This window comes from Candidatus Flexicrinis affinis (genome assembly GCA_016716525.1).
GTDB classification, from domain to species: Bacteria; Chloroflexota; Anaerolineae; order Aggregatilineales; family Phototrophicaceae; genus Flexicrinis; species Flexicrinis affinis.
In genome coordinates, this window is the sequence record JADJWE010000009.1 from 574,937 (window position 1) to 689,842 (window position 114,906).

General features: G+C 62.3%; 98 protein-coding genes and 1 tRNA gene (1 of these 99 running past the window's edge). 49 read left to right on the forward strand and 50 right to left on the reverse strand.

The annotated features are described in order from the left end of the window. The 4 genes from IPM16_21715 to IPM16_21730 form a co-directional block, all read right to left on the reverse strand. On the reverse strand, window positions 1–197 hold the 5' portion of the coding sequence (locus IPM16_21715) for a hypothetical protein (GenBank protein MBK9125723.1). The gene continues 673 nt to the left of window position 1, outside the view; 197 of the gene's 870 nt are visible here — the first part of the coding sequence; its start codon is at window positions 195–197; its stop codon lies off the left edge, out of view. A 2-nt stretch (window positions 198–199) separates the two neighbouring features. Then, window positions 200–745, reverse strand: a complete 546-nt coding sequence (locus tag IPM16_21720) for a sigma-70 family RNA polymerase sigma factor (protein ID MBK9125724.1) — start codon at window positions 743–745, stop codon at window positions 200–202. Between the two features lie 296 nt (window positions 746–1,041). Further along, on the reverse strand, window positions 1,042–2,139 hold the full coding sequence (locus IPM16_21725) for an LLM class flavin-dependent oxidoreductase (GenBank protein MBK9125725.1): 1,098 nt from the start codon (window positions 2,137–2,139) through the stop codon (window positions 1,042–1,044). A gap of 5 nt (window positions 2,140–2,144) precedes the next feature. Further along, window positions 2,145–3,266, reverse strand: coding sequence for an aminotransferase class V-fold PLP-dependent enzyme (locus tag IPM16_21730; protein ID MBK9125726.1), 1,122 nt, complete (start codon window positions 3,264–3,266; stop codon window positions 2,145–2,147). 306 nt (window positions 3,267–3,572) lie between these two features. Here IPM16_21730 and IPM16_21735 point away from each other — a divergent pair, with 306 nt between their 5' ends. The 6 genes from IPM16_21735 to IPM16_21760 all read left to right on the forward strand — a co-directional run bounded on the left by IPM16_21735 (window position 3,573) and on the right by IPM16_21760 (window position 11,718). Next, a complete protein-coding gene (locus tag IPM16_21735) occupies window positions 3,573–4,592 on the forward strand; it encodes an extracellular solute-binding protein (protein ID MBK9125727.1) in 1,020 nt (339 codons plus the stop codon). Window positions 4,593–4,752: 160 nt separating this feature from the next. Beyond that, window positions 4,753–6,390, forward strand: a complete 1,638-nt coding sequence (locus tag IPM16_21740) for an iron ABC transporter permease (GenBank protein MBK9125728.1) — start codon at window positions 4,753–4,755, stop codon at window positions 6,388–6,390. 31 nt (window positions 6,391–6,421) lie between these two features. Continuing rightward, window positions 6,422–7,480: an ABC transporter ATP-binding protein gene (locus tag IPM16_21745; GenBank protein ID MBK9125729.1), complete on the forward strand. Its 1,059-nt coding sequence runs from the start codon at window positions 6,422–6,424 to the stop codon at window positions 7,478–7,480. Window positions 7,481–7,725: 245 nt separating this feature from the next. Beyond that, a complete protein-coding gene (locus IPM16_21750) occupies window positions 7,726–8,829 on the forward strand; it encodes an aminopeptidase (protein ID MBK9125730.1) in 1,104 nt (367 codons plus the stop codon). Between the two features lie 81 nt (window positions 8,830–8,910). Continuing rightward, entirely contained in the window at window positions 8,911–9,879 is a 969-nt protein-coding gene (locus IPM16_21755; protein MBK9125731.1) for a hypothetical protein, read from the forward strand. A 30-nt stretch (window positions 9,880–9,909) separates the two neighbouring features. Beyond that, the gene (locus IPM16_21760) at window positions 9,910–11,718 is read left to right on the forward strand and encodes a S9 family peptidase (protein MBK9125732.1); all 1,809 of its coding nucleotides are present in this window, start codon (window positions 9,910–9,912) and stop codon (window positions 11,716–11,718) included. 101 nt (window positions 11,719–11,819) lie between these two features. Here IPM16_21760 and IPM16_21765 read toward each other — a convergent pair whose 3' ends face one another. After that, entirely contained in the window at window positions 11,820–12,998 is a 1,179-nt protein-coding gene (locus IPM16_21765) for a response regulator (GenBank protein ID MBK9125733.1), read from the reverse strand. A gap of 111 nt (window positions 12,999–13,109) precedes the next feature. On the opposite strand from IPM16_21765, the gene kynA reads away from it, so the two are divergent. Together kynA and IPM16_21775 are read left to right on the forward strand one after the other, a co-directional pair. Continuing rightward, window positions 13,110–13,955: a tryptophan 2,3-dioxygenase gene (kynA, locus tag IPM16_21770; protein MBK9125734.1), complete on the forward strand. Its 846-nt coding sequence runs from the start codon at window positions 13,110–13,112 to the stop codon at window positions 13,953–13,955. Between the two features lie 128 nt (window positions 13,956–14,083). Then, a complete protein-coding gene (locus IPM16_21775) occupies window positions 14,084–16,054 on the forward strand; it encodes a glycogen debranching enzyme family protein (GenBank protein MBK9125735.1) in 1,971 nt (656 codons plus the stop codon). Here IPM16_21775 and IPM16_21780 read toward each other — a convergent pair. The 12 genes from IPM16_21780 to IPM16_21835 form a co-directional block, all read right to left on the reverse strand. After that, window positions 16,051–17,583 (reverse strand): hypothetical protein, encoded by a 1,533-nt coding sequence (locus tag IPM16_21780; protein ID MBK9125736.1) that lies wholly within the window; start codon window positions 17,581–17,583, stop codon window positions 16,051–16,053. The genes IPM16_21775 and IPM16_21780 overlap by 4 nt on opposite strands. 176 nt (window positions 17,584–17,759) lie before the next feature. Beyond that, window positions 17,760–19,001 carry a glycosyltransferase family 1 protein gene (locus tag IPM16_21785; GenBank protein ID MBK9125737.1) on the reverse strand — a complete coding sequence of 414 codons (1,242 nt, stop codon included), beginning with the start codon at window positions 18,999–19,001 and terminating at the stop codon, window positions 17,760–17,762. A gap of 30 nt (window positions 19,002–19,031) precedes the next feature. Beyond that, window positions 19,032–19,502, reverse strand: coding sequence for a MarR family transcriptional regulator (locus IPM16_21790; GenBank protein MBK9125738.1), 471 nt, complete (start codon window positions 19,500–19,502; stop codon window positions 19,032–19,034). Between the two features lie 286 nt (window positions 19,503–19,788). Next, window positions 19,789–20,148, reverse strand: coding sequence for a zf-TFIIB domain-containing protein (locus tag IPM16_21795; GenBank protein MBK9125739.1), 360 nt, complete (start codon window positions 20,146–20,148; stop codon window positions 19,789–19,791). A 224-nt stretch (window positions 20,149–20,372) separates the two neighbouring features. Next, entirely contained in the window at window positions 20,373–20,693 is a 321-nt protein-coding gene (locus IPM16_21800; protein MBK9125740.1) for a nuclear transport factor 2 family protein, read from the reverse strand. Between the two features lie 200 nt (window positions 20,694–20,893). Next, window positions 20,894–22,378, reverse strand: coding sequence for a xylulokinase (xylB, locus tag IPM16_21805; GenBank protein ID MBK9125741.1), 1,485 nt, complete (start codon window positions 22,376–22,378; stop codon window positions 20,894–20,896). Window positions 22,379–22,609: 231 nt separating this feature from the next. After that, the gene (locus IPM16_21810) at window positions 22,610–23,644 is read right to left on the reverse strand and encodes a Gfo/Idh/MocA family oxidoreductase (protein ID MBK9125742.1); all 1,035 of its coding nucleotides are present in this window, start codon (window positions 23,642–23,644) and stop codon (window positions 22,610–22,612) included. Continuing rightward, window positions 23,641–24,867 carry a glycosyltransferase family 4 protein gene (locus IPM16_21815; protein MBK9125743.1) on the reverse strand — a complete coding sequence of 409 codons (1,227 nt, stop codon included), beginning with the start codon at window positions 24,865–24,867 and terminating at the stop codon, window positions 23,641–23,643. The genes IPM16_21810 and IPM16_21815 overlap by 4 nt, the downstream gene beginning before the upstream one ends. 5 nt (window positions 24,868–24,872) lie before the next feature. Next, window positions 24,873–25,994 (reverse strand): DegT/DnrJ/EryC1/StrS family aminotransferase, encoded by a 1,122-nt coding sequence (locus IPM16_21820; protein ID MBK9125744.1) that lies wholly within the window; start codon window positions 25,992–25,994, stop codon window positions 24,873–24,875. Beyond that, on the reverse strand, window positions 25,991–26,617 hold the full coding sequence (locus tag IPM16_21825) for a transferase (protein ID MBK9125745.1): 627 nt from the start codon (window positions 26,615–26,617) through the stop codon (window positions 25,991–25,993). The genes IPM16_21820 and IPM16_21825 overlap by 4 nt, the downstream gene beginning before the upstream one ends. A 90-nt stretch (window positions 26,618–26,707) precedes the next feature. After that, complete coding sequence (locus IPM16_21830; GenBank protein ID MBK9125746.1) at window positions 26,708–27,445, reverse strand: class I SAM-dependent methyltransferase; 738 nt, start codon at window positions 27,443–27,445, stop codon at window positions 26,708–26,710. 4 nt (window positions 27,446–27,449) lie between these two features. Continuing rightward, entirely contained in the window at window positions 27,450–28,010 is a 561-nt protein-coding gene (locus IPM16_21835; protein ID MBK9125747.1) for a pyridoxamine 5'-phosphate oxidase family protein, read from the reverse strand. A 205-nt stretch (window positions 28,011–28,215) separates the two neighbouring features. Here IPM16_21835 and IPM16_21840 point away from each other — a divergent pair, with 205 nt between their 5' ends. Continuing rightward, the gene (locus IPM16_21840; GenBank protein ID MBK9125748.1) at window positions 28,216–29,715 is read left to right on the forward strand and encodes an anion permease; all 1,500 of its coding nucleotides are present in this window, start codon (window positions 28,216–28,218) and stop codon (window positions 29,713–29,715) included. Between the two features lie 75 nt (window positions 29,716–29,790). On the opposite strand, the gene IPM16_21845 is transcribed toward IPM16_21840, so the two are convergent. Further along, window positions 29,791–31,296 (reverse strand): toll/interleukin-1 receptor domain-containing protein, encoded by a 1,506-nt coding sequence (locus IPM16_21845; protein ID MBK9125749.1) that lies wholly within the window; start codon window positions 31,294–31,296, stop codon window positions 29,791–29,793. A 9-nt stretch (window positions 31,297–31,305) separates the two neighbouring features. Beyond that, window positions 31,306–32,607 carry a TIR domain-containing protein gene (locus IPM16_21850; GenBank protein ID MBK9125750.1) on the reverse strand — a complete coding sequence of 434 codons (1,302 nt, stop codon included), beginning with the start codon at window positions 32,605–32,607 and terminating at the stop codon, window positions 31,306–31,308. A 397-nt stretch (window positions 32,608–33,004) separates the two neighbouring features. On the opposite strand from IPM16_21850, the gene IPM16_21855 reads away from it, so the two are divergent. The 4 genes from IPM16_21855 (at window position 33,005) to IPM16_21870 (ending at window position 38,323) form a co-directional block, all read left to right on the forward strand. Next, window positions 33,005–33,949 carry a sulfurtransferase gene (locus tag IPM16_21855; protein MBK9125751.1) on the forward strand — a complete coding sequence of 315 codons (945 nt, stop codon included), beginning with the start codon at window positions 33,005–33,007 and terminating at the stop codon, window positions 33,947–33,949. Between the two features lie 3 nt (window positions 33,950–33,952). Continuing rightward, the gene (locus IPM16_21860) at window positions 33,953–35,188 is read left to right on the forward strand and encodes a YeeE/YedE family protein (GenBank protein ID MBK9125752.1); all 1,236 of its coding nucleotides are present in this window, start codon (window positions 33,953–33,955) and stop codon (window positions 35,186–35,188) included. Window positions 35,189–35,426: 238 nt separating this feature from the next. Beyond that, window positions 35,427–37,142 (forward strand): sugar phosphorylase, encoded by a 1,716-nt coding sequence (locus IPM16_21865; GenBank protein ID MBK9125753.1) that lies wholly within the window; start codon window positions 35,427–35,429, stop codon window positions 37,140–37,142. 137 nt (window positions 37,143–37,279) lie between these two features. Continuing rightward, a complete protein-coding gene (locus IPM16_21870) occupies window positions 37,280–38,323 on the forward strand; it encodes a hypothetical protein (protein ID MBK9125754.1) in 1,044 nt (347 codons plus the stop codon). Here the strand turns inward: IPM16_21870 and IPM16_21875 are convergent. After that, window positions 38,320–40,332 carry a WD40 repeat domain-containing protein gene (locus IPM16_21875; GenBank protein ID MBK9125755.1) on the reverse strand — a complete coding sequence of 671 codons (2,013 nt, stop codon included), beginning with the start codon at window positions 40,330–40,332 and terminating at the stop codon, window positions 38,320–38,322. The genes IPM16_21870 and IPM16_21875 overlap by 4 nt on opposite strands. Window positions 40,333–40,523: 191 nt before the next feature. Here IPM16_21875 and IPM16_21880 point away from each other — a divergent pair, with 191 nt between their 5' ends. The 4 genes from IPM16_21880 to IPM16_21895 all read left to right on the forward strand — a co-directional run bounded on the left by IPM16_21880 (window position 40,524) and on the right by IPM16_21895 (window position 43,452). Next, entirely contained in the window at window positions 40,524–41,141 is a 618-nt protein-coding gene (locus tag IPM16_21880) for an HTTM domain-containing protein (GenBank protein MBK9125756.1), read from the forward strand. 9 nt (window positions 41,142–41,150) lie between these two features. Next, entirely contained in the window at window positions 41,151–42,194 is a 1,044-nt protein-coding gene (locus IPM16_21885) for an HTTM domain-containing protein (protein ID MBK9125757.1), read from the forward strand. Window positions 42,195–42,375: 181 nt separating this feature from the next. After that, window positions 42,376–42,621: a DUF4404 family protein gene (locus IPM16_21890; GenBank protein ID MBK9125758.1), complete on the forward strand. Its 246-nt coding sequence runs from the start codon at window positions 42,376–42,378 to the stop codon at window positions 42,619–42,621. A gap of 9 nt (window positions 42,622–42,630) precedes the next feature. After that, window positions 42,631–43,452 (forward strand): VOC family protein, encoded by an 822-nt coding sequence (locus IPM16_21895; GenBank protein ID MBK9125759.1) that lies wholly within the window; start codon window positions 42,631–42,633, stop codon window positions 43,450–43,452. 15 nt (window positions 43,453–43,467) lie between these two features. Here the strand turns inward: IPM16_21895 and IPM16_21900 are convergent, their stop codons facing one another. Beyond that, the gene (locus IPM16_21900; protein ID MBK9125760.1) at window positions 43,468–45,855 is read right to left on the reverse strand and encodes a serine hydrolase; all 2,388 of its coding nucleotides are present in this window, start codon (window positions 45,853–45,855) and stop codon (window positions 43,468–43,470) included. Window positions 45,856–46,231: 376 nt separating this feature from the next. Here IPM16_21900 and IPM16_21905 point away from each other — a divergent pair, with 376 nt between their 5' ends. From IPM16_21905 to IPM16_21925, 5 genes are all read left to right on the forward strand, one after another. Then, window positions 46,232–47,254 (forward strand): LacI family DNA-binding transcriptional regulator, encoded by a 1,023-nt coding sequence (locus IPM16_21905; protein MBK9125761.1) that lies wholly within the window; start codon window positions 46,232–46,234, stop codon window positions 47,252–47,254. 85 nt (window positions 47,255–47,339) lie between these two features. Next, a complete protein-coding gene (locus IPM16_21910; protein ID MBK9125762.1) occupies window positions 47,340–48,713 on the forward strand; it encodes an extracellular solute-binding protein in 1,374 nt (457 codons plus the stop codon). Window positions 48,714–48,798: 85 nt separating this feature from the next. Beyond that, window positions 48,799–49,974: a sugar ABC transporter permease gene (locus tag IPM16_21915; GenBank protein ID MBK9125763.1), complete on the forward strand. Its 1,176-nt coding sequence runs from the start codon at window positions 48,799–48,801 to the stop codon at window positions 49,972–49,974. 3 nt (window positions 49,975–49,977) lie between these two features. Next, entirely contained in the window at window positions 49,978–50,883 is a 906-nt protein-coding gene (locus tag IPM16_21920) for a carbohydrate ABC transporter permease (GenBank protein MBK9125764.1), read from the forward strand. 6 nt (window positions 50,884–50,889) lie between these two features. Then, a complete protein-coding gene (locus IPM16_21925; GenBank protein MBK9125765.1) occupies window positions 50,890–52,110 on the forward strand; it encodes a hypothetical protein in 1,221 nt (406 codons plus the stop codon). Between the two features lie 27 nt (window positions 52,111–52,137). Here IPM16_21925 and IPM16_21930 read toward each other — a convergent pair whose 3' ends face one another. Then, complete coding sequence (locus IPM16_21930; GenBank protein MBK9125766.1) at window positions 52,138–53,310, reverse strand: glycosyltransferase; 1,173 nt, start codon at window positions 53,308–53,310, stop codon at window positions 52,138–52,140. After that, a complete protein-coding gene (locus IPM16_21935; protein ID MBK9125767.1) occupies window positions 53,307–54,071 on the reverse strand; it encodes an NAD-dependent epimerase/dehydratase family protein in 765 nt (254 codons plus the stop codon). The genes IPM16_21930 and IPM16_21935 overlap by 4 nt, the downstream gene beginning before the upstream one ends. A 129-nt stretch (window positions 54,072–54,200) precedes the next feature. Here IPM16_21935 and IPM16_21940 point away from each other — a divergent pair, with 129 nt between their 5' ends. Next, window positions 54,201–55,118, forward strand: a complete 918-nt coding sequence (locus IPM16_21940; GenBank protein MBK9125768.1) for a glycosyltransferase family 2 protein — start codon at window positions 54,201–54,203, stop codon at window positions 55,116–55,118. 9 nt (window positions 55,119–55,127) lie between these two features. Next, a complete protein-coding gene (locus IPM16_21945) occupies window positions 55,128–56,159 on the forward strand; it encodes a class I SAM-dependent methyltransferase (GenBank protein MBK9125769.1) in 1,032 nt (343 codons plus the stop codon). Here IPM16_21945 and IPM16_21950 read toward each other — a convergent pair. The 7 genes from IPM16_21950 to IPM16_21980 all read right to left on the reverse strand — a co-directional run bounded on the left by IPM16_21950 (window position 56,143) and on the right by IPM16_21980 (window position 63,397). Beyond that, window positions 56,143–57,426 (reverse strand): oligosaccharide flippase family protein, encoded by a 1,284-nt coding sequence (locus tag IPM16_21950; protein MBK9125770.1) that lies wholly within the window; start codon window positions 57,424–57,426, stop codon window positions 56,143–56,145. The two genes, IPM16_21945 and IPM16_21950, sit on opposite strands and share 17 nt — an antisense overlap. Window positions 57,427–57,618: 192 nt before the next feature. After that, entirely contained in the window at window positions 57,619–58,899 is a 1,281-nt protein-coding gene (locus IPM16_21955; GenBank protein ID MBK9125771.1) for an iron-containing alcohol dehydrogenase, read from the reverse strand. A 62-nt stretch (window positions 58,900–58,961) separates the two neighbouring features. After that, entirely contained in the window at window positions 58,962–60,092 is a 1,131-nt protein-coding gene (locus IPM16_21960) for a hypothetical protein (GenBank protein MBK9125772.1), read from the reverse strand. A gap of 309 nt (window positions 60,093–60,401) precedes the next feature. Then, window positions 60,402–60,845, reverse strand: a complete 444-nt coding sequence (locus IPM16_21965; protein MBK9125773.1) for a type II toxin-antitoxin system VapC family toxin — start codon at window positions 60,843–60,845, stop codon at window positions 60,402–60,404. Further along, on the reverse strand, window positions 60,842–61,093 hold the full coding sequence (locus tag IPM16_21970; protein ID MBK9125774.1) for a plasmid stabilization protein: 252 nt from the start codon (window positions 61,091–61,093) through the stop codon (window positions 60,842–60,844). The genes IPM16_21965 and IPM16_21970 overlap by 4 nt, the downstream gene beginning before the upstream one ends. Window positions 61,094–61,288: 195 nt before the next feature. Continuing rightward, window positions 61,289–62,419 carry a Gfo/Idh/MocA family oxidoreductase gene (locus IPM16_21975; GenBank protein MBK9125775.1) on the reverse strand — a complete coding sequence of 377 codons (1,131 nt, stop codon included), beginning with the start codon at window positions 62,417–62,419 and terminating at the stop codon, window positions 61,289–61,291. Window positions 62,420–62,449: 30 nt separating this feature from the next. Next, window positions 62,450–63,397: a succinylglutamate desuccinylase/aspartoacylase family protein gene (locus IPM16_21980; protein ID MBK9125776.1), complete on the reverse strand. Its 948-nt coding sequence runs from the start codon at window positions 63,395–63,397 to the stop codon at window positions 62,450–62,452. A 215-nt stretch (window positions 63,398–63,612) separates the two neighbouring features. Here IPM16_21980 and IPM16_21985 point away from each other — a divergent pair, with 215 nt between their 5' ends. The 5 genes from IPM16_21985 to IPM16_22005 are packed head-to-tail and all read left to right on the forward strand — an operon-like array spanning window position 63,613 to window position 69,187. After that, window positions 63,613–65,232 carry an ABC transporter substrate-binding protein gene (locus IPM16_21985; GenBank protein ID MBK9125777.1) on the forward strand — a complete coding sequence of 540 codons (1,620 nt, stop codon included), beginning with the start codon at window positions 63,613–63,615 and terminating at the stop codon, window positions 65,230–65,232. A 60-nt stretch (window positions 65,233–65,292) separates the two neighbouring features. Beyond that, on the forward strand, window positions 65,293–66,216 hold the full coding sequence (locus IPM16_21990) for an ABC transporter permease (protein ID MBK9125778.1): 924 nt from the start codon (window positions 65,293–65,295) through the stop codon (window positions 66,214–66,216). Further along, the gene (locus IPM16_21995) at window positions 66,209–67,099 is read left to right on the forward strand and encodes an ABC transporter permease (GenBank protein MBK9125779.1); all 891 of its coding nucleotides are present in this window, start codon (window positions 66,209–66,211) and stop codon (window positions 67,097–67,099) included. Before IPM16_21990 ends, IPM16_21995 begins: the two co-directional genes overlap by 8 nt. Window positions 67,100–67,103: 4 nt before the next feature. Next, window positions 67,104–68,162, forward strand: a complete 1,059-nt coding sequence (locus IPM16_22000) for a M42 family peptidase (protein MBK9125780.1) — start codon at window positions 67,104–67,106, stop codon at window positions 68,160–68,162. After that, window positions 68,159–69,187, forward strand: a complete 1,029-nt coding sequence (locus IPM16_22005; protein MBK9125781.1) for a D-2-hydroxyacid dehydrogenase — start codon at window positions 68,159–68,161, stop codon at window positions 69,185–69,187. The genes IPM16_22000 and IPM16_22005 overlap by 4 nt, the downstream gene beginning before the upstream one ends. 91 nt (window positions 69,188–69,278) lie before the next feature. On the opposite strand, the gene IPM16_22010 is transcribed toward IPM16_22005, so the two are convergent. The 4 genes from IPM16_22010 to IPM16_22025 form a co-directional block, all read right to left on the reverse strand. After that, window positions 69,279–69,743 carry a GNAT family N-acetyltransferase gene (locus IPM16_22010; GenBank protein ID MBK9125782.1) on the reverse strand — a complete coding sequence of 155 codons (465 nt, stop codon included), beginning with the start codon at window positions 69,741–69,743 and terminating at the stop codon, window positions 69,279–69,281. Between the two features lie 173 nt (window positions 69,744–69,916). Continuing rightward, window positions 69,917–71,095, reverse strand: coding sequence for a pyridoxal phosphate-dependent aminotransferase (locus IPM16_22015; GenBank protein MBK9125783.1), 1,179 nt, complete (start codon window positions 71,093–71,095; stop codon window positions 69,917–69,919). Between the two features lie 18 nt (window positions 71,096–71,113). Next, window positions 71,114–71,896, reverse strand: coding sequence for an SDR family oxidoreductase (locus IPM16_22020; protein ID MBK9125784.1), 783 nt, complete (start codon window positions 71,894–71,896; stop codon window positions 71,114–71,116). A 21-nt stretch (window positions 71,897–71,917) separates the two neighbouring features. After that, a complete protein-coding gene (locus tag IPM16_22025) occupies window positions 71,918–72,841 on the reverse strand; it encodes a dihydrodipicolinate synthase family protein (GenBank protein MBK9125785.1) in 924 nt (307 codons plus the stop codon). 132 nt (window positions 72,842–72,973) lie between these two features. On the opposite strand from IPM16_22025, the gene IPM16_22030 reads away from it, so the two are divergent. Beyond that, entirely contained in the window at window positions 72,974–73,666 is a 693-nt protein-coding gene (locus IPM16_22030) for a GntR family transcriptional regulator (protein MBK9125786.1), read from the forward strand. 350 nt (window positions 73,667–74,016) lie between these two features. Continuing rightward, window positions 74,017–74,868 carry a hypothetical protein gene (locus tag IPM16_22035; protein MBK9125787.1) on the forward strand — a complete coding sequence of 284 codons (852 nt, stop codon included), beginning with the start codon at window positions 74,017–74,019 and terminating at the stop codon, window positions 74,866–74,868. Window positions 74,869–75,020: 152 nt separating this feature from the next. Here the strand turns inward: IPM16_22035 and IPM16_22040 are convergent, their stop codons facing one another. The 3 genes from IPM16_22040 to IPM16_22050 are packed head-to-tail and all read right to left on the reverse strand — an operon-like array spanning window position 75,021 to window position 77,721. After that, entirely contained in the window at window positions 75,021–75,674 is a 654-nt protein-coding gene (locus IPM16_22040) for a DUF998 domain-containing protein (GenBank protein MBK9125788.1), read from the reverse strand. Window positions 75,675–75,718: 44 nt separating this feature from the next. Next, on the reverse strand, window positions 75,719–76,963 hold the full coding sequence (locus IPM16_22045; GenBank protein ID MBK9125789.1) for a M20 family metallo-hydrolase: 1,245 nt from the start codon (window positions 76,961–76,963) through the stop codon (window positions 75,719–75,721). A gap of 2 nt (window positions 76,964–76,965) precedes the next feature. After that, window positions 76,966–77,721 carry a (S)-ureidoglycine aminohydrolase gene (locus tag IPM16_22050; GenBank protein MBK9125790.1) on the reverse strand — a complete coding sequence of 252 codons (756 nt, stop codon included), beginning with the start codon at window positions 77,719–77,721 and terminating at the stop codon, window positions 76,966–76,968. A 147-nt stretch (window positions 77,722–77,868) separates the two neighbouring features. Between IPM16_22050 and uraD the strand changes: the two genes are divergently transcribed. The 5 genes from uraD to IPM16_22075 are packed head-to-tail and all read left to right on the forward strand — an operon-like array spanning window position 77,869 to window position 82,265. Further along, window positions 77,869–78,366 (forward strand): 2-oxo-4-hydroxy-4-carboxy-5-ureidoimidazoline decarboxylase, encoded by a 498-nt coding sequence (gene uraD, locus IPM16_22055; protein MBK9125791.1) that lies wholly within the window; start codon window positions 77,869–77,871, stop codon window positions 78,364–78,366. A 33-nt stretch (window positions 78,367–78,399) separates the two neighbouring features. Further along, window positions 78,400–79,332 carry a urate oxidase gene (pucL, locus tag IPM16_22060; protein ID MBK9125792.1) on the forward strand — a complete coding sequence of 311 codons (933 nt, stop codon included), beginning with the start codon at window positions 78,400–78,402 and terminating at the stop codon, window positions 79,330–79,332. A 17-nt stretch (window positions 79,333–79,349) separates the two neighbouring features. After that, window positions 79,350–80,666, forward strand: coding sequence for an allantoinase AllB (gene allB, locus IPM16_22065; protein ID MBK9125793.1), 1,317 nt, complete (start codon window positions 79,350–79,352; stop codon window positions 80,664–80,666). After that, window positions 80,638–80,991 (forward strand): hydroxyisourate hydrolase, encoded by a 354-nt coding sequence (gene uraH / locus IPM16_22070; GenBank protein MBK9125794.1) that lies wholly within the window; start codon window positions 80,638–80,640, stop codon window positions 80,989–80,991. The genes allB and uraH overlap by 29 nt, the downstream gene beginning before the upstream one ends. 29 nt (window positions 80,992–81,020) lie before the next feature. After that, the gene (locus IPM16_22075; GenBank protein MBK9125795.1) at window positions 81,021–82,265 is read left to right on the forward strand and encodes a Zn-dependent hydrolase; all 1,245 of its coding nucleotides are present in this window, start codon (window positions 81,021–81,023) and stop codon (window positions 82,263–82,265) included. Between the two features lie 198 nt (window positions 82,266–82,463). Here the strand turns inward: IPM16_22075 and IPM16_22080 are convergent, their stop codons facing one another. From IPM16_22080 to IPM16_22105, 6 genes are read right to left on the reverse strand one after another with little or no spacing between them, the layout of a single operon-like run. Continuing rightward, on the reverse strand, window positions 82,464–84,119 hold the full coding sequence (locus IPM16_22080) for a cytochrome c (GenBank protein ID MBK9125796.1): 1,656 nt from the start codon (window positions 84,117–84,119) through the stop codon (window positions 82,464–82,466). Beyond that, on the reverse strand, window positions 84,119–84,538 hold the full coding sequence (locus IPM16_22085) for a hypothetical protein (protein MBK9125797.1): 420 nt from the start codon (window positions 84,536–84,538) through the stop codon (window positions 84,119–84,121). Before IPM16_22085 ends, IPM16_22080 begins: the two co-directional genes overlap by 1 nt. After that, window positions 84,538–85,119: a TlpA family protein disulfide reductase gene (locus IPM16_22090; GenBank protein MBK9125798.1), complete on the reverse strand. Its 582-nt coding sequence runs from the start codon at window positions 85,117–85,119 to the stop codon at window positions 84,538–84,540. The genes IPM16_22085 and IPM16_22090 overlap by 1 nt, the downstream gene beginning before the upstream one ends. A gap of 6 nt (window positions 85,120–85,125) precedes the next feature. After that, window positions 85,126–85,632 (reverse strand): cytochrome c-type biogenesis protein CcmH, encoded by a 507-nt coding sequence (locus IPM16_22095; protein MBK9125799.1) that lies wholly within the window; start codon window positions 85,630–85,632, stop codon window positions 85,126–85,128. Continuing rightward, window positions 85,632–87,725, reverse strand: coding sequence for a heme lyase CcmF/NrfE family subunit (locus IPM16_22100; protein ID MBK9125800.1), 2,094 nt, complete (start codon window positions 87,723–87,725; stop codon window positions 85,632–85,634). The genes IPM16_22095 and IPM16_22100 overlap by 1 nt, the downstream gene beginning before the upstream one ends. Continuing rightward, entirely contained in the window at window positions 87,725–88,276 is a 552-nt protein-coding gene (locus IPM16_22105; protein ID MBK9125801.1) for a cytochrome c maturation protein CcmE, read from the reverse strand. The genes IPM16_22100 and IPM16_22105 overlap by 1 nt, the downstream gene beginning before the upstream one ends. 278 nt (window positions 88,277–88,554) lie before the next feature. On the opposite strand from IPM16_22105, the gene IPM16_22110 reads away from it, so the two are divergent. The 12 genes from IPM16_22110 to IPM16_22165 all read left to right on the forward strand — a co-directional run bounded on the left by IPM16_22110 (window position 88,555) and on the right by IPM16_22165 (window position 103,586). Then, the gene (locus IPM16_22110; GenBank protein MBK9125802.1) at window positions 88,555–90,390 is read left to right on the forward strand and encodes a HAMP domain-containing protein; all 1,836 of its coding nucleotides are present in this window, start codon (window positions 88,555–88,557) and stop codon (window positions 90,388–90,390) included. After that, a complete protein-coding gene (locus IPM16_22115) occupies window positions 90,387–91,079 on the forward strand; it encodes a response regulator transcription factor (GenBank protein ID MBK9125803.1) in 693 nt (230 codons plus the stop codon). The genes IPM16_22110 and IPM16_22115 overlap by 4 nt, the downstream gene beginning before the upstream one ends. Window positions 91,080–91,234: 155 nt before the next feature. After that, window positions 91,235–92,752 carry an ammonia-forming cytochrome c nitrite reductase subunit c552 gene (locus IPM16_22120; GenBank protein ID MBK9125804.1) on the forward strand — a complete coding sequence of 506 codons (1,518 nt, stop codon included), beginning with the start codon at window positions 91,235–91,237 and terminating at the stop codon, window positions 92,750–92,752. A 19-nt stretch (window positions 92,753–92,771) separates the two neighbouring features. Then, window positions 92,772–94,097 (forward strand): cytochrome c3 family protein, encoded by a 1,326-nt coding sequence (locus tag IPM16_22125; protein MBK9125805.1) that lies wholly within the window; start codon window positions 92,772–92,774, stop codon window positions 94,095–94,097. After that, window positions 94,094–94,936, forward strand: a complete 843-nt coding sequence (locus IPM16_22130) for a 4Fe-4S dicluster domain-containing protein (GenBank protein ID MBK9125806.1) — start codon at window positions 94,094–94,096, stop codon at window positions 94,934–94,936. The genes IPM16_22125 and IPM16_22130 overlap by 4 nt, the downstream gene beginning before the upstream one ends. After that, window positions 94,936–96,243 carry a polysulfide reductase NrfD gene (gene nrfD / locus IPM16_22135; protein ID MBK9125807.1) on the forward strand — a complete coding sequence of 436 codons (1,308 nt, stop codon included), beginning with the start codon at window positions 94,936–94,938 and terminating at the stop codon, window positions 96,241–96,243. The genes IPM16_22130 and nrfD overlap by 1 nt, the downstream gene beginning before the upstream one ends. A gap of 224 nt (window positions 96,244–96,467) precedes the next feature. Continuing rightward, complete coding sequence (locus tag IPM16_22140) at window positions 96,468–97,214, forward strand: FixH family protein (protein MBK9125808.1); 747 nt, start codon at window positions 96,468–96,470, stop codon at window positions 97,212–97,214. 12 nt (window positions 97,215–97,226) lie between these two features. Then, window positions 97,227–97,865: an SCO family protein gene (locus IPM16_22145; protein ID MBK9125809.1), complete on the forward strand. Its 639-nt coding sequence runs from the start codon at window positions 97,227–97,229 to the stop codon at window positions 97,863–97,865. Between the two features lie 54 nt (window positions 97,866–97,919). Next, window positions 97,920–98,897 carry a copper chaperone PCu(A)C gene (locus IPM16_22150; GenBank protein ID MBK9125810.1) on the forward strand — a complete coding sequence of 326 codons (978 nt, stop codon included), beginning with the start codon at window positions 97,920–97,922 and terminating at the stop codon, window positions 98,895–98,897. A gap of 211 nt (window positions 98,898–99,108) precedes the next feature. Then, the gene (locus tag IPM16_22155) at window positions 99,109–99,555 is read left to right on the forward strand and encodes a DUF1905 domain-containing protein (protein MBK9125811.1); all 447 of its coding nucleotides are present in this window, start codon (window positions 99,109–99,111) and stop codon (window positions 99,553–99,555) included. A gap of 120 nt (window positions 99,556–99,675) precedes the next feature. Beyond that, a complete protein-coding gene (locus tag IPM16_22160) occupies window positions 99,676–100,644 on the forward strand; it encodes a sodium-dependent bicarbonate transport family permease (GenBank protein ID MBK9125812.1) in 969 nt (322 codons plus the stop codon). Between the two features lie 146 nt (window positions 100,645–100,790). After that, the gene (locus IPM16_22165; protein MBK9125813.1) at window positions 100,791–103,586 is read left to right on the forward strand and encodes an SBBP repeat-containing protein; all 2,796 of its coding nucleotides are present in this window, start codon (window positions 100,791–100,793) and stop codon (window positions 103,584–103,586) included. Between the two features lie 24 nt (window positions 103,587–103,610). Here the strand turns inward: IPM16_22165 and IPM16_22170 are convergent, their stop codons facing one another. The 3 genes from IPM16_22170 to IPM16_22180 all read right to left on the reverse strand — a co-directional run bounded on the left by IPM16_22170 (window position 103,611) and on the right by IPM16_22180 (window position 106,103). Continuing rightward, window positions 103,611–104,150, reverse strand: coding sequence for a hypothetical protein (locus IPM16_22170; protein ID MBK9125814.1), 540 nt, complete (start codon window positions 104,148–104,150; stop codon window positions 103,611–103,613). 116 nt (window positions 104,151–104,266) lie between these two features. Beyond that, window positions 104,267–104,656, reverse strand: coding sequence for a hypothetical protein (locus IPM16_22175; protein ID MBK9125815.1), 390 nt, complete (start codon window positions 104,654–104,656; stop codon window positions 104,267–104,269). A gap of 190 nt (window positions 104,657–104,846) precedes the next feature. Continuing rightward, on the reverse strand, window positions 104,847–106,103 hold the full coding sequence (locus IPM16_22180; protein ID MBK9125816.1) for a hypothetical protein: 1,257 nt from the start codon (window positions 106,101–106,103) through the stop codon (window positions 104,847–104,849). Between the two features lie 341 nt (window positions 106,104–106,444). Between IPM16_22180 and IPM16_22185 the strand changes: the two genes are divergently transcribed. After that, the gene (locus tag IPM16_22185) at window positions 106,445–106,723 is read left to right on the forward strand and encodes a hypothetical protein (protein ID MBK9125817.1); all 279 of its coding nucleotides are present in this window, start codon (window positions 106,445–106,447) and stop codon (window positions 106,721–106,723) included. A gap of 50 nt (window positions 106,724–106,773) precedes the next feature. Here IPM16_22185 and IPM16_22190 read toward each other — a convergent pair. The 4 genes from IPM16_22190 to IPM16_22205 form a co-directional block, all read right to left on the reverse strand. Continuing rightward, a tRNA-Gln gene (locus IPM16_22190) sits at window positions 106,774–106,844 on the reverse strand. Between the two features lie 65 nt (window positions 106,845–106,909). Further along, window positions 106,910–110,620 (reverse strand): protein kinase, encoded by a 3,711-nt coding sequence (locus tag IPM16_22195; protein ID MBK9125818.1) that lies wholly within the window; start codon window positions 110,618–110,620, stop codon window positions 106,910–106,912. 76 nt (window positions 110,621–110,696) lie between these two features. Then, a complete protein-coding gene (locus IPM16_22200) occupies window positions 110,697–114,413 on the reverse strand; it encodes a protein kinase (protein MBK9125819.1) in 3,717 nt (1,238 codons plus the stop codon). Continuing rightward, window positions 114,406–114,906, reverse strand: a 501-nt coding sequence (locus IPM16_22205; protein ID MBK9125820.1) for a hypothetical protein, incomplete at its 5' end; no start/stop codon positions are given. The genes IPM16_22205 and IPM16_22200, both read right to left, overlap by 8 nt.

Sequence of the window (114,906 nt, forward strand, 5' to 3'; positions counted from 1 at the left end):
GTCGGCGCGTTGGCCGGAGTCGGCAGGGTGACAGCAGTCATGGTCTTGTGCTTCCTTCCGTTGAAATTCGGTCGGGCAAGACGCGCGGCAAGCCGATCTTCGAGTGCATCCGCACGGGCCGCGTCCGGCACCGGGCGATTCTCGCGAAGACGGCCTTCGAGCGGGGCGTATAGGTCGTCGCTGTTGTAGTCGTTCATCGTCAGTCCACTCTGTCTTCGACCCATGACGCAAGTTCGGGGCGGAGCGTGAGGCGCAGGTTTTCGAGCGCGCGGATGATGGTCGATGCGACCGTCCGTTCGTCGATCCCGAGTGCTTCGGCGATTTCGCGGTTGCGCACCCCAGCGAAATAACGCATCGACACCACCTCCTGCTGGCGCGGCGGAAGGCGCAGGATCGCGCGGCGGACCGCGGCGAACCGCTCCTTGCGCTGCAGCGCGTGCTCGGGGCCGGTATCGCCGCCTGCGATTTCCGGCAGGTCGTCGATCGGGACGTCACGCAGGCGGTACCGCCTGACATGCTGTACGACCTCGTGATACGCGATGCGAAACACCCACGCGCTGAACGAACCCGGCCCACGGTATTCAAAACCCGGCAGGCCGTCGACCACACGCACGAAGACGTCGGCGGCGATGTCGTCTGCATCGTCCGCGCTGCCTACGCGCGCCGCCACGTAGGCGAACACGCGCGGGTGATAGCGCCGGAACAGCACGCGAAACGCTTTTTGATCGTGCCGCGCCGCCGCCACCACCAAGGCGTCGTCGTAGATCGGTTCTGGTTCGCCCAGTGCAAAAGCCCTTTGCTGCTCTACGCGTCATAGCATAAACGGGATTGCGGCGGCAAATACTGCTCCGAGCGGAAGCAGCGTAGGGAGTCCGTAGGTTTCAAGGTGCGAAACAAATTACGTCCCGGCGGGTCCGACCGGGGCGATCTCTGGAGGGACTTCGCGGGATGTATGAGATCGGGGACCCACTCACTACTGCTTCGACGTGCTCAACGAGCGACGAAGTCGGCAGTTTCTCATCACTCGACACTCTCAACTTCTCACTTCGCTGGAGTGCGTGCCTTGTTGAATCGGCCCGCGACGTTTGCCGCGACGGCTAGGCTGGGCAGGGTGCCTTGAAAGTGCGGCATGACGTGGCGCGCGAACAGTTCGTAGCTGCGGAACATCGCCTCGCGGTCGGCCCACTCCTTCACGGTCAGGAGCAGTGTCCCGAACCCGCCGGACGCATCGACCATGCGCTGAATCGCGGCGATGGCGTCGTCCGGCGTGCCGATGATGGCGCGCGTTTCGGCAAGCTGATCGACCCATGAGTCGCGGCTGACAGCCGGTTCCGGATGCCCGTTGACGCCCGCGGCGAAGTCGAACGCCTCGTGCGCCGCGCCGGTGCGGGTTTCGTCCAATGCGCGCTGGCGGGTGTCGGCGAGATGCATCTGCGTGACCATGGTGATCTGCGACGGATCGGCGATTCGGCCCGCGGATTGCGCCCCGCGTTCGAGATGTTCGCGCAGCTCGGGGATGCGGTCAGCACGCGCGCCGGCAAGCCACCGCGCGCCCCACCGCCCGACTCGTTCGAGGTTGATCGGGTTGTCGGACGCGACAGCCACTGGGAAGTACGGATAGGTGTACGGCCGGACTTGAAGGAGCGCCTCGCGGACCTCGTACCAGTCGGTGCGCTCGGTGATCGGCTCGACGGTAGTCAGCATGCGCATTATGAGGTCGAACGCCTGCTCGAAGCGGGGCTGCGCGTCGACGATCTCGACGCCGAACACGTACAGGTCGCTGGGCAGTCCTCCGCCGACTCCGACGCCGAGCATCGCGCGCCCGCGAGTCAGATGGTCGAGCAGCACCATGCGATCTGCGACGTGGAACGGATGGTGGATCGCCAGTTGGACGACGCCGGTACCGAGCTTAATGCTGCGCGTACGTGCGGCGGCAGCCGCGATGAAGATTTCGGGCGAGGCGATCAGCTCCCAACCCGTGCTGTGATGCTCGCCGATCCACGCCTCGTCGAATCCGAGCGCGTCGAGGTGTTCGAGAAGCTGCATGTCGCGTTCGAGCGCCAGCGTGGGATTCTCGCGTACCGAATGAAGTGGCTGCAAGAACACGCCGAAACGCATCGGGGGTGGGGGCAGAGTCATGAGCGTTACTCCAGTGCTGTGCGTAGGTCGGCGATCAGGTCGTCGGGGTGTTCAAGGCCGATGCTCACGCGCAGCAGGTTTTGCGGCGTGGCGGTGGTCGGCCCTTCGACCGAGGCGCGGTGCTCGATCAGGCTTTCGATGCCGCCGAGGCTGGTGGCGCGGGTAAACAGCGAGACTCGCGCGGCGACCTGCATCGCCGCATCTTTGCCACCGCGCACCTGAAACGACAACATCCCACCGAACCCGCGCATCTGGCGGGCTGCGACAGCGTGGTTGTCGTGGTCGGGCAAGCCGGGATAGTGCACGCGTTCCACTGCGGCGTGATCGGCGAGGAACTGGGCGACCTTGCCGGCCGATTCGGTTTGGGCGCGCACGCGGATCGGCAGGGTAGGTAGGCTGCGTAGGATCAGCCAGCAGTCGAACGGCGACGGCACAGCGCCGGACAGGTTCTGAACGGTCGCGATGCGCTCACTCAACTCGCCTAACCCGGATCGCAGAACGAGCGCCCCGCCGAGGACGTCGCTGTGCCCGCCGAGGTATTTGGTCGTGCTGTGCATCACGATGTCCGCGCCGAGCGCCAGCGGAAGCTGCCAGACCGGCGTCGCCCATGTGTTATCGACGACGGTGAGCGCACCGGCGGCTCGGGCGATCTCCGCTGCTGCCGTGATGTCTACGATCTTGAGTGCGGGGTTGGTCGGCGTCTCGACCCAGACGAGTCGCGTATAGGGCCGGAGCGCTGCGCGGATGTTTTCCGGGTCGCTCATGTCGACAAATGAGGTCTGCAAGTTCCACCGTGCCAGCACCTCAGACGTGAGATAGCGCACGCCGTGATACAGGTCGTCGCTCAGGATGACGTGGTCGTCGGCGCTCAACGTCTGCAGAATGGCCGCCGCGGCCGCCATACCCGACGCAAACGCGAACGCGGACTCCCCGCCTTCGAGCGCGGCGAGCGCCTCCTGCAGTGCTGCGCGGTTCGGGTTGCCGGATCGCGTGTAGATGTTACCGTGCGGGAACGATCCATCCTCGGCGCGCTCGAATGTTGTCGAGAGCGTGATGGACGGTGTGACCGCGCCGGTGTGGTTCTCAACAGGGCGTCCGGCATGGACGGCAAGCGTTTCAATGTTCATGGCGTGGCCTGCGATGCTGGGTATATGGCACAAGTGACCGTCAGTGTAGCACCGAGGGCGGGATGGTGCATCGGAATGGGACAAAACTTAACCGGCGTGAAACTGAAGCCGCGTGCGCCGGAAACTCTACTTTACACCGCGCCAATCGTGAAATTAGCCGCGGGCGTTGAAACGGACGCTCGTCCACAAATAAAATGACAGCGGTTTCGCAGGGCACGTCCACCAAACAGTCCCCTGCGCGTCCGCTGTCATCCGTTGTGCGCGAATCCTAACCGGGATTCGCTGCTGTTTCAACAAGGAGCTTTCATGCAGAAGTCACGTGTACTCGTCTTGATCCTCGCAGCGCTCGTCTTGAGTCTGCTGCCCGCGTCCGCCCAAGCGGGTGGTGAAAGCCTCGTGGTGTATTCGGGCCGCAACGAGACCCTGATCGCGCCAATCCTCGCGCAATTCACCGAGGAGACCGGCGTTGCGGTTCAGGTCGTCTACGGCGATACCTCCGCGGTCGCCAATCAAATTCTCGAAGAAGGCGCCAACAGCCCGGCCGATGTCTATATCGGTCAGGACGCTGGCGCGCTGGGCGCGTTGTCGAAGGCCGGAGCGCTCGCGCTGCTCCCGTCGGATGTGCTCGAACGCGTACCGGCTGTGTTCCAGTCGCAGCAGGGTGAGTGGGTTGGATTGAGCGCCCGCGCTCGCGTACTGGTCTACAACCCGACCGAGGTCGAAGCGCTCGGCCTCGAGATGCCGCAGTCGATCCTCGACCTCACGAACCCCGAATACGCCGGACTGGTCGGCTGGGCGCCGGCGAATGCGTCGTTCCAGTCGAACGTCACGGCCATGCGCGTGCTGCTCGGCGATGACGTCACGGCGCAGTGGCTGGCCGACATGGTCGCCAACGGTGCGGTGAGCTATGGCAGCAGCAACACCAACCTGAACCTAGCGGTGGCCAGCGGCGAGGTGGTGTTTGGCATCACCAACCACTACTACATGCACAACCTCAAGAAGCAGGACCCGGCGCTGAACCTCGAACAGGCCGTGTTCCCCGCCGGCGATGCCGGGTCGCTGGTCAACATTGCCGGGGCGGGCGTGCTGACGACCAGCAGCAAGCCAGCGCTCGCGCAGCGCCTGATCCTGTACCTGCTAGGCGACAACGCGCAGACGTACTTCACAGAGCAGACCAGCGAGTATCCGTTGGTCGAGGGAATCGCGGTCAATGAGGCGCTGATCCCGTTGGAGAGCATCGTTCAGCCGGCGATCGACCTGAGCGATCTGGACGACTTGCAGGCGACGCTGGCGATGATCGAAGGCAGCGGCGCGCTGGATCAGTAACGCCAAGGTTCCTTGTGGGGCGCTGCCCCAAACCCCGGCAGGAGTTTGTACTCCTGCACCACCATTCTCGCGGATTTGAGCCGCCCGCGGCTCAGATCCGCAGATAAGGGAGTCCAGAGGGCGTAAGCCCTTTGGTTGCTGAGAGACGACAGGACCTACATTGGACGTTCCATTTCGCAGCGCATTACGAGACTTCGGCCCGCCGAGCTGGCGCAGCGGCGCAACCGCGATGCGCGGCCTGCTTCAACGCCATCATTGGGGGCTGGCACTGCTCAGCCTGCCGGTGGTGGCGTCGGTCGTGCTGCCCGTCGGCTATCTCATCTTGCGCGGATTGGGCGCGGGTGAGGAAGCGGTCGAGTACCTGCTGAGCGCCCGCACGATGACGATCGTGGGCAACAGCCTCGCGCTGGCGGTCGCCGTCGCTGTGGCGGCGGTCGCGCTCGGGGTCCCGTTTGCGTGGCTGACGACCCGCACCTCGCTGCCTTACCGGCGGGTGTGGCTGGTCGCCGGCATGCTGACGATGGTGATTCCGTCGTACCTGGGCGCAATTGCGTTCGCTGAGGTGTTTGGGCCGGTCGGTACGTTGCGCGATCTCCTGGCACCGCTGGGTGTGCGCCGTCTGCCGTCACTGTACGGGTTCTTCGGCGCGTGGGTCGTGCTGACGCTGTACACGTTCCCGTATGTCGCACTGCCGGTGCGGGCGGCGCTGCTGCGGATCGATCCCGCGCAGGAAGAGGCCGCGCGTATGCTGGGCATGAACCGCTGGAAGGCGTTTTTCCGGGTGACACTGCCCCAGCTCCGGCCAGCATTGGCCGCTGGCGTGCTGCTGTCGATGTTGTACACGCTGAGCGACTTCGGCGTGGTGATGGTGCTGCGCTTTAACGCCTTCACCCGGGCGATCTACACAACGTATAACAGCACGTTCGACCGCGAACGCGCCGCGCTTCTGGCCCTGATGCTGATCGCGCTGACGGCGGTGCTGGTGTGGATCGAGCGGCGGGCGGGACGGCAGGTCACAACCTACCGGCATCAAGGACAGACGGCGCGCAAGTCGTCGCCGGTGCCGCTTGGCCGTTGGACGATCCCAAGCCTCATCCTATGTGCAATGCTGGTGCTGACCGGCGTGGGCGTGCCGGTGCTGGTGTTGTCGGGTTGGGCGTTCGACCCGAACTTGACGTCTCCGATCCCGCTGGAGCTCGAGCTGCTGGTCGCGCAGTCGGTTGGCGTAAGTGCGTTTACGGCCCTGTTTGTGGCGATCGGCGGCACGCCGATTGCGCTGCTGGCAAGCCGGTCTGCATCGCGCATCAGCCGTCTGATCGTTGGGGCCTCGTATTTCGGCAACGTGCTGCCGGGGCTGGTGGTCGGCCTGGCGCTGGTGTACTTCGCGGCCAACTATATGCCGTTCATCTATCAGACGATCCCGCTGCTGGTGCTGGGCTATGGGGTGCGCTTCCTGCCATATTCCGTCAGCGCGACGCGCTCGGCGTTGTCGATGATCAGTCCACGGTTGAACGAAGCCGCGCGCACGCTAGGCTGCAGCGAGGTCGAGGCGACGCGGCGCATCACGTTCCCGTTGGCGCGGGCCGGCGTGTTTGCCGGTATGGCACTTGTGGCGCTTTCGGCGATGAAAGAACTGCCGACGACCCTGCTGCTGGCACCGATCGGATTCAAGAACCTCGTGACGCGCTTGTGGACGGGCTACGAAGCGGCGACGTTTGCGCTCGTCGGGTGGCCGGGACTGATGCTGTTGGCGGCAAGCGCCGTGACGCTTCTGATCCTCTTGTGGCAAGAGGACTAGCGCGCGGGCCGAACCGTGCGATAATGGCCGGATGATCCGAGAGAGAACCGAATCTTCACCCAAAACTACGCCGACCGTCCTCGACGTCGATAGCCTCCGCAAGTCGTACGGCGATGTCGTCGCGGTAACCGAGACGAGCTTCAGCCTGCGTTCGGGCCAGTTTCTGACCCTGCTCGGGCCGTCGGGCTGCGGCAAGACGACAACGCTCCGCTTGATCGCCGGGTTCGAGCCGCCCGATGCCGGAAGCATCGACATCCACGGACGGAACGTCGCCGGGCCGGGAGTGTTCGTGCCGCCCGAACAGCGCCGCATCGGCATGGTGTTTCAGGACTATGCGCTGTTCCCGCATCTCAACGTCGCCGACAACATCGGCTTTGGCGTGCGCGGCGACCGACGCGCTCGATCCCAACGCGTGGCGGAAATGCTATCGCTGGTCGGCCTCGAAGGCTACGGCGACCGCATGCCCAGCGCATTGAGCGGCGGCCAACAGCAGCGTGTGGCGCTGGCTCGCGCGCTTGCCCCACAGCCCAACCTGCTTCTGCTTGACGAACCGTTCAGCAATCTCGACGCGGCGCTGCGCGCGCAGGTACGCGCCGACTTGCGCGCCATTCTGCGGCAGGCCGGCGAATCGGTCGTGTTCGTCACGCACGATCAGGAAGAGGCGCTCAGCCTGTCCGATTTCATCGCCGTGATGTTCGAAGGCACGGTCGAGCAGATCGCGCCGCCGCTGGCGCTGTATACACGCCCGGCAAGCCGCCGTGTCGCGGAGTTCGTGGGCGAAGCGTATTGGCTGCCGATCGACGCCGAGGGCACGACCGGAACATCGCCAATGGGCGACGTGACGCTGGTCGAAGCGAAACGCGGTCCGATTGACGGCCTGATCCGCCCCGAGCAGTTGGTCGTCGGCGAGGGCGGTGTCATGGCCCGCGTCGAGTGGCGCGAGTTCTACGGGCACGATCAGCGCGTCGGTCTGCGCTTGGCCGATGGCCGCGTGATGGCTGCTCGCACACCGCCCCATATCCCCATTACCCCCGGCGATACCGTCACCGTCAAACTGCGCGGCCCGCTGCTGCCGTTCGACCGCGTGTAAGGCTGTCAGGGCGCTGCCCCGAACCCTGCCAGAAGGCTTTCGCCCTCTGGACTCCCGATCTCGCGGATTGACCTCGCACGCGAGGTCAATCCGCATAAGCGGGGTCAAGGGGTGCAAATCCCTTGTGGAGGTGCGGAGGCGAAGCCTTTGCATAAAAGAAACCACAATTGGTCATTTGATTCTTTTCAAACGGTGTTAGAATTGCGCCCGTTCCCGGTGTTGAATTACACGAAGAGGCGCAGTTCATGTCTGACGTACGTTTGGCCCGATTGGCATCGCTGCTGGTGAACTACTCGACGGCGGTCAAGCCCGGCGATTGGGTGGGCATTCTCGGTGACGTATCGGTGCTTCCCGCGCTGCGGGAGGTGTACGCGGCGGTCGTCAAAGCCGGTGGCAACCCGTCGCTGATGATCGACGACGCGGCGATGCAGCGCATCATGCTACGCGACGGCAGCAGGGATCAGTTCGACTGGCTCGATCCCGCATTGACCAAGTACTACAACGAGGCGGATGTGTACATTCGCATCGGCGGTACGCCCAACACTCGCGCGATGTCGACCATTCCCGGAAAGCGCGTGCAGGAATTGGCGGTCGCGCGGCGCTCTTGGCTGGCAACCCGCCTTGACCGAGCAGCACGCGGCGAGTTCCGGTGGGTCGGTGCGTGGTACCCGAACGAGGCCAGCGCGCAGGAAGCCAACCTCAGCCTCGAGGAGTACGCCGATTTCGTCTACAGCGCCACGTTCTGCGATCAGGACGACCCGATTGCGCGTTGGCAGCAGGTTCGCGACGAGCAAGAGGGCAAGGTCGCCTATCTCAAGGGCAAGGACCGCGTCGTGCTGAAGGGGCCGAATATCGACCTGTCGCTGAGCATCAAGGAGCGCGGGTTCATCAACTGCGCCGGGTCGCACAACATGCCAGACGGCGAGATTTTTACCGGGCCGGTGGAAGAGTCGGTTAACGGTTGGGTGCGTTTCAGCTATCCGTCGATCGTCGGCGGGCGCGCGGTCAGCGGCATCGAACTGACCTTCAAGGATGGCAAGGTCGTCGAAGCCAGCGCGAAGGAGAACGACGATTTGCTGCAGGCTCAGCTCAACACCGATGCTGGAGCACGCTATCTGGGCGAGTTCGCGATCGGCACCAACTTCGGCATCAACCGCTTCACCAGCAACATCCTGTTCGACGAGAAGATCGGCGGGACGGTCCACATGGCGGTCGGCATGGGCTATCCCGAGACCGGCAGCAAGAATCGCAGCACCGTCCATTGGGACATGATCTGCGATATGCGCACCGACAGCGAGATCCACGTCGATGACGAGTTGTTCTACAAGAACGGCGAGTTCGTCGTCTAATTTGGCCGATAGAGCATGCGCGGCGCACGACTTTCGGTTACTCTGATGCGTAGTGAACGTAAGCGCAGAGGAGTCCCGATCATGACGCATCTGGTGCGCCGCGCAGTTGTCTTAGGGGTGCTGCTGGCCGTAGTGGCCGCTGGCGTATGGGCGCAGGGGCCAAGCGGTGGCGGCACAGGCGGCGAGCGTCCTCCGCTGACGCTGGACGACCTCGATTTAGAGGATTTCGGTGAAGTGCTGCGGAACCCGCAGGCGTTCATCGACGAGTTTGCGCCGCTGTTGGCTGAACCGGTGCAGGAGCTGGTCGATCAATTCGGCCCTGAGATTCAAGCGAACGTAACGGCGCTGGAGGCCTCGGTCGCCACGTCGACCGTTCGGTACGCCGCAATTGTGCTTGGCATCCTCGTCTTGTTGTTTGCACGCCGCGCAAAGGCGTGGAGCTGGCTGGCGCTAGGCGCCGTTGTCGGGCTTGCGGTCGCGCCGCTGCCGCTGGTGGATACGCTGCGCCAAGAACTGCTGACGGGCGAGCTTTCGTTTCTGCTTGACGACCCGCTGGCAACGATTTCGATGGTTGTTGTCGGCGCGCTGGCAGGCATCGCGGTGTTTGCCCCGATGTTTTACCTGAGCGTCACCGGCATCATGGCGCTGGTCGGGATCGCGCTTGCGACGCAGGTGTTCGGGGCTTCGGCGGACGTCTTCGACTCGCCAGGGTTCCTGCTCGGCGTGGTCGGCGGGTTCATCGCCGGCGGATACGTGTCATCCCGCAGCGGGCTGCTGGTAACGCTGGCGATCGGCGCCGCGCTGATCGTGTTCGGTTTGAACCTGTCGCCGCTTTGGATCGTATTACTGATGGCAGTTGGCGGCGCATTTGCCGGCCTGCGCTCGACTCGTGGCAAGCAGATGACAAAGCGCATTACGCTGCCGACGCTCGAATTGCAGGAAGGCAAGGTCGCGAAAGAGAAAGTCAAGCCGAAACGGAGTGGGGCACATCTGCACGATATCATGCCGGAGATGGCTGACGACCGAACGGAGCCGCTGATCCGGCGATAAGCACACAAAGATTGTCGTAGAGGAGATGAGATGGAGAAGCACCCGTTCAAGGATTATGCCGACCTACGTTTCTACGCGCCAATGCTGGCGTATTCGCCGGACGGCAGGCAGATTGCGCATGTGACCAGCGAGTCCGGGCAGTTTAACCTGTGGACGATGCCGACCGGCGGCGGTGAACGGCGCCAGTGGACGCACTACACAGACAACACCGTACGTGCCGTCGACTGGTCGACGGACGGCAAGAAGATCGTGTTTCTGGCCGATGCTAATGGCGACGAATTCCGCCAGATTTACGTGATGGACGCCATCACCGGCGAGACGTACCCGCTGCGCCACACCGAAAAGACGCAGCACAGCTCGATCGCCATCTCTCACGACTGCAAGTGGCTGGTCTATGCGGCGAACGATCGTGTGCCGGGTGACGTGGACACGCAGATCTACAGCTTCGAGACCGGCGAACACAAGCGCCTGACCGAAGGCAAATTGATGTACCCGGGGAATTGGTCGCCGGACGACCGGTACCTTCCGGTCAATGACGTGCGTGGTAACACCGACTTCGACCTGCTCGTGTACGACATGCAGGCCGGCGAGATGCGCATGCTGGTCAAGCCGGAGAGCCCGGCGATTGTAGCGCCGGCGGCGTGGTCGGCGGACAGCCAGTGGTTGTATCTCGTGACCAACATCGGCCGCGAGTTCAATGGAATGGCGCGCGTACACGCCAGCGGCGGCGCGTGGGAATACGTGCTGACTCCGGACTGGGACATCGAGCAGGCTGTCATGCTGCCCAAGTCCGATCGAATGGTGTATGTCGTCAACGAGAATGGCGCATCGGTGCTGTACGGGTACGACTTCGCGACCGGTTCCGCGTTCGAGGTGCCCAAGCTGCCGTACGGTGTCGTCAGCGCGATCGTGCCGAACCACGACGGCTCGCGGCTTGCGCTGACGATCAACCGCCCGGTCGAAGCGTCAAACCTGTATGAGATCGACCTCGCCGCAGGCACGCTGACACGCCTCGGCCAGTCGATGCTGGGCGGCATCCCCGAGGAGTCGTTCATCGAGCCGGAACTGATCCACTTCGACACGTTCGACGGGCGCAAGATTCCGGCATGGCTGTACCGCCCACGCGGGAACGCCCAGCCCGGGCCGGCGCTGCTGTCGATCCACGGCGGGCCGGAAGCGCAGGAGCGCCCGACCTACGCCTACAACGGCTTCTACCAGTTCCTCGTCAGCCGCGGGTTTACCGTACTGGCGCCCAACATTCGTGGCTCAACCGGCTACGGCATCAGCTACCAGAAACTGATCCACCGCGACTTCGGCGGGGACGACCTGAAAGACATCGAACATGCGGCGAAGTATCTGCAGGCCGTGGACGGTGTCGATACTAACCGGATTGCGGTGTTCGGCGGTAGTTACGGCGGGTTCGCGACGTTGAGCGCCGTCACGCGTTTGCCGCAGTACTGGGCCGCCGGCGTCGATATCGTCGGGCCCTCGAACCTCGTGACGTTTGCCAAGGCCGTGCCGCCGTTCTGGAAGCCGCTGATGAAGGCATGGGTCGGTGACCCGGACGAGGACTACGACATGCTGATCGAACGCTCACCGATCACGTACGTCAAGAACGTGCGCGCGCCGATGCTGATCATTCAGGGCGCCAACGATCCGCGCGTGGTGAAGGCAGAGAGCGACCAGATGGTCGAGCAGATGCGCGCCAACGGCGTGCGCGTCAAGTATTACGTCGACGACGCCGAAGGCCACGGCACCACCCGCAAAGAGAACATGCTCAAGTGGTATTCGATGGTCACGGAGTTCCTGACCGACGAACTGCTGGACGAGCCGGCGTAGGCCATCGCAAACACGAACAGGGGCGACCGACCGGTCGCCCCTGTGATTCTCACGTTTGACTGTTCACGCCGCTACGCGGGCGTGAGATGCCGAGATGCGCCTCAGTGGAACGGGACGAGCCCGAACGTCAGCGTGACGGTCAGGTGGTCGTTCTGCTCGCCCTCGATCTCGAACCGGCCGTCGTACAGCTCGGTCAGGCCGCGCGCGATAGCGACGCCGAGTCCGCTGCCCTGCTGCTCGTACATCACGCGGTCGAACTGCATGTACGCCCCGGCCGCCTTGATCTGCTCCTGCGACATGCTGCGCCCATAGTCGGTGACGCGGATGCGGAACACGTCACCGTCCTCAGCCGGCTCGACCCCGGTCTGCACGATGACGGGGGTGCCGGCCTCAGAGAACTTGAAGGCGTTGTCAAGGATCTCATCGAGGATCTTCATCAGGTCGTGCTCGCCGATCAGGATCGGCGCGGGGATGCCGTGATGCAGCGTGAGGTCGGCCTCGCGCTGGGCGGACTGGGCGCGGAAGATGGCCTGATGCTCGGCGGTGATGTGCGGCGTGCTGGTGAACTGCTTGCGCAGGTTTGAAAGCCGCTTCGGGTCGCTCATCAGGGCTTGGATGCGCACGTAGGTCAGGTAGTTCTCGACCAGACGATGCAGCCGCAGTGCGGAGTTGTTGATGTGGCCGGCCCACTCCAGCACCTGTTCGGGGACGATGTCGGGCGCTTCCATCATCAGCATGTCGCTGAAGCCGATGATCGTGTTCAGCGGCGTGCGCAGCTCGTGGGGCAGGGCGGTGGTGATGCTGTCACGAAGCTGGGTGAGCTTGACCTCGGTCATCTCCTCGATCGTCACGCGTTTGTCGAGCCGCGCGCGGATCGCCGCCAATAGTTCGTCGTTCTCGACCGGCTTGGTCAGGTAGTCGTCCGCGCCGAGGCCCATGCCGCGGCGGATGTCGGAACGGTCAGTCTTGGCCGTCATGAAGATGAACGGGACGGTGCGCAGGTCAGGCTCGGCGCGCATGCCTTCCAGCACGCCGTAGCCGTCAAGCTCCGGCATCATGATGTCGCACACGACCAAGTCCGGCTTGAATTCGTAGGCGATGTCGAGGCCGATACGGCCGTTCTCTGCGCCCTGCACTTCGAATCCCTCGAGCCGGAGCAGCTCGACCAGATCGCTTCGCAGCGCATGCACGTCCTCGATGACAAGGATTCTCACGCCCATTCGTTTGTTCTCGCTGTACGCAGACGTCGTCGCAAGGATCTCGCTCGTTGTTTGCAGCACACGTGTTCCTATCTGGCAGCCAAACTACTGCACAACTCATGCACTCATAGGATAATGGCATCAACAACGAAACTTGCATTAAGGGAACCACACAAGCGACAACAATTCTCAATGCGCCGAGGGGGCGACATGACCGACGACTTGAAACACGACGCGACGCTCGACCTGTCGGGCGCGATGAGTTACGGCGACTACCTCGCACTGGATGCGGTGTTGAGCGCGCAGCACCCGCTCAGCGACCATCACGACGAGATGCTGTTCATCATTCAGCACCAGACCAGCGAGCTGTGGATGCGCCTGATGCTGCACGAACTGGACGCCGCACGCCAGAAGATCACGGCCGACGATCTGCCGCCCGCGTTCAAGATGATGGCCCGTGTTTCGCGCATCATGGAGCAGCTCGTGAGCGCATGGGATGTGCTGTCCACCCTGACGCCTAGCGAATACAGCCAGTTTCGCGGTTTGCTCGGCCACGCGTCGGGCTTTCAGTCGTACCAGTACCGCATGATCGAGTTCATTCTCGGCGCCAAAAGCGAGGTCGCGACACGCCCGTTTCGCCATCAGCCGGAGCAGTTCGCGCTCGTGACGGCATACCTCGAGACACCGTCGCTGTATGACGAGACGATCCGCCTGCTGGCGCGGCGCGGGTTCGACATCGACGCGCGCGCGCTCGACCGCGACTGGACGCTGGCGAACGAACCGAACGACTCTGTGCGCGATGCGTGGGTCGAGATCTACCGTGCACCCCAGCAGCACTGGGAGCTTTACGAGCTGGCCGAAGAACTGGTCGACCTTGAAGACTCGTTTCGCCAATGGCGTTTCCGCCACCTGACGACCGTCACCCGAATCATCGGCTTCAAGCGCGGGACCGGCGGCACATCGGGCGTCAGATATCTCAAGGACGTGCTCGACCGCGAACTGTTCCCTGAACTGTGGGCGGTCCGCACGTCACTCTAGGCCGCTGTTCATTCGTCGAGAGAGTCGGCCTCGCACTTGGCACCGTGAATCGAGCGATAGGACGCAGCGTTTTCTCATCACACATCACTCAGCACGTTCGACTTCTCGCTTAGCAGGGAGGTGCGGCGATGACCGACGATCGACCTAACACCGAGTTTGTGACTCAGGACACCGCCGACTTCGACGCGCCCGTGCAGCGAGAATGGCTCGTAACCAACGGCATCGGCGGCTACGCCATGGGCGCGATCAATGGCACGCGCACGCGCCGCTATCACGGCCTGTTGGTCGCCGCGCTTCAGCCCCCGGTCGGCCGCTGGTTGATGGCCGCGGGCACGTATGAGTCGGTCGTATCGCCGTGGGGCGATCACTACGTGGTCGCATCGCGCCGCGACGCCGAGCGCGCCTATCCGCCCGATCTGCCTGTTGCCTTCGCGCTGGAAGGATCGATCCCGACATGGCGCTGGGACCTGCCGGACGGGACGCTCGCCAAGAAGATCTGGATGGAACACGGGGCAAATACGACTTATGTCCGTTACTCGTGGTCGGGCGATGAGCCGGTGCGCGTCAGCGCGGAGGTCGGGGCGGTCTACCGCGATCATCACGAGAAGTGCGTGCGGGCCGGCCCAACCGGCGCACTACCCGGCCTAGAGCGGCGAGACAACGGGGTCGCGGTGCGTCTGGGGCTGGATGCGCATACGCTGCTCATTGCCGGACGAGGTGTCTCCATCACGCCGGTCGAGAGCTTGTGGCGACGCGGGACGTACCTCGCGGTCGAGGACGAGCGCGGCTTCGACCACATCGAAGATGTGCGGATCGTCGCCCGGTTCGACCGCGAGGTGTCGGCGGAGTCGCCGCTGACGGTGGTGCTGAGCGCCGAGCACGCACCTGATCTCGACGGCGAAGCCGGGCTCAGCCGCCGGATCGAACGCGATCGCGCGCTGATTTCCGCCGCCGATGCCGAGGGCGCGCCGGTGGAAGTGCGGCACCTCGTGCTGGCGGCAGATCAATTCGTGGTGCAGCGTGCGCTGGCAGACGGGACGCCGGGGTCGAGCGTCATTGCGGGTTATCCGTGGTTCGGCGATTGGGGCCGCGACACGATGATCGCCTTGCCGGGGTTGACGCTGGCGACCGGCCGCGCGGACATCGCCAAGCAGATTCTGCTGACTTACGCGCGTTACGTTGATCAGGGGATGCTGCCCAACCGCTTTCCGGACAGCGGCGAATCGCCCGAATACAACACCGCCGACGCCACGCTGTGGTATTTCGAGGCGATCCGCGCGTATCACGCGACAACCGGCGACGACGACTCAATACGCGCGCTTTACCCGGTGTTGGCCGACATCGTCCGCTGGCACGTGGCCGGCACGCGTTACGGCATTGGCGTCGACTCGCGCGATGGACTGCTGCGCTGCGGGTCGCCGGGGGCGAACCTGACGTGGATGGACGCCAAGGTCGAAGGCAGCGTCATGACGCCGCGCCACGGCAAACCGGTCGAGATCAATGCGCTGTGGATCAACGCTCTGGCCGTGATGCACATGCTGGCGCCGGTGGTCGGCGGTTCGCATGACACGTACGAGGCGCAGGTTCGGCAGGCATCCGCCAGCTTTGGCAGATACTGGGACGCGGCGCACAACCGCCTGTACGACGGCATCGACCCGATCGACGACACGCTGCGGCCGAATCAAGCCGTGGCCGCCATGCTGCCGACCGTCCCGCTGTCCGACGAGCAGCGGCGGGCTGTGGTCGACTCGATCGCGTCGCATCTGGCTGTCGCGTTTGGCGTGCGTACGCTGCCGCAGGGCCACCCGGAGTACCACGGCGTGTTCACCGGCGACTGGCGTACGCGCGATGCGATGTATCACCGGGGGCCGGCGTGGAGTTGGCTGCTGGGGCCGTACCTGAGCGCGCACCTGCTGGCGTATGGCGATCGGGAAGCAGCGCAGAAGCTGCTCGGCTCGGCGCTCAAACAGGTATATGTCGGATGCGTGGGTTCGGTCAGCGAGTTGTACGACGGCGACCCGCCTCATCACGCCCGTGCGGCGAGCGCACAGGCGTGGGGCGTGGCGGAATTGCTGCGCGTGTGGGCGAGCCTGCGTTAGCGCCGGAACTTGGGTTGGGGTACCGGCAGCAGGGTGCTCATCACCGGTACTGGTTCGCTGCCTTGCGGCACGAAGTCAATCCGCATCTGGAAATTGTCGAGGAAGATGAGCGCACGTGCAGAGCTGCGGTTCGTCACGCTGACCTTGATCCCAGAGATATTGTTGCTGGCGAACCGGGCAGCTATGCTGAAGTAGGGAGAGTCCGCGCACATGGGGATCAGCGGTTGTTGCGCGATTGTTGGCGCAGTTCCATCGCCATAGGTTATCTTGATCTGCGCAGTTGCGTTGTAGTCGACTGGTCCGAGCTCTGTGTGGTAGAGCGCGCAGTCGGCCGTAATGTAGAGCTGCTGTCCGATCGCGGGTGTCGGATTGGCGACTTGGAGGTGTTGTATCAACTTGCTGTTCTCATCTTCGCTGCCGGTGAACCTGAAATGGCAGTCCGTTGGGCCACACACGACACCGTCGTCTGTAGCTCGCTTGACGATCCATGCGGTAGACCCCGCTTCACCAAACAACAAATCCGAACCGACGTACATGTAGTACGGGATGAGCCGAACCTGAAGGCTTGATAGAAAATCAGCGAGCATATTCTGCCGCGAGGCCGAGACATGCAGGAGGTATTTGCCAGCAGGCAGCCCAAACGGTGGAAGTAACTCTGCAGAGTCGGGCGAAACGTTGGGGTCGATAGATCGTTCGGCACAGGCCCTAACCACGAAAGCGTTGCCGACTTTCTGATACAGCGACAGCACCGTGTCGTTGGCTGGCACGTGGGGGACCGGATAGTCGTCTAGGTAGCCAATTCTGCTGCCCGCAGTGGAAATCAACATCTCGGTTGTATGAGCCACTTTGAATTTGTACCAGATACTGTGACTCCCGGGGCCCGGCTCAGGCTCGCCAGTGTGTGGATTGACGCGGCATGTATGCACTGGCTCGCCGACTTCAGTCGTCGCATATGGCGCACCCGAGATTGTTTCGTAGAACGGCAGTGACACCTTTTTGGCGGTCGACTGATAGTCGTTGTCCGGCTGGTACTGCGCAAAGGGCTCGTAACTGATTGCAAGGTGGAGCGTGGCGTTCGGTGCGGTCAGTTCGGTCTTCGAGGCAACCATCATCCAGATGCCGCCGACCACCACAGGAATCCTGAGCCGACTCGTCTGAGTGTTGACATCGTCGTCGCTGCACCAGTAGCGATCATCGTAAAGCGCAACGACGACAGTGTCGTATGTCGAGGTTTCTGTCGAAATCTCGATCGAGCCTGCTGCGGCAATCACCGAGAAGAAAACGGTGTTGAAGCCGTAAATGCCCTCGCCGACACACGTCAGCGTGAAATCGTCTAGCTCATGATTAGCCGCGGAAACGTCCTGTGCATAGGTTACCGGGCCGAGCGTCTGTGCAAAGATCACGTGCGTTTGGTAGTACGAGTCGTTCGGAAGGGGTGTTCTTGGCTCTTGTCCCGATCCGGGTGCGACCATGAAGAATAGACCGCAAGCCAATCCGGCGATCTGCACAATCCGCAGTGCACGCGCCATGTTGTCCTTCGAGTCCCGGACGTAGAGTCCAGAAAGCCTCACTCATTTGAAAAGAGTGTAAGCGAAGATAATAGGCTGATGCATGTGATGATTGGCCGAGCTTGGTACGTCAGAGGTCATACTATGCTGCCGCGACGCTGGGACGTTGCAGGCTGTGGACTGCGGGACTCGCTAAACTAGCCCGCAATCACCTCGACCGCCTTGGCGACGCCGTCTTCGGCACGAAGCGCGGCGCCGATTCTTTCGGCGGTCGCACGCATGTCCGGCGAGTTGACCGCTTGGTCGATAGCCGCTGCGAGCGCGTCGACAGTCAGGCGTCGTTTGGAAATCGGTGCGGGACCGGCGCCTAACGCGTGAACGCGCGCGCCCCAAAACGGTTGGTCGGCCGTGAACGGAACGACTACGGTCGGTTTGCCGGCCGTCAGCCCCGCCGCCGTTGTGCCCGATCCGCCGTGATGGACAACAGCGCTCATTAGCGGAAACAGCTTGTCGTGCGGCGCTTCGTCGATGATATGGATGTGAGCCGGCGCCGAGTCGGCGCGCAAGCCACCCCAACCGCTGGCGATCACGCCGCGTTGGCCGGCCTTCTTGAGCGCGTCGATGACGGTCTGCGCGGTGCCGGCGGCGTCGGTGCCGACCATGCTGCCGAACCCGACGTAAACCGGCGCAGGGCCGGAGTCGAGGAAGCGCTCCAATTCTTCCGACGGCTGCCACGGCCGGGCGTCATCGAGCGTCCAATAGCCGGTCACGCAAATGTGATCAGGCCAGTCGGCCGGGCGCGGGACGACGTGCGTGCTGAACGCGAGAAGCTGGTTGGCGGGAGTGCCGTCAGACGTATGCGTCATCGAGTGCAGGCGCGACAGCTTGCGCAGGCCGAGGGTTTCGGCGCGCCACGTGTTGATCATGCCCATGTACGGCATGACAATCGCCCGGAAAGCGGCACCGTAGCTCAACCTGTTGAGGAATCCACCGAAGCTGCCGGTCACGATCGGCACGGGAAACTCGCGCGTCGGGGCCGTCAGTGGCAAGGGCAGGGTGAGGTAGCCGGGGATGCCGTACTTTTCAGCGAGGTGGATGCCTGCCAGCGCCTTCGGGTGATAGACGATGGCATCGGGGCGAATCTCGGCGGCCGCGTCCGACGCGTCGTGCAGCATCTTGCGCAGCATCGGCATCACCTGCTTGATGAGCGCGAGCTTGCCGCCGCCTTCCATCGCCTGCTGCCCGCTGGCGGTGTCCTTCAGCCGCAACAGATCGTCGTTGACCGGCGAGAAGGCGAGCCCGTTGCTGGTGACGAACGAGTCGAATTGGCGTGGGCCGGCCAGTGTCACAGTATGGCCAGCGGCCGTCAAGCCGCGTCCAAGCGCGACAAAGGGCTGGACATCGCCGCGAGAGCCTGCCGTCAGAATCATGATGTTCATAGTGTGCCTTCCTTCGTGACACTCCGGGCGCTATTCGTAGCCCTTTTGGCGTTTGATGTCGTCCCAGCGGTCGAGCAGCTTGGGGAATTCAGTCTCGATGAACTGGTTGTGGTCGCGCATCAGCTCGAGTCGTTTGCGCTGTGCGTCCGGTGCGTCGTCAAGCAGGCCGAGGCCGCGCTCGGCCAACTCGCGCAGGGCGGTAACCTGATGCATGCGTGCGCGAAACGAGCGGTTCCACATGTCCGAGCTGGCGCGGAAGAAGTCGCGCCGTTCGCCGGGGATGCGGAAACGTTCGACCAAGTAGAGCTGTTGAAGCTGCCACAGCGCCGTGCTGATCGAGCTCTTAGCCGCGCCCAGTGCCTCGACGATGTCGGGCATAGATTGGTGTGGCGGGTCGCAGATGAGAAGAAAGCCGATGATTCGGCCGGCCATGCGGGTCAACCCGACCGACTCGAAGTACATGCCGAATTCTTCAATGAGTTGGAGTGCGTTGTCGTCCATAGTGAGAGGATATGGCGTTCTGTATGTTCTGTCAACACCGAACAAAAGGAACTAAGTTGTCAGGAATCAGGATTCAGTTGTCAGGAATCAGACGTCAGTAGACAGGGTTCAGGGAGCAGCTGGCGGGAAGAGCGTGCAGAATTTCGGACGATGAGGGCAGGTGGGAACAGAAAAGCGGAGGGGAAGTCCCACTCCGCTTGTGAGCGCGATCAATATCTGCAGTCAGACTGGCGGTATCTGGTTGCTGATCCCTGACAACTGACAACTGAATCCTGTTCACTTCGTCCTAGTCGAAAATGTCGAAAATCTCGCCGAGGAACGACTTGCGCTTCTTGTACGGGCGGCGTTCGTCACGATAGTCACGCGGATCGGTGCGGTGATCATCATAGTCGAAGCGGCGCATATTGCGACTCGTGTCACCGTGATCGCTGTCTAGATAGTAGTCGTCGCGCTTGGCCTTCGACTGTGCGACGTGACGCGGGTCGGCATCAAAGTCGACCGCACCATACATCTTGGCTTCGCGTTCGATGAGTTTCTCGAGTTCGCCGCGATCCAGCCAGATTCCGCGACACTTCGGGCAGTAGTCGATCTCGATGCCGGCACGGTCGCTAATTACCAAGGTCGTTCCGTCAACAGGGCATTCCACAGTACGCTCTCCACAACTCTGTTTGGCGGTAGACAGCCATGATACGAATCGAACCCGTATTGGCACGCCCCAATGGTTGGGGATCACACCAACTGCGGGAAAATGTCGTGCAGCGTCGGGTAGAGCGTACGATAGACGGGATACAGATCGGCGCAGCGGGCGCGATCCTGACGGGGATGTCTGTCACGTCTGCGATTCTGTGGCGCGATGGACAACCACGTTCATCAGCGGTCAACGGGTTCCATATAGAGTCGCCCACTGACAATTCGGTCGTTACGCACCTCAAAGAGGGTCACGCCACGCAGATGAAAGGGGGATTCATCTCGACGTGTCCCCTGCCAATCCCACTCGGCCCAAACCACGTGGGCGTCCGATATGGCGCGTACGAGTATGGCTGAGAAGTCTGGGATGCTGTCGAAAATGCCGGACCAGTTCTTCCGAACCTGATTTCGACCCGAAAACTGCAGGCCGGGATGTGCCGGATGTTCGCTCTGATAGTTGAGATCGACACAATCCAAGAACGCTTCGAGGTCGTGTTGGTTCATGGCTGCGTGAAGCCGCTGCAGGACAATTAGCGGCGCTTGAGGTCGATCAGACATCCTATCTCGCTCCGCACTCTACACGACAGACAACCTGGCCCCAGTTCGCCGCGATTGCGACTCATAGGGCCCCCAATTCCGAGTCTTGCATCCAACACTGAGGACAGTTTTGCCGTCCACGCTAGGTGAGCCGAACTGGCTGAGGATCACACCAACTGCGGGAAAATGTCGTGCAGTGTTGGGTAAAGCGTACGATAGACCGGATACAGATCGGCGTAGCGTGCGCGGTCGTCGCTGACCTCAGTCCCCTCGCCTTTGCCGATCCAGACGTCGCACGCCTCGGCTACCGTGCCGAACCAACCAGCGCCGACCATCGCAAGAATGCCTGCGCCGAGCGCGCTGCCTTCCGAGGTCGGCGCTGTCTCGACGGGAATGTCCAGCACGTCGGCGATGATCTGCCGCCACAGCGCCCCGCGTGACCCACCGCCCGCAAGCCGCACGACTTCCGGCATCGGAACGCCGCCGTCGCGCATCAGCGAGAGCGAGTCGTTCAGGCCGAACGCGACGCCTTCGAGCACGGCGCGGGTCATGTGACCGCGTGTGTGGCGTGCAGTCAGCCCGATGAACGCGCCACGCGCCAGCGGATCAGGATGCGGCGTGCGCTCGCCGGAGAGGTAGGGCAGGAAGAGCAGGCCGTCACTGCCGGCTGGCACGCTTTCGGCCTCTGCGAGCAGCGACTCGAATCGCACGTTGGGCGCGAGCGTATCACGGTACCACTGCAGCGCGCCGGCGGCGCTCAGCATCACGCCCATCCAATGCCACAGGCCGGGAACGGCGTGACAGAACGCGTGAATACTGCCGTTCGGCTCATAGATGTAGTGTTCGAGTGGCGCGAAGACCACGCCGGAAGTCCCCACTGTCACGCTGACGAGGCCGGGTGCGGTCAGCCCCATGCCGATGGCTGCCGCGGCTTGGTCTCCCGCGCCGGCGACGACGGGGGTCCCTTTGACGAGGCCGGTTGCCTTGCTTGCCGCTGCCGTTACACGACCGGTGACTTCCGGCCCTTCATAGAGCTTCGGAAGCCACTCCGCCTTGATCGCTAATTTGTCGACGACCTTGGTCGACCACGCGCGGGCGCCGACGTCCAGCAAGCTCGTGCCGCTGGCGTCGGACGTGTCGGTCGCGTACTCGCCCGTCAGGCGGAAGCGGATGTAGTCCTTAGGCAGCAGCATGTGGGCGACGCGGCGGTAGACCCCCGGCTCGTTGCGGCGCACCCACAGCAGTTTCGGCGCGGTGAAGCCGGTTAGCACGCGGCTCCCGGTGATACGAATGACCTCGACTGGCCCGATCGCCTCGGTGATCTGATCGCACTGGGCTTGGGTGCGCTGATCGTTCCACAAGATCGACGGTCGCAGCACTTTGCCGGCGCTGTCGAGGATGACGAGTCCGTGCATCTGGCCGGTGACGCCGATTGCTTTGATCGCGGCAGGGTCGATTGCCGTATCGACAATCACCGAGCGGATCGCTTCGCTGATGCCATCCCACCAGTCGTCCGGGTTTTGTTCGCTCCACAACGGGTGCGGTGTCGAGACCGATTGGCCGACGGTGTGCGACGCGATGACCCGCCCGTCGCCAAGCAGGAGCGCCTTCGCGCCGGTGGTGCTGATATCGATGCCGAGGACGTAGTCCATGTTTGAGCAATTCCTAGCGCTTACGCTGAGTAGAAGCACACCTGCAATTGTAACGCGGGCCGGGCGTGGCGATGGGCCCAAACCATTCAGAATATGCAGTTTGCAGCCCCTACTTCCGCGTACGAGGACCTTTGGGGGGTGCTCGCGGAAGGGGGATCTCCGTACTGAGCGGCACAGCAGCGCCCCGTTGCGGTAGGCGGCGGGGGCGGATTGACGTGATGAGCAGGTGCGCTAGTCGAGCAGCACTTCACGCCGCTCGCGAGATGATTGATACATCGCAAGCACCAACCTGAGCGACCGCCGTGCTTCACGCCCGTGGGTAGCCGGCTGCCGACCTTCGCGGATCGCGTGGGCCATCTCCAGAATCTGCTCGCGGTGGCTGTAACCGTAAACGCTTGGCGGATCCACTTCTTCGCGGCGCAATAACTCGCGCTCGTGTTCGAGTTCGCCAGCGACCTTCCAGAATACCTTTCGGTTGAGCGCAGTCCCGCCTACTTTCACCGATCCGCGCTCTCCAAACAGCGCGACCGAGCCTTCAAGGTTCTCAGGATAGGTCAGTGTCGATCCCTCGATCGTCGCGATCGCACCATTCTTGAAACGCAGTACGGAGACGCCGACGTCTTCTGCTTCCATACGGTGTGCCATCGTGTCGCTATAGGTGAAGACGGACTCGACATCGCCGAGAAACCATTGCAGCGCGTCGATGTGGTGGATCGATTGATTCATCAGCGCGCCGCCGTCCAGTGCCCAGGTTCCGTGCCAGTCGTCCTCGTAGTATTCCTGCGGGCGGAACCAGCGGACGGTCGCGCTGCCTAAGTACAGCTTGCCCAATTGACCGCTGTCGACCAGAGCGCGCAGCTCGCGCATCGGCGGATTAAAGCGGTTTTGCAGTACGACGCCTAACGTTACGCCATTCTGTTCGCACGTCTCGATCAGTTCGTCAGCATCTTCAAGGCGCAGCGCGATCGGTTTCTCGACCAGTACGTGCTTACCCGCCTTGGCAGCGGCAATGCCGATCTTCGCGTGAAGCCCGGACGGAACCGCAACTGTCACGACATCTATGTTGGGGTCTTCGACCATTCGGAGATAGTCCGTGTACGGCTTCCCTCCGTAAGTATCGATGTAGTGTTTCGCGCGCGCCTCCTTGACGTCACATGCCGCGACAATGGAGATGGCATCGTCCTCGGGAATGTCTCGTATTGCCTGTGCGTGGCGCGGGGCAATTCGCCCGCAGCCAACAATGCCGAACCGGAGCGGCTTGGTCATGACGGTACCACCTGTTCCATGATTGCGAGGTAACGTGAAGTGACAGCATCGGGTGATAGGTTCTGTACCGCAAAGGCACGGCCGTCTTCGCTCATACGGTTGCGTTCATCCGGACTCGCTTGCAGTCTACGAATTGCGGCGATGAACTCTTCATGCCCGCCAACGGGGACCGCGATGCCGCCCCCTGCTGCATCAAGCAGCTCGGCTCCCTCGCCCCGAATTGCAGCGACAACCGGAACGCCGGCTGCGAACGATTCGTACATCTTGGCGGGACGCGTCCCGTCCGCCAGAGAGCTATCCGCCAGCGAAATCATCGAAACATCTCCGGCAGCCCAAACGTCAGGCACCTGTGAATGTGGCAGCAGGCCAAGCAGCTTGACATTGTCAAGTTTCCGCAAGGCGACCTGCTCGGCCAAGCGACCGGCCTGAGAACCGCCGCCTGCGAATGCGAACGTGACATCCGGCAGGGCGGCAGCGGCCCCCAGAATAACCTCGAAATCGTAAGTCAGGCTCATGTTACCGACGTGAACGGCAGTGAACCGATCTGGCGGCAAACCGAGCGATGTTCGCGCGGCGAGCCGTTGCTCCGGCCCTGCCGGTTTGAACGCTTCGAGATCGACGGCGTTGGCGATCAGCGAGACGCGATCTGCTCGGCGGTGAACTTTGAGAATGCCGTCCACGACGCCCTGCGTCATTCCAACAATATGGGCCGAGTCGTTGTAGGCCCATCGTTCGACGCGCCACGCCATTCTGACAAACACGCTGTCCGCCTTAAGCATGCCTGTTGCGACGGCCGATTCCGGCCACAAGTCGCTGACGTTCAGGACGACCGGCGCACGCTTGATTCGGCGCAGCCAACCGGTCGCGATCGTTACGAACAGCGGATGCGACTCGACCAGCAAGACATCCGGACGCTTGAGAAACGTGCCGCGCAGCGCGAGCGTCACCATGAAGCTCAACTGGTTGGCAATACGGGCGCGGGCGCGTTTGCTCGGTGATGTATACAGCCAGACCCTCTTGACAGACACTCCGTCGATGGTTTCGCTGTATGCGAATCGGCCGCGGTAGGGCGGATTGATCACACCATCGGGATAGTTGGGCATGGCAGTCACAACGGTGACGTCGTGCCCTTGTGCGACGAGCATCCGCGCGAGACGGCTGAGCCGGACAGGTGCGGCACCGACTTCCGGCGGGTAGTACTGCGTGACGATCCAGATTCGCATCGCCGCTAACCGACCGCTTCACCAAGCGATTCAAGCAGCGCAGAGACCACCGAGTCGCGTTGTTCGGCGGTCATCTCGGGATATAGGGGGAGGCTGACGATGGATGTCGCTGCGCGCTCGGTGATGGGGAAGTCGCCCAAATGGCCGCCAGCAAACGCCGTCGCGGGTTGGAGATGCAGTGGAACGGGGTAGTGGACGCCCGCGCCAATGCCGCGCTTCTTCAGCCCATCCAGTATCGCGTCGCGGTCGCCGTCGACCGAGATGACGTATAAGTGATACGCATGAGCGTTTGGATCGTCCACAATCGGGGTGCGGACTCCAGCTATGCCGGCGAGAGCGCGATCGTAGAAGGCGGCATGCTCACGCCTCGCCGCCGTCCACGACTCCAGGTGCGGCAGCTTTGCGCCCAGTATTGCCGCCTGCAGCGCATCCAGGCGCTCGCCGTAGCCCATGATGTCATGCTCGTACTTGGTGCTGCGGCCGTGATCTCTCAGTTTAGCGATCTGATCGGCAAGTGAGTTGTCATTGGTGCACACCGCTCCGCCGTCCCCAAACGCGCCCAGATTCTTGCCCGGATAGAAGCTGAAACATGCGGCGTGGCCCCACGAACCGGCGCGTTTTCCGGCGCGCTCGGCGCCATGCGCTTGCGCCGCGTCTTCGATCACCCAGAGGCCATAACGCTGGGCGATATCCAAGATCGCGTCCATGTCGGCAAGCTGGCCGTACAAGTGAACCGGCACAATCGCCTTCGTGCGTGGCGTGATTGCGGCCTCGATCAGAGCCGGGTCAAGGTTAAACGTCACAGGGTCAATATCGACAAACACCGGCGTCGCGCCGAGCGAAACAATGGGTTCGATTGTGGCGATAAAGGTGTGCGGCGTTGTTATGACTTCGTGGCCGGGGCCAATTCCGAGCGCTTTCATCACGAGGTACAGTGCGGCGGTCCCGCTTGCGATACCGACACAGCGCTGCGTCTTCTGAAATCGAGCAAAGGCGTCTTCGAATGCGCGCACCTCTGGCCCGCCGATGAAGGCTGTGCTATCGATGACTCGCGCAATAGCCGTGTCGATTTCGTCACGATGGGCGAGATAGTTGGCTCTCAGATCGACCAGAGGAATGGTCTTCATTCCTTCGTCTCCGCGTATGCTTGTAAATCATCGACGTGCTTGACGATATGTGCTGGATTGCCGACCACGACTGCGCCGGGTGGCACGTCCCGGGTGACCACCGCCCCTGCACCGACCAGCGCCTTCGATCCGATCCGAACACCGGGAAGAATCACTGCTCCCGCGCCGACGATCGCGCCGGCCTCAATCACGGGGCCTTTCAGGCTGTGCTTTGCGCCCGGGCTGAGCGGATAGCGGGCATTTGTAAGAATGACACCCGGTCCGAGCCAACACTTGTCCTCAAGGGTCGTGTACTCGGGGACGAACACACGAGAATGAAGGCGGACCCCGTTTCCGATGGACACATGATGTTCAACGATGCTTTGGGTTCCTACGCTGACATCGTCGCCGATTACGTTATGCTCGCGAATCATCGCTCCATGCCCGGTTTGAAATCGTGCACCAATGCGATTCCCGGCGTAGATCACGGTATGCGACCGGATGACACAGCTTGAGCCAATGCGCGTTTCGAACTCACCGTCTGCGGTGCCCTGCGGGGGCCGACCAACGATCACGTAGTCGTCAAGCTGGGCGTCATCGGGCAGCGTGACTTTCGAGTAGATGCACAGGGTTGGCGCCAACATTCGGTCCTTGAAGATACGCACTGTCTGGTTCGATTATAGCCCGCGAGCGGGCGGCGGAGCGTTCAGATCGCTTACACTGCTGCTTGCAGCCTACTTGTGCGCCATGAAAAGTGATAGCGGCGTGCCGTCCGAGTCCAGCGCGGCGACCTCGTAGCGCGCTGCACGCAGGCCGGCCGCCTCAAACGCCGCAAGCCACGTCGGAATGTCGAACACACCGCACACGTGCCGGTCATGGACGGTGCGCACCGTGCCGTCCGGCATGCGCAGCATATAGACGTAGTCGGTCATGAACGTGTCTGCGCCCGGTTCCGGCTCCCACGTCCACTCGAGGTAGCGCATGGGCCGCGGATGATCGTGGCCGCCATGGCCGGTCGACGGGGCAAACGATTCCTTGGTGAAGTCGGGGACGACCAGCACCAGACCGCCAGCGCGGCAGTGAGCGGCGGCGGTCGTCAGCGCGCGTTCGAGGTCGGCGGCGGAAGTCATGTACATCACCGCGTCGTGGATGAACACCACGTCGAATTCGCGACCGAGACGTATCTTTCGCATGTCGCCGACGATGTGTTCGCACTCCGGGTTCTGCTTGCGGCTCTCGGCCGACATCTGCGCCGACAGATCGACCAGCGTCATCGTGTAGTGCTGTTTGAGATGCGTGGCGTTGTTTCCGGCGCCTGCGCCCAGCTCGAGCATGGTGACCGCCAGACCGTGCGCGTGCTGTTGGATCGCTGCATGATAGACCGCCGCTTCCTCTTCGTAATCCTCCGGCGCGGTCAGACTGGTGAACCATTCGGCGATGTCGGTGTACATCAGGGGCAGGTGCGCCGGCACGCCACTACTCCGCGACCGACTCGCCGAGCGGTGACGGCAGTCCGTCGATGCTGCACGCGTTCTTGGTGGCCTGATATTCGGCTTTGTAACCGTCGCCTTTGACGTCCCAGTATTTGACGAGCGTGTCGCGCTGTCCCACGTAGTCGAAGTATGGGACGGCGTATCCGCACGAGGTTTGCGTCTTATGGATGTCGGCGACGATGATCTGGCGGACGCCGGTGAAAAGCGTGAACTGCGGCGCGAGGGCATCCCATTCCGGCGTGTCGGGCAGAACGGTGCGGCCGATGCCGTACAGGCGCACAATGTCCGGCGGGCCTTCAAAGGCGCAGAACATAAACGTGATGCGGCCGTTCTCGGCCAGATGCGCCGACGTCTCGTTGCCGCTGCCGGTCATGTCGAGATAGGCGACCTGATGGGGCGACAACACGCGGAACGAATCCAGCCCCTTCGGCGATAGGTTGACGTGGCCTCCGCCGCTCAGCGGGGCGGTCGCCACGAAGTAGACATGCTGCTTGGCGATGAAATCGCGCAGGTCGTCGGTGATCGAATCGAAGAACTTGGCCATATGTGGAAACCCCGGGTCGATGAACGGGGGCGAGTATACCGCGAATGAGGCGCATACGGACCGAAAATCGCGCCATCGTGTCAGGAAGTTACGACGTGAACAACGTCATCCGAACTAGATGACATTGTGACTGTATTCACAAACGGATGCCGGAATACATTGGAGCTATCTCGTACGTCGGGTGCTGCAAAGGAGCACAGACCGAATGTCGTCCGTATCGCAAGCGGGTCCAAAGCCCGTACCTGCCCATCAACCTGCGTTCCATTGGCACGGTGCGCGGATCGTGCCGCTGTTGGTCACCGTGCTGATTGGCGCGGTGATTTGGTTCTTGCCGATGCCGCAGGGCGTCTCCGAACTGGTCAATAACGCCGGTGATCCGACCGGCGCTCAAGCGTGGCACTTGTTCGCGATCTTCGTCGCGACCATCGTCGGGTTGATCATCAAGCCGCTGCCGATGGGCGCGGTGGCATTGATCGGCATCGCCGCCACGTCGCTGCTCGGCGTGCTGCCTATCGGCGACGCGTTGTCGGGCTTCTCGAACACGACGATCTGGCTGATCGTGTTGGCCTTCTTCGTCGCGCGCGGGTTCATCAAGACCGGCCTCGGCACACGCATTGCCTACCTGTTCGTCCGGCTGCTAGGCCGGCGCACGCTTGGCCTGAGCTACGGCCTGATCCTCAGCGACCTCGTGCTGGCCCCGGCGATCCCGAGTAACACGGCGCGCGCCGGCGGCGTGGTCTACCCGATCCTCAAATCATTGGCGAACGTCTATGGCAGCGACCCTAAGGATGGCACGTCCCGCAAGATCGGCGCGTTCCTGACCAAAGCGGCGTTTCAGGGAACGGTCATCACCAGCGCGATGTTCCTGACCGCCATGGCCGCCAACCCGATGGCGCAGAAACTAGCCGGCGACATGGGCATCGAGATCACGTGGGGATCGTGGGCACTCGCCGCGCTTGTGCCGGGTATCCTCAGCCTGATCGCTGTGCCGTACATCATCTACAAAGTCTATCCGCCCGAGATCAAGGAAACCCCCGGCGCGACGAAGCTCGCGCGCGAGAAATTGGCCGAGATGGGTTCGATCACGCAGAACGAGTGGACGATGATCGGTGTGTTCGTCGCCCTACTAGTGATGTGGATCTTCGGTTCGACACTGGGTATCAACGCGACGGTCGCGGCGCTGATCGGCCTCGGCCTACTGCTGATCACCGGCGTGCTGTCGTGGGACGACGTGAAGAAGGAAGAAGGCGCGTGGGACACGCTGGTGTGGTTCGCGGCGCTGGTGATGATGGCGAGCTTCCTCAACTCGCTCGGCCTGATCGGCTGGTTCAGCGGCATCGTCGGGGAGTCGGTGACGGGCATTAGCTGGGTGCTGGCCTTTGGCATCCTTGCGTTGGTGTACTTCTACAGCCACTACCTGTTCGCGAGCGCGACCGCGCACGTGAGCGCGATGTACGCGGCGTTCCTCGCGGTCGCCGTGGCGGTGGGGACGCCGCCGCTGCTCGCCGCGCTGGTATTGGCCTTCTTCAGCAATCTGTTCGCCAGCACGACCCACTACGGCACAGGCCCGGCGCCGGTGCTGTTCGGGTCGGGATTTGTCGAGCTGGCTGACTGGTGGAAGATCGGCTTCCTTGTCAGCATCGTCAACATTGTGATCTGGTTGGGCGTGGGCACGGTGTGGTGGAAGGTTCTCGGTCTGTTCTAGCGTTTCTGCCCGCCCAGACGAAGCGGCCCGCCACAATTCGGCGGGCCGCATTTGATTCAGACCGTTGGTGGTGGACTACAGCCCTGCCCGCACCTGATTCACCAGCGCGATGAACTGTTCGCGGTTGCCGTACATCAGGCCGCCGAGTTCCATCAGGATGAAGCGGTGTTCGGTGCCGTCGCGCAGGGTGACCTTAATGACCGGGTTGACGAACAGCACCGTATCGCGCCGGATGTCTACGATGTCACGCAGCGAAAACCCGATATCGGCGCGATTGATGACGGCCATCGACGGCGCGGGCATGAGGATGCGCTGATTGGTCAGGTAGAGCGTGCGCTGCGCCCACATCATGCCGCTGTAGAGGTTGATGCCGTGCTGGCTGAGGACGCGCTCGCCGGGGTGGAGCGTCAGGCCCGACGCCTGCTGCTGAACCGCACCTTCAAACAGCGCGTTCAGTTCATCCGTTTCGGTGGGCGAGGGCATGCGCACGGGCGGGGCTTCGCGCACGGGCTGATTGCGCGTCATCTTCTCGTACTCGGACTGCGCTGCCCGCACCACGTCTTGGCGCACCATGCCGGTCGACTCGCGGGTTTGGCGGGTTGGCAGTCCCATCTCGGGCGCCAGCTTGGCCGGATCGCCGTAGTCTGGCGCGTGCTGCCACAACTGCTCGAGTTGATGCTTGGCGGAGGCGATGTCGCCGCTGTTGTAGAGGCTGAGCGCCTCCTTGTACAGCCATGCGAACGACTGATTGTGCTTGGCCAGATCAAGCCCTTTGTGCGCACGCGGATCGCCGTTGGTCTCGGTGACCATGGCGTTCCACGCAGCGATCTCGAGGCCCCACTCGCCTTCGAGCCGCGCCTGATAGGCGATCTTCTTCAGGCGTTCGACCCACACCTCGGTGCGCTTGCGCAGTAGTTCCGGCATGCGATTGGCGATGAAGTTGTTACGGAAGCTCGGGTTGGCGTCGATGATGCGCTGGAACAGGTCGGTGGCGCGGTCGAGCTGACCGGCAACCTCGGCCTTTACGGCGCGCCGGTACAACTCGTCGAGCTGCGCGTCGGACTTCGGCATGGGCCGCCGCATTTCGATAGCGCCCGCCGGCTTGAGCGCGATGGGCGAGTCGTCAGCGAATTTCACACCGTCGGGTCGCGGAGCTGGCGGATCGGTCGGCAGATCCATCAGGTGATCGACCAGCAGCGCAAGCCGCTCGGTGTAGGTTGGTTCGCTGCGGAAGTCGAACCAGTGCGTGCTGTCGCCCAGCACTTCTTGCGGCACGCCGGACGGACAGTCGCGGAGCAGCAGCACGTAGATAGGCCGGCCCAGCAGCGCCGCGTAGCGATACTCCCAGCCGACGTACGGCGACGCGGCCGCATCGGGCGTGAGCACCAGCACGAGCGCGTGGGCGCGGTCGATGGCGATCTGAAGTTCACGGCGCCAATTGGCCCCGCCACGCGACGCGAGATCGCGCCGGTCGAGCCACGTGTCGAAGCCGCGCACGCGCAGATCGACCTCAAGCCGGTCGACAAAGACGCTGTCGACGCGTTTGTAGCTGATGAACAGCGACAGCGGTTGATCGGGCATAGGGTTCCTCTACTTGCCTGCTGCGCGCCGCTTGATAAAGAACGCGATGACCAGACCGACAATCAGGCCGCCGACCGCGAACGGAAAGGTATAGTCCGGGCAGATGAACGCGCCGGAGAAGTCGAAAAAGCACTCTTCGAGGGGCGAGGCTTCCAGCCCCATCAGACCGCCGCCGACGAGACCTAACCCGCCGAGGATGATGTACAGCAGCAGCGGATTGTTGCCGGGGCGCTGGATCGTACCGGGTGAGGTTGGCGGCTGAGCCGATTGCTGAGGCGGCAGGTAAGACGACGGCTGCGGTCGAGGCGCAGGGGGCCGTTCCGGCTGAGGCTGGGTGCGTTGGGCCGGCTGCGACTCGGCCTGCGGCTTCGGCGCGGTGGGTTTCGGCGCAGGCTGCGTGACGCCCAACCGGGCGGCCAGTCCGCGCGGGTCGCCGTAGTTCGGTGCGCCTTGATACAACATGCGCAGCAGTTCGCCGGCCGCGCCGGGGTCATTGGCTGCAACGTTCAGTGCCTGATCGTACAGGTTGGCGTGCTGCTGGTTCTGGCGTGCGGTCGCCAACATCGGCTCGACGGTGCGCTCGCCCTGCAAACGGCCCCATGCATTCAGCGCGGCAATCTCGCGATTCCAGTCGCCCACCCCGCGCGCGTCTGCGGCGTAACGTTCAAGGTTGCGGATGCGCTGGTCTTGCAGTTGGGCGTTGAGTTCGTCAAGCTGCGACTTGACGAGGCCGTTTTGGAAGTTCGGGTCGCGCTCGAGGATGCTGGCGTAAATGGCGGCAGCGCGTTCGCGGTCTTCGGGCGTGTTGCGTGCTTTGGCACTGGTCGCCGCGATGAACAGCGCATCGAGGCTGTCGGGCGGTTCGGGCAGCTTGGCGATGCCGGCCGCAGGGTCGAATGTAGGCGGGCTGCCGGGCGTGACGAACGCGAGATTGAGGAGTAGGTATTTGAGGTCGCGGTCGTAACGGCCCTCTTCGAAGTCGAACCACTGGATCGTGTCGATCGGCTTGGGCAGGCTCACGAGGCGCAGTTTGAGGGGGATGATCAGCTTGCGCTGTTCGACGGCGAATTCGATCTCTTGCGTCACGTCGGCGCTGGCGATAGCTGGCGGCGAGGCGATCAACAGCATCACGTCGGAGCGCTCAAGGATGGCGCGGACGCTCTCCCAGCCATTGGGACTGCCGCCGCGGGTGGGCATCAAGCCGCGATCCACGACCGCTTGAATGCTGCGGGCGGTGAGGTCTGCGGCGATACGCTCGACGAAAGTCAGGTTGGCAGGAGCGTAACTGATATACGCGCGCAGGGTCGGCATACGTACAGCGTCTCCTTTGTTGAACTATTCGAAGTGTAGCCCCAGAACGCGCTACGGCGCAACCGCGGCAACGGTGCGGTAACGATCAGTTACGGACTGGTTACGACCCGTTCCGATCTATTGACGGCGACTGCCGGCACGAAGTATCGTCAATCCAACGTAAGCCAACGATCGATAAGCCAGTTGCTCATGTTCCGTTCGCAGATGTGTCAAATGTGTTGTATGTGTTCCGCCGGGGCGGAACGCGCGCTGCGACGTCACTGGGTGACATCCGGGAGTTAGCTTACTCCGATCCGGTTGAAACCTAGGCCCTGACAGCGCGCGCTGTCGGGGCTTTTGTTTGTCCACCTCCGGTCGGTCTTTCCAAATCGCTGAGGGAGAAGAGGAACACAACGTCATGAACCGTACGCTTCGCATTACCGTCATCGCCGCCCTGATCGCCCTGCTCGTCGCCGTGGGGATCACCAGCTTCGCCCAAACCGATTCCGCCGCCGAAGGCGCGCTCGTGAGCGCCGATTGGCTCGAGGCCAACCTCGACAACCCGAGCGTTCGCGTTATCGAGGTCAGCGTCATCCCCGGCGTGTACGAGCGCGGGCACATTCCCGGCGCCGTCAACCTCGTGTGGCACACCGATCTGGTCGACACCGTGCAGCGTGACATCGTCTCGCGCGTGCGGTTCGAGGAATTGGCGCGCGCTGCCGGCATCAACGACGACACGACGGTCGTGCTGTATGGCGACAACAACAATTGGTTCGCGGCGTGGGGCGCGTGGATCTTTGACATTTACGGGCTGAGCGACGTGCGCCTGCTGGACGGCGGCCGTGTGAAGTGGGAAGCCGACGGCCGCGCACTCTCGACCAGCCCTGCCAGCGTCGACGCCGGAACCTTCTCCGCCGCCGAGCCTGACCTCACCCTGCGCGCTCGGTTGTGGGACGTGCTGAGCGTTGTCGACGGCGAAGCCGCCGGCGTGCTGGTCGACATCCGTTCGGGCGCGGAATACCGCGGCGAGGTGTTCGCGCCGGAAGGCGTGCAGGAACTGTCGGTGCGGGCCGGCCACATCCCGGGTGCGGTCAACGTGCCGTGGGGCCAGAATGTCAACGAAGACGGCACGTTCAAGTCGGTCGAGGAACTGCGCGAATTCTACGCCGGCCTCGGCATCGACGGCAGCACGCCGATTATCACGTACTGCCGCATCGGAGAACGCGCCGCGCTGACGTGGTTCGTGCTGAACCGTCTGCTTGGCTACGAGGCGGCGGTCTATGACGGCTCGTGGACGGAGTACGGCAACACGGTCGGCGTGCCGGTCGTGAACCTTGCCGGTACGGTGTGGGGCGGGCAGTAGTCCGTGGCTGAACTCTCGACTGGGGGCGGCGTCCGCGACGCCGCCCCCGTTTCGACACCTGCAAGCGTCCGCGATCTTGCGCGAATCGGGTTGGCACTGGTGGTGCTGCTGCTCGTACTGGTCGGGGCGCATCTGCTCTTCGACAGCCGCGATTACGGGGCGCGGGCGTCGTTCTCGCTGCTGATCGGCGCGGCGCTCGGGTTCGTGTTTCAGCGCGGGCGCTTCTGCTTCTTCTGTATCCTGCGCGACTTCATCGAAGACCGCAACAGCACCGGCTTGTTCGCGATTCTGGCCGCGCTAGCAGTCGGCGGGATCGGGTATGCGGTCGTATTCGGCGCGTTTCTGCCCAACAGCTTTAGCGGACGTCTGCCGCCAGACGCGCACATCGGGCCGGTGAGCTGGGTGCTGGCCGCCGCAGGAGTCGCGTTCGGGCTCGGCATGGCGCTGTCCGGCGCGTGCATCAGCGGGCATTTGTACCGGCTGGGCGAGGGCTACACCCGCGCGCCCTTCGCGCTGATCGGATCGCTGGTCGGCTTCGGCCTCGGCTTCTTCACGTGGCAGAGCGTGTACTTGAGCGCGATCCGCGCGGCACCGGTGGCATGGCTCCCGGGGACCGCGGGGTACGGCGGCGCGCTGACGATCCATCTGGCGGCCCTCACAGCAATTGGCCTCGTGCTGCTGCGCTGGCTTCCCGCGCGCGATCCAACGCCTGCCGAGCGCGTCACCCCCGCGACGATTCACCGCGCGCTGTTCGGCGGGCGCTGGAATCCGCTGGCGACCGGCGCGCTGGTCGGCGTGATCGGCGTGGCGGCCTACTTCCGCGTCGAGCCGCTGGGCGTGACGTCGCAGTTGGGCAGTGTCAGCCGCACGGTGCTGGACAACGCCGGTCTACTGGCCGACCGGCTCAACGGGCTGGACGGTTTTGCCGGGTGCGCGACGGTGGTCGTGCAGGCGATCACCGAAAACGGCTGGCTGATCGGCGGCTTGGCGCTGGCGTCGTTCGCGGCGGCGCTGTTGAGCAAGCGGTTTAGCATCTCGCGGCTGACCCTGCGCGGCACGATTACGGCGCTCGGCGGCGGCGTGCTGATGGGCTGGGGCTCGATGCTGGCGCTCGGCTGCACGGTCGGCACGCTGCTGTCCGGCATTTCGGCGTTCGCGCTGTCGGGGTGGGTGTTCGCCGCGGCAATGTTCGCCGGCGTGTTCGTCGGTGTCAAGCTGAAGCTGCACAGGTTGGACTAAGTGCTTTGCAGAGGCTTCGCCTCCACACCTCGACCAAAGGGCTTTCGTCCTCTGGACTCCCTTATCTGCGGATTTGAGCCGCACCCGGCTCAAATCCGCGAGTAAGGTGGTGCAGGAGTGCCAGCTTCTGGCGGGGCTTGGGGAAGCGCCCCATGTGAAGTCGCGGCAAGAGCGGTGATGCGCTAGCAATGTGGTAGACTCCGCCCTGCAATCGTTCTCAGATGTTCAGGGATGGGTCATGTCTGCAGCGTCCGCGGCTGTTCACAGCCTTCTCGCCAGCCTGTACGGGGTCGACCGCGCCGATTCGCTCATGGCGCGCGTTCAGCAGTTGATCCTTGACGCGGACATCCCGAAACGTCCCAGCCACGACCTCAGCCAGCGCGACATCGTCGCGATTGCCTACGGCGATCATGTGCGCAAGGACGGCGAAGCGCCGCTGGTCACGCTGCGCGAACTGCTCAAGGCGACCTACGGCGAGCAGATCAATACCGTGCACGTGCTGCCGTTCTACCCGTACACGTCCGACGACGGCTTCTCGGTGGTCGATTTCTGGGCGGTCGATCCGAACCTCGGGACGTGGGACGACGTGCGCGCGCTGCGTTCGCAGTTTCGCATGATGTTCGACGCGGTGTTCAACCATGTCTCGGTGTCCAGCGCGTGGTTTCAGGCGTTCCTGCGTGGCGAGGAACCGTATACCGACTACTTCGTCACGGTCGACCCGTCCACCGACCTGTCGCAGGTCCGGCGTCCGCGCACGCATCCGCTGCTGACGCCGTTCGAGACGGCACGCGGTGTTCAGCACGTGTGGACGACCTTCAGCACCGATCAGGTCGACGTCAACGCGGCCAACCCGGAGCTGATGCTCGACCTGCTGCGGGCGCTGCTGTTCTACGTGGCGCAAGGGGCCGACCTGATCCGCCTCGACGCGATTGCGTACCTGTGGAAAGAGATCGGCACGACGTGTATCCACCTGCCGCAGACGCATCAGGTCGTACAGCTCATGCGCGCGGTGCTCGATATGGCGGCGCCGGACGTGCTGATCGTGACCGAGACGAACGTCCCCCACGACGAGAATATCTCGTACTTTGGCGATGGCACCAACGAAGCCCAGATGGTCTACAACTTCAGCCTGCCACCGCTGCTGCTGCACACGTTTCGCACCGGCGACACCTCTCGCCTGACGGCATGGACCAAGACGCTCGAGCGCGTCGGCGGGCGTACGACGTACTTCAACTTCACGGCGTCGCACGACGGCATCGGCGTGACTCCCGCGCGCGGCCTGCTGAGCGATGACGAGGTCGACGCGCTGGTGGCACTGGCAACCGAACACGGCGGACACGTGAATTACAAGAACAACAGCGATGGCACCCGGAGTCCGTATGAACTGAACGTGACGTACTTCGACGCCATCACGCACCCGGACGTGACCGCCCGCGATCCCCAGACGGCGGTGAAGCGCTTCCTGTGTTCGCAGGCGATCATGCTGGCGTTCGTCGGCGTGCCGGGCATCTACTTCCACAGCCTGTTCGGGTCGCGCAATTGGAACGAAGGCGTCGAACAGACCGGGCACAACCGCACGATCAACCGGCAGAAGCTCGATTACTACACCTTGCTCGAAGACATCGTACGGCCGATCTTGATCCCATCGATGGTGTACTTCGGCTATCGGGCGCTGCTGGATGCGCGGATTGCCGAGCCGGCGTTTCATCCGTTCGGTGGGCAGCGCGTACTGGAAGTGCATCCGTCGGTGTTCGCGCTGGAGCGCACGTCGCCGGACGGCCTGCACCGCGTGATTGCGCTGTTCAACGTGTCGGGTGAGCCCGTCGCGGTAGCGCTGGCCGACAGCGGCGGTGAGTGGCACGACCTGCTTGGTGGGGACGACCCGGTGCACGACGGCACCAGCATCCGCCTCACGCTGGCGCCCTTCCAGTCGGCGTGGCTCAAGGTACGGTAGAGGGCGACGGGAACGGGAAAACGTTTAAGGGGAAAGAAGGCGGTGGTGCGTCGTGGCCGGCGCGCGTGGTTCGCGTCAAGCGGGCAGCCGCTGCCAGTGCTAGCGTTGAGGCAGGGTCGGCTGTGAGGACGCGCGGGATGTCGAGGTCTGCTTGCGTGGCGTGTGTGCTGCTGGTCTTGTGCGTCAGCGTCGCCTCAAGATCGCATGCACAGGGTTTCGACTCGATCAATGCGCTGACTTGGGACAGCTTCGGGGATCAACTCGTAATCGTCCACGGCAAGAGCAGTTTGGCTGGGTGCCGTCCGGATATCGTCTCGCCGCAATGGATCGAGCTTCGAGATATTGATGACAGTTCAAGCATTACCGCTGATTTGAGAGGCGTGACTTGTGGAGTGAGTGCTGTTGACTTCACGAATGACAACGCCTACATTCTGGTTCGAAGCGAAGCCGGTAGAGTACATATACTGGCATCAAGCGACCTCAGCTACATCTCGGTTATTGAGACGACCTCGGCAGGTATTCAGCTCGTTACCTCGCCTTCAGATGCGACAACGTACCTCTTTCCGCTTAGTGTGAATTCCGTTGCAGTGTACGAGTTTGAAACAGCTCCATTCGTTGATGAATTGATCGGAGCAGTGACCATAAGTCAAGGTGACCACACCGATCGCATCAATGCAGCGGACTGGGACCCGACCGGCACTCGGATCGTCACGGTTAGTGACGACCGCACTGTGGCTATCTGGGACGCGGAAACCTTCGGACTCGTCGAGCGTATTACCGACCCGGATAACCTCGGTGTCTCGCATGTGGCTTGGTCTCCAGTGGGCGGTCTAATCGCTTTTGCCAACCACAATAACGTAATGACAGTGTGGGATGTCAACGCACAGGACACTGAAGCGCGGGTTTTACTAGGCTCGACCATGCTAAACAAGCTCGTCTGGTCTCCGGACGGCACGCGGATCGCGACCGCCGGCGAGGACGGGACAGTGAAGGTGTGGGACGCGTCCAACGGCGTGCTGCTCGATACGCTCACGTATCCGGGGCCGGTGTACGCGCTTGACTGGCATCCGAACGGCGAACAGATCGCGTACGGCGGGGCCGACCTGACCGGCAGCCCGCCTGAAGTCGTCATCGCCGACGCGCCGGAGATTCCGCCTACGGCCACGCCCATCGACAACTAGTCTTCGCTTGGAATACTCCACAGTCGAATCGTGCCGTCCGCGCTGCCGCCCGCGATGAAACGATCGTCCGACGCCCACTCCAGATCGACGATGCCGTATGCGGGCAGCGCCACCAGCGGCTCGCCGCCGCCGTCAAGCGTATGAATCTCCAAGGTGTTCGCGAGGGCCACGGCCAATAGGTTGCTGTCGCGGTTCCACGCGACCGCGACGATTTCTGGAGTCCGCACGCCGGCGGGGATGGATCTGAACAATGCGTAGTCGCTGCGGGCCACGTCATAATCCTGACCGGGCGTGACGCTGAACACAACCACGCCGAGATCGTCATCCACGCCATCCCAGGACCGGCGGACAAGCACGGCGATTCGCGCGTTGTCCGGACTCCATTCGATCGACTGAAGGCAGCACGTTGCACTTGAGAATCGATTGATCACGTCACCGGTTGCCGCATGCCGCGTACTGATGTCGAAAGGTCCGCCAAGCCCAATAGGTTCGAAGACGGCAACGGTCGCACTGTCCGGACTCCACCACGCACGCGGGCTGTCGATGCCCAGTTCAGTCCGGATCGACTCTGGCAGTACGAGCGCCTTGGTGTACTCTGCGTTCCATGCGTCGTGCGGCGGCGACGAGCCTTGATCGTAGTATGACGAGACCACGCGGAGGCGTTCTCCCGTATTCGCGTCATAAGCACGGATCTGCTGGTTGCCGACAATGTCAGTCTCGACGGTCCCGCCGGCGATGAGTTCGCGGCCGTCTGAGGTGAAATCGACAATCTCGGCTGGCTCGGCCCGGACTGAAAAGATCGGTTCAAGATGGGAGCGTTCGATATCCCAAATGTGGGCGCCTTGCTCGTAGCCGTATCCGGTGCTGGCAATCTGATCGCTGTTCGGGCGGATGGCGATCTGGTGCACTGGCCCGGTAAACCAGCGGCTGTGCGCCACGGCATCGGCCGGACGATCCGGATCAACCGTTCGTATCTCGCCGTTGCCGACAATGACGGTGACCTGATTCGTACCTGGCTTCCAATCGAAGCGCATTCCGCTACCGACGTTCGTGGTGTCGTTCGTATCGGTGTCCAGAATCCGTACGTCGCTCAGAAATGCCGGGTGGAAGCTCTCGTTCACAAACGCCAATTGGGTTCGGTCTGCGTTCCACGCGACACTGCGAAATAAGGAGAAAGGGCGTCCGATTTCGTAGGAGACCACATCGCGGAGTTTGATGACTTCGCCAGTGTTCGCAATATCGACCGCGCAAAGGCCGCTGGTAATGATGTCGGCCTCGTCATCCAAGTCGATGCACATAACGGCAATCGTCGAGTCGTCCATAGCCCATAGCGGCTCGAGGGGCGGGCCCGGGGCGGCGGTATAGGTGTGCACGTTTGCGCCTGTCACTGCGTCCCAGCTATTGAGCGTCGGGCCCGGTGCGCCGAATTGCCCCGACCCCGGCGTCTGCGTGAACAGCGCCGCACCTGCTGGCGACCACACGGCGCCGTGGCCGGGATAAACCTGTATCGACCCAGAGTCGGCGATGATGACGTAGACTTCATTTGCAGACGACGAGGGGTTCGACGCCGCCAGAAACGTTCCGTCGGCGTTCCACTGCACGCGTTCGCCGCACATGTCGAAGGTGTGCAGAGGCGCGGAGAGCGCGGCATCCCAGATCTGGACGGTGCACGTGCCATGCAGGTTGCTGCTGAACGCGAGACGCGAACCATCCGGGCTCCACGCAAGATCGGTGATCGGGAGTGTGATCGCCGTGCGGATTAGGTCTTGAAGCGTCTCATCGAGCAACCAGACGCCGGTGGGGCTGCCGACGGCCAGCATGGTACCGTTCGGGTGCCAGTCGAGCGATGTCGCCGCCCCGCGGCCGATCACGCCGATTTCCTGAAGCTGATCTGAGTTTTCGGCAATAATGGGGAGGTGCGGTGGCAAGGCGTGGCCGGGTGGAGCAGATGCCGGTACCCCGCCGATCGCGACCAGCACGCACAGTAGTTTCAGCACAGCATACGACATGATCGATCTCCTGCCGCGAACGCCATCCAGAGTCTACTCCGTAGTGACACGCGCGAAGAGTGCCATTGCGCAACAGCCACACGACTTGATCGAAAACAGGCCGAAACCCAAACTCTCATGCGGCATACAGGTAAGGCGTGTATCTTTCGCGGGCCTGTGATCGACCTGTAGAACGCGCAAGGAATCCGGCCGTGCACAGACTTAAGGCGTTGGCGCAGCGCCTGTTCGACCCGATCGACATCGCGCCGCTCGTGTTTTTCCGCGTCGCCTTCGGCGTGCTCATGCTGTGGGAAGTGTGGCGTTACTTCAACTTCACCCGCATCGAGCGCTATTACATCTTCCCCGAATATAACTTCCCGTACTACGGCTTCGACTGGCTTCAGCCGCTTCCGGGCGACGGCATGTTCGTGCTGTTCCACGTGCTTGGCGGGCTGTCGGTGCTCATCATGCTCGGCGCGTTCTACCGGGCAAGCATGGCGGTCTTCTGGCTGTGCTTCACCTATGTGTTTCTGCTCGACAAGGCGCAGTACCTGAATCACTTCTATCTGGTCAGCCTCGTCAGCGGCCTGTTGATCTTCGTGCCGGCCCATCGAGCGCTGTCGGTGGATGCGTGGCTCCGGCCGTCGATCCGGTCGCAGACAGCGCCGAATTGGGCGTTGTGGTTGCTCCGCGGGCAGATGGCGGTGGTTTACTTCTTCGGCGGCCTCGCCAAGATCAACGCCGACTGGTTTGCCGGTCAGCCGCTGCGGATCTGGATGGGCGCGCGGACGGACTTTCCGCTGATCGGTGGACTGTTCACCGAAGAGTAGGCGGTCTACCTGTTCAGTTGGGGCGGGCTGCTGCTCGACCTGTTCGTCGTGCCGCTGCTGTTGTGGCGGCGCACGCGACTCCCGGCGCTGGCGCTGGCGACCTTGTTCCACCTACTCAACTCGCAGTTGTTCAACATCGGCATTTTCCCGTGGTTCGCCATCGCAGCGACGCTGCTGTTCATGCCGCCCGGAAGGTTCCGCGTGCCGGTGCTGTTCAGTCGGTCGGCATCGGTGGAGAGTCGCGCCGGGTACCCGTATCGGCGCTGGATCGTGTTGGCGATTGCCGGGTATTTCGCCGTGCAGGTGCTGCTTCCGCTGCGGCAGTGGTTTTACCCGAGCAATCCGGCGTGGTCGGAGGAGGGGCATACGCTGGCGTGGCGGATGCGCCTGCGCGACAAGATCGGCACCATTCAGCTCTTCGCCAGTGATCCGCAGTCGGGCATCTTCTGGGAGATCGACGGCCTAGACTACCTTTCCTCGCGCCAGTACGACCAGATGTCCGACAACCCGCACATGATCCGCGACTTCGCAGCGTACCTCGGACGTTTCTATCCAGACGTCACGATTCACGCATGGTCGATGCAGTCGCTTAACGGCCGCGCGTTTCAGTTGATGGTGGATCCGACGGCGGACTTGGCGCGCGAACCGAAGAACCTGCTGCCGGCCGATTGGATCTTGCCGCTGGTGCAGGCCGTCTATCCCAACGACGCGCGGCCCGCGCTGCTCGTCTCGCGCCGGTTCGAGCAGGCGATGCTGCTGATCAACATCACCGAGGTTCCGTTTGCGCTGTCCGACCTGTGGCTCGGCTCCCGCGACTTCGTGCTCAGCGGGACGGACTTCGGCGTGGAGGCGCTCATGCCGGGGGAGTGTTTGCTCGCCTACGGGCCGGACGCGCCGCTGACCGATGTGTTCGGCGCATGTACCGAGGTGGGCGCAGTGACGCTGACGGAATGGTCGCCGATGGCCGGCGCGCTTTCGTTATCGATCGGGGAAGACGTGCACGTCTGTGAAGGCCCGGCCTGCGTTGTCGCCTATGACGACGACGGGGCCTAGCGCGTCACAATACGCGTAATGTACGCCGAAATCGGGTAGAATCAGGGCAGAATGGCTGAGCTGGTGGTCGAACGTCGAGGCACTGCGTCTTTGGCGCCGCAGCGGTTGGTGCGGAGATCGTCGGTCAGGGGCTCAGCACAAAACACTCAGCACTTGCCACTTCTTGCTTAGGAGGCGCGTCATGGCACCGGAACCCCTCAAGAGACTGCAGCAGGAGATCGAGAACACGCAAGCGGCGAGTGATGAACAAGCAGCCAGCATGGCCGACCTGCGAAATCACGTGCAGCGTGCGATTGACGAGCCGGAGAATGCTCCAAACCTCTTGGAGGCCCTGCGACACAGCTTTGCGCAGTTTCAGGCCGAGCACCCGCAGTTGGCCGCCGCGATCCAGACCGCCGTCGACTTCCTCGCCGAAAGTGGAGTGTAGGCGCACACGGTGCAGAATCTGATCTTCAACTTCGTCGGCCTTGTCGTGTCGGATTGGCCGGCCGCGTACGCGTTCGTCCACAATCAACTCGGTATCGTTGCGAAGTCCAACCCGGAATACGGTGACTGGGCTGTACTCGGCGGTGGGTGGGAGCCGTACTATCAGGAACACAGCCGCGGTGCGATCTGCGAGCTGTTTGACGGTGGCCGCCGCGTCAGCAAGCGCCAGTGGGGTGTGAATCAGGGGATCCGGCCCGGCTTCCACGTCCCCGATGTCAGCGCAGCGCAGGACGAACTCAGAGCGCGCGGGATTGCGAATGTCGGTACCATCACCGACCGCCAATGGGGCCGCAGCATCGAGGTAGACACTGTTGAAGGGATCCGGATCGGATTAGCGGAGATTCCGGGCCGGCCGTTCAGCGCCGACTTGAACGTACCGTACATCGGCCACGTGGCGATCAGATGCGCCGACTTTACTGCGATGCGCACATTCTACAGTGACATACTCGGGTTCTCCCTCATGGCTGGCGGCGACGATTACGCCGTGCTTGGACAACCGGACGGTCACCCGCTGGTCATTCTCGAGCCCGGGGGGCTCCCATCTGGCTTCGATCCGCGCGGCACGCAATGGGCAGACGATCCGGTTCGCGCGTTTCCCGTGTTCCTCAGTCTGATGACGTCAGACGTGCACGGCGAGGCAGCACGCCTTCAACCGCTGGACGTCACGGTCTATCGCGGTGTGGTGTCCCACACCGACTGGAATGGCACCGATCTCCATATTGCCGATCCGGACGGCAACGCGCTTCAGATCGTCCAATACGCGGTCGTGTAGGCACAATCGGCGCGTCTAGGGCGCGATCAGCCCGGCGTTCTCAAGCGCCTGCACGATGAAGCCCGTGCCTACCGCATCGAGCGCATTGGCGGCGTTGGCCCACGTCACGACGCTAATTCCCGAGGCAGGGATGTAGGCGACGTCGGATGCGAAGCCGAGCGTCTGCCCGCTGTGCCCCCACAACCCCGGCGCAAGCTCGCCGACGCCAATGCCGTAGTTGAGGAACGCGTCGCCGGATGCAGGAACGGCTTCTAGCATCGCGTCCACGGTCGCAAGGTCGTCAAACAGCGCTCCCGTGAACAGCGATTCAATGAACACTTGCATGCCCGGCGCGGTGGAGATCACGCCGCCGGCGGCCCAGCCCTGAGACAAGTTCCAGTCGCGGGTCGACAGCTCGAACGGCGCGCCGAAGTATGCATTTGGCAGGTCGAACGCCTCGCTTGGCACGTCATTCCAGAGGAACGAGCTGGTCATCCCTAAGGGCGCGAAGATGCGTTCCCGGAACACGTCCGCCAGCTTCTGGCCGGTCACGTCTTCGATGACGAGGCCGAGCAGAACCACGTTGGTGCTGCTGTAGGCCCACTCGCCGTCTGCACCCGGCGCAAACGACGGCGTGCCGTTGTCGATCGCATCGTTGACCAGTTCGAGCGGCTCATAGGTGCGTGTGCGCAAGCCGACGTCGGTGATGCCGCCGCCGATGACTCCGGATCCCGGTTCGCCGGCGTAGTCTGCCACGCCTGCCGTATGGTTCGCCAACTGCCGCAGGGTGATAGCGTCGCCGTTGGGTAGGCGCGCAGCGATCCCCGGCAGATAGGCGGACAGCGGATCGTCCAAGCCAAGGCGGCCCTCTTCGAGCAGCTGCATGAGCACGGCAGCGGTGACCATCGCGGTACTGCTTCCGATCTCGAAGGCCCGATCGCAGCCATCCAGTGGTTCGCGCGTGTCAGCGTCGGCGAAGCCGAGCGACTTGTGGAAGCGCCATCCGGGGCCGGAGACGAGCAGCACAACACCCGGAGCGCGGCCAAACCGGCTTGACGACTCACGTGCGAGATAAAGCGCCATCTGCGCGTCGAGCACTTCCTCGATGCCCGCGGGGATGGAGTCCGACGTGTGCATCGGGCAGACGGTCAGGGTGGACGGCGCAGGCGTCACGGTCGGCGCTGACGCGGGTGCAGCCGCATCGGACAGGCGCTGGATAAATGCGTTGAGCACCCATCCGGTCGTTCCATCCGGAAGTTGGATGTTGGCCCATTCGCCATCGGTGCTGACGCGCAAGATTGCCACCTGTTGACCACGTGAGATCGCCGTGATGAACTCGCCGCCGGACGACGGCAGCGAACGCACGTTAAGGCCTCGCCCAGCGGTCACACGGCCCGTCTGCGGGGTCGCGGTCGGGGTCGGCGTGCGAGACGGAGTCACGGTGAACGTCGGTGTGAACGTCGGTGTGTTGGTTGGCGTGCTTGTTGGCGTCGAGGTGGGCGTCGGCGTATTGGTCGGTGTGTTGGTCGGTGTATCCGTCGGAGTAGCGGTCGGCGTGTCCGTCGGGGTGTTCGTTGGGGTGGCCGTGAAGGTCGGTGTATTGGTGGGCGTGTTGGTTGCCGTGTTGGTCGGTGTACTGGTGTTCGTCGGCGAGTTGGTTGCGGTGGCCGTGAAGGTCGGCGTATCCGTCGGGGTGCTGGTAGCGGTGTCGGTCGGCGTCGCCGACGGCGTATCTGTGCTGGTCGGTTCTGGCGTCTCGGTATCGGTCGCGGTTGCAGTCGGCTCGGGCGTGTCGGTCGGGGTGTCGGTTGCTGTGGCAGTGGGCTCGTCGGTCGCGGTCGGTTCAGGTGTCATGTGGACAGGGACCGCCGTGCGCGTTGGCCCCGGCGTGTTGGTGGCGAAGACGGCATCTGCCGACGTGCCCTCGATCACGGCGATGACGTCCTCGGGCGCAGGTTCGGCGTCGTCGGACTCGGCGATGCTCGGGCAGGCGATCACACCGGTAAACACGGGTTCGTCGCTGTCGCCGGCGAAGAGCAGGAAGACGTAAGTTTCGGCGGTTTCTGCGAGTGCGCGCCCGAAGACAAGCGTCTCGCCGGACTCCGCGACATCAACCGAGAAGCTCACGCTCTCATCGGTGGTGACGATGGTGGCGTCGAGCGAGGTGCCAGCCAGCGATTCGTCGTCTACCGTGACGGTTACAGCAACGACTTCGGCGTAACAAGTGGCGTTGACCCCGACGATGCGTTCGCCGCGCAGAATAATGGGCTGAACGTCGTCCGGTTCGGGGCCGATCTCAGCGGTTGAGTCTGTAGGTTCGCTGGTCGGAGTTGGCGCGTCGGACTGTCCCCACGCCAGCCCGCTTACGGCGATCGCAATCGTGAGGCCAACGACTAACCGGACAATCCACGCGTGCTGCCGCATAACGCGTCTCCTCGATGTGTCAGAAGCGCTTCCCAACACCACGACCGGCCCGCAATCTGCGCATCTGCCGGTCGATCTGTACTGCTTAACGTCGGGTGGAAATACTACCCGTATTGTTCCCGAATTCGCAATTCTACGCAACCGGCCAAACGAACGGCAGTGCGGTGCCGGAACATGAAAGTGCAGCTTAACGGTTTGGGTGCTAGATCGAGTCCCGAGTCCGTTACGGGACACGCCCGGTACGAGAGTCACCAAACCCTAATCTGTGTACGCTATGCGCCGATTTTGACATCCGAAACGTTTCGGGTTATGGTTTAGGTGTGATCCAAAACGTTTCGGATCGCGTTTTGACTAGTATTTAGGCTTCTTGACATCAATGAATAAGTCGACCCTCAAGGAAATTGCGCGGGCGACGGGTTATTCGATCACCACGGTCTCTCGCGCGCTCGGCGGCTTCGATGACGTCAGCGATCGCACGCGCCAAGTCATCCTCGAAGAAGCCGAACGGCAGGGCTACGAACCCAACCTCGCGGCGCGCGCGCTGCAGACCCGTCGCACGCAGACGGTCGGGCTGATCACGCCGCTCGACGGCCCTCGGTTTCCCAACCCATTCTTTACCGAATTCGTCGCCGGTGTCGGGCACACGGTCGGAATGGCGCACTTTGACCTGCTGTTGAGCACAAATGTCTCGAACGGCTCGGAGTTGAACGCCTACCGCCGCTTGATTGGCGGACGGCGCGTGGACGGCATGATTGTCTTGCGCACGAAAGTCGATGACGAGCGTATTCACTTCCTGTCGCGGTCGAACATCCCGTTCGTGGTGTTCGGGCGCACCGAGAACGTCGACGAGTACGTGTTTATCGATGTCGATGGCGAGGCGGGGCAGGCCGCGCTGACCCGTCACTTCATTGGCCTCGGCCACCGCCGGATCGCCTATTTGGCGCCGCCAAGCGAGCTGATGTTCGCCCATTACCGCCGGCGCGGCTACGAACGCGCCATGCAAGACGCCGGCCTAACGATTGATCAGGCTCTAGTTGTCGAAACCGAACTGACCGAGCGTGCCGGGTCACAGGCGGCGAAACGACTGCTCGATCTGGCCGATCCGCCTACCGCTATCATGACCGGCAATGACCAAGTGGCATTCGCGGTCATGGGGGCAGTTCAGGAGCGCGGCCTGCTTGTCGGGCAGGACATTGCCGTGGGCGGGTTTGACGACGTGTCGTCTGCTGAACACATCCATCCCGGACTGACGACCGTACACCAGCCGATTTTCGACATCGCGCAGCGCTGCGCGACCATCCTCTTGCAGTTGATCGCGGGTGTCGCAATCGCGAGCCGCGCAACGTTGATTGAACCGGAACTTGTGATCAGAGCCTCGTCCGGGCCACCGCGACATTGAGGCAGAAAGGAGCGCGCACATCACGCCACTTTATTGTTCCCACCGTGACATCCATTTGAGCTCGATCACTTGAGGAGACACGACAATGCAGAAACGATTCTTACTGGTCCTACTGGTTGCCGCACTGGCGATCGTCCTGTCGGGTGTGTCGGTGGCGCAGAGCTCGGCATCGCTGACGTTCTGGAGCACCGAAGAACAGCCCGAACGGGCCCGCGCAACGCAGGCCATCATCGACCGCTTCACCGCAGAGACCGGCATCAACGTGTCGCTGGTGCTGACGAACGAGGACATCCTCGACAGCCTGATGGCCGCCAACCTGGCTGCCGGCACGCTGCCAGACGTCATGTTCCACCCGGTCGACTATGCCGCGGCGTGGTACTCGGAAGGAATCCTCAGCGCTGAAGCCGCCACACAGGTCATTACCGATCTCGGTGCCGACAACTTCAGCGGTCTGGCGTTGGTCGACAACGGCATGAATCAGTACATGTCCGTCCCGACCGACGGTTGGGGGCAGGTCTTGATCTATCGCAAGGACCTGTTTGACGCCGCCGGACTCGAGCACCCGGATACGTTCGATAAGATCATGGCCGCCGCCGCGGCGCTCAATGATCCGGACAACAACTTCTACGGCATCGTGGCCGCCACCGATCCGTCGGCAGTCTTCACGCAGCAGACGTTCGAGCACTTCGCGCTGGCCAACGGCGTCAGCTTGACCGACGCCGACGGCAACGTCACGCTGAATACGCCGGCGATGGTCGAAGCGCTCGACTTCTACACCTCGTTGGTAACCGATTACGGTCCTCCGGGTGTCGTTGACGTCGTAACGTCGCGCGGAACGTACTTCGCGGGTCAGGCGGCGATGCTGGTATGGTCGCCGTTCGTCCTCGACGAAATGGCTGGCCTGCGCGATGCCGCGCTGCCGAACTGCCCGGAATGCGCGGACGACATTGCGTTCCTCGCCCGTAACAGCGGGTTCGTGCCGGCATTCGTCGGACCGAGCGGCAGCGCGCCGGCGCAGTACGGTCAGGTCTCGAACATGGGCATCAGCACGAGCGCCCCGCCCGAGGCCATCGAGTTCGTCAAGTTCTGGCTGACTGAAGGCTACATGGACTGGTTGGCCGTGGCGCCGGAGGGCAAGTTCCCGATGCTGCGCGGCAACTCCGACAACCCGGTTGCCAACGTCGAAGGTTGGGCGTTGCTGCCGGCGGGCGTCGACCGCAAAGCACCGCTTGGCGACTTCTACAGCCAAGACGTGATCAACGGGATCGCGGAAGGCGCAACCGGCTTTGCACGTTGGGGCTTCGCCGAAGGGCAGGGTCTGCTGGTTAGCGCCGTCTATCAGGACTTGACGGTCCCGCGGGCAATCGCAGACATCCTGAGTGGCGCGCTTACGCCGGAAGAGGCGGCAGCGGAGATTCAGGCCGAGGTTGAGGACATCGCCGCCGGCCTCGCCGAATAATCGAACCTTCACACCAATCCGGCCTGCGGTCATGTCCGCGGGCCGGGTTCCCTCCCCCCATTTTGCCTAGTGAGGGAGTCATCTAATGTTGGCCGAACTCTCGTTATTCGAACTTGCCGTTTTTTCGTTTGCGTGGGCCTGTATCGGCGGGCTTCCCGGGTTCTACTTATTCAGCGCCATCGACCGAAATCCTCGGGTCGGTGCGCGGATTGGCGTGGTTGTCGGCGTGGCGGTGGGGCTTGGCGGGGTGGCGATCGGCCTGATCGACTCTGCTGCCGCGCTGCTCAATGCCGTGCTGGTCCTGTGGCTGATCGGGTTCGGGGCCGCCGCAGTCGCACCGTTGTTGGGAGTCCAGCCCGGCAGGTATGCAAAGTCTGTATCGCTGTCACAACGATCGGCAGACTTGGCGTACGGGCTGCTGCTGCCGGCATTCGTACTGACGTCGATCATCATCGTCTTTCCGATGATCTGGAACGTGCTGCTGGCGTTCAGACCGGTGCGGCTGCGTGACTTGCAAGATTTCCGGTTGTTTTCATTCGACGACCTGACGTTTGCCAACTTCGAACGTGTTTTCAACACGCGCGGCTTCTTCGATACGCTTGGGCGCACCTTTGTCTATACGGTCTCCGGCACGATCCTGGCGATCTTGTTCGGGCTGATCGCCGCGTTGATCGTCAAGGATAAGTTCCCGGGCCGCAACCTTGTGCGCGGCTTTCTGCTTTTTCCCTACATTGCGCCGATCATCTCGGTCGTGTTGATCTGGAAGATGATGTTCAATGCGCAGTACGGTCTGGTCAACGAGGTCGTCGACGCGCTTGGCGGCAGGCGAATGGATTTCCTCAATACGCCGGGCATCGCGTTCACGATGGTCATACTCTTCCAAGCATGGCGCTACTTCCCGTTCGCGTTCCTGTTCATCCTCGCGCGGATTCAGGCAATACCGGATGAACTGTACGAGGCGGCCAAGGTAGACGGCGCTGCACCGTCGGAGCGGTTGGTCTATATCACGCTGCCTGAACTGCGGTCGGTGATCGGCACGCTGTTCCTGCTGCGGTTTATCTGGACGTTCAACAAGTTCGACGACGTCTTCCTGCTGACCGGCGGCGCGGCGCAGACCAAGCTGGTCACGATCGAGGTCTACGATCAACTGTTCGGCTCGCGCAACGTCGGCACCGCCGCAGCAGTTGCGCTGGTGCTGGCAGTCGTCCTGTTCGGCCTTGTCGCAATCTATCAGCGATTCTTCAATGTGGAGGAAACATAGACGATGGCCGCACAGACTCAATCCAGCGCCGCCTATGCGCCTCCGCCCGTCGAATGGACTCGCGAGCGCGTCGAAACGCTGATCGCGCGCATCCTGAAGGTGGTGTTCATCGTCTTCTTCGTGTTCATTACTGCCTTCCCGTTCTACTGGATGCTGAACCTGTCGATCCGGCCGTTTCAGGACGTGCTGACCAATCCGACGCGGCTGTTCCCGACGCCCGAGCAGCTCGCTAACTTCTGGGACTCCTACGACGCGGTGCTATTTCAATACAGCTTTACGACGTATACGTTAAACAGCCTCGTGTTGTCGCTGTTTACCGTGGGCTTCACACTTCTGATGGCGATCCCCGGTGCATACGCGGTGACCCGCTTGAGATTCCGCTTTCGCAGCGCGATGAGCTTCGGCATTCTGCTGGTCTATATGTTCCCAGCGATCGTGATCGGTATCCCGCTATTCGTGATCTACAGCCAGTTGGGAATCCGCGGCAGTCTACCCGGCATGATCGTTATCTACATGTCCGGCACGCTGCCGGTAGCGTTGTACATGCTGCGAAGCTACTTTCTGACACTGCCTGCGGAGCTGGAGGAAGCGGCGCTGATCGATGGCTGTACGACGCTCGGCATGATCCGGCGCGTGATCTTGCCGCTGTCGGTGCCGGCGGTTGCCAGCGTGGCGCTGTATACGTTCATGATCGCGTGGAATGAAATCCTGTTCGCGATCCTGTTCCTCACCGAGACACCGACGAGCTGGACGCTGCCGTTGGGCCTGCGCTTGTTGGACGGGCAGGAAGTGCCGCGGACGTACTTGATGGCCGGATCAGTGATCATCACGGTGCCGGTGCTCGCACTCTTCTTCTTCTTCGAGCGATTCCTGACGCGTGGCTTGACCGCCGGCGCCGTGAAGGGATAAGCGGCTATGACATGGACCTCTGAACGCTGGCGGGACGAGGTCGCAGCGCTGTTCGCGCTCAATCGAGTCGAGGTGGATGGTTTCCGGTATACGCGTCCGGCGCCATCCACCTACGAACACCAATGGCTGTGGGATTCGTGCTTTCACGCGATTATCCTGCGACACATCGACCCGGCGATGGCATGGGACGAACTGCGTGCCGTAACTGCACGCGCGATCCCGTCCGGCCCGGATGCCGGGATGCTGCCGCACATGCAGTATTGGCGCGGCGGCGGGGCGGGGTTGTGGGGCGCAGACCTGCACAGCATCATTACACAGCCACCGCTGGTCGCGATTGCGGCGCAGTTGGTGTGGGAGGTCGCTCCTGACGAGCATGCGCTGCGCGAGATCTATCCGGCGGTGGCGGCTTTCCACGCGTGGTTTGACCGCCGGCGCGACGTGGACGGCGACGGGCTGGTGTGCCTCCTGCATCCGTGGGAGTCGGGCTGGGATTCATCGCCGCGATGGGACGCACCCATGGGCCTGCCCGTACTGCCTTCCGACGAGGACGCGCGATCGGCACGCATGGCGCTGGCCGCGGCGCTGCAGGAACACGGCACCGACCCGCGCACAGCGCGCACGGATGGCCGGTTCTGCATCGTGCCGGCCGACTTCAATGCAATCCGAATTGCGGATCTGGATGCGTTGGCATGGATGGCGGGGCAGATTGGAGCGACCTCCGATGCAACGCTGTGGACGGCAGATGCGAAGAAGGCGCGTACGGCATTCCGCCGCAGGCTGATTCGCGATGGGCAGCCGGTCGACCTCGATTTGGTGACTGGCAAGGCGCTGGCGGTCGAGACGGCGGGCCAATTCGTGACGCTGTTCGGCGGCGCACTGGATAGGTCCGAGGCAGAGGCGATTGCCGCGCGGCTTGATCTAGCCGGATGGGCGACGCGCTGGCGGGTTCCAACGTCGCCAACGAATCAGCCGCAGTATGCCGGCGGGCGCTATTGGCGCGGTAACGTGTGGGTCAATGTCAATTGGCTGATTTGGGCGGGGCTGCGCCGGTACGGGTTGATCGAACAGGCAGATGCGCTGGCGCTTCAGACGGCGGAACTGGTCGAGACGCAGGGTTGGCACGAGTACTTCGATCCGGCGACGGGCGCGGGGCATGGCTCGCATCCGCACTCGTGGACGGCGCTTGCGCACGACATGCTGGCCGTCACCGCCGGCGACTTGGGATAATATGGGATAAGTTGGGAAATGAGGGCATCATAGATGCGCTGAAATGATCTCATCATATATGGATTCAAGTCGCATTGCCTGCGTCACGCGGTCAAATTCAGACTCGATATGTTTCCTTCCCTTCTGCGTCATACCTTCCCAACGAGAAGGATGTTCAACAATCCATGTGAGCTTCTCGACAATACTGTCGATATCGCCCTCGGCAGCAAGCAAACCAGTCTGTCCATCCTTTATGAGTTCCGGTATATCTGAATGATCGGAGCTCACGATGGGGATGCCGGTCGCGGCCATATCAGCTAACACCATTGGTGTGCCTTCCTTGTCTCCGTCCGGGGCAGTAACACTAGTAGATAAGAACAGATGATGTTGGTACGCCGACTCTAGCAGCGATGGATATGACCGCGCGCCAAGCAGTGACGTTATCGAAGCTAAGCCTTGGTGCTCAATTTCCGACAGGATTCGCTGTTTCTCAGGCGCTGAGTCCGGTACATCTATCGCATCCCCTATGATCGTGATCTGAAGCGGAATATCCCGTTTCAAGCGCCCCAGCGCCCTGAGGGCAAGCGGAATCCCCTTCTTTGGACGGAATGTGGCCGCGATTAACACTCTAAGTGGTTCCTGCTTATCCCACTTTCGAGACATGAACTCAATGCTCGATATGTCGACACCAAGATGCTGAATGCGTGCCTTTTCAGGCGGGCAGCCTAAGTCGACGATAGCCTGCTGCATGCGTGCGCCTAGACACAACACCGCACTGCACTGTGCGAAAAGCTTGCGATACTTTCTTTTCCACCCAGGGCGCTCACCGTACTGGGCGATATCGTACCCGTAGAAAGACGTTATGAGCGGCAGATGCGTCTCAAGCGCCGTAGACATTGCATAGACACCTGCTCTACCAAAGTGGGCGTGAATTATGGCAATAGAGTCTTTGCGCATCTGCCGGGCAAGCGACTTGCTTGCACCACCAAATAGACGTTCCTGAGCATGAGCGAGCGCGATGGAAGCTTTTCGCGCATATGGCGTTGACCCGAAGTTAGGTGTGATCTGTACGAAGTCAGGGCTACGGGTGATGTCGTCATCGACGGTACGAGCCCAACTATATACGCGACTGCGATAGCGACTCAGCGCAACAATCTGGTTGTACAGCCAGCTTGAACGGTTGTAAGTAACTACAAAGTGGCCAACACCGGGCGTCATCATTGCTCAGTCCGTACGTGAACAGCATCTATCCCGACATACTGGTGAATAATCCGGACCGTATAGTCGTTTGTAAATGACAGCCCAGGTAGGTAAGTGAGGAGCCTCTCTATTGAGAACCGCTGAGGTTCACCACTGTCAGTAATCTCAACCTTGGCCGAGATCCCCAGCGCACTCTGAATCAAGTCGACCAACGATGGCACAGCAATTGAAATTCCTGATGCCAGGACAATCGTCTCCGATTGCGAGACTACGTGTAAGAGATCATTGAGGATACTTGCGAAATCTGCCGAGTCCAATATGTCGCGCTCAGCAAGACGTTGTACGTTAACGCTTCCACTCAGGATTTGCTGCACTAACGCTGGTATGAGCTGTGCGCGATTCTGATTAGGCCCGATTAGGTTTGCCAGTCTAACAATGAGATGTCGTACGCCTGAAGATCGGATCAGATTCTCACAATCACGTTTATGACAGCCGTAGGCTGAAGTGGGAAGCAGCGGTGTCAGTTCATCTCGGGTGGTTGCCGTGGGGCCATAGACAGCCCCACCACTAGAGAAATACACGATGCGTAACGAGCGGCGCGTACATTCTTCGAGTGCGGCATCAAGTAGATCAAGCTCACGCCGGTATTCCGTAGACTCGAGTTGGCCAGATTGCGCGACACCACCGGCAAATACCATCGTATCAACATGGCACTCACTGAAAGGCTGAAGGCTTCGGGCGACCATGCCCCTTCCAAGAATCTGCATCCGATAACCTGTCATGAACGATTTCAGTCACCGTGATTATAAAGGCGAAGTGCGATCTGAACCCTAAAGCCTCCGACAATCGCACTTCATTGCGATTAGCGCGTGATACAATCCTCGCGTATCCGCTAGACTTGGACAGTTGCATTGACGCCCGTCTCGATTCTCATCGTCACATACAATCCCGATAAGACTATTCTCTCATGCTTGCGCGCAATTCAATCTGAAGCCACGCACGATTCAGAAGTGATCGTGATTGATAATGCTTCGCAAGACAGAACGGTTGAACGGGTTCAGAGTATCTTCCCTTATGTAAAGATACTCGCCAACAGCGACAATCCTGGTTATGGCGTTGCGAATAACCGTGGATTTGCGCTGTCTCATGGAGATGTCATTGTCATCCTAAACCCGGACGTTGTTGTCGCACCGGGCGCCGTGCAAGCGCTTGTCGACTTTGTGGCGAGCAATGGGGATGTGGGTGTAGTCGGTCCGCGAACGCTGAGTTCAGATGGCAGGCCGGTTATCACGGCACGTCACGACTACACCGTATTTCGGCTACTGGTAAAGCATCTGGGCATTAACCGTGTGATTCCAAGCTGGGTCTACGGCAGCTTAGGGCCTTTGTCTTTGGAGACAAATGACCCGCTCGATGTCGATTGGTTACACGGTTCGGCACTTGCGTTGAGGCGCGACATCTACGCACAACTTGGAGGATTTGACGAGGAATTCTTTCTGTTCATGGAAGATGTTGATCTCTGTGCGCGGGCTAGGGACGCTGGGCTGCGTGTGGTGTTATTGCCTTCAGCGCAGGTGGAGCATGTCGGATCGGAGAGTGTGAACCGATTCCCAGTTGCACGCATTCGCAGCTACCACATCAGTCCGCTGCATTACTTTCGCAAGCGAGGCAGGCCATGGGCTGTACGGATTCTCAAGATCGGATTCACTTTGGAGCTGGTCGGCAAGAGCATTATTCGCCGGTTACAAAATCTCGTTAGTCCGGACGAGGGTCGGCGTGAAAAGGCCAGAATAGAATGGCAGGTTATCAGCGACGTGTGGAAGTACTAGAGGGAAGACATGGAATCAAGCAACGAACTGACCATCCGCATCCGTCCCAACCCGACCTGTATCGTGTGCGGGTCGCAAGGGGTTCCCCTCTATACTGGATTGCAGGATCGCCAATCTTCTTCACCTCAAGAATGGCGCATGATGCGGTGTGTGAACGACAACTGCCAGTTGCATTTTCTTGATCCTGTTCCACATGAAGATGACTTGATTCTTGCGTATCATGAAGACTATTACACTCACGGCGTGCAGCAGCGTGATATTCGACGGCCCTGGACTCGAACAGTCTACATAAGGCATCAATACGGATATGACGTGGACAAGCTTCAGTGGTGGCAACAAGTACTTGGAGTTCTAGGACTGATCGATTTTACACGGAAGACCTGGTTGGATCGCAGTGTAGCATATTTGCCGGCGTGCCCAGGCGGGCGTCTTGTCGAAGTTGGTTTCGGCAGTGGCGAGATGTTGCGCGAACTGGCGCGACTAGGGTGGCGAGTTGAGGGTGTAGAATTCGATGCTGTTGCAGTTGAAGTCGCCAAGACAAAGGGCTTGGATGTACATAAAGGATCACTACTTGAGCAGGAGTATCCTGATGATTCAATAGACGCGATCCTCATCAGTCATGTTATTGAGCATGTATATGATCCGACTAAACTGCTCTCAGAATGCAGGCGCATACTTAAACCGGGTGGAATGCTCATTGTATTTACTCCCAATAATACCAGTCTGTCTCATAGGGTGTTCAGGCAAGACTGCTGGCTACTAGAGCCTCCACGGCATCTGCAGTTCTTTGGTGTGAAGTCGATGTCCAAAGTCCTCGATCAGGCTGGACTCAGGAATCGGGAAATATTCACGACAACGCACAACGTGCGAGGATACTTCATTGCATCATTACAGATACGGGAATCATCGCGCTACTCGCCGGCAAAGCGCGTCACGTTAGGAATGAAGCTTCAATCCATTGGATTTTACATGCTAGAACGTGCGATGCTCTGGATCGACCCCGGTGCCGGTGAAGAACTTGTCGCTATTGCGCGGAAGTAATATGGCCGGAAGCGGCGCGATCTACTGCCAATTCACGCAACTCCCGCCGCAGATAATGCCCAAATAACACAAGGCTTCCGAGTGAAATCGTGATCTGAAAGACCGACTTTGCAATTGCAGCGCCTTCCGCACCATAGATGGGTGTCAAGATTACGAGCCCTAAGGCCGATAACACGAGACTGGCGACCATGACCCAGTTCTGGCTATGGACCGTTCGCATCGCTACTGCGGCGGGCCTGAGCCACCACTGCAAAATAGTATGTGTCGCAACTCCTACTAGCACCAAGTTCGTCACAAGCCAGACATCCTCAAATCCCGTTGAGGAGAGTACCAGCGGTATGAAGTACTTGCCGAGCAACGCGACACCAATTGCCAGTGGGATCACCACCGCCGAGAGCATGCCTGCACACTGTAGAGCGTAACGTCGCAGTGAGACGTAGTCCTTGGAGTTGCTGAGGGCCATGATTCGTGGTGTGAACACAATCGCGAGAGGTTGCACAGTTCGTTCGACCAGTTCGGCAATATCCAGCGCGCTTCGAAAACGCCCAACCTGTACAGTGTTTGTCACCAATGACATTAGAGGTACGAACATGTAGTAATGAATCCCTGTCAGCGTCGAGCTGACCCAAAGCTGGCCGAGCATCCGCCGCCCCTCATCGAACTGCGCCGGTCGGGTGAGGTCAAAGAGCGCAAGCCCTTCGCGGCGGGGGGAATAGAGGCGCAACGCCATGATGACAAGTAGGCTGAAGTTGAAAATCTCACCGACGATGGCCCCGGCGATCACACCGGGCAAGCCAAGCCCGGCCGCCGCCGCGCCGGTCATGAGCACGAGGCGCACCACCGCATAGGCGATCGATTTCTGCGCCAGCCAATCGAAGCGGTTGCCGATGCGCGGAAACACGCTTAACACGCCGAGCGATAGAATCCTGAACGGAATCGCGAACGCATAGGCCGTGATTAAACCGGCCAATTCGGGGCTTTGCAGGAATGTCTGCGCCATCCACGGCGCGGCAAGCGCGATGACGATCGCGCCCAAGACACCCGTAACCAACTCGATCAATAGCAGCCACGTTGTAACGCGCGCCGTCTCCGCTGTGTCGCCATCGGTTTCGCTGCGGGTTAGCAGCTTGGTTCCGACTTCCCACGTGCGAAAGTCGGTGATCAACATGACCAGCATTCCGGCACTCACGACGACCGCCAAGCGTCCGTAGTCTTCAGCGCCGAGGAAGCCTGCTGTCGTGATCTGCTGAGCGAACGTAAGCGCCAACGAGACCAATCCGCCGGCGTAAAGCACGCCGGAGTTTCGAATAAGGTCGCGCAGATTGGTGTCCTGTCGCAGCCACAGGCGGCGGAAACGCTGGATCAAGATGTTGTTTTTCCGGTGAGGCGATTACTTTGATGCTCTAATGATACGCGCTAGACGGCGGTGCGAGTGTTAGCAATTCGCACGCCGGACCCCCTACCAGTAGCGCAGGGCGGCGCGGAAGAGGCCGGCGAGGTCGTCGCGCGAGGCAGGGCGGGGCGAGAGCTTGGTCAGGCGCTGCTGCGCGAATGCGCCGTCCGCCAGCGCCTCGGCGTCATCCGCCGTGAACCCAACCGCTTCGAGCCCGTTGGGCATGCCGGTATCGCGCATGATCTTGATCAGTGCTTGCGCCAACAGCTCGCCCGCGGCCGACGCATCGGCGCCGCGCACGTCCGCGCCGAGCAGCTCCGCCGCCCACAGATGCCGGTGCGGATCGGCCTCGGCGGTCCACCGAAACACCGCCGGCGCGTTGAGGATCACCGCCATCCCATGCGGCACCAGCGGATGATCGACGTGATACGCCGCTGGACGGAACGAACGCACCATTCCGGCAACCGGATATGACATGGCGTGCGGCAGATGGACGCCGGCGTTGCCGAACCCGATGCCGGCGAAAGCCGCCGCCAGCAGCATTTGCCCGCGCGCCTCGACATCGGATGGATCGGTGATCGCGCGCGTCATGTGGGCGGCGACCATGCGGATCGCCGTGGACGACCACACGTCGCTGATCGGATTCGCACCCTGATACGGCGGGCGCAAGTCGGGACGTTCCGGCGCGGGGCGCTGATTGTACGGCACGGAGGTCAGCGACTCGATGGCGTGGCTCAGCACATCGAGCCCGGTGCTGGCGGCGACCAGCGGTGGCATGGTGGCCGTGTTGAGCGGATCGACGACGCCCATCACCGGACGCAGGAAACGATGCGAAATGCCGGTCTTCACGTGGCGTTCGACGAGGTCGAAGATGGCGACGCCAGTCGTTTCGCTGCCGGTGCCGGCCGTGGTCGGGACGGCGATCAGCGGCTTGACCGGGCCGGGGATCGGCTTGGCGCGGCCGATAGGCGCGTTGACGTAGTCGAGAAGGTCGTCGGTCGGATAGCTCGCGTACAGGTTGGCGGCCTTCGCCGTGTCGATCACCGAGCCGCCGCCGACCGCCACGAATCCGTCGGGCTGGACCTCCTGCGCGACCGCGATCGCCAGCTTGAACGACTCGTCGGTGGGTTCGATGCGCACGCCGTCGAAGATGGTCGTCTCGACCCCGGCTTGCCGGCACGACTCGAGCACGGTTTCGACCATCGTGCTGTCACGCAGGTTGCGGTCGGTGACGACGAGCGCGCGGGCAACGGCGAACCGGCGCAGATCGGCCCCGACCTCGCGCGTGGCGCCGACGCCGTACTTGATGTTGGACGTCTCCATCGTGAAGACGGTTTCGAGGCTCATGGCGTGAACCCTCACGTGCGCCGTGCTTGGCCGAGTATAGCGCATCGGCTAAACACGGGAGGCTAGGGGGCTGTAGTTGGCGCTGGCGTCGATGCTGCCGTGGTGGCTGGGATCTGTGTCGGATAGGGTTGCGTTGTCTGCCGATAACCGAGCGCATCGATATATGTCACTTGGTAAGGCGTTCTCCAAGTTGCCACCGCAAGTAAAGGCGGAATGTCCAACGTGTCCACAATCGTCTTGTCCGACATACGCCAGACTCTGGCGATCTGACGGCCCACACCTAGCAAAAAGTCCTCATGCGGACTCCATTGTAGGCTGCGAGTTTCAAGAAGTGTGCCTTTGAGTGCGTTCAGTGATCCATCAACTGAATTCCATAACACGATTTGACCGTCAAGCGTGGCGATTGCCAGCCCGGTTCCATCCGCATTCCACTCCAGGCGCGTAGACTCTAGAGGTTTACCTTGTGAGTCTACAAGATCCGTGACCGAATCCGTAATGAAGTCAAAGATCAGCGTACTTGCAAGATCACACACAGCCAATCTGTCCAGTGAGGGATGGAATCTGGCGCAAAATGCTGTCGTCGGTGTGGTTATGGTGTCGACCAACTCGCCGGAGCTCGAATCAAATATGGAGACAACTTCGCTGTCGGCGAAGACTACCGAGATTTGGCTGCCGTCTCGATTCCAGCTGATTGATACGGCTGGTCGTTGATTAAATGACGTGACTTCCGTAAGCGTAGTCCCGGTGAAGGGATCCCAAATCAAGACGTTTCCCTCATCATCGCTCGACGCTACGCGGTCTGCTGTGTCGCTTATCTTGATTTCCCAAACATAGGTTGAATGTCCATTGAAGGTTGTCACCAGATCATCTGTGTTGGTATCTCGAACAACGATGTCTCCGTCAATCTTAGCTTCGATATAGTACTCGCCGTAATCGCTATAGATCAGATGTGTTGTCCGTAGGGCATCGGGTTGAAACGCGGCAAGCGACATCACATCAGCGAAGCGCGCGTTCACCTCTCCAAGGATGATTGCGATGTGCAGGGATGTCAGCTGCGGTCCGGAAGCAATGACCGTCTCGAGATAGTCCTCGAAGACTTGCACGTGGAGCGGGTCGCCATCGTTGGGTTGGGCGTGCACCAGTGCCGAGATCAAAGCCAGCAGAAGGAAACCTAAGAATATCATGCGTACCATGATGACTTCCCTGTAACATCCGCCATCTGCGTGTTTAGTGTACCGCGGCCCCTGCGGCAAATCGTGCTGGAGATAGTCCGAAAGGTTGGCGTCGAATTTCGAGGACCCCAGCGTGCCGTCGATAGCCTTCAGCGTATGATGACACGCCGCGCAGCTTCAACGTGCGTTTGCATGGCGGGCGCGTGACGGATGTCACGACGAATCAGCCGCGGTTTCTCACGAAGGGTTGCGCAGAACCGGGACGTTGTGCTGATGCGGTCTTGGGCGCGAGGACGTCCGCGATGGTTTTCGTTATGTATGTGCCACTTCTCAATAGTCGGGTGGCTGCGTGCCATAGTCCCAGGGGTTGACGACCGCAAGGCCGTCAATCAGCGCGAAGTCTGCGGTGTTGCGCGTGGCCAACGGCATACGGTGCGCCAGCGCAATCGCGGCGATCTGGGCGTCCTCAACGCTGATAGGCCGGCCGGCGCGTGTCCGGACAGACACGATGCGCGCGTAATGACGGGCTGCGTCCTCATCGAAGGGCAGGCAGCGCCCGGCAAAGTCCTCCGCGAACATCGCCGCCGCCGCCTGACTGAGAGCCTCCTGACGCTTGCCAGCGGGCATGAGTAGGAGCCCCAGTTCGATCTCTGCGCGGCTGATGGCGCTCGTATAGACCTCGCCCGCGGGCTGCTCGTCCAGCCAAGACACTACCCGGGCCGACGGTTGCGGGCGCATGAACTCGGACAGCACGTTGGTATCGAGCAGGATCACGACGGGTCATCCCATTGGGGCGCGCTGCGCGGCAGCTGCCGGTCCGGCACGGCGAACTCCTCGGTGGAAAGCCCGGCAAAACGATCTTGCAGGCGTTTGCCAAGGCCGGAGGGCGCGTCGGTCGGACGCAGGGCCTCTTTCAGGATGCGCCGCACTTCCTCTTCCATCGAAACCCCATGGTGCGCCGCCCGAATGCGTAGCCTCTGCTTGGTGGCATCGTCCAAGTTGCGGATGGTCAGGGTGGTCATCGTCCGCCTCCGAAACGGGGTGAGATCGATGCAAGCATTGTATGCAATGCATGCAATGCTGTCAATGTGTCTGGCAGCGTCAACGTGCGTTTGCATGGCGCGCGCGTGACGGATGTCACGACGAATCAGCCCCAGACTCCGCACGAATGGTCGAGCGAAGCCGGGGCTGAGTACTGACGTGGTGTTGGTGCGAACTTACAGCGGCAGGTTGACCCACCGGCGCTCGCGAAACGACATCTCGACAGCGTTGATGATCTCTTGCACCTTGGCGCTCTGCGCGAAGTTGCCCTGATTCTCGTCGCCGCCGTTGACGATCTCTTCCATGAAGTTGTGGACGAGGTTGGCGTAGTACATCGAGGGCCACGGCTCGCCGGGGGTGTAGCCGGGCGGGAAGTAGCTGTCCGGGATGTCGACCGGCACGAACTCGACCGCATCGGGCTTGGCCTGATGCAGCGTCTGCATCACGCCGAATTCCTCGACCAGCCGGCAGATCAGCGCGCCTTCCGACCCGTACACGCGCGCTTCGAGGCCGGGGTAGTTGCCGACCGTCACGTAGCTGGACTGGATCGAGCAGAACGCGCCGCTCTCGTATTCGCCGATGTAGATGTCGCCGTCGTCGATGTTGGTGCGCATCACGCGGCCGTCGACCGCGGTGCGGTACGGGACGAAGTTGCGCATCGTGCCGACCACGCTTTTGATGTCGCTGTCCATGAACAACAGGCTGAGGTCGATGATCGGCGCGCCGTAGCCTTCCAGCGACGACACGCGGATTTCGGGCAGCTCGGTCTCGGGGATCAGGTCCATCTTGGTGACCGGGATGGTCGGGCTGATGAACTGCGAATTCTGCTCGTAGCCGTTGAAGATGAACTGCTCGCCGACGAAGCCGTCGCGGATCAGGTCGCGCATGTACATCATCGCCGGGGCATAACGGAAGGTCAGGCCGACCTTCGTCTTGAGTCCCTTGGACGCGGCGAGATGGTGCGCCTTCCATGTGTTGCGGTAATCGTGGGCGACCGGCTTCTCGCACAGCGTGTGCTTGCCGGCCTCGAGCGCCGCGAAGGCGAGGACTTCATGGTTGTCGCGTTCATGCGATGTCCCCCGCGTGCACACGTCAATGACGTCGATGTCGTCGCGCGCGAGCATCTTCTCGTAATCGGTATAGACGTGCGGGATATTGAACGTCGCCGCGCGGGCCTTTGCCATGTCTTCGTTCAGGTCGCAAATGGCGACCAGCTCGGAGTGGGGCGAACGCGCAAAACCGGGCAGGTGCGCGCTGTTGGCCCAACGCCCAGCTCCGATGACGCCAACACGCAACTTTTCAGCCATGATGACTCAGTCTCCCTGTGTAAACGGCGATTATTCGGTGGATTCGCGCGGCTCGGAGACCACGTAGGTCATCGCGCCACCTTCGATTTGAGCGAGCATGGGCCGTAGCAGCATAACGGCGGTGCGATCGTACGGTGCACGGAATTCTTCACGGGTGGCGAATGTCGACGGATCGACCATGCGCCCCAACAGCGTGCCTTTGGCGACGATCGTGCCGACTGTCTCGACGCCGACTTCCGGGATGAAGACGCCGCCGGCACGTGGGCGCAGCACGGTCGTCGCTTTGACGGAGATCGCCGGCGACGCGATCGGCGCGGGCGGGGTGCGTGGTGCGATGACCCCAGTGACGGTCAGCACGCGGTACAAGCCGTCCGCGATGCGGTCCGCCCATGCCGATTCCTGCACGCTCCGGCCACCCATCTCGATGGCGACGCAGCGCACACCCTGTGAACGCGCATAGCCGGTCAACGTCACGGCGCGGTCGGGCGCGTCGACGACGAACGGCGCGGGCACCGCGTCGGCGAGGGCTTCACCGCCCTGCATGCGGAACACGAAGGCATTGACGCACCAGCTTCCGCCGCCGTGCAGGTCGATCGCGACGTCGGCGCCTTTCAGCGCGTGTTCGACGAGCGTATGCGCGACGACTTCGGTGTACGAGCCGTCGGGCGAGCCCGGGAAATTGCGGTTGAGATCGAGCTGATCGACGGGGGCGTTGCGCGTGTCGGCCCGCATCGCCAGCGGGTTGCTGACCGGGACAATTCGAATCGTTCCGGCTAGCTCGTCCACGGTAACGCGGTCGAGCAGACGATGGATGGCCAGACCGCCCCATGGCCCCTCGTCGCCGTGCACGCCGGCGGTGATCAGCGCCACCGGGCCACTAGACCCGACACTGCCGACACTGATGTTGAGCGTGCCCTCAGCGGATGGGGCAGGGACGGGGTGGTGCGACCAGCGAATCGAGTCGCGAAGGTGGGTCATGAGCGAGGCCGACCTTTCTGTCGCGGGCCGGATTTGTTGACAAGCATGGTAGCGCTTTCTATAATTGTCGATTGTCGACTATCGACAAGGGTGAGAGTATACGCAGTCGGTTTTCGACTGTCAAGCTGGCACGGCGAGATAAGACCCCCGCGCTGGCATAGCTCGGCCCCCCGTTCGACAATTCAGTGCCTGTAATTCTTGGGAGGAGTTACGCCATGTCGTTTCGCATCAATCCGGGAAGCCGACTGCTCATGGTCGTCGCCCTAGCACTCGCCCTGATCCTCACCGGATCATTTGGGGCGATGGCGCAGGGCAGAACCACCCTCAATGTCGGTATCGCCAACAACGTCGATACCCTTGACCCGAACGTGACGACGTTCTCGTCGGTCGGCGTGATCATGCTGCACGTCTTTGAACCGCTTGTATATCAGGATCCGCTCGGCACCTTCCACCCCGGCCTTGCCGCCAGCTGGGAGATCAACGACGACGCGACCGAATACACCTTCACCTTGCGCGAAGGCGCGGCGTTCCACGATGGGACGCCGGTAAATGCCGAGGCGGTCAAATTCACCTTCGACCGTATTGCCGACCCCAACACCGTCTCGCAGTTGGCGATCAGCCTGTTAGGGCCGTACGCTGAAACGGTGGTCGTGGACGAGCTGACGTTCACAGTGCGTTTCAACAGCCCGTATGCGCCGTTCCTAAACTCGGCCTCGACGCCGTACCTCGCGCCGTCCTCGCCTTCAGCCATTCAGGCAGCGGGAGCAGAATACGGTCAGACGACCGTTGTCGGTGCTGGGCCGTTCCAACTTGAGTCTTACGTGCCGAACTCGGAAGTCGTGCTGGTGCGCAACGAAAACTACAGCGGCGGCGAGGGCGTGGCCGAGGTGTTCGGCATGAACGGGCCATCTGGCCTCGAGCGCATCGTCTTCAAGATCGTGCAGGATCCGGCGACCCGACTCGCTGCGCTCGAAAGCGGTGAGGTTGACTTCATTGACCGCGTGCCTGAGCTGGATGTAGAGCGCCTGTCGGGTGACTCCGCACTTGTGATCGAGCAGATCCCGCAGCCCGGCCACGGCCATTCGCTGATGATGAACGTCGAGAAATTCCCCACGAGCGAGCTGGCAGTGCGGCGTGCGATCGCCCATTCGATTGACAAGCAGGGGCTGATCGACATCGTCTTCAACGGGTTTGGCACGCCGGCATGCAGCGCGCTGACTCCGGTGATGTTTGGCTTCGATCCGGCGAGCTGCGACTATCTGCCGTTCGACCGCGAACTGGCCGCCTCGATCCTCGAGGAAGCCGGCTGGGTCGACAGCGATGGCGATGGTGTGCGTGAAAAGGACGGACAGCGCCTGACCATCGAGCACTACTTCCGGGCCGATAACCCGCAAGGCAGCGCGATGGCGACCTACATGCAGGGTGACCTCGCGACAGTCGGTATCGAGGTCGTCCTGAACGGCCAGACGCAGGCCGGTTACTTCGACGCCGTGCGCTCCGGTCAACACAACTCGCAGAACTGGTGGGACACGTGGACCGACCCGGACGGCATGCGCGTGCTGTTCGACTCGTCGCGCGCCGACGGCGGCACGAACCGCAACCGCTATCGCAGCGAGGCGATGGACGCCGTTCTGCTCGAGGCCGCCAGCAAGGCCGACCCGGCCGAACGCGTTGCGCTGTACGCAGAGGCGCAGAAGATCGCCGCGGACGACGCCGTAATGGTGTACTTTGTTGACCCGCTCCTGCTCTATGGGTACAGTACGTCGTTGTCCGGTGTGAAGTTCTTGGGCGGCGGCAACCTGCCGAACTTCTACGCCGCATCGATCTCCGGCTAAAGGCCGAACCGAGTCGCGGGGCGGGCCGCAGGTTCGGTCCGTCCCGCGCTTTTTTTGCCCATGATCCGGTTCCTCTCGCTACGCCTGCTGCAAGCCGTTCCAACCGTGCTGCTCGTCAGCATTCTGGTCTTCCTGATGCTGCATGCGATCCCCGGTGACCCGGCCGAGATCTACCTGGGCGACCGGCAGACCAGCCCCGAGCAGCTTGAGATTATCCGCGAACAAATGGGACTGAACCGGCCGATTCCGGTGCAGTACCTTGATTACATGTTCAACGTAATGCGGGGCGACCTTGGCACATCTCTAAACTCGCGACGGCCCGTGCTGGACGAGATTCTGGTGCGTCTGCCGCACACCATCGAACTGACTGTCGCCGCGGTACTCATTAGTACGACGCTGGGCCTTGGGCTCGGGATTCTCGCGGCGCTCAAGCACAATACGATCATTGACAGTGGCGCGATGCTGGTGGCGTTGATCGGTATCTCGATGCCGGTGTACTGGTCGTCGCTGCTGCTAATCGTCGTGCTGTCCGTCGAACTGCGATGGCTTCCGCCGATTGGTCAAGGCAGCCTCGATCGACTGATCATGCCGGCGCTGGCGCTGGGCCTGCTGTCGGCCGGATCGCTGGCGCGTCTGGTGCGCTCGAGCCTGCTCGATGTTTTGGGGCAGGACTATATCCTCACGGCGAGGGCCAAAGGACTTGCGCCGCGCTGGGTCGTGCTGCGGCACGCGCTTCGCAATGCGCTCATTCCGGTCGTCACGATGCTTGGGTTGACGTTCGCGCAGCTCTTGGGTGGTGCGGTGCTGACCGAGACGATCTTCGCCCGCGTCGGGATCGGACGGATGTATGTTGAAAGCGTGCTCAACAAGGACTTCACGCTGGTGCAAGGGACGACACTGTTTATCGCTGTGGTTTACGTCGTGATCAACATCCTGATCGACGTGGCGTACGTGTACATCGATCCACGGATTCGCTATGACTGACGTTGCCGTACTCAAGACGTCCAAGGCGCCGCCAAACTCGTGGCGCACGTCGGTACGGCGCTTATTGCGCCGCTTGTCACGCAGTCGTAGCGTCATCATCGGCGCCATCCTCCTGACGATCATTACCGTGCTGTGCGTGCTGGCTCCGGTGCTGTCGAGCTACAACCCAACGTTGATGGCCGCTTCCGAGCGCCTCAAGCCGCCGAGCGAGGTACATCTATTCGGCACCGACGACTTCGGGCGGGACATCTTCACGCGCGTATTATATGGCGGACAGTTGTCGCTCCAAGTCGGGCTGATCTCGGTGGCGATCGCGTGCACGATCGGCACGTTCCTCGGCATTATCGCCGGATACCTCGGCGGGTGGGTCGACGCGCTCATCATGCGTGCGATGGATGTACTGCTGGCGTTCCCGGGTATTTTGCTGGCGCTGGCGATTGTCGCTGTGCTCGGGCGCAGCCTGACCAACGTGATGATCGCCGTGGGTATATCGGCGATACCGCTGTTCACGCGCATCGTGCGCGGCAGCACGCTCACGATCAAACAGCTCGAATACGTCACGGCGGCGCGCGCATTGGGCGCATCGCCGACGCGCATTATGCGCAGCCACGTGCTGCCAAACGTCGTCACGCCGGTCATCGTGGTGGCGACCAACAGCATCGCCGGGGCGATCATCGCGGGGGCGGCGCTCAGCTTTCTCGGCCTCGGCGCACAGTCTCCGACTCCGGAGTGGGGGCTGATGTTGAGCGAAGGACGTGTGTATCTGCGCTCGGCGAGTTGGTTGACGCAGTTCCCCGGCCTTGCCATCATGCTCACCGTGTTGGCAATCAACCTGCTGGGCGACGGCCTGCGCGACGTGCTCGACCCCAAACTAAGGATATAGGTTCATGTTCGAAACCCTGAAGACCCTGTGCGAGCTGCCCGGGCCGGGTGGCCGCGAGGACATCGTACATCGTTGGCTGATGGAACGCTGGCAGCCCCAGCTCGACAGCGCGTGGATGACACCGGTCGGCAATCTGGTCGGGCGCGTCGGCGGGCAGGGGCCGCGTTTGATGCTGATCGGGCATGGCGACGAGATCGGCTACGCCGTGCGCCATATCTCTGATGATGGATTTTTGTTCATCTCGACCGGCCAGCGCGAAGGCAGCGGCAAGCCGGACTTTCGCGGTTCGTATTTCATCCCGCTGGGCCAGCCCGCGTTGGTGGTCAGCCGGCATGGGACGACCGAGGGTGTTTTCGCCACGCTGACTGGTCACATCTTGACGACCGAACAGCGCCAGAAGCTGCAGCTCGACTGGAACGACTTCTGGGTCGACCTGTTCATGGACAGCCGCGAGGCGGTGCTGGACGCCGGAATTCAGGTCGGCGACCGGGTAATCTGGAACCCGCCGACGCGCCGGCACGGATCGTTGTACACCGGCAAGGCGATGGACAATCGTGTGTCGCTGGCCGTGATGGACGAGGTGCTGAACCGGGTCGACCGGAGCCGTCTGCAATACGACTTGTACTACGGATCGACCGTGCAGGAAGAGAGTGGTCTGTACGGCGCGCATTCGATCAACCGCGACGTGAACTGCACATACGCGATTTCGATAGACACCGGCTTGTCCGGGGATGTGCCGGGTGTCGACCGGCGCAACGTCTCCACCCGGCTAGGGGGCGGGCCGATCCTCATCCACAAAGACCTGTACGGTTACAACTTTGCCCTCAACAACCATATCATCGACGCCGCGACCGCGGCCGGCATCGCGCTGCAACATGCCGTATACAGCATCTACGGCACCGACTCGGGCGCGTTGATCCGCGAAGGTGCGGCGGCGTCGGCGGTCGTGGTGCCGACGCGCTATACCCACAGCCCGTTCGAGACCGTCCACGCCGACGACCTTGACGCAACGGTCAATTTGCTGCTTGAGTTTCTGTATCGTCCGCCGCCGGAGGCGTCATGACCGCACCGCTGAACGTTCTGATCGCGTCGTATATCGAGCCAGAACTGGTCGATCAAATCCGCGCACGATTCCCGCAGATCGAGGTCGTGTACCGGCCGGATTTGTTGGGAGCGCCGCGTTACGTCGCCGATCATACGGCGCGGCCCCATCGCACCGACGCGCAGGAAGCCGAATGGCAGGCGCTGTTGGCGAACGCCGATGTGCTGCTCGATTTCGACTTCACGCATCTGGACGACTTGCCGGAACTGGCGCCCAAGCTGAAGTGGATTCAAGCCAGCAGCGCGGGGATCGGCCAGTTCGTCAAGCGTATGAGGTACGCCGAGCGCACGTCGTGGATCTTCACTACGGCCAGCGGGACACATGCGCGGCCACTCGCCGAGTTCGCCCTCATGGCGATGTTGATGTTCGGCAAGGACTATCAATACCTGTTCAGCGAGAAGGCGGCCAAACACTGGGCGCGCTACTGCGGGTTCGAACTACACGGCAAGACGGTGCTGATCGTCGGGCTGGGCAGCATCGGACGCGAGACGGCGCGGCTTGCGAAAGCGTTCGGCATGCGTGTGACCGGCACCCGGCGCGATCTGTCGAAACCGGTTGAGCACGTCGATCGGCTGTTCGCGGTCAGCGACCTGCAAGCCCACCTGCCAGAAGCGGATTTCGTGGTTCTGGCCACGCCGCATACGCCGGAGACCGAGAACCTGCTCAGCGCAGAGGCAATCGCCAAGATGAAACACGGGGCAGTGCTGATCAACGTGGCGCGCGGTGCGGTCGTGGACGAAACCGCGCTGATTGCTGCGCTGCAAAGTGGTCACCTGCTGGGCGCGGCTCTGGATGTATTCGCTGTCGAGCCGCTGCCGGCCGACAACCCGCTGTGGGACATGCCGAACGTGATCATCAGCCCGCACTCCGCCAGCACTGCCGACAGCGAAAACGCCAAGCTGGTCGAGCTGTTTTGCGAGAACATGGATGCGTTTCTGTCCGGCCGGCCGTTGAAGAACGTGTTGGACGTCGACCGGCTGTACTAGGCCAGACCGGGTACGTCGTCGGACTCGGGTTTCCTTTTGACTCGCCGCGTCGTGGTGCGATTCTGGCCACTGACACCTGACGACTGAGAACTCATAGCCGCTTGTCGAAGCAAACGCTTACGGGATCGTCCGCGTATTCGCCGTAGCAGTCGGTCGGCAGATAGCCTTCGCTTTCGTACAGGCGAATGGCCTCCGGCTGAAGCGTGCCGGTTTCGAGGATTACGCGCCTATAGCCGAACTCCCGCGCGAGGCGTTCGAGTTCGCGCAGGATCAGCCGCGAGATTCCGTTACCACGCGCTGCGGGGCGCACGTACATGCGCTTGACTTCGACGGTGTCTGCCGAGTTGAACGGCCGGAGCGCGCCACAGCCGACGGGTTGGCCGTTGCTCCACGCCAAGACGAACGCCGCGCCGGGCGCCACGAAGCCGGACGGATCGGCGGAGGCGGCCCCGCCATCGTCGCCGCCGTAGAGCGCGCCCAGTTCCGCCGACAATTCGCCCATCAGGGTCAGGCACACCGGATGGAACGGGTCTTCACGCGTGATGGAAATGGTCATGGGTGTGGAAGTGTCTTGGCCTTCGATATCGAGCATTATAGGCACGACCCGACTGATGCGCATGTGCCGGCCCGAATGTCTGCTCCGTAAGTCACGATCATCATCGGCGAGAGGGCAGACGCTCATGCAGCTTAACGTCTGACAGCTGAAACCTGACTACTGACGACTTTCCCCTACAGCGCCTGTGCCCACGAGAGGATCGCGTTCAGGCCGGCCGCGATCTCGGACTCCGACGCCGCGATCGTCATGCGCAGGAAGCCTTCGCCGTGGTCACCGTATGCCGAGCCGGGCACGATCGACACGCCGGCCTCGTCCAGCAAGCGCGAGGCGATGGTGTTTGTCGGCATGGCAAGGCGGCGAACGTCGAGGAAGACGTAGAATGCTCCGGCAGGCGGAGACGCCGAGATCGGTGCGGTCGGATGCTCGCTCAGGATCTCGGTGACCAACGCCCGACGTCTCGCATAGGCATCGACCATGGTCTGCACATCGGCGTCGATGGCCGGATTGGTCAGGGCCTCGAGCGCGCCCGCCTGTACGAACGCCGCCACGTTGGTGATCGAATACTGGCTTGCCTTGAGCGCGAGGTCGATCAGGTTGGACGGGGCCGCGAGATAGCCGACACGCCAACCCGTCATGGCGTAAGTCTTGGAGAAGCTGTTGACAAGCAGAGTCCGCGGCCGGGCAACGCCCGAGGCTGACGTATGCGTTCGACCGTCGTACAGCAGATGGTCGTAGACCTCGTCGCTGATGAGGTACAGGTCGTGCTGGTCGGCGAACTGGCCGAGCTGTGCGAGGTATTCGGCTGTCGCGACCCCGCCGGTGGGGTTGTTGGGCGAGTTGATGACCAGCGCGACGGTGCGGTGACTGAGGGCTGCCATCCACGCTTCGAACGTCGGCATGAATCCGTATTCAGCGAGGGCCGGCACGCGGACCGGGACGCCGTGCAGGACGCGCACGAGCTGAGCGTGAGTCTGCCAAGCCGGGTCGGGGATCAATACTTCGTCGCCGGGCGAGAGTATCGCCTGCAGCGCGACATAGTAGGCGTGAATCGCGCCGTGCGTGACCAGCACCTCGCCGGCGGGATCGTACTCGCTACCCGTGTGACGCCGGATCTTGTCGGCGATCGCGGTGCGCAGGGCAATCAATCCGCGGCTGTCGCTGTAATGGGTTTGGCCTGCTAGCAGGGCGCGGTGCGCCGCTTCGACAATCGGCGCCGGCGTAGCGAAGTCCGGGTCGCCGGTTTGCAGCGCGATCACCTGCCGGCCTGCGGCCTTGAGCTGCCGGACCTTGTCCGCGAGCGCAATCGTGAACGACTCGCTGATCCCCGCAAGCTCCGCGTTGTAAGACGCCATGCCTCGCTGTCCGTTTCGCTAGATGATCCGGCCCTTGCCGCCGTCGACCCGGATGTCGGTTCCCGTGATGTATGCCGCTGCGGGTGACAGCAGGAATGCGCCCGCCGCACCGAACTCTTCGATCGTGCCATAGCGCCCGAACGGGATCGCCGACTCCCAACCGCGCCGCACCTCGTCGAGCGACTTGCCGGAGCGGTTGGCGGAGATCTGGTCGAGCTGCGTGACGCGATCGGTGTCGATGCGGCCCGGGACGATGGTGTTGATGCGGATGCGCTTCGGGGCCAATTCGTCGGCCAGCGTCTTAACCAGCCCGGTGACACCCGAGCGCATGACGGTTGACAGGCCGAGCCGTTCGATCGGTTCCTGCACCGACGAAGACGTGATCGCCAGAATGGCCGAACCGGCCTGCATGTGGGGCAGGGCAGCGCGAATCATGCGGATGCTGCTGAGCAGCGTCAACTCAAACGCAGCCTGCCACTGCTCGTCGGTCAGCTCGCTAAAGAAGCCCGCCGGCGGCCCGCCAGCGTTCACCAGCAGGCCGTCGATCGTGCCCCATTGCTCGACCGTTGACGTCACCCAGCGTTCGATCTCGTCCATCTTGCGAACGTCGCAAGCAGTAGCGATAACCTCGGCACCGGTATCTGCGCGCAGCTTGTCGGCGGCGGCGTTGATGTCCGCTTCGCTTCGGCTGCATATCGAGACCCGCGCGCCGTCACGCGCGAGCGCCTGCGCAATGCCGTAACCTAGACCTTTGCTCGCGCCGGCTGCCAGCATGACGCGGCCCTTGAGTCCCAAATCCATGCGTTCCTTCTTTCCGTAGGGTCAGAACGAGTCGAAGTTGATCACTGCGGTCGGGTCGTCGATGCCGACCCGCTTGAGGATCCAGTGTACCTCGTCACGCGTGCCTTGATCGATGGGCGCGTACGGTTGACGCAGGCCCGGATGCGCGATCGCGCCGCGCAGTTGCAGCAGCAGCTTGCGGATGGGCAGGTTGATGACGGGTTGGTTCTCGAAGCGGATCAGCGGCAGGAAGTGGTCGAAAATGCGTTCGGCCCGTGCTTCGTTGCCCGCCTTGAACGCGTGATAAACCGCCAGCAGCACTTCGTTAAAAGCGAATCCGGTCATGGTGCCAGCGGCGCCGCGCTTTAGTTCTTCGAGCAGAAACATGCCACCCAAACCGCCGAGGATGTCGTAGCGGTCGGTGGCGGCGCGGATCGCGGTGATCTTCTGCATCAGCGGCGGGTCTTCCAACTTGATGGTGCGGCAGTTGGGAACGGTCTCGGCCAGCGCGGCGAGCATCGCCGGAGTCATGGTGATGTTGTTCACCGGCGGAAAGTCCTGCACGACGATCGGGATGTCAATCTGTTCCGCGATCCGGCAGTACAGCGCGACGATGTCGTCATCGGTGGGGTTGTTCATCGGCGGAGGCGCGATCATGACACCGTTAGCGCCGGCATTTTGTGCGGCCTTGCTGAGTTCGATGCACGTGTCGAGGTCTTTGTGGCTCGTGCCGATCACGACGTTCACGCGCCCGTTGTTGGCACTGAACACCGCGTCCATGACGGCGCGGCGCTCGTCGACAGTGAGTTTCGCGGCTTCTCCGAGGACGCCGAGGGCAGTCAGGCCCGCCACGCCGAGCTTAATCTGAAAATCGACAAGTCGTGATAGACTGACGTGGTCGACGTCACCTTCCGGCGTAAACGGTGTTGCCAGAATATTGAAGATTCCGGTAATCGAAGAACCCATAACACCCCTTACCACGGAATGAATAGTGGGGTGGGTAGGGCTTTGCACGCCTACCTGACTCCACGTATAATGTCTCAATGGTCGACTGTCGACAATCCACATTATAGGGTTTCGCGAACGGACTTGTCAACAATGGCTGAAAACACGAAGGCCTCTACGATGCACATCGACAATAATCCGCTAAGGGAGCGGATTGCCGATATCCTCCGCGAACTGATTGTCGAGGGCCAGTTGAAGCCGGGCGAAGCTATCATTGAGATGGAGTTGGCATCGCGTCTAGGTGTGAGCCGGGCGCCGCTCCGCGAAGCCTTGCAGATCCTCAACACTGAGGGGCTAATCGAGATCATCCCGTACCACAAGACAACCGTGCGCAAACTGACGCGCCGCGACATCACCGAGCTGTACAGCTTGCGCAGTGCGCTCGAGGGGTTTGCGCTGCGACAGATCATCAAGCAAGGTGATCCTGAAGCCGTCGAGAAGCTGCAAGGCCTCTACGACGAGATGGTTGGTGCGGCGGACTCCGGCGAAGCGGCGCTTGCCAGCAAACTCGACCACGAGTTTCACACGGCGATCATCCGCCTGAGCAATCACAATCTCCTCAATCAGATGTGGAACAACGTGTCGCAGCGGGTGCGGCAGGTGCTTGCCCTGCGCGACATGCGCCGTACGGACATTCGCAAGATCGCGCGCAGCCACAAAGTGCTGATCGATTCGATCGTTGAAGGCGACCCACACAAGGCCGAGGACTTGGTTGACGCGCACATCATGGACGCCAGCGCGCTGATCGTGAAGATCTGGGAAGATCACGAGACCGAGCCGTCGTAGCAAGCGACGGGTCCGTCGGATGAAGCGGCACGCGCCGAATGTGACACGTTTCACCCCAACAAGCATACAAATGTAACTACGTTTGGTACGGCTTGGCGGTCGTCCGTACGCACAAAAGTGCTACGCTTAAGTTGTACTATGCCCAAGCGGCAACGTTGCGGGCGCCAGCGGGCGCCGCCCGGCCCCGGGCGGGCCGGGGCGCCGCGGCGCGGGGCGGGGGGGGGGGGCGCGGGCCGGGGGGGGGGGGGGGCTGGTGGGCGTGCGGGCGCGGTGGCCGGCCTGGCCGCTCAGGGTGGCAGGGACGGATTGGCCTTGCGGCGTGGCGATCGTCAGCATGCGGGTTCGGCGGTGTGCTGCTCGAGACGGCGTACTTCAAGTCGCTCGTGAGGCCCATGCCGGAAGCCCGTCCATCCACTGGCACCATGCGCTATATCGGTTGGTTGCTGGCGATGTTCATTCCAGCGGCAACGTTCTTCTGGTTCTTCGCCCGCTTCGCGGACTTGCAGCCGACGTTGGGCTTGCCATCGGCACTGTGGCCGCAGAACATCACCACGCAGGTCGTGATCTGGGCGTTCGGCAGCGGCGCGATCCTGCTCGTGCTGTTCCTGATCTGGCACTTCACCTCCAACAAGGGCGCGACGCTTGCCAACTACGGGGTCACGCTCAACTTGGGCGTGATCCTCAAGTCGCTGCTGCTTGCAGTCGTGGTGTTCCTGTTCGGGTACCTGCTGCTGTACCTGTCGGATCTCGTGTTCCTGATCGATTTCCGCTTCTGGGTGGTTGCCGTGAAGCTGATGGAGTCGCTGCACTTCCGCATCTTCCTCGGTTATCTACCCTTCTTCATCGTGTACTTCGTGGTGGCGCTGACGATGCTGCACGGGCAGCATCGTATCGTGCGCAGCGATGGCTCTGATGTCGGTATGCCGCGCGCCATGCTGGCGAACGTCGGTCTGCTCGTGACGGGCTTTATCGTCCTGCTGCTGATCCAGTATGTCCCGCTGCTTGCCGGCGGGCCGCTGCCGCTCGCAGAGTCGCTCAATACGATCGTAGCGTTCCAGTTCGTCGGCTTGCTGACGATCGTCGGTGTGATCTCGACCTACTTCTTCCGTAAGACGGGCACGATCTTCACCGGTGCGTTCCTCTCGGCGCTGTTCATCACGTTGGCAATCGTGGCGGCTCAGGCGACGCACTTCGCGTTCTAGCCCACACGCCGTTCAGCAAAACAGCGGGCGACCCGCAAAGTCGCCCGCTGTTTTGCCATCACATAGAACGCCAAGACGGCGGTCGAAAGTCGTCGAAACGAGTCGGGGGAGGAGAAGCAGTCCCTCACACCACACCGCTTTCCACATCGGGGCTAGTCGGGCTGTCGCGCACGCCAGAACATCATCACCACGACCCACAGCAGCAGAAACAGAATCACCGCCCACTCCGACGCGCATATCAGCCGGAATGGCTCGCGCACGGTCATTGCAATCGCGAGCGCGTCGATCCCGTCTACACGCAGCTCGTTGAGAAAGACGAGGTTGGCGGCGAGCATCGGGATTGCGAGCAGTGCCATCCAGCGCGGATAAGCACGTTGGCGCGTCAGCCCGACGAAGGCGGAAAACACGACAAGCAGCAGCAGCGATCCCTCGAAGAAGCCGAGCGCGACGAGCCGGTGCATGTTGGTGTTGACGTCCATCGGGAAGACGCCGACCAGCGCGCCCGCGATCCCGACCACGGCGCCGCTGACAGCCACGACATACCGGAAGAAGCCCCGAAATCGCAGTCCGACTCCGACCAGATGCAGGCCGAGCATCAGCGCGCCGAAGACCAACGCGATGTTGAAGACCGCGGCCAGTTCGCTGTCCTGCGTGTGGCCCAGCTCCGAGACGAAATAGTTCATCAGCGAATAACGGCTATCGTCAGGGCCAATGTAGGTCAGCGCCGTGACCAGCGTTGCGATTGCGAGGACGGTCGTGCCGACGTACCCGGGGATGATGGTGAGGCGGCGGCTCCAGTTCGACATCGAATACTCGCTTTCAGAGCGACAGAGCAGGGTACGTGACAAGCCTATGATGCAGCCAAGCGCACAAGCGTTCGTGCCAGCACGTCGACGCCGCGCGCGATGTCTTCTGGCGGTGTGTACTCGTCGGGACGGTGGCTGTAGCCGTTCCGCGACGGTACGAAGATCATCGACACCGGGCAGATTTCAGCCATGAACAGCGTATCGTGGTAAGCGCGGCTGACCAGTTCGACGTGCGTGCTGCCGGTCTCGTCTGCCGCGTCGCGGATCGCCGCGACCACTACTGCGTCGCCGTAACACGGGCGGTCGGCGTTGAGGACGGTCCGTTCGATATCGATCTCGCGGGCGACGGCGACAGCGTGTGCTGCGGCTCCCACCTGTTCCACCATACGATCGCGCGAGGCGAGGTCGATATCGCGGATGTCGATCTCAAGCGTGACGCGGCTTGCGATGCTGTTGACGGCACCCGGGTAAACATGGCACAGACCGACCGTTGCGACGGCATCCGGTGACTCACTGGCGCGTCCGGTTCGCTCGACGGCGAGGATCAGCTCGGCGGCGGCGGCAAGCGCGTCACGGCGTTCGGGCATCAGCACCGTGCCGGCATGCCCGCCCGATCCATGTAGTACCACCCGCAGCGTCGCGGGCGCGGCAATCGCGTTCACGATCCCGATCTGCACGCCGGACGCTTCGAGGCGTGGCCCCTGCTCGATGTGCAGCTCGACAAAGCTGTGATAGTGCCCCGGCGCAAGCTGTACGGCTGTCAAGTCGCCGGTATAGCCTGCGTGCGACCGGACTTCGTCGAAGGGGATGCCGTGCGTGTCTTTGAGTGCCAACAGCGCGTCCGGCGAAAGCCTTCCCGCCAGCGCCCGACTGCCAAGACAGCCGATCCCGAAACGGGTCGGTTCCTCGGCTGTGAACATCAACACCTCGATCGACCGTAGTGGCCGGTATCCGGCGCGCTTCAGCGCACGAATCGCCTCGATTGCGCCGAGGACGCCAACCGTTCCGTCATACCGCCCGCTGTACGGGATCGCGTCGATATGCGAGCCGGTCGCTATGGCGGGCAGCCCGGGGTCTTCGCCGTCCCATCGCGCAAACACGTTGCCGACCGCATCCTCACGCACGGACAGGCCCGCGTCGGCCATCAACTGCTTGATGTAAGCGCGCGCAGACAGCTCCACTGGCGTAAACAGCACGCGGGTTACGGCCGGCGCGGGTGCGTCGGAAAAGGCCGCGAGCGTCTCGAGCTCGGACTGGATTCTGGTGCTGTCAATCATGATGTCGGTCATAGTCACCTCACCGTGAGCGCATCGCGGTTGACGTCTTTATAGTACAGGTAGCTGCTCTGCGTCTTGCCGATGGCGCAGAACCACTGCGGGCAGTACGACCCCATCCAGATCGCGTCCCCGGCCTGAATCGGGTACCACTGATCGTCAAGCCGGTAGATGCCTTGACCTTCGACCAGATACAGCCCGTGCTCCATGATGTGCGTCTCGACAAACGGCAGCGCGGCGCCGGGCTGAAACGTAAACAGGTTGACGGCCATGTCGTACCGCTGATCGGTCGGCAGCAGCACGCGCAGGCGCGCCGCCTCGTCGCCCATGAACGGCGTGCCGTCGCCAGCGCGGGCGTGACCCGCGACCGGATCGGGCACAGTATCCGTCACGCGAGACGGTACGTACGGCTTCTCGAAGATCATCAGCCGCGCTGGCGACAGCGCCGACAGCGTATGCGACCGGCCCGCCGGCACGTACAGAAAATCCTCGGCGACCAATGTAGTCGCGCTGCCATCCAGCGCGGCGTCGATCGTGCCTTCAAGCACGAACACAAAACGTTCGACGCCCGGCAGCGGTAGGGCAGACTGCGCGCCATCGGCCATCACGGCGATGTACTGGCTGAATCGCGGAAGCCCCCGCATGTGCGGCGAGATCAGCACGATACCCTGCGTGCCCGTCCAGCCCGGCAGGTCGGCGGTGATGTGCCCGTCTGGCGCGATGAGCGCGTGGTTGGGTTGAACGACGGTGCGGGTCGATCCGAACGGTTTCATGGCAGTAGGCGGCTCCGGCAGGCGAGTCATCCCGACGACTCTACCGCATCCGCGGCGTAGACACCGCATCGACATCCCCGCCAATGTTGGGAAGCGCCGGATTTCTCGCTAGAATCCGCGGCCATCGCCGCTCATCGGAACGCGTACATGGATCTCGACACGCTCAATACACTGCCAAGCGGGCAGTTCTTGGAAGCCATCGGCGGCCCGCTGGAAGGCGAGACGTGGCTTGCAGCGCGTGTCGTACAGCGCCGTCCGTTTGCCGATCGCGACGCGCTGATCGCGGCGTTCGCCGACGCCATCGGTGCGGCCAGCGCGGACGAGAAGATCCGTCTGCTCGAGTCGCATCCCGAACTGGCCGTCAAGGTGGACCGCGAACTCAGTTCCGCGTCGCAGCGTGAACAGGCATCTGCCGGCCTCGACCGCCTGACGCCGGACGAGCACGACGAGTTCAAGTTGCAGAATCAGGCGTACCGCGCGCGTTTCGGGTTCCCGTTCGTCATCTGCGCGCGAGAGAATACCAAGCACAGCATACTCGCCGCCTTTCGCCAGCGGCTCACGCACACCCGCGAGGCCGAAATCGAGAACGGCGCGCACGAGGTGTTCAAGATCCTGCGCCTCCGGCTGATCGACCTGATTTCCTGACCCAAGCTCACCTAAGCGACGGAGACTCACCGCATGAAGACACGCATTTCGTACGGCAAGGGCAACATCGCCTTGTATCGCACCGGCGCGACGCCGCTTCGCGGCCTGCCGTCGATCCCCGAATCGCCGTTCACCGGCAGCAGCAGCCCATTGTTCGCGGTCGACGTGCAGGTCGAGGTCTTTGGCGATACGTTCCTGCCTGCCTATACCGTGGGCGACAACTCGCGCGTGGTCCCGACCGCCACGATGACCAACTTCATCCTGCAGAAAGCGCGGCTGTACACCGGCGCGACGCTCGAAGGCTTCCTGCACTTCATCGGCACGCAGATGCTCAAGCAGTACGCCGACATGGAATCCATTCGCATCAGTGGCAGCGAACTGCCGTTTGCCGCCGCGACCATCACCAACGACGGCGGCGTCGCTTCGGTGCCGAGCGATACGACGTTCGCGGCGGTCGAAGGTACGAAGGCGTATGCCTCGCTCGACCTCGAGCGCGACAGCAGCGGCGGTGTAAAAATCACCGCGCACGAGTGCGGACGGCGCGACATGAAGCTCGTCAAGTTGACCGGCAATGCGTTCGCCAAGTTCGTACACGACGAGTTCACGACGCTTCCCGAAAGGACCGATCGCCTGCTGTACATCTACCTCGACATGGGCTGGCACTACGCCGATATCGAGGACGCCGTGCAAAGCGACCTTCGCCGCTACATTTCGGCGCGGCAGGTGTACGACCACATTCAGCACACGTTCCACGACTTCGTCAATATGTCGATTCAGCATCTGGTGCATGAAATGGGGATGCGCTTGCTGACTCGATTCCCGCAGATGGGCGAAGTGTGGTTCAACGCGCAGAACCGGCTGTGGGAGGTCACGGCGGAAGCGCCGGGCGAGGATGCCAAAGTGTATATGGACCCGCGCCCGCCCTACGGCATGATCTCGCTGCACTTGAGCCGCGAGAACCTGTAAGCGCCGGTGGAGGAAGCATGACCGACCTGATCATTCGCGGGGCGCGGGTGGTCGACGCGACACAAGATCACGTCGCCGATGTGGCGATCAAAGACGGCACGATCGAGGCGGTCGGCCCGAACCTGTCGCAGAACGCCGCGGCGGAAAAGGATGCTTCCGGACTGGTGTTGATGCCGGGCGGCATCGACCCGCACGTGCACTTCAACGAGCCGGGACGGGCCGATTGGGAGGGCATCGCCACCGGATCGGAATCGCTGGCGCGCGGTGGTGTGACGACCTACTTCGACATGCCGCTGAACTCCAGCCCGGTTACGACCACCGCGACGGCCTTCGACCTCAAGCGGCAGGCGATCCGCGCGCACAGTCGTGTGCACGGATATCTGTGGGGCGGGTTGATCCCCGGCAGCGTCGACGAGATGATGGGCATGTCGCTGCTCGGCGCGGTCGGGTTCAAGGCATTCATGTCGAACAGCGGACTGCCCGAGTTTCCGGCAGTCGATGACGCGACGTTGTTCGCCGGGATGCTGCGCGCGGCCGAACTGGGCAAGATCGTTGCCGTACACGCCGAAAACGACTCGATCACGGCCGCGCTGGCGCACGAGGCGCGTTCGGCCGGGCGGGTTGGCGTGCGCGCATATCTCGACTCGCGGCCGATCATCGCCGAACTGGAGGCCGTGCAGCGCGCGCTGTTCTTCGCGGGCGAGGCGCACTGCAAGCTCCACGTCGTACACGTCAGCAGCGGGCATGCCGTCGAGCTGATCGCCCGCGCCCGCGCCGACGGCCTCGATGTCACGTGCGAAACGTGCCCGCACTATTTGGTGCTGACCGATGAGGACGTCGAGCGGATCGGGGCCGCGGCCAAGTGCGCGCCGCCAATCCGCAATGCGCGCGAACAGGCCGCGCTGTGGACGCATCTTCTCAGTGGCGCGATCAATATGGTCGCCTCCGATCACTCGCCGGCGCCGCCGGAGATGAAAGTCAGCGCGGACTTCTTCGCTGTATGGGGCGGGATTGCAGGCTGTCAGTCCACGCTGCCGCTGCTGCTGACCTACGGCTATCATCAGCGCGGCATGCGCCTCAGCGAAATTGCCGCCGTGACCTCGCGCAACGTCGCGGAACGTTTTGGCCTGCGCCACAAGGGGCGGATCATGCCGGGTATGGACGCCGACCTCGCGCTGGTGGACATTGACGCGACGTGGCGGCTCGCCGCCGCGGACCTCGCATACCGCCACTCGATCAGCCCGTATGTCGGGATGGAGATGCGCGGCAAGGTGCTCGGTACATGGGTGAAGGGAGTGCAGGTCTATGGGCCGTCTAACCACACACGTGCTTGACACGTTCCACGGCCGGCCAGCCAACGAGATGGTCATCGAGCTTTGGCGCATAGAAGGCGGGCTGCCGGTGCACGTAAAAAACGTGACGACGAACGCCGACGGCCGCGTCGACGGGCCGCTGCTTGACGGCGACGAACTGACTGCTGGCGATTACGAACTGCTGTTCCACGTGCGCGAGTACTTCGTGCTCCACAGCGGCAGCGCCGGTGCGTCGCCGTTTCTCAATCGCGTGCCGGTGCGCTTCACCGTGTGGGACGCCACTCAACACTATCATGTGCCGCTGCTGGTCACGCCGTGGGCCTACAGCACCTATCGCGGTAGCTAAAGACGGGTTGGAAGCGATGAGTGTACACAATGAACATCAACGCTGAACGTCTGTTGGCCGCGATGGACGAACAGGCGGCGATCGGCCGCACCGAGGACGGCGGCTTGAGCCGCATGTCACTGTCGGACGCCGACCTCGAGGTGCGCGAATGGTTCGCTGAGCGCGCGCGCGCCGGCGGCCTGACAGTGCGCACCGATGGCGCGGGCAACCAACGCGCAGCATTCGCCAGCCCTCGCCCCGACGCGCCGACCTTGCTGATCGGGTCGCATCTCGATTCGGTACCGAACGGCGGCCGGTTCGATGGCGCGCTTGGTGTTGTGGCTGGCCTTGAGGTTGCGCTGACGCTGGCTGACGCCCGCGCGGATCTGCCGTTTCATGTCGAAGTCGTCAACTTTACCGACGAGGAAGGCACACGGCTCGGTCTTTTGGGCAGCACCGCGATGTGCGGCATATTGACCGGCGAGACGTTGGACAGTGTGCGGCTTGGGTGCGCCGAACTGGACGCTGCGCTCGAGCGTGTCGGAGGCTCGTGCGACACGGCGCTGTCAGCGCAGCGCGACTTCTCCGACGTCGTGGGATACTTCGAGGTGCATATCGAGCAAGGCACGCGCCTCGAACGCGCAGGTGTCGATGTCGGCGTCGTCACGGCGATTGTCGGGATTCGGTCGTACTGGCTCACTTTCGGCGGTCAAGCGGCGCACGCCGGCACCCGGCCGATACCCGATCGGCGCGATGCGTTCATGGGTGCAGCGCAGTTTGGCCTAGAGGCGCGCCGGCTTGTGCTCGAACGCTTTTCGCCAGGGGTATGCAACGTCGGCGCCGTGCAGGTCGAGCCGGGCGCGTTCAACATCGTTCCCGCCACGGCGCGTATCGCGTTCGAGTTTCGCCACGGCGATCCCGCCACGCTCGACGCGATGGAAGAATCGCTGCTTGTGCTGGCGCAGCAGGCGGCTGACGACCACGGCCTGTCTCTGGAGATCACATCTGCTGGAGGCGCCGAACCCGCCCTGATGGACTCGCGCTTGGTCGAGACGGTCGAACGTGCAGCGGACGGCGCGGGGTTGAGCCATCAGCGCCTGATGAGCTTTGCCGGCCACGATGCACAGATGCTGGCCCGTGTCACGCCCAGCGTGATGTTCTTCGTGCCGTGCAGGGAGGGCATCAGCCACAATCCGGCAGAGTACTGTTCGCCGGAGGATTGTGTCAACGCGGCACGGGTGATGCTCAACAGCGTGCTGCTGACGGCAGAGTTGTTTTCGAAATCGTCTGATTGACTAAGGATTTCAGGTTGGGACGCTGTCCCAAGCCCTGCCAGAAGGCTTTTGCCCTCCGGTCATCAACCGCATGAACGCAACGACAGAGTGGCGGCAGGCGGCAGCGTGGCGGAGTCTGGTCTCCGCAAAATGGGAGCAATGGGGCCAGAGGGGTGTAAACCTCTTGTGGAGTTGTGGAGGCAACGCCTCCGCAGAATCCTATGACTTCCCGCGCTTTTCTTTGCGGAGGACTTCGGCCAGTTGGTCCTTGAGCTTCTTGCGCCGGCTCTCGTACACGTCTTCGGCGATCTGTCCGTCGCGGTAGAGCAGGTCGAGCTGTGCGATCTGGGCCACCAGCGACTCGGAGCCACGAGGGCCGCTGCGCCGCTGTTGGATGATCAGGATGCCTGCCAGCGCGGTCGTTGCAATGCCGACCACCGTGAGTACGACGCCGAGGACCAACTGTGGGCTGGGCGGCGTGGCGGCGGGATCGGACGGGTACAGCGTGAAGATCAATAGGTCGCCCGCGTTGAGCGGATTGCCAACGTAGTCCTCGAACGTGCCGCCTGAGAACTGCAACGTCCCCTGTGATTGGAACTGTTCGCTCTCGACACGGAACTGGCCCGGCACCAGCATCAGTTCCGGTTGGTTCGTCATCGGGTAGTCGACATTGAACGTCAACGTCGTGCCGCCTTCGTCGAACGGCATCACGTACGAAACGTGGATGATGTGGTCCGTGCCCGGGACGACAGGCAGCGTGTCGATGACCGTGCTGCTGGCCTGATCCCAGATGTACCGCTGAGAGTCGAGCCCGATTGGCACCGCGCCTGCAGGGAGTTGGATTGGGACTACGCCGTAGCGGTTGGGCTGGACGAACGTTGCCTGCCGGTAAACCTTGTCGGACAGGTTTTCGATCTGCGTGACGAGCAGCACTTCCAGCGTGCCGTCTTCGCGCGGGGCTGCCTGATGCAGCAGCAGGTCGATTGCAAGATCGGCCGGGTCGCTGGTGACGTCGTAGATGGTCAGCGGCATATCGAGTAGGCCCGTCTCGGGCACTGCGTCGCCGCCGGTCTGCATGTCGCTGACGAACGTCACCTCGTTGTACGTCGTGCTGGTCATGTAGACATACTGCGGGTCGATCGGTACGTCCTCAAACCGGTAGCGTCCGCCTTCCGCGACAGCGGTATTGGCGAGCACTTCCTCGCCGGCCATTGAGAACACGAACAGGCGAGTCTCTAGGCCTTCGGGAAGCGCAGCGCCTGCTGTACCCACGTTGATCGTGCCTTCGACTGTCCCGAACCCGACCGAGCTCGGCGCTTCGGATGCACTGTCGGTGCCGGTTTCGGTCGCTTCGGGTTGTGAATCGGTAGACGTGTCAGTGCTTGCCACCGCCGTGACCTCCGGCGTCGAGGCTGGCTCGAGCGCGACGAGGTCGATTAAGCTGTACGCGTACTGGGCGACCGCGCGCCGCTCGTCCTCGCTGAGCGCGTCGCGCCACGGCGGCATCAGGTTCTCGATCCGCCCATTGGTGATGATCTCGTAGTAGTCCTCAAGCGTCACGCCGGGGCGCCGGGTCGGATCGGTCATGTCGGGAATGTTGTCGATCTGCCCGCTGGCGACCAGATCACCGTCACCGCGACCTTGCGGCCCGTGGCAAGTTGCGCAGCGCGCGGCAAAGATCTGCGCGCCGGCGGCCATCGGGTCGGCGATCGGTGTCGCCGGTGCGGCGAGCGATGGGGCTGGGCGCAGAGTCGAGACGACCTCGGGCTCGCCACCCAAACCGCTGCAGCCTACGGCCGCCCACAGAACCAAGACAGCCAGAACCCATACCCGAAGCGTCGCACGCTTCGGCGCGACATGCTGAAAACTGTACATTACGACCGTTCCTGAGCGATGGCCTCTGCCGCCGGATGCGTTTTGAGATACTTCTCTACGGCGTCTTCGATCATGTCGTCTACGCTGTCGAGCGCGGTGTTCGATTTTCCCTGGGTGACCGGAGTCGTCCGCTTCTCGAATTCCTCGATGGCTTGTAGGACGGCAACGCCGCGCTGCATCCAGCGTTCGCGTTCTTCCTCATAGGCGGCCATATCGAGCTTGCCGGCCTGTGCGTCGTCGTCCAAATCGCGCAGCGTGCCGGTCACCTGCTGGTAGTAGACCAGCAGGGCGTCACGCTGGCGCTGCAGTTCGGTGACCTTTGGCGCGATGTTCCGGCGTGCGCGCACAAGGGGCATCACCACGTAGGCGACCGTGCCCAGTAACAACAGGACGGTGATGATAAGTGAAGCGGGTTCCATTAACTGCGCTCCCCGAGCAGAGGATCGATGATTTCCCGAAGCTGCGCCTCGGTCACCCCTGCAAAGATAAACTGTGCGACGTTGCCATCCTGATCGATCACGAACGTTTCGGGCACACCGCGAATACCGTACAGATCGGAAACGCGGGTGCCGAGATCAGGCGCATTCAAGTAGTCGATCTGAAACTCGTCGAGGTACTCCATCGAGCGCACGCCGTTGTCGGCATACGCGACGCCGAGAAACACGACCTGCTCGCCGGGCCGGTAGTACTCCCATGCCGACTGAAGCTCGGGGGCTTCGTCGCGGCACGGAGCGCACCAGCTTGCCCAGAAGTTGAGCACGACGACTTTGCCGCGGAAATCCGACAGACGGTATTTGGCGCCGTCGAACGTCTCGAATTCGAAATCGGGCGCGGCGCCTTCGGTGGGCTGCGGCGCGGACTGGCGGAAAAGCGCCAGTGCGATCACTACGCCGAACACCACGAAGCCAACCAGCATGAAGATCGTGCCGGTACTCAGCCCTTTACGGGCAGATTTCGCCTCGGGCTGCGGACTCAGCAGTTGATCGAGGGTGTCAGTCATTCGTCGCTACCTCGCAATATCGCGTTCGATCTCGGCGCGCAGGCGTTCCTGAAGGCTCAGGCCGTCGTGCTGCGCCGCTGGCGCCACCGCGTCGAGGCGGTGCCGGGACGGAGTACGGCGCGCGCGCACTGTCAAATAGACCACCAGCGCCACAACGCCGACCGCAGCCAAGACGGGGATCAGGAACGACAGCGCGCGCAGCACCGGATCGTATGGCGTGCCGACCACGCGGTCACCGAAGCGGCGCACGAAGTCCGCCTTGATTTCGTCGGATGTGAAGCCGTCTTCCAGCATCAGCCGGATTTCGTAACGCCAATCCTCGCACGCTGCAGTTGGGCAGGTGTCGAGCGGGATATTCTCGCACACCGGGCAGTACAGCGTCTTGGCGATCGCGTTGACGTCGTTGTCAGTCACGACCGGCGTGTCCTGCGCAGCGGCCGACCCGACCGCCACGACGGCGACGATCAAAAGGGCGAGCACGAGCATCGCTCGCGCGGCAGTCCGTCTGCGCATCAGGCGCGTCCTCCTCCAAATGCCCGTCTGTCGGGCGCGCTGACGCGGCTCTCGACCCGGGACGGTGCGGCGTTCGGGTACATCGCCGCGAGCGTGCCGACGATCAGGATCAAGCCACCCCACCACACGAGGTTGATAAGCGGGTTGATGTAAATCTTGAACGTCGCGCTGTTCTGGCTGATCTCGTCCCAGCTCAGCAGCAGCACGTAGAAATCGTTCTCCAACGTACTGTGCGCGCCGGCGATGGTCATGCTGTTCATATCCTGCTGGTTGGGGAAGAAGTCGCGGCGCGGGCGAAGGGTCGCCTGAAGCTGATCGTTACGCCACACGCTGACGACGGCGATGTCCATGATGCGGCCGTCTTGGGCTACCTGCCCGCCCTCGAACCGGTCATACACCAGCGTGTAATCGCTGATCGTCGTCGATTCGCCCACGCGCAGCGTGGCCTGCGTCTCCTGCTGATAGGCAGTGCTTCCGATGACGCCGACGCCGATCACTACAATCCCGAAGTGGATCAGGTAGCCGCCGTAGCGGCGCGGATTGCGCTGGAGCAGCGAGAGATAACCCGTGATCGGGTTCTCGCCGCGCTGGCGCGCACGCGCGCGCAGGGCACGGTAGGTCTCATAGATTGCGACCCACCCGGCCAGCAGCACGAAGAAATAGCCGACGATGGACCACGCATTGGTGTGGCCTTGAAGGATGAAGATCGGCAGGGTCGCCACGGTCAGGATGACCGGAACGACCAGCCCGCGGCCAAGCCGTGCGAGCGCGCTCGCGCCCCACGCCGACAGCGGCGCGATACCCATCAGGACGAACAGCGCGAGGAACAACCACGGTGTCACGCCGTTGAAGTACTCGAGGCCCAACGTGATGTTGGTGTTGAAGAACAGCTCGGACGAGATTGGCGCGCCGAAGCTGCCCCAGAAGATCACCACGAACAGCGCGAGGAACACGAAGTTGTTGAGCAGGAACAGCCCTTCACGGCTGAAGATGCCGCTGAACGTGTGATCGTCGCGCAGTTCGCCTCGCCGGCGCCGCCACACGATCAACCCGCCCAGCGTCAGCGTGACGGTGAACCAGATCATCAACATCGGGAAGCCGATGTCGCTGCGGGCGAAGCTGTGCACGCTTTCGACCAGACCGCTGCGGGTGGCGAACGTGCCGAAGATCACCGCCGAGAATGTGGCGATGATGAGGAACATGTTCCACGTCTTGAACAGCCCGCGCTTCTCTTGAATCATGATGCTGTGCAGGAACGCGGTGCCTACCAGCCACGGCAGGAATGCCGCGTTCTCGACCGGATCCCAGCCCCAGTAACCGCCCCAGCCCAACACGTCATACGCCCAGCGCCCGCCGAGAATGAGGCCCAGCGCGAGGAACACCCACGCGATCAACGTCCAACGGCGCGTCGCGCGGATCCAGTTGTTGCTCAGGTCGCCGGTCACCAGCGCGGCAAACGCGAACGCACAGGGCACGAGGAACCCGATGAAGCCGAGGTACAGCATCGGCGGGTGGATCGCCATGCCGACGTGCCGAAGCAGCGGATTGAGCCCGCGCGCCGACTGCGCGAGGTTGAATTCGGACGGGGCGACGAGCCCCGCCGGAATCAGCGCCGACTGAACAACCTCCGCACCGTCCAACCAGAAGCGGTTGAACGGGTTTTCGATGACTAGATTGAGCAGCAGGAAGAACGCCGTGATCGTGGACTGAAAGACGATGACATGCGGGATCAGGCGGTAGTTGGAGCGCCAATTCAACGTGACCGAGGCCGCGCTGAACGCCGCTAACAACCAGCACCAGAACAACAGCGATCCGGCCTGCGAGCCCCACAGCGCGGTGACGCGATAGAACGTCGGCATGCTGGGGTTGCTGACCGACCAGACGTACGAGATCTGATAATCCTGCGAGAGCAGGGCGATCATCAGCGTGCCGAGCGCAACGGTCAGCGCACCGAAGATCACATAAGTCGCGTTACGCGCACTAAGGATCAGGCCGGTGCTGTGTCGTTGGTAGCCGAGCAGCGCAGCGAATACGCTGTAAACCGCGACGAAAAACGCAAGCCACGCCGCGATGAACCCGACTTCTGCAAGCATTAAGCATCGCCCCCGTGCGCTGCATCGGCGGACGAATTCTCGGTCTCCGGAACCATCTCGCTGAAGCGGCTCGGGCATTTCAAGAGCAGGGAGTCGGCGTAGAACTTGCCATCCGCGCCCAGCGTGCCAGTGAGGATCGCCTGTGCCTCGTGAACCAGCAGGTCAGGCTTGACTTCGTTCTCCATGACGATCACGAGCCGTTGGGCGTCGGCATTGTTGACAGCGAGGTGCAGCGCCATGCCGAGGTCGTCGTTCTCTGCCGGCACGTGCGCAACAGTGAAGCTCAGGTCGAGCGTCTCTGGATTGTAATTGATGCTCTCGCCGATGACCGCACCGGTGATGCGCACCGACTGGCCGACCAGCGCGTCGTCCGCCAGCAGGTCGTCGACGGTAATGAAGTACCGCATACCGGAGAGCGTGCCGCTCACCATTAAGACGACGATTGCCGCCAACAGCGCAACGCCGCCAATCATGTACTTCAGGCGCTCTCCGTTGATAGCGCGGCGCGGTGCGGGAGCTTCAGCGGTCTTGGTCCATCCGATATCGGTCATTGGTGTTCCTCTTCCACTCAGTACGGAAGTCTTCAGCTTGACGTTGACGGCATTACTTCTCTCAGATGACCCGAAGTATACCGAATTGAAACGCAAAATTCCCCTACTGTGGGTCACCGCTGTACGTGACGATTGTCACGATTCATCACAGTCTAACGAATCCCCCATGTTCGGATGTGGTGCGAACAAAAACGGGATAGATTACATTTTGTTGAGTGATGTCTATCACACCACAGAAGAAGAAAGATACGCAACAATAGGGCTTGAAGGGGAGCACAATGTCTGTTTTGAGAAGCCTTCACGCCAAGCTGTTGATTTCCTTCTTGATCCTCACCATCGTCCCGCTGGTGGCGACGGCGATCTATGGGAATTTCTTTACGCAGCGCGCGCTGTCGCAGCAGCTGCTCGAACGCTCCCAGAACCAAGTCCACTTGCAGTCGCAAGCGATCGTGAGTGCGCTGCAGCAGGTACAGGGCGACGCGCTTTATCTGGCCAACATGCGCAGCCTAGACACGCTGCGCGTCACATCGGAACCGGATGGCGAACTGGCAGCGCTCGGCGAAGTGGAGCAGGACTTCCTGATCTACGCTTCGGTGCGCCCGATGTACCTCAGCATCATGTTGATAAACGTCGAAGGCACGGAGATCGCGTCCGTGCGTCAAACCGGTGATGGACGGGTGCGTATCACGGCAGCGGAAGGCCGCGCCAATCATGCCGGCACGCCTTACTTCACCGCCGCGATGGATCTCCCGCGCGACGGCGTGTACATCGAGCCGTTCGTCGTCGAGAACGTGCCATACGTACGCTACGCCGTGAGTATCACGGGCGGCGTGCTGGTGATCGACCTCAGCGCACGGTGGCTGCTGCGGTCGCTGCCCATTCAGCCGGGCACCGACCAGTGGGCGGTTATCGACCAGAACGGCGACTTCATTGTATATCCCGAGGACTTCGACCCGGCGACGATCGCCGCGGACGTCCCGCGCATGCTGGGCGGCAACGGCGGCAGCTTCGAGACGGCCGGAAGCGTCGTGGTATACGATACCGTCTATCCTTCGCGGCTGGTGTCCGACAGTGGACAAGCGCAGTCGTGGGTGATCCTCAGGCGCACGCCGACCGAAGTCTTGTACGCCTCGATCAACGATTTCTATCAGATCGCGCTGATCCTCATGCTTGGGGCGGCGCTGCTGGCGATATCGCTTGCGCTGCTCATCAGTTACCTGCTCGTGAAGCCGATCAAGCAGCTTGAGCTGATGGCGATCAAGTTCGGCCACGACGGCGAGGCACCGCGGCTTCCCGATAACGTCCCCAATGACGAAGTGGGCGGCCTGATGCGCACCTTCACCGCGATGGCCGGCGAACTCGATCGCAAGCGCAAGGACGAGCGTCGCTTGATCGAACGGCTGATCAACGCGCAAGAAGAGGAGCGCAAGCTGGTCGCATACGACCTGCACGACGGGCTGCTTCAGCAGTTGGTCGGCGCGCGCTTCTACTTGGGCAACTGTCAAGAGCAGTTCGCGGTCGAGATGCCGGATCTGAGCGGCAGCATTCAGCGCGGCTGCGACGCCCTGACCGGCGCGATCATCGAGGGAAGGCGCATCATCGAAGGGCTGCGGCCCGCCGCGCTGGACGACCTCGGGCTGTCGGCAGCGATTGAGGACATCGCATATTCGACGGCCGAGCTGGCCGGGTGGGACCTGAAACTCGACTTGCATCCGCTGCCGGTTGAGCCCGAATTGACGATCGGCGTCACCCTCTATCGCATTGCGCAAGAGGCGCTTAACAATGCACGCAAGCATGCCGGCGCCAAGCACGTCACCGTGACGATGCACAACGGCGACGCCATCCACCTCTCGATTTCGGACGACGGGACCGGGTTCGATCCCAATGCGTTCAAGGTCAACGACTCGGATGACGGCAGCACGCGCGGGCTGGGGATTACGACCATGCGCGAGCGCGCCAGCCTTATCAATGGGCGGTGCGACATCTACAGCGAACCCGGAAGCGGCACGCGAGTCAATGTCGAAGTGCCGCTGACGATGGATGCCCCGGCGCGCAGGGGCGATGTGATTGAAAACTTGACGATGGATGTATGGAATAAGGCGGGCCAGTCATGACCCAAAACGTCGCCGAAAAGGCTATTCGAGTCGCAATCGTCGATGATCACGGAATCGTCCGTCAGGGTCTGCGCGCCCTATTGAACAGGCCGGGGATCGAGGTAGTCGGAGAGGCAGATAGCGGTACCGCCGCGATCGAGTTGGCTGAGTCCATCACGCCGGACGTCATGCTCCTCGATATCCGCATGAAGGACGGTGACGGACTGCACAGCCTACCGCATATTAAGCAGGTATCGCCGCAGACGAGCGTCATCATCCTGACGACTTACGCGAACCCGTCGTACTTGGCACGGGCGATCAGCGGCGGCGCGGCGGGCTACCTGTCCAAGGAAACCAATCCGGACCAGATCGTGCGCGCGGTGCGCGCGGCGGCTGTGGGCGAGGAATTGATTGACCGGTCGCTGTTGCAGGCCGCGCTGGCGCAGGCCGCCCAGAGCGACGAGCCGCACGGCGGGCAGAAATCCGCCACGGGCGAGGATTTGATCGACATCGAACCGCTGTCCGAGCGTGAACTGGACGTGCTGCGGTTGATGGTGCAGGGGTTGGCAAACGGCGCGATCGCCGATGCGCTCGGCATCAGCCTGCCAACGGTGAAGACCCACGTGCAGCACATCCTGCAGAAGCTGCACGTATCCGACCGCACGCAGGCTGCGCTGCTGGCGGTTCGGCTGAATCTCGTATCGCAGTAGGACCGTGTGAATCAGCCCATAGGGTGAGCCGATTCATCCCGGTGAACGATGGATAATGCGCGCGATGGCGCGACAATTGGCGGAATGAGACGACAAAGACGCTGTGACCGCACCAGACCCGCATAGGGATCGCGGCGCATCGCAAAGGTAGGACCATGATGATTCCGAAAAAACTTCGCTGCAGTTCACTGCTTACGGTAGGCGTGGTGCTGTGTGCCTGCGGGTTGGGCCTGATTTTGCTGGGCGAGACGGCCGCACCGGTTTCGGCACAGGACGAAGAACCGTACTACGTCGACGCCGACTACCTCGGCGCGGACGAGTGCTCGGCATGCCATCGCAACGAGGTGCGTGCCCACACTGAAACGTTCCATGCGCTGACACTGGCCGAGCCGGGGCGCCGCGGTGAGGGCGTGCTGGCCGACTTCGAGGCCGGCGCCGAGGTGCGCACCATGCAGTTCCCCGAGGAAGACGCCCCGCGCGCCTTCGAACTTGATGACGTCGCGTTCATCCTCGGCGCCGGGCGCAGTAAGCAGGCCTATGTTTACGAAGAAGATCGCCGTGACTATCGCGTGCTGCCAGCCCAGTGGAACGTCGCCGCAGGCGAGTGGGAACCGCTTGAACTGGCCGCTTCATGGGATGACCCGGCGTACGACTTCGAGACGGCCTGCGCCGCCTGCCACACCACGGGCTTCGACGCTGAAGATCTGGACTGGGAGGACATCGGCGTGACCTGCGAGTCCTGCCACGGCCCCGGCGGCGAACACGAAGAGGTTGCGCGCGACGAAGGCCGCAATCCAGATGAAGAAGGTCTGGCGCGGATCGCTGCGGTCATCGCTTCTGGCGCAGACTCGCAGGCCTGCGGGCAATGCCACAGCCGCGCGACTGGACCCGACGGGCAACCCTATGCCGCCGGCTACAGACCCGGTATGACGCTGTCCGACATGTTTACGCAGGCCGAGTTTGCCGGCGAGACCGATGTGCATTGGTGGGAGTCTGGTCACGGACGACAGATCAATATGCAGTACACCGAGTGGGCGCTTTCGGCTCACGCGGGCACCACGGACGATGGGTCCGAGGTCGCGGGCTGCACCGCATGCCACGATCCGCATAGTGAGGAGGGCCGACCGGCCAACCTCATCGCGGACTCGGACGCCCTGTGCGTAACCTGCCATACGTCGAGCGCAGGCGGCCGTCCTTCGAAAGAGATGTACGAAGGCGCGCCGGTGGTCGATACGGTCCTGCCGTTGATTGGGGTGCACTTCGCGGTCGAGGACGGCCCAACCTGCACGTCGTGCCACATGCCGCAGATTCCGGTCGAAGGCGGCACGCGGACCAGCCACCTGTTTGAGCCGGTGCTGGCATTCGGCGTCGAAGGGCTGCCGGATGCGTGCAGCGATTGTCACGGCACACAGGCTGAACCCGCATTGATCGAACAGCTCATCAACGACGTGCAAGACAGTACGCGCGAACGTCTCGACGCCGCGCGCGCGTTGGTCACGCCGACCACGCCGGAATGGATCGTCGAGGCACTGGACTTTGTCGAGAACGACGGCAGCCTCGGTATGCACAACTATGCCTATGCCGACGCCCTGCTGGATGCCGTGTATGAGGCCCTCGGATTGTATGACACTGATACTGCTGCCGTGACGCCTGCGTCCGGGGCCGGGCAGTAGAGCGGAGTAGGAGTTCGACATGACGACTACCAAACGTCGAGTCATCGGTATCGTGTACGGCATTGGGATCACGCTGCTCGTGACCGGGCTGTACGTATTGGCTTCAATGCCTGCCTATGCGCAGGATGCGCCTGAGACACCGGCTGTAGAGCAGGAAGCCAGCCCGACGCCAGTGGGGATCTACAACCTCGAAGGCGAGCCAATCGAGCCGACCGGCGACAACAGCTACTGCCTTGTGTGCCATATCAGGCCGTGGAAGACCGTCCAGCTCAAAGACGGGTCGATTCAAAATCTGTACGTGAACCCGGATACGGTCGCTGCGTCCGTACACGGGGAGGACAATCCGCTCGGCCCGCTTGGCTGTGTCGACTGTCACGGGACCGACTCGTTCCCGCACACGGGCCCATCGCCGGAGAGCAAGCGCATCAGCACGCTCGATGCCGTGCAGCGCTGTGTGACGTGCCATACCGAAAATGCGGAAGAGCTGCAGCACGGATTACACGAGGCAGCGATCTTGCGCGGCAACCTGAACGCGGCCGTGTGCACGGACTGCCACGGGTCGCATGACGTCCAGCCCGTGGTCGAGGAACGCAATCTGGTCGCCGGCGTCTGCGGTACGTGCCATGTCTCAACCCTGACGGAATGGCAAAACAGCGCCCATGTCGACATCGGTCCGCTGGGCTGCGCCACGTGCCATTCGCCGCACAGCCAGCAGATTCGCGCGGGTGACACTGCAGACGAGCTGTGCCTCAACTGCCACAACACCATGCCGGATCTATGGGCGCACCAGCAGCATGCCAGCAACGACTACCCGGTCGGCTGCACGGACTGTCACATGTTCATCCCTGAAGAACAACGGCCCGAGAACCTCGGACTGACGACCGCGATCATCAACGCGCCGACAGCGCATGGCATGAACCTGACCTCCGTGCCATGCACGACCTGCCACGAGGAACTGATGGTCAGCGGGGCGTGGTCGCGGCTCTCCGGCGAGGGCGAAGGCATTCGTCTGGAACGCGACCGGCTTGCGGAACAGCTTGCCGAACTACAAGCCGTTCATGCCGCCGAGCCGGAAGTCCAGCAGGAGAGTTTCGTGCCGCTGGCACAGGGCTTGATCCTCGGCCTCGGCTTTGGCGTGACGTTTGCGGCAGTCTTCATCACGCGCGGCAACAATCGCCGTGCCGCCCCCGAGCCGGACTCCCCGGCGCCGGAGCCGAAGCCGACCATGTCGGCCGAGCCGCCTGCGCCCGAACCGTCGTCGGACGAGCCAGCGCCATCACACAGCGCGCCTGCGGCTGAGAAGCAGGCATCCCCCACCGAGGAAGATTATGAGGACCGGTCATGAACGATCAGGAACCCACCCCCCAGGTTAAGGAGGCACCCCCCGGCGTAACCCTGCTGAACCGCCGCGAGTTCATGACGCTGCTGCTCGGCGGCGGCGCCACGATGGTGCTGGCGGCGACGCTGGCCCACCCGTTGGACACCTTCGCGCGCCAGCTTCTCAGCAACCCGGCGCTCGAAGCGCACGGCGGTGATCCCCATTACAAATGGGTCATGATCATCGACCTGAGCAAGTGCATCGGCTGCGACTACTGCGTTTGGGCTTGTCAGGCGACAAACGACACAACTGACGAAATGCGCTGGAACATTCGTGTCGAAGATCAGACGGAGCTCGGCGACAAGTTTCACCTGACGCGGCCGTGCTTGCACTGCGCACATGCGCCGTGTGTCGAGGTCTGTCCTGTGGGTGCGACGTATCACCGGCACGACGGGCTTGTGGTGATGGACTATGACAAGTGCATCGGTTGCCGCTACTGTCAGACGGCCTGCCCGTACAACGCGCGCGCCTTCAACTGGACCGAGCGCACCGACGTCAACCCGCGCGTCCCCGAGTGGGGGAACCCGGAAGTCGATCGCCGCCCGCGCGGTGTCCCCGAAAAGTGCACGTTCTGCATTCATCGCATCGACGCGGGTCTGGCCGCCGGCCTGATGCCCGGTGTCGACGAGCAAGCGACGCCGGCCTGCGTCAACATCTGCCCGGTGAACGCACGCTTCTTCGGCAACGTCAACAACCCGAACAGTACGGTCGCGCACATTCTGCGCACCAAGCCGACACTGCGGTTGCGCGAAGATTTGGGAACTGAACCCAGCGTCTACTATATTCCGCCGGAGGGCTTGTTGTGATGAGCGCCACAGCACACTCCATGACATCGACTGCCATTCCCGCTGCGCCACAGCGGCGCGGTGTTTCCGTCCGGTTCATCCTGTGGCTGATGCTGCTGGTCGCCATGCTGACGGTCGGCGCGATTAGCTTCGTCTATGTGATGATCAACGGCCTCGGCGTGACGAACCTGACCGACGAACTGCCGTGGGGCCTGTGGATCACCGTCGACCTGTCGTCCATCGCGCTGGGCGCGGGGGCGTTCACGCTGTCGGCCGCGGTCTACATCTTCCGCATGCGGCAGTACGAAGCGATTGCCCGCGCGGCGGTGTTGGTCGGTTTTCTCGGCTATTCCTCGGCGATGATCGCGCTGTTTATCGACATCGGCCGCTTCGACCGGTTCTACCACCCGATCATCTACTGGAACGTGCACTCGGTGCTGTGGGAGATCACGATGTGCGTCGTGCTCTACCTCACGGTGCTGCTGATCGAGCTGTTCCCGGTGCTGGTCGAAAGTACGCCGCTCAAGAAGATCGGCTTGCTTGTGTCGATCTCGCATCTGCTGCACCGCCTGATGCCCATTGTCGCCGTCGTTGGTATGGGTCTGTCCCTGCTGCACCAGTCATCGCTGGGCGCGACGTACGGCATCTTGACCGCGCGGCCATTCTGGTATTCGCCGAGCGCGCCGGTGCTGTTCATTCTGTCCGCCGTGGCAGGCGGGGCCGCGCTGACGCTTCTCGTCACGCTCCTTTCCGGTAAGCTGCTCGGGCGCGAGCAAGCCCCGCCCAACATCATCAACGGCGTGGCGCGTCTGGTCGGCTTTGCGTGCTTGGCCTACCTCTATCTCAAACTCTGGAGCTGGCTGGCGACGAACTACTACAGCCACGTGCCCGAACAGCAGTTCGGCGCCGAGACACTGGCGCAGTACACGCCGTACAACTTCACGTTCTGGTTTGGGGAAGTACTGTTCGGCGCGCTGGTGCCTGCCGTCTTCATGCTGTGGGGACGCCTGCGGAACAACCGCAACGCGCTCATGCTGGCTTGCCTGATGATCATCGCAGGGCTGGTGATCAATCGCTGGAACATGACCCTGTCCGGCTTCGTGATCCCGCTCGACTGGTCGCCGGGCGTGGCCGAGATCTTCCCGGTCAACACCTATGAGCCGGCGCTGGTGGAATGGGGGGTGGCCATCGGCATTGTCGCGTACAGTTGGCTGGCGTTCACGCTGGCCGTGCGCTTCTTGAACATCTATCCGGATTCGCGCCCGGCAGGTACTGCGCCGGCCGTGGTTGAGCATCAGTCGAAGCCTGAACCGGGGCATCACGGGTAGAGTCACACCGCAGCACCACGCGTAAGTCCATGTGGAACGGGCCAGCGAGAGGATCTCGACTGGCCCGTTTTCACATGCTAGGCTGAAGGTATGGAGAGATGCTCCGACCTGATACGTTGCCTTGCACAACGTGACGCATGTCACTGTCCACGCGGTCGCGTTCCGCTAGACTGTAGGGGTAGGGAGCGTACGGTTGCACGATCTGGTGCTGAGGTATTTGACGGATGCGGTTTCTCGGGGTGCTGCTTCTGATCGGTATTATCGTCGGTGTCGCGGCGGTGATGCTCTTCGTGTTCGACGACAGCGCGGCTGATACACCGTCCGGTGGTCTGACGATTGAACTCAGCTCCGCCCCATTTCCGATGACGATCGGGGTCAATCGGCTTCGTGTGCTCGTCAGCGACTCGAACGGCAGCCCGGTCGAAGGTGCCGACGTGGCGGTGTCCGGCCTGTTGGATCACGGCGGAATGCTGCCACTGCGCGGTGTTCAAGAGGGTGGCCGCGATGGTGAGTACGTGTTCCGCGTCGTGTGGCCGATGAACGGCTCATGGACGATCGACGTCACGGCACAGACGGGCGAGGACTCAGAGGCGTTGACCGAGCAGTTCAGCGCGTACGTCTATGCGCTGCCACCGGAGTACGACAAACCGGCCGCGACCTATCGCCTGATCCGCGAGACGACTGCGGATATGGCTCAAAGCCCCGATAGCGAGCTGTGGATCGTGATCCCGCAAGGGACCTACGACATGGTGCGGCGCGGCCATGACGAACTGCCGGACGACATTCGCCTGCAAGTCGGTAGGCGCGACACGCTCGTGATCCGCAACGACGACATTGTGGATCACACCATTGGGCCGTTCTTCATCCGGTCGGGCGAGACGATCCGCCAGCGCTTCACGCAGGCCGCCGTGTTTCAAGGCGTATGCAGCCTAAACGACGTCGGTTATATCAATATCGTAGTGGAAGGGTAGAGAGGATCAGGTATGCGCGTTTATCGGATGATGGTGTTGGCGCTTGTGGCGCTGGCTGCCACGAGCTGCGGCGGTGCCCCGGCGCCGGCAGCAACACCGAGGGTTCCGCCACCGCCTGCATACCTTGATGACCTGAACGGCGCCGTGTTCGATCCGCCGCGTGTACTGACCGACTTCACGTTCGATTCCACAACGGGCGAGCCGTTTCGGCTCGCCGATCACCGGGGCGAAATCGTGCTGATCTACTTCGGCTACCGCACGTGCCCCGACTTCTGCCCGACGACCTTCACCGAACTGCGGCAGATCTACCTTGAACTGGAAGAGCCTGCCGATCGAGTCAAAGTGCTGTTTGTGACGGTCGATCCCGAGCGCGACACGCTCGATCTGATGACGCAGTACGTAGGGGGCTTCCATCAGGACTTCATCGGCCTGCGCGCAGAGGGCGACCCGCTGCAAAGCGTGATGGATCAGTTCGGCGTCGTGGCGGAGAAGCGTCCGTTGGGCGACTCTCCGCTGGCGTACCTGATCGATCACACGGCGTCGATCTTTCTGATCAACCCCGACGGGCGGCTGATGGTTCAGTATCTGTACGGCACGGATTACCGGCTGATCCGCGACGACCTGCAGCGGATTCTACAGGCCGAAACGTAGTCGCGGGCCATCGCCGGGCGTCGTGTGTTTCTTTCGTACCTTAGGAGAACGACAATGCGTGTAAAGACTCTGCTGGTGGCAACTGTCGCGTTGATGCTGGCGCTGGCGCCGGTTTCGGTGATCGCGCAAGAGGCGGAGACCTGCGAGCTCGTGTATCTGTTTGACGGCTGGGCGCGTGCCACCGTTGAGGGTGCACCCAACAGTGCGGCATACGGCGTGTTAGTCAATCTCGGCAGTGAAGATGATACGCTGATCGCCGCTAGCACCGAGGCCGCCGAAGTGCTCGAACTGCACGAGATGATGATGGGCGAGGGCGACGTGATGATGATGCGCCCGATGGAGGGGGGATTCCCGGTCTCGGCCAACGGCTTCACCGTCCTCGAACCCGGCGGACTGCACATCATGTTGATCAACCTGACCGCGCCGCTGGTCGCCGGCGAGGAGTTAGCGATCACGCTGACGTTCGAAAATGCCGGCGATGTCGAGCTGGTCCTGCCGATCCGCGAAATGCCAGTCGAAGGCATGGACATGGGCGGCGAGGGCAATATGGACATGACCCAACGCGATACGGCGATGGGCAATATGGACGACATGGAGATGATGTGGCCCGAGGCGTGCCGCGGGGTCCACGTCGTCGACCCGTGGGTGAGGCCTGCCGGCCCCGGTCAGCCGACCAGCGCGGCCTACGGCCTGCTGCTGAACCTGACCGACGTGGAAGACACGTTGATCGCCGCCGCCACGGATGCCGCCGAAACGGTCGAACTGCACGAGATGACGATGGGCGCGAACGACATGATGATGATGCGCCCGATCGAAGGCGGGATCGCGGTGAGCGCCGGTGGTCTGGCGGTGCTCAAGCCCGGCGGCCTGCACGTCATGATGATCGGCTTGACCGGCGAGCTTGCCGCCGGCGCGGAAATCGACTTCACGCTGACGTTTGCCGATTTCGGCGAGGTCGAACTGACGGTTCCGGTGCGCGAGCCAATGGCGGGTGGCATGGACATGGGCGGCCACTCGATGGGCGGCGGTTAGCACGGCCCGAACGAACGCACGGAACAGAAGAACTACGCACCCCGTGTCGAAAGGCACGGGGTGCTTTTGTGAATTTGACGCTCAACAATCGCGAAACCGGGTTATACTCGTAGATCAGATGTTCGATACCCGACACGGTCAACCGACATCCAGCCGGTATCGGTCGACTCAAGCGTAACCGTTTCCAGGCGAGAGAAGGAGCAGCATTGCCATGTCCGTTACGTTCGAGAGTGTTCTTCAGCAGGCCGAGGGAATGAACGCGACCGGCATCCCGGTGCCGCCGCATGTGGTCGACCAGTTGGCGTCCGGCAAGCGGCCGAAAGTCGTCGTGACTGTCAACGGCTACGCGTATCGGAGCACCGTCGGAGCGTATGGTGACGTGTTCATGCTGCCGTTTGCCAAGGAGCACCGCGACGCCTCCGGCGTGCAGGCGGGCGATCCGATTACCGTAACGCTGGAGCTGGACTCGTCCCCTCGTACCGTAGATGTGCCGGACGATCTGGCGGCGGCGCTGGCGGCTCATCCCGGCGCACGCGACATATTCGATGCACTTTCGTACACCCTACGCAAGGAGCACGTCCGGCAGGTCGAGTCGGCCAAGGCGGCAGAAACGCGCGCCCGCCGAATCGCGGCGATCGTGGCGAAAGTCACCAGCTGAGCGGGACATACCGCTAGGCGGCGCCATCGCACACGGCACAAAGCGCCGCGAATCCATTGCCTTTTTCGGTGATTCGCGCCATGGTATGCCGATTGTCGCGCCGCCTCTCGGAAGATCGCCATGTCACTCGCCGATATCCTGCGCCTGAACTTGCTGTCCCCCATGGTTCTGAGCTTCGTGCTCGGCGTCATCGCCGTTCGCGTCAAGAGCGACCTCAAGATTCCCGAACAGATCAACAGCATCATCACCATCTACCTGCTTTTCGCCATCGGCCTTAAAGGCGGCTTCGAACTGGCGAGGTCGCCGAGCGAGAACCTATGGGGTACGGCAGCGGTTGCGGCGATCCTCGGCGCGTCGATCCCCCTGTGGTCGTATGTCATCCTGTGCCGATTCGTCAACAAGGCCGATGCCATCTCGCTCGGCATGCACTTTGGCGCCGCGTCCGCGGTGACGCTGAGCGCGAGCATCACGTTTCTCAGGGAAGCGGGGCAGAGCTTCGAAGGCTTCATGCCGACGATGTACGTGGTGTTCGAGATCTGCGCGGTCGTGGTTGGCCTGTCGATGGCGAGCCGAATCCTTGGCGGCACGACCGAGTCGCTGCCATCGGTGCTGCGGTCGTCACTCAGCGGAAAGAGCTTTCTGTTGCTCGGCGGCGGCGTTGCGATCGGGGTGATCTCCGGCGAGTCGGGGTATCAGCAGGTATCGCCGTTTTTCGTCGACCTGTTCTCGGGCTTTCTGACGCTCTTCCTGCTTGAGATGGGTTCGCAAGTGGGGCGCAAGCTGCGCGATGTTGTGAATGTCGGTCTTCCGCTGCTGGCGTTTGGCGTGTTGGCGCCGCCGCTGCACGGGGCCATCGGCGTGCTGCTCGGATCGATCGCCGGGCTTTCTGCCGGCGGCGCGATGATCCTCGGGACGCTGGCCGCCAGCGCGTCGTACATCACGGCACCCGCGGTGGTCGGTAGCAACATGCCTCAGGCCAACACCGGACTGTCGCTCACGGCCTCGCTGGTGATCGTGTTCCCGCTGAACCTGATCGTCGGTCTCCCGATCTACTTCGAGCTGGCCCGCGCACTGTCGAACGTGTTCTAGCGCCACATCCGCCGCACCTCGCGCCAGATGATCTCGCCGTCGATGTGGGGGAGGGGCGCGCGCCAATTGGTCTTAACATTGGTGCATCGCAATCTTAGCGCCGCCGGCTATAATTATCCCCAATTACGCACACTTGGGGACTGACCATGGCGACCCGATTTCTTGTTGTCGTTAGCATGACCGTATCTTTAGTGCTGGCGCTCGCGTTCATTCCGCAGGCCCGCCCGTCTGAACCCGTGACGCCGGAGACGGCCGCCCATGACGGCGTCGATATGGCGGTCATTCCCCTGTACTTCGAGGAGAACCTCGGCCAGTCCGATGCACAAGTGCGGTACCTTGCCCGGGCGCAGGGATACAGCTTGTTCCTGACCGATAACCGGATCGCTTTCAATCTCGTGACGGAGGAATCCTCGTCCGTCAGGACGGCTAATCGCCCCGCTGCCGCCGCTGACCGCGCGGCGAGCCACGAGCCCGAGCACGTTACGCGGACGTACGGGCTGTACCTCGATTTCGTCGGAGCCAATGAGTCCCCGGTGTTGACCGGAGAAGAGCCGCAGGGCGGGATCACCAGCTACTTCCGAGGCAAGCCAGAGGAATGGGTGACCGGAGCGCAGCACTTCAGCAAGATCCGCTATGGCGAGCTGTACGCCGGGATTGACGCGGTCTTTTACGCCAGCACGCAGCAGATCCAGTATGACTTTATCGTTGCGCCGGGCGCGGATCCCGCGCAAATACAACTTCGTTTCGATCCTGTTGACGGCATTGCCCTAAATGATGCCGGTGACTTGAACCTCATCCTCGGCGACCGAACGCTGACGATGCGCGCGCCGTATTCGTACCAGACGAACGATGGTGTCGACTACCCGGTCGAAAGCCGCTTCGTAGTGGATGACGGATTGGTCTCGTTCGAGGTCGGCGCGTACGACGCGTCCCAGCCGCTGGTGATCGATCCGGTCTTCGCGTACGCGGGCTACTTCGGCGGAGGACCTAGTGGTGTCGCTGTCGATGCGGTTGGTCACATGTACGTGGCCGGTGGGATATCGGGAGCCTCGTCAACTTTTCCGCCAACGGGTGGCCCCTACGTCACACCCAGCTTCGGGACAGATGCATTTGTCGCCAAGCTCAATCCAAACGGAACCGGTGTGATCTTTGCAGGTTACATCGGCGGAGAGGGTACGGACATAGCCAACGACATCGCAATCGACGCAAGCGGCAACGTGTACATCGGGGGTAATACGAACAGCTCTGAGCTAACCTTTCCCGTTTCTGTTGGGCCCGATCTGACGTTCAACGGAATTGGTGTGACTGCGACTCGAGCGGACGGATTCGTTGCCAAAGTGAGTGCCGATGGAACGTCATTGATCTACGCGGGATACATCGGCGGCAAGGACTCGGACTGGGTCTATGGTATCGCGGTAGATGCTGACGGGCATGCGTACGTTACTGGGACCACATTCAGCAGTCAGAGCACGTTTCCTGTACTCATCGGACCAGATCTGACCCGAAATGGTGACTATGAGGCGTTCGTTGCGAAGGTCTCGGTCGACGGATCAAGCTTGATCTACGCGGGTTACATCGGCGGCGGACAGGATGACGGCGCAGCGGACATTGCCGTTGACTCCGACGGAGCAGCGTATGTTGTCGGCTACACGTACAGCACGGAAGCAACATTCCCAGTTAAGGTCGGTCCTGATCTGACATACAGCTACAACCCGTTCATCTTTCCCGACGCTTTTGTGGCAAAGGTTAAGAGCTCAGGCAAGAAACTGGCGTATGCCGGCTACTTCGGAAGCTACAGAGCAGATCAAGGCACAGCAATTGCGGTTGACGCCCAAGGTCGCGCGGTCATCGCAGGGGTATTCGATTGGGGCACCGACCTGGATGCGTTCATCGCCAAAGTCAGCGAGTCGGGTTCAGCCTATCTCTTCGCGAACGTCTTGGGGGGGCTCAAGGATGAGAGCGTCGGGGGAGTTGCGCTCGACTCATTTGGCAATATATATCTGGTAGGAACAACCAGAACGACCGATGGAACTTTCCCGACATTTATCGGCCCAGATACCACCCACAATGGTAAGCGTGAGTCGTTCGTGTCGATGATCGACGCAACTGGCAGCTTCCTGTTCTACTCTGGTTTCATCGGTGGCGCAGAGGATGACTACGGTTACGCAATCGCCGTCGATCCAATCGGCGATGCCTACGTAGTTGGACATACCGCAAGCTTGCCTTCCTCGTTCCCGGAATATGTCGGGCCGTTCTTATCGCACACGGGCGGGGGCCGAGGTTACGTTGCCAAAGTCAGTAACTTCATCCCGATAGACACTCCCAACATCCTCTTGAACGGCGGCTTTGAAACAGAAGGAGCATCCTCCGCTGAGAACGCCCTTCACTGGCTTAAGGATGGGCTGTTGCCGAGCGACAAACGCAAGTGCGAGAAGGTTTCGGCTCGTTTGACAGCGCCAGAAGAATCATGCGTATTTCAATTCAAAGCCGATGCCGCGAGTACATCCAAGCGCAAGCTCTATCAGAACCTGACGCCGACCAATCTGGGCAACAACCGAGAGCAATTGGCGATCTATGCCTTGGTCAATGGGAAGTCCCTTGGGCAAGGTTCCAAGATCACCGTCAAGGTTAAGTACGCGGACGCATCGACTGAGAAATTCTCAACACCTATTCCTGGCGGATCGTATGACTACTTGCCGGTATTCGCATCGATGCCGCTCAACAAGACGGTCGCGTCTGCGAGCGTTACGATCAATGTGAAGCCAACGCCGGGGCGGCTACGTGTCGATGATGTGCAGCTCTTGGTTGTCGGCGGTGAGGCTGTACCACGAACTACTCAGCGCCTGCCGATACTACCGCTGCCGGAAGCGCCGGCCGGGTTCCGCGGGACGAATTCGATGACCCTGCGTCCGCTGGCACTTGAGGGCAGCATCCAGCGGTAACTTCGTGTGGATTCCGGTGAGGGGTCAGCGGCGGGCCGCGCGTGCCCGCCGCACCTCGCGCCAGATCACCTCGCCGTCGATATGAGGGATAGGCAGCAGCGCGCCAAACGCGAAGAACAGGTTGCCGACGGTGAACAATACGGCGTAGTGACTGCCGCTCGACGCCCACCAGATCAGGCCGAGCGCGCCGAGCACCAGGTTCATGATCGGCCCGCCGAGCGCGCGGTTGAGATGCACAGTCGGCGCAAGTTGGTCCGGATCGGCGCTATAGCGCGTCTGAATCGCCAGTGGGATAACCCGCAGTTCGGTCATCGGCGGCTGAACGCGCTTGCTGCTGATGACGTGTCCGACGGTGTGCAGGATCGGGAAGCTGTGGATGATCAGCGTATACCCGAGCGTGATGACGATCAACTCGCCCAGCCCCTTCCCGAGGTGGAACAATACGGCGAGGATCGCGCCGAACACCAGTTTCGAGACCACGAACTGCCACGCCTGCCGGCCTAATGTGACCGGGATGCCCCAGAACGTGAACAGCACCGGGTACTTCAACGTCGATTGAGCCATGCGTTCGCCTCCATCCCTCGTGTGCAAAGCATACCACGACCGTCGGGCAAGTCGGTGCGAAGGTGGTGTCTCAATCGCCAGAAATCGGTCCTTGAGCGGCGGCTCGAACCTGTTTCCTAGCGCGTGCAGCTGATCGGCTCGAAGCGCAGCTCAGCGGGATAGTCGTCGCCGCCCATGACGGTGACGGCCTGTACCCCGGGCTTCAGGTCGATCGACAGTCCCTCAACGATGGCCCCGGTGCATCCGTAACAGTCTTGGCCGTCAACGGGCTGGCCACCCCAAATGAAAACACTGTCACGGGCAGCCTTCGGGTGGGACGAGGTCAGCGTTGCCCGGAAGTCGCAGCGGAACGGGGCCTGAACTCGCCACGTTAACTCATAGCCGCTTTCGACCTGGAACTCCTCAACATACACCTCATCGGTCAACTCGATGAAGCCCATGCTGCGTTCAAGGTCGCAGGCGAGGAGTGCCAATACGAAGAGTGCGAGGGATAGGGGCAGTCGCATTAGTTGTTTTGTACCGTCCAGTATTCTCGACTAGATACACGCGGCATGGCGCAAACACTCACGGTCGGATGCGGAAGCATTGTCGTGTGCGGTATGAATGACGGCCAGCAACAAGGAACCGCCGGTGCATCCACCGGCGGTGACAGACTGTAGACGCACGATCACACTTTCTGTAGTAGCTCTGGCTGACCTAGAACCCTACAGTGCTGTACTCCACGCCCGGGAAGGACGCCGCGTCCGGTGCAAGCGCCGCGCGAGCATCGGCATCGCCTTTGAGCTCGGCCAGCAGGAACGCCACCGTGTAATGGTTGATGAGGTCGTGTACGCGCGCCTTGTCCCACACGGGATCCATGCACACCCACGGTCCAAAGATCGCCACAACGTCCGGCGAGTCCTCACACGATGCGCCGGATATCATGTGCTCGCCGCCCAAGAATGTGACACGCACCTTCTCTGCACTGCTCGCATATTCGAAGGACGGCCCGGTTCCCCAATCATACAATGTGCCGGTATCGGCCGTGCCGCCCAACACCATCATTGGAATGGTTATCTCGGCGAGCCCGGCCTGATCGAACATGAACGAGTCGCCTGCCATGGAAACGATGACATCTACTCGCGGATCGCCGAACGATGGCCACAACCCCTCCGGCACCGGATCAAAGCCTGCAAGCCGCGCCATAGCGGCTTCATTGCCAACCATTGGCTTGCATAGACCTTGCGCGAAGACGTCATCCTCAGGGACGGCGGCACAACGCATGTTCATCGCAGCGAAGTCAAATCGTGCACCAGCGATGGCGAGCGACGTGTATCCGCCGAAGGAATGGCCGGCGACCGCGATGCGGTCCATATCGAACCAGCCTTCGAATTCACCGCCGGTTCCGGTCAGGTGCTCGGCAAAGTCGAGGGCCGTTGTGACGTCCCGTGGCCGTTTGATCGCACTTTCGGGAATCGCGGAGTAGGTGTCATCGAAGAGCTCGTGGTGTTCGATTCCGATCACGGTGAACCCGTGGGACGCCCACTGCTCGACCACGGGAGCATAGAAGGCCGACCAGACCGCAAATCCATGAGAGAAGACAATCAGCGGGTAAGGGGCGTCTGCCAGGTTGACCGCGGCGTTATGAAGTGCATGACCCTGTGTATGCAGGTCCAATGGCTCGGTGATGGCCGCAATTTTCAAGTCCACGTGATAGGCGAAGGTCTCACTCAGTCCGAATGGGTTGAGCGCCGGATACCAGAGGTGCGCTTTGATCGGATTGTCCGGGTCCTTCGTTATCAAGAACTCGCGATATCCCACCCAGTACGGTCCGTGCAGCGCATAAGGCGGCGCGTCTTCGCGCTCGCCGACTTGCGCAGGAACGGGAACATCCTGTGCGGCAACCGGCACCGCAACCGCCAGGACGAGGAGAATGAATGCGAGACTAGCCAAAGACAAGATTCGGCCACGCATAAAGTACCTTTCCTTTCGACAGGAACAGCAAAAGCGGCGTTACCCAACACACGGGTAACGCCGCACGAACACTCGGACTAAGGTAATGGAGTCGAAACCGCGTACGACATGGGACAATCCCTCCGGGTTCGCCCACTATCTCTAGCGTACGCCGGTCGTCAGTCGGGTGATAGCACCATCGGCCGCGATTCCAAACTTGTCTTGAGGCGAAAACCGTGCACATCAGCGCGGCTCGATAGGTCCATCCGCACGCCCAGACGGGCATACAATGAAGACAGCGGACGAGCAGCGTCTCGATACGCCACACGAAGTGACATCGCACCCCTGATGGGAGGTTACACATGGCAGCAAAGCGCAAGTTCACGGTCGACGAAGCCCGGTCAATCGGAGAGCAGTTGGGAATTCAGTGGACACAGGTGAACCTCGAGCAGTTTCGTCGTGGTCTCGAAGTCGAATTGGAACACGGAGTCCGTGACCCGGAGACGAACGTCACCAGCGACGACGTACTGCTCACCGGCAAGATTGCATGGGCGCATCTGAAGGAAATCCACGATTACTACACGCGTCTCGACCGGATGGAGAAAGAGGCCGACGCCGAACTAAAGCGGTCTGCAATGTAGCGCGTTCAATCGAAACAATAACCGCCGGCGATTCAGCCGGCGGCGGTGTGCTGGGGGACCTGGACTCGAACCAAGATCGACGGGGCCAGAACCCGTTGTTCTGCCATTGAACTATCCCCCAATGGTCGCAACAGAGTATCACGACTCCGGCTGGCGATCAAGACTGAATCACCCGATCTGTAGGGATCACAGGCGGCGAAGAAGCAGCTTCACGCAGTCGTCCATCGACATCGTCCCCGCACGCTCAACGGCCGAACCGAACGCTTCGTCACCGATGTGTTCGCGCACACGCGCCAGCAGCGCCGACGCGCGATATCGCTCGACCGCGAACCCCTGCGGGTTCTCGATCTGACGCGCCAGCAGCGCGCCGGCGTCGGCGGCACGGCCCAGCGCGAACAGTAAACCTGCTCCGCTGATCACGACTGAGACCATTACGGCGGGGAATTTCGACCGCTGCGCGAACGCCACTGCATCGCGCAGCATCTGCCGTGCGTCGTCGACACGGCCCACGCCGCGGTACGTCTCCGCCAAACCCTGCATGACCAGCGCGATGAACTCGCTCCGCAGCCCCTCATCCCAGATGTACGAGTTGCGCACACGGCTGGGATCACGCAGCAGCGTCAGGCCACGATGCAGGTGTTCGAGCGCTTCTTCATAACGCTTGAGCATGTGCATAACGCGCCCGCGCAAGGCTGCCGTAAGCGCGATCTGGTTGAAGTCGGTGGCGCGCTCCGCCATGATCTGCATGGCTTCGAGCAGGGCATCGGCGTCGACAAGGTTACGCTGGGCCAGCTTCACCAGTACGATTCCCGCTAGCGCGATGCTCATGTCTTCGAGGTGGCCGACGTCCTCGGCCGCGATATAGGCATCGCGGAACGTTTCCTCGCACGGGCCGAGTTTTCCAAGCGCCCACTCGCAGCGCCCGCGCAAGATCAGCGCAGATACGCGGTATTCCGGCATCTGCAGCCTGAGCGACAGGTGCACCAGTTCCTCGGCCAGCTCGGACGATTCGGCGAACTTGCCCTCGAAGAACGAGATGCGAGCGCGCATTTCGAGCGAGGTTCCAACTTGCGCGAGATTGTTGGCGTCGCGATACAGTGCGTACGCCTCTTCGGCAGCGGCGCGGCCCTGTTCCAACTGGCCGACGACTGCGCGGGTCAGCGCGGCTTTGAGCAGCGTCGATCCGACACCGAGTTGATTGCCTACCTTGCGGTGCAGAGCGGCGGCCTCTTCCATCATCGGCAGACCGCGGTCGAAGTCTTCGACCAACGTAGCAAGGTGGCCGCGCTCCTCCAATACGTGGGCGCGCAAGTACGAGTCCCCGAGCGATTCGAGGATCGAAAGTGCTTCGTCGGCGGCGAGGATGCCCATCGAGATGTCGGTCTGGCGCGACTCGAGGCGGAAGTACGACGATACGGCCAGATTCAGCAACGCGTGGGCGCGATCCCACGGCGAGCCTAACGCGATAAACTGCGCGGCAGCCCGCCGGAAGAATTCTTGACTGGACGGTGCATGACCGAGAATACGCTCGACAAGGCCGATGCAGAAGTCCATCCAAGCCCGATTCTCCGGATCACGCGAGCGCATCACGGCATCGCGCATGGCCGCCAGATGTTCATACGCGGACGCGACTTGCCGGAATATCGTACGATAGACAGTTGTCCAGCCGTGAAGCCATGCCAGGGCGCGGTCGCGGTCGGGGTCGGGAGGATGCTGGTAGAGCAAGTCGCATATTTGCTCAAACAGCGCAATGCCCTCGATGTACTGCGTACGCATGTCGAAGAAGATGCCCATGCTGTGGATGCAGTCGGCCAGCGGCGTAAACCGGCCGTTACTCGCGGCCCACAGCCATGCGGCGCGGACATTCTCGCGGTCGGCGTCGATGTCCTCCCATCGTTCGAGCTGGCGGCTGGATTGCAGATCTCGCCGCGACTGCACGAGCGCCTCGATGTAGTACCGGCTGTGTTCGGCGCGCATGGCATCCAATTCGCCCGCGGCCTCAAGCTGCTCCTCGGCGAACTGGCGCATCAGCTCGTGAATCTGGTAGATGCCGGTGTCGGCGTCGCGGCGCAGCAGCGACTTATTGACGAAGGTCATTAGCTGCCGCAACGACACGCCGGTGACAGCTTGGCCGGCCTGCCGGGTGAACCGGCCGCGAAACACCGCAAGGCGAGAAAAGCCCTGCTGTTCTTCGGGCGTAAGCAGTTCCCACGAGTGACCGAAGACCGCGCGCATGCTGCGGTGCCGTTCCGGCGCGTCATGCGCATCGGTGCCGAGAAAGTCGAGGTCGCGGGCGATTTCGGCGGCGATCTCAGGCAGCGACAGGACCTCGACCCAGGCGGCCGCCAGCTCGATGCCCAACGGCATGCCGCGCACAAGCTTGCAGATTTCGACCATGGCGCTGAAGTCGATGGGCCGAAGCTGGAAACCGGGCATGCTGCGCCGCGCGCTCTGCACGAACAACTGGATGGCGCTGTATTCCGACAGGTCGGCGGTCAGGGTTTCGGGGAAATCCATACCCTCGATCGTCATCAGTGTCTCGCCGGCAAGATCCAAACGCGTGCGCGACGTTGTGATGATTTTGACGGCCGGCGCGGCGTGCAAGATTTCGGTGATGAGGTCGAGCTCGCCGGTGAGGTGCTCGCAGTTGTCGAAGATCAGCAGGGCGCGTTTGTCGTTCCAGAAGTCGAGAAGCTGCGACTTAGGCGACTCGCCCTGATAGAACTGAAACCGCGCGCCATCGGCGATAACCGTGAGCAGATTGTCGATCCCGCTGACTTGCGTGAGGCCGTAGAAGTACACGCCATCTGGAAACAGGTCGGTGTGCGTGACCTGCCTATTGATAGTGCGCATGCCGGCCTCGGCGGCAAGACGGCTCTTACCCATTCCACCTTGCCCGACGAGTGTGATCAAGCGTTGGTGGGGGTCTTCCAGCATCTTGCCCAGCGTGCGCAGTTCACCTTCCCGGCCCACAAACGGTGTCGCTTGTGCTGGAAGATTATGCCGCTGCTGGACGGCGGTCGGCGGCTGGAAGCGCTGGCCGAGGCTAGTTCGTACGCCGGTCGAAATTGGTGTGGCCTGTGCGCGCTGCATCACCGTCTCAAGCTCGGCGCCGACCAAGCGGGCGGACGGTATGCGGTCGGAGGGTTCCTTCGCCAACATCCGGTAGATCAAGTCGACGAGTGCTAACGGTGCGTCAGGGCGCAGTTCCTCCAAGTCTGGCGGCGGATTGATCAGTACGTTGAGCATCAGGCTCGGCAGGTTTTCGGCGCTGAAGGGGTGCTGCCCGCCGATCATCTCGAACAGGATGACGCCCAGCGCCCAGATGTCTGCGCGCTCGTCGCCGCGCTGGTTGTTGAAGACCTCCGGCGGCAGGTAATCCGGCGTGCCGATGGCGATTCCGCCGCGCGTTACACGGTCGCGCTCGCCCAAATACGCCACGCCGAAATCGGTTAGCCGTGCGCTGCCGTCCTGCGCGATCAGGATGTTGGCCGGTTTCAGGTCGCGGTGAATAATGCCGAGGTAGTGGGCGCGGGTGAGGGCATCGGCGACCTCGATGGCGATGCGGGCCGCGCGGCTGATCGGCATTTTTGGCTCGCGCTTCAAGACGGCAGCCAAGTCGTCTCCCGCCACGAAGTCCATGACAATGTAATGCTCGCCGTCCCGCTGAAAGGTGTCGAGCGCCTGAACGATGTTCGGGTGATTGAGCTGGCGCAGGGCTTCGGCCTCACGCGCGAATCGCTCGAACACCTCCGGCTGATAGCGCGCAAGATCGCTCCGCAGCTGCTTGACGGCGACGATGCGGTCCACAAGCGTGTCGTGGGCGCGGTGAACAATGCCCATGCCGCCAGCGCCAAGGGTCGCTTCCAGTCGGTAGCGATCTGCGAGCAGTGTCATGTTGGCCGTTCGATCCGTGTCCGGGCCCGCAAATCGATTGTAGCGCAGGGGAAGCCGTTTGTATGTTGTGATCTGCTTAAGTGCTAGGGAGCTGCCGCAGCGCAAGGATCGCAATGTCGATCGCTGCGAACGGATCGTCTGCGGGGCCGCAGCGGATAAGCACGTCATTGGCGCGCTGTAGGTCGCATGCATAGGCCGGCGCGCCAGCGACCACCGTTCCGGCAAGGCGCGCGGCAAACGCCGGGTCACGATCGACAAGCAGCCATGCGGCGGTCACGACGACCTTGCTCCGGTGCGCCGGGCTATGTGTGGTGTCGACGGCATCGGCGGCAATCTGCAGCGCGCGCAGGCCGCGCTCGATGCGCCCCTCGGCGGCGCTCACTTCGGCGTCGAGCAGGTGCGCCTCGACCGACCACGTCGCCATCATCCACTCGTCGCTGGTGTATCCGATCTGCCACTGAAGCCGGTCGGTAAAGTAGTCGAATGCCGGCTGAAGTTCCCGGCGCGCACCCGCAGTATCGCCGAGCGATAACTCGGCACTTGCCAAGAGCAGCAGACCGGCGCCGACCGAGGTAACGTCGTGCGCGCCGGACGACTGATTGTTCGCCCCATGCAAAATCGCCCGGGCGCGCTTGGCGTTGCCCGAGAGCAGCACAGCCTGACCTTTACGGTTCAGCGCGAAGGCGGCGTCCTCCTGATTCCCGATGTCGTTCGCCAGTGCCTCGGCGCGGTCGCACGCGTCGACCGCCTCGTCATAGCGGCCCAGCGCGGTGAGTGCCTGCGCGCGGCTGAGCTGGAGCGTCAGCTCCCACTCGTGATGCGCGGTGCCGCGCACGCGATCTAGCCCCTCGCCGCAGCGCTGCAAGCTGAGCGCGAAGCTGCCTTCGTTGAACGCGAGCCGAGCCAGCACGAATTGCGACCACACAATCGGGATCAGCGCGCCGATGTCGCGCTTGATCCGCAGAGATTGCTCGAGGTGTTCGCGGCTGTCGGCGTAATCGCCCAGCATCATCTCGCGCACGCCGATGTTGTTGAGCGCGTGCGCCTGTCCGTACCGGTTGCCGATCCGCTGGAACAGTGCAAGGCTCTCGGCGGTACACTGCGCGTCCGATGCCGCATCCCCGGCGTATGACGCGATCGTGCCGAGGTGCAGCAGCGTGCTCGCCATACCAAACTGGTCGCCCAGCGCGCGCTGGATCGCGAGCGCCTCTTCGGCCAACGTGCGCGCCTGCTCGACGTTGCTGCTGTGGGCCTCCGCGCGATACCAGTACGTCGACGACAATTCGGACAGCGCGCGCGCATGCGCCCAACGTTGGCCCATGTCGCGCCAAATCTCGGATGCAGCACGCAGGTCGGCCCGCCCGTCCGAAGGATTCTTCAGGGTGAGGTGGTTGAACCCACGCGCGAACAACAGCGGAGCACGTTCGTTCTCCTCCGCTTCGTTCAGCAGCGCGGCAGCCTCGCCCAACATCGCATCCGCGGCATCTGCGGCATGCAGCACCGTCGCGAGCACCGAGCCGTACGCGAGCACCCGCCCCAGAGCGGCATCGCGTTCGGGCGAAGCGGGGTGACTGCGAAGCAGCGTAATCGCCTGCTCGAACAGCGTCTGACCGACCTCGTACAGCCCGCGCATCTCGGCATACTGCCACAGCACCGGTGCTGCGTCGCGCATCAGGGCGGGTTGACCATGACGCGCCCCGAACAGCCATGCCGCACGCACGTTTTCGAGGTCGCTGTCGATGTCGCGCAAAGCGTCGATCTGCGCCGAACCTTCGAGGCGTGGCCGGATGTCGCGCAGCGATGCGAGATAGTAAGCGCTGTGGCGCGCGCGAACGTCATCCGCGTCACCGGAGTTGTTCAGGCGGTTTTCGGCATACTGCCGCAGCAGTTCGTGGACGTGGTAACTGCCCTGATCGGGATCGCGGCGCAGCATCGACTTGGTGACCAGATTTGACAGTGTGCGTAAGCTGGCCCCGGCGACCGTTTGCGCCGCGTTCCGCGATAGGCCACCGCGAAACACCGACAGCCGTGTCAGTAGTGTGCGCTCGTCTTCGGTGATCGTCTGCCAAGACGTGTCGAACACGGCGCGCATGCTGCGGTGACGATCGGGTACGTCACGCAGGTCGGACTCGAGAATGTCGATACTGCGCGAAAGCTCGTCTGCAATTTCCGCGACCGACAGAGTCTGCATCCAGCCTGCGGCCAACATGATCGCCAGCGGCAGACCGTCGACAGCCCGGCAGATGCGTGAGACCTGCTGCAGGTCGTCCGAACTCGGGTTCCAGCCCGGATGAACACGCCGTGCGCCCTGCAGGTACAGCTTGACAGCGTTGTTGGATTCCAGCGCCGCGCCGTCGGCCGTATCGCCCGGCAGGTCGAGGCCGGTCAACGCATAGACCGACTCCGCCTGAAGCTGTAAGCGTTCGCGGCTGGTCGCCAGCACCTTGACGCTTGGTGCCGCGCTGAGAATGTCTGCGATCAGCGGCGCGCCGTCGAGAACGTGTTCGAAGTTGTCCATGATCAACAGCATGCGCTTCTCGCGCAGATAGTCGAGCAGCTGCGCCTTCGGGTCGCCTTCTGCGGTGAACTGGAACCCAAGCGTGTTGGCGATCGTCGGGAGCAGCGGCTCGGCAGACAGCAGCGGCGCCAGCTCGACCAGCATGATCCCGTCGGCGAACACATCCGGTGCCGTCGCGCGATGGCGCTCCAACAAGTTGTTGGCGACGCCCAGTGCAAGGCGAGTTTTGCCCATGCCGCCCGGGCCGACGATTGTGATCAGGCGCGTCGCCGGGTCGAACAAGGTCTGAGTCAATTCGACAAGCTCGGCGTCGCGCCCGATCAGCGGCGTCGCCTGTCCGGGCAGGTTCTGTCTGATCGACGGTGCGGGCTCCGACTCCGGTGAAAAGCGCGTCGCGGCGAGTGCAGTCGGGCGATCGCGGATTCCGGCGCTACCGGTCAACGTGTTTGCGATCGCTTCCAGTTCTGCGCCGACAAGCCGCGCGCTGCTGACCCGCGCTGCGGCGTCCTTTTCCAGCATGCGTTCGATCAGATCGACCAGCGCATCGGGGCACTCGGGCCGCAGCGCCTGCAAGTCGGGTGTCGGGTTGATCAAGACGTTGACCAACAGCATGTTGAGCGACGTTTCGTAGAAGGGGTGCTTGCCTGCGAGAGCCTCGAACAGCACGACGCCGAGGCTCCACAGATCGCTGCGTGGCTCGGACGTGCCGCCATTGATGACTTCCGGCGCCATATAAGCCGGTGTGCCGACGGTGATGCCCTGCCGCGTCATGCGGGCTTTCTGTTCCCAGTATGCCACGCCGAAGTCGGACAGCTTGAGCGTTCCATCGCCATCGAGCAGGATGTTTGCCGGTTTCAAGTCGCGGTGCACGATGCGCAGGTAATGGGCGCGGGTGAGCGCGTCCGCCAGACCGATTCCGATATCCACGACGCGATCGACGGGCAAGCTCGCTTGCTGTACCAGCACATCCGACAGGTCGGGGCCGTCGACGTAATCCATGACGATGTAATGGTCGCCATCCTGTACGACGTGCTCGTGCATGCGCACGATGTTGGGATGGTTAAGGGCGCGCAAGGCATCCGCTTCGCGCTGGAATCGCTCGGCCAGTTCGGGCTGAAGCGCAACGCGCCGACCGTCGAGGCGCTTGATGGCGACGCGAGCCTCCGTTTGCCTGTCTGTACCGAGGAACACCGTACCCATGCCGCCGCTGCCGATCTCGCGATCCAGCGTGTAACGGCCGGCAATAAGCGCCGCCGGTGCGTTAAGGCTATCCATGGCGAAGCACGCTGTTGGCTTCGTTCATGAGCTGATCGAGCGACATCATGCGGCCGCGTTCGAGCGCCGCGTCAAACTCTTCGACAGACAGCAGCGGCTCAATGCGAACGACGATGGCAAGCGCCGGCCGTTGGTAGAATGCACCTGCCGCCGGCGACGACATCAACGCGCCGCACCATTCGAGCGCACGCAGCGGATCGCCACGCAGCAGCAGCAGCTCCGCGACGCCGCTCAACGTGCGCAGCGTAATGCGCGCCCCGCCAATGCGCTGCGCCGCGCGCATCGCCAGCCACAGCCGTTCGCGCGCGCTGGTCAGGTTGCCGACCCGCAGCGCGATGTTCGCCAACGTCGAGTGCGCCAGCGTGATCGTGTCATAGCGGTTCATTTCCATCCACGTGTACGACAGCCGCTGGGCTGAATCGTCGGTGAGGTACTCGAGCGCGTCGATGAGGCTGCGCTGCGCCTGCTCGTACTCCTGCGTGTCGAGCAGGAC

Coding starts and splice junctions, on each gene's coding strand:
- uraH (MBK9125794.1), top strand. CDS start 80,638: ATGGGCCGTCTAACCACACACGTGCTTGACACGTTCCACGGCCGGCCA.
- IPM16_21915 (MBK9125763.1), top strand. CDS start 48,799: ATGTTGGCCGAACTCTCGTTATTCGAACTTGCCGTTTTTTCGTTTGCG.
- IPM16_21815 (MBK9125743.1), bottom strand. CDS start 24,867: ATGCGAATCTGGATCGTCACGCAGTACTACCCGCCGGAAGTCGGTGCC.
- IPM16_22090 (MBK9125798.1), bottom strand. CDS start 85,119: ATGACTGACACCCTCGATCAACTGCTGAGTCCGCAGCCCGAGGCGAAA.
- IPM16_21850 (MBK9125750.1), bottom strand. CDS start 32,607: ATGCCGACCCTGCGCGCGTATATCAGTTACGCTCCTGCCAACCTGACT.
- IPM16_21925 (MBK9125765.1), top strand. CDS start 50,890: ATGACATGGACCTCTGAACGCTGGCGGGACGAGGTCGCAGCGCTGTTC.
- uraD (MBK9125791.1), top strand. CDS start 77,869: ATGGATCTCGACACGCTCAATACACTGCCAAGCGGGCAGTTCTTGGAA.
- nrfD (MBK9125807.1), top strand. CDS start 94,936: ATGAGCGCCACAGCACACTCCATGACATCGACTGCCATTCCCGCTGCG.
- IPM16_21975 (MBK9125775.1), bottom strand. CDS start 62,419: ATGGCTGAAAAGTTGCGTGTTGGCGTCATCGGAGCTGGGCGTTGGGCC.
- IPM16_21780 (MBK9125736.1), bottom strand. CDS start 17,583: ATGGCGCGTGCACTGCGGATTGTGCAGATCGCCGGATTGGCTTGCGGT.
- IPM16_22085 (MBK9125797.1), bottom strand. CDS start 84,538: ATGGAACCCGCTTCACTTATCATCACCGTCCTGTTGTTACTGGGCACG.
- IPM16_22100 (MBK9125800.1), bottom strand. CDS start 87,725: ATGCTTGCAGAAGTCGGGTTCATCGCGGCGTGGCTTGCGTTTTTCGTC.
- IPM16_22105 (MBK9125801.1), bottom strand. CDS start 88,276: ATGACCGATATCGGATGGACCAAGACCGCTGAAGCTCCCGCACCGCGC.
- IPM16_22075 (MBK9125795.1), top strand. CDS start 81,021: ATGAACATCAACGCTGAACGTCTGTTGGCCGCGATGGACGAACAGGCG.
- IPM16_22030 (MBK9125786.1), top strand. CDS start 72,974: ATGGCTGAAAACACGAAGGCCTCTACGATGCACATCGACAATAATCCG.
- IPM16_21760 (MBK9125732.1), top strand. CDS start 9,910: ATGGAGAAGCACCCGTTCAAGGATTATGCCGACCTACGTTTCTACGCG.
- IPM16_22050 (MBK9125790.1), bottom strand. CDS start 77,721: ATGAAACCGTTCGGATCGACCCGCACCGTCGTTCAACCCAACCACGCG.
- IPM16_21800 (MBK9125740.1), bottom strand. CDS start 20,693: ATGAACCAACACGACCTCGAAGCGTTCTTGGATTGTGTCGATCTCAAC.
- IPM16_22125 (MBK9125805.1), top strand. CDS start 92,772: ATGACGACTACCAAACGTCGAGTCATCGGTATCGTGTACGGCATTGGG.
- IPM16_21955 (MBK9125771.1), bottom strand. CDS start 58,899: ATGAGCCTCGAAACCGTCTTCACGATGGAGACGTCCAACATCAAGTAC.
- IPM16_21835 (MBK9125747.1), bottom strand. CDS start 28,010: ATGGCCAAGTTCTTCGATTCGATCACCGACGACCTGCGCGATTTCATC.
- IPM16_22110 (MBK9125802.1), top strand. CDS start 88,555: ATGTCTGTTTTGAGAAGCCTTCACGCCAAGCTGTTGATTTCCTTCTTG.
- IPM16_22010 (MBK9125782.1), bottom strand. CDS start 69,743: ATGACCATTTCCATCACGCGTGAAGACCCGTTCCATCCGGTGTGCCTG.
- IPM16_21820 (MBK9125744.1), bottom strand. CDS start 25,994: ATGAAGACCATTCCTCTGGTCGATCTGAGAGCCAACTATCTCGCCCAT.
- IPM16_22095 (MBK9125799.1), bottom strand. CDS start 85,632: ATGCGCAGACGGACTGCCGCGCGAGCGATGCTCGTGCTCGCCCTTTTG.
- IPM16_21960 (MBK9125772.1), bottom strand. CDS start 60,092: ATGGTACGCATGATATTCTTAGGTTTCCTTCTGCTGGCTTTGATCTCG.
- IPM16_21945 (MBK9125769.1), top strand. CDS start 55,128: ATGGAATCAAGCAACGAACTGACCATCCGCATCCGTCCCAACCCGACC.
- IPM16_22160 (MBK9125812.1), top strand. CDS start 99,676: ATGTCACTCGCCGATATCCTGCGCCTGAACTTGCTGTCCCCCATGGTT.
- IPM16_21840 (MBK9125748.1), top strand. CDS start 28,216: ATGTCGTCCGTATCGCAAGCGGGTCCAAAGCCCGTACCTGCCCATCAA.
- IPM16_21930 (MBK9125766.1), bottom strand. CDS start 53,310: ATGATGACGCCCGGTGTTGGCCACTTTGTAGTTACTTACAACCGTTCA.
- IPM16_22120 (MBK9125804.1), top strand. CDS start 91,235: ATGATGATTCCGAAAAAACTTCGCTGCAGTTCACTGCTTACGGTAGGC.
- IPM16_21865 (MBK9125753.1), top strand. CDS start 35,427: ATGTCTGCAGCGTCCGCGGCTGTTCACAGCCTTCTCGCCAGCCTGTAC.
- IPM16_22150 (MBK9125810.1), top strand. CDS start 97,920: ATGCGTGTAAAGACTCTGCTGGTGGCAACTGTCGCGTTGATGCTGGCG.
- IPM16_22175 (MBK9125815.1), bottom strand. CDS start 104,656: ATGCGACTGCCCCTATCCCTCGCACTCTTCGTATTGGCACTCCTCGCC.
- IPM16_21730 (MBK9125726.1), bottom strand. CDS start 3,266: ATGAACATTGAAACGCTTGCCGTCCATGCCGGACGCCCTGTTGAGAAC.
- IPM16_21855 (MBK9125751.1), top strand. CDS start 33,005: ATGAACCGTACGCTTCGCATTACCGTCATCGCCGCCCTGATCGCCCTG.
- IPM16_22025 (MBK9125785.1), bottom strand. CDS start 72,841: ATGGGTTCTTCGATTACCGGAATCTTCAATATTCTGGCAACACCGTTT.
- IPM16_21870 (MBK9125754.1), top strand. CDS start 37,280: ATGTCGAGGTCTGCTTGCGTGGCGTGTGTGCTGCTGGTCTTGTGCGTC.
- IPM16_21990 (MBK9125778.1), top strand. CDS start 65,293: ATGATCCGGTTCCTCTCGCTACGCCTGCTGCAAGCCGTTCCAACCGTG.
- kynA (MBK9125734.1), top strand. CDS start 13,110: ATGCGCCGAGGGGGCGACATGACCGACGACTTGAAACACGACGCGACG.
- IPM16_21755 (MBK9125731.1), top strand. CDS start 8,911: ATGACGCATCTGGTGCGCCGCGCAGTTGTCTTAGGGGTGCTGCTGGCC.
- IPM16_21790 (MBK9125738.1), bottom strand. CDS start 19,502: ATGGACGACAACGCACTCCAACTCATTGAAGAATTCGGCATGTACTTC.
- xylB (MBK9125741.1), bottom strand. CDS start 22,378: ATGGACTACGTCCTCGGCATCGATATCAGCACCACCGGCGCGAAGGCG.
- IPM16_21750 (MBK9125730.1), top strand. CDS start 7,726: ATGTCTGACGTACGTTTGGCCCGATTGGCATCGCTGCTGGTGAACTAC.
- IPM16_22195 (MBK9125818.1), bottom strand. CDS start 110,620: ATGACACTGCTCGCAGATCGCTACCGACTGGAAGCGACCCTTGGCGCT.
- IPM16_22165 (MBK9125813.1), top strand. CDS start 100,791: ATGGCGACCCGATTTCTTGTTGTCGTTAGCATGACCGTATCTTTAGTG.
- IPM16_21735 (MBK9125727.1), top strand. CDS start 3,573: ATGCAGAAGTCACGTGTACTCGTCTTGATCCTCGCAGCGCTCGTCTTG.
- IPM16_22155 (MBK9125811.1), top strand. CDS start 99,109: ATGTCCGTTACGTTCGAGAGTGTTCTTCAGCAGGCCGAGGGAATGAAC.
- IPM16_21785 (MBK9125737.1), bottom strand. CDS start 19,001: ATGAACATCATGATTCTGACGGCAGGCTCTCGCGGCGATGTCCAGCCC.
- IPM16_22080 (MBK9125796.1), bottom strand. CDS start 84,119: ATGTACAGTTTTCAGCATGTCGCGCCGAAGCGTGCGACGCTTCGGGTA.
- IPM16_21845 (MBK9125749.1), bottom strand. CDS start 31,296: ATGCCCGATCAACCGCTGTCGCTGTTCATCAGCTACAAACGCGTCGAC.
- IPM16_21935 (MBK9125767.1), bottom strand. CDS start 54,071: ATGACAGGTTATCGGATGCAGATTCTTGGAAGGGGCATGGTCGCCCGA.
- IPM16_21775 (MBK9125735.1), top strand. CDS start 14,084: ATGACCGACGATCGACCTAACACCGAGTTTGTGACTCAGGACACCGCC.
- IPM16_22040 (MBK9125788.1), bottom strand. CDS start 75,674: ATGTCGAACTGGAGCCGCCGCCTCACCATCATCCCCGGGTACGTCGGC.
- IPM16_22145 (MBK9125809.1), top strand. CDS start 97,227: ATGCGCGTTTATCGGATGATGGTGTTGGCGCTTGTGGCGCTGGCTGCC.
- IPM16_22115 (MBK9125803.1), top strand. CDS start 90,387: ATGACCCAAAACGTCGCCGAAAAGGCTATTCGAGTCGCAATCGTCGAT.
- IPM16_22015 (MBK9125783.1), bottom strand. CDS start 71,095: ATGGCGTCTTACAACGCGGAGCTTGCGGGGATCAGCGAGTCGTTCACG.
- IPM16_21725 (MBK9125725.1), bottom strand. CDS start 2,139: ATGACTCTGCCCCCACCCCCGATGCGTTTCGGCGTGTTCTTGCAGCCA.
- IPM16_22130 (MBK9125806.1), top strand. CDS start 94,094: ATGAACGATCAGGAACCCACCCCCCAGGTTAAGGAGGCACCCCCCGGC.
- IPM16_22200 (MBK9125819.1), bottom strand. CDS start 114,413: ATGGATAGCCTTAACGCACCGGCGGCGCTTATTGCCGGCCGTTACACG.
- IPM16_21995 (MBK9125779.1), top strand. CDS start 66,209: ATGACTGACGTTGCCGTACTCAAGACGTCCAAGGCGCCGCCAAACTCG.
- IPM16_22045 (MBK9125789.1), bottom strand. CDS start 76,963: ATGACCGACATCATGATTGACAGCACCAGAATCCAGTCCGAGCTCGAG.
- IPM16_21825 (MBK9125745.1), bottom strand. CDS start 26,617: ATGTTGGCGCCAACCCTGTGCATCTACTCGAAAGTCACGCTGCCCGAT.
- IPM16_22140 (MBK9125808.1), top strand. CDS start 96,468: ATGCGGTTTCTCGGGGTGCTGCTTCTGATCGGTATTATCGTCGGTGTC.
- IPM16_22185 (MBK9125817.1), top strand. CDS start 106,445: ATGGCAGCAAAGCGCAAGTTCACGGTCGACGAAGCCCGGTCAATCGGA.
- IPM16_21905 (MBK9125761.1), top strand. CDS start 46,232: ATGAATAAGTCGACCCTCAAGGAAATTGCGCGGGCGACGGGTTATTCG.
- IPM16_21985 (MBK9125777.1), top strand. CDS start 63,613: ATGTCGTTTCGCATCAATCCGGGAAGCCGACTGCTCATGGTCGTCGCC.
- pucL (MBK9125792.1), top strand. CDS start 78,400: ATGAAGACACGCATTTCGTACGGCAAGGGCAACATCGCCTTGTATCGC.
- IPM16_21890 (MBK9125758.1), top strand. CDS start 42,376: ATGGCACCGGAACCCCTCAAGAGACTGCAGCAGGAGATCGAGAACACG.
- IPM16_22000 (MBK9125780.1), top strand. CDS start 67,104: ATGTTCGAAACCCTGAAGACCCTGTGCGAGCTGCCCGGGCCGGGTGGC.
- IPM16_22170 (MBK9125814.1), bottom strand. CDS start 104,150: ATGGCTCAATCGACGTTGAAGTACCCGGTGCTGTTCACGTTCTGGGGC.
- IPM16_21810 (MBK9125742.1), bottom strand. CDS start 23,644: ATGACCAAGCCGCTCCGGTTCGGCATTGTTGGCTGCGGGCGAATTGCC.
- IPM16_21980 (MBK9125776.1), bottom strand. CDS start 63,397: ATGACCCACCTTCGCGACTCGATTCGCTGGTCGCACCACCCCGTCCCT.
- IPM16_22180 (MBK9125816.1), bottom strand. CDS start 106,103: ATGCGTGGCCGAATCTTGTCTTTGGCTAGTCTCGCATTCATTCTCCTC.
- IPM16_21970 (MBK9125774.1), bottom strand. CDS start 61,093: ATGACCACCCTGACCATCCGCAACTTGGACGATGCCACCAAGCAGAGG.
- IPM16_22020 (MBK9125784.1), bottom strand. CDS start 71,896: ATGGATTTGGGACTCAAGGGCCGCGTCATGCTGGCAGCCGGCGCGAGC.
- allB (MBK9125793.1), top strand. CDS start 79,350: ATGACCGACCTGATCATTCGCGGGGCGCGGGTGGTCGACGCGACACAA.
- IPM16_21920 (MBK9125764.1), top strand. CDS start 49,978: ATGGCCGCACAGACTCAATCCAGCGCCGCCTATGCGCCTCCGCCCGTC.
- IPM16_21900 (MBK9125760.1), bottom strand. CDS start 45,855: ATGCGGCAGCACGCGTGGATTGTCCGGTTAGTCGTTGGCCTCACGATT.
- IPM16_21745 (MBK9125729.1), top strand. CDS start 6,422: ATGATCCGAGAGAGAACCGAATCTTCACCCAAAACTACGCCGACCGTC.
- IPM16_22005 (MBK9125781.1), top strand. CDS start 68,159: ATGACCGCACCGCTGAACGTTCTGATCGCGTCGTATATCGAGCCAGAA.
- IPM16_21910 (MBK9125762.1), top strand. CDS start 47,340: ATGCAGAAACGATTCTTACTGGTCCTACTGGTTGCCGCACTGGCGATC.
- IPM16_21875 (MBK9125755.1), bottom strand. CDS start 40,332: ATGTCGTATGCTGTGCTGAAACTACTGTGCGTGCTGGTCGCGATCGGC.